The sequence below is a fragment of the Streptomyces sp. NPDC001093 genome (genome assembly GCF_040298985.1).
In the GTDB taxonomy this organism is placed as follows: Bacteria; Actinomycetota; Actinomycetes; order Streptomycetales; family Streptomycetaceae; genus Streptomyces.
This window is the reverse complement of sequence record NZ_JBEPBF010000009.1, coordinates 1-113,578: the sequence shown is the minus strand read 5'-3', so window position 1 is coordinate 113,578 and position 113,578 is coordinate 1. Positions and strand designations below refer to the sequence as shown.

The window sequence follows — 113,578 nt, the reverse complement described above, 5'->3', positions numbered from 1 at the left end:
GGGCCTGCCGCATCCGCACCGGGTCGGCGTCGAGCCAGGCGCCGGCGTCGGCCTCGGTGCGCAGGGCGACCCCGGCGGCTCTGGCTGCGACCCGGTGCGCGGCGGCGACCTGGTCCAGCAGATCGCCGGCCCGCAGCGGCTCGCGGTGCAGCCGCAGGGTGCCGGCGTCGGCGGCCGCGAGGTCCTGCAGGTCGTCGATGATCCGCTGGAGGACGAGCGCCTCCTCGTGCAGCGAGTCCAGCAGGGGCGGGTCGGGCTCGACGACTCCGTCGCGGACGACCTCCAGCCAGCCGCGGATGTTGGTGAGCGGGCTGCGCAGCTCGTGCGCGATGTCGCTGACCATCGCCTTGCGCTGGGCCTCGAGACGAGCGCGGCGCTCGGTCAGGTCGTTGAAGGCCTCGGCGAGGATGCCGGTCTCGTCCCGGGTGGTCACCGGGACGCGTACGTGCAGTTCGGGCGGCTGCTGAGCGGCCTCGGTCAGCGCGCGCAGCGGCCGTACCAGCCGGGTGGCGACGAGGGCGGTCACGGCGACGGTGACGGCGAGGACCAGCCCGGCCGCGCCGATCACCTTGGCCTTGTTGGCCGGGGACATGTCGAAGCGGGAGGGGGTCTGGTCGCCGATGCCCAGGAACAGGTCGGCCACCGGGGCGACGTAGGGCTCCAGTTGGGTACGCCGGGCGGTCAGGATGCAGTGCTGGGCGGCCCGCGCCGTCGCCGTCTTGCCCGCACTGGCGTACTTGGCGGCGAGGTAGCCGCCGGCGAAGGGGTCCTTGCCGCTGGGGTCGAAGGTGAGGAAGAGCTGCCCGCCGAGGTCCAGGCCGGCCTGTTTCAGGCAGGGCCGAGCGAGGTCCGTGAGGTCGGCCAGGGCCTTGTGCTCGGTCGGCGTGGGCGTGTTGAGCAGCCCGTCCTCGCAGACCGCCGCGCCGTAGCCGGCCGGGTCGGTGCCCTCCGGGACGGTGACGACGGGCCGCCCGCTCGGCGTGCGGGCGATGCCGGCCTGGAGGCCGTAGCGCTCGTAGCACTGTTTGCGTCTGGCCGCCAGTGCGTCCAGCTTCGCGCGTTCCTGCGCGGGGAGCAGGTACGGGCCGACCACGCGCGGATCGATGCCGCTGAGCTGGGCGCCGGTCTCGCTGTAGGTGTCGGTGCGCAGCGGGTCGACGGTGGCGGCGGGCCGGGGCGGCAGCGGGGTGCCGCGGGGCGCGGAGTCGGCGACCAGGGTGCGGTCGACGGTGGTGAGCGCGATCCGGCGTCCGGTCTCGGCGGCCAGCTGCCGGACGATGCGCCGGACCTCCGTCCAGTCGGAGTGGGTGGCGGCGTACCCGCTGAGCCGGGCCAGGATGCTGTTGTCGGCCGCGAGGTCCTGACCCTGCTCCTCCTTCAGGGCGCTGGTGGTGGTGGTCACCGCGAGCCAGGCGGTGGCGGCCACCGAGCAGACGGCGATCAGGGCGGAGACGGACAGCAGCCGGACGAGGAGCCGCTTGCGCAGCGGGATCCGCCGCCCGACGGGCGCCTGCCCGCCGGCGCCGCCCCGCCCGCGCGGCTCGGGCGTGTCCGGCCGGACCCGCAGCAGTCGGCGCCTCACGGGCGGGCGCCGCTCAGCTTGTAGCCGACGCCGAACACGGTCAACAGGCGTACGGGGCGGCGCGGGTCGGTCTCGATCTTGCGGCGCAGGTTCATGATGTGGACGTCGACGGCCCGCTCGGTGGAGGCCCGGTCGAAGCCGCGGGTGCACTGCAGCAACTGCCGCCGGGTGAACACCCGTTCCGGCTCCGCGGCCATGGCCAGCAGGATCTGGAACTCGGCGGGCGTGCAGTCCACGACCGCGCCGTCGCAGCGCACCTCGTGCCGTACGGGGTCGACGCCGATCCCGGCGGCCCGTACCACGGGGTCGTCCTCCCGGGTGCCGAGACCGCGCCCGCTGCGCCTGAGCACCGTACGGATGCGGGCCATCAACTCGCGCGGACTGTACGGCTTGGTCATGTAGTCGTCGGCGCCGAGTTCGAGGCCGAGCAGCACATCGTCCTCGGCGGAGCGGGCGGTGAGCATGACCACCGGGATGTCCGGGTCCCCGCCGCCGCGCAGGGCCCGGCACACGCCGAAGCCGTCGACGACCGGGAGCATCAGGTCCAGCACGACGAGGTCGGGCCTGAGGCCGCGCGCGGCCTCCAGCGCGGCGGCGCCGTCGTGCACCACCGTGGCGGTGTGTCCCTCGGCCAGCAGGGAGCGGCGGATCAGTTCGGCCTGCTTCTCGTCGTCCTCGGCGACCAGTACATGTGCGCACACGGGTTCGGATCCTAGGCGGCTCAGGCGGCGAGGAAGTCGGCGTACCCCATGACCACGACCGGATGCCGGTGCGGGTCGAGGGTGTGCAGCAGTTCCCTCATGTGGGCCTTGGCGACGCTGACACAGCCGTGCGTGGGGCCGCCGTGGCCGACGTGCAGCCATACTCCGCCGCCGCGCTTCGGGCCGAGCGGCCGGGTCCAGTCCAGCGGGGAGGTGCCGGGCTCGCGGTTGTAGTCGATGGCGATGACGTAGTCGAAACACCCCTCGAGCGGCTCGCCCTCGAAGCCGGTGCCCGGCGAGTGGAAGCCGCCGGAGCGGTGGTACGGCAGCCTGCTGCCGGGGTCCGGGAGCAGGCCGCCGGCATCGGAGAGGGTGTACAGGCCGAGCGGGGAGCGCAGGTCGCCGAGCACGTGGTGGGCGCTCCAGCCGCGCAGGGCGTTGCTGCCGGGCCAGGCGGGGCCGGACTGCCAGCCGGGGACGGTGCGCTGGTGCAGGACGACCGTGCAGAGCGGGGAGTCCTTCCCGCGCCCGGTGACGACCACGGCCTGCTCGCAGCGCTCGGGCAGCGCCGCCGACATGACGGGGCCGAGGCCGGGTATGCCCCGGGAGGCCTGCTCCGCCTGTATCGCAGGGGTGGCGGTGGGTGCCGGGCGGGTGGGGGGTGTCCGGCGCTCGGTCGCCTCGGCTCCGCCGCCGCAGCCGGTGAGCAGCAGCGGGGAGACGAGGACGGCGACGGCGGTTCTGCGATGGATCATGGTGCCGACCCTGGCCGACACTTGTTGGGAACCGGTCAGGATTCAGGCGCTGTTCGGCTTGCCTTTCGTGAACAGCCAGGTGTGGAACAGCCCGTCCAGCCGCTTCCCCGAGATCCGCTCGGCCAGCGCCGTGAACTGTGCCGTCGTCCCGTGGCCGCCGCGGTGCCCGGCCGTCCAGGCGCGCAGGATCCTGAAGAAGTCCCGGTCGCCGACGGCCTTGCGCAGTTCGTGCAGGGTCATGGCGCCGCGGGCGTAGACGGGCGCGTCGAAGATGTTCTTCCCGCTGCCCGGGTCGCCGGGCGGGAAGGCCCACAGGTGGTCGCTCGCCGGGCGGGCGTAGAGGGCGTCGAAGGTCTTCTGGGCGCTGTCGCCGCCGTGCTGCTCGGCGTACAGCCACTCGGCGTAGGTGGCGAAGCCCTCGTTGAGCCAGATGTCCTTCCAGGCGGTCAGGGAGACGGAGTCGCCGAACCACTGGTGGGCGCTCTCGTGGACCAGGGTGCTGAGGTCGGGCGCGGAGTCGTAGAGCGGCCGGGTCTGGGTCTCCAGGGCGTAGCCGACGCCCGGGGCGTGGTCGACGATCGACCCGGCGGAGCGGAACGGGTACGGCCCGAACAGCTTGCTCTCCCAGGCGACCACGGACGGCAGCTTCTTCAGCACCGGTGCGGCCGCGCTCGCCTCACGCGGGTCGACGGCGTTGTAGACGTGGATGCCGTCGGGGGTGGTGTACTGCTCGACCTTGAACGCTCCGATGGTGACGGTGGCCAGGTAGGCGGCCGTCGGCTCGGTCTCGCGCCAGCGGAAGGTCGTACGGCCGTGCTCGGTGCGCTGTCCGAGCAGCACGCCGCCCGCGACGGCCGTCCGCCCCTGGGGGACGGTGACGGTGATGTCGTACGACGACTTGTCCTTGGGGTGGCTGTTGGCCGGGAACCAGGTCATCGCGCCCTGTGGCTCGCCGGCGACGAAGGCGCCGTCGTCGGTGGGGATCCAGCCGTCCGTGCTGCCGTCGGGGTCGGTGACCGGCTTCGGGGTGCCGTCATAGGCGACGGTGACCCGGAAGTCCCGGCCCGCGCGCAGGGTGCGGCGCGGGGTGACGACGAGTTCCTGGCCGACGCGCCGGAAGGCGGCGGGCGTGCCGTCGACGGTGACCCCGGTGACCCTCAGGCCGTCCAGGTCGAGGTCGAAGCGGCCCAGGTTCTGGGTGGCCCGGGCGGAGAGGACGGCGCGGCCGTCGAGGTGCCGGCTGGAGGTGTCGTAACGGAGCGTCAGGCCGTAGTGCCGGACGTGGTAGCCGCCGTTGCCGCTGAGCGGGAAGTAGGGGTCGCCCGCGCCGGATCCGCCGGCCGGGCCCGCCGTCGTCGGTCCGGTGGCGCCGAGGAGCGCCGCGAGGACGGCGGGGACGGTGGCGAGGGCCGCCCCGCGGCGCAGCACGGCGGTTCGGCGCCGGGCGGGCTGTCTGCCAAGTGGCGTCACGGGCACTCCTCGGGAGGTGGCTGGTGATCGGCTGGCCGACAGACTAGGGGCGCCGGTGGTCCCGTCTCCCTCCCATTCTGGCCAAGTATCCCCCCGGCGCACCGGTCGTCGCCGGGTTAGGCTCGCGGCACCGTCCGCCGTCCCGTGAGGAGTGAGGACCGTGAGCGTGCGCGTGCGCCGGATCTACGACCCGCCCGAGCCCGACGACGGCCTGCGCGTGCTGGTCGACAGGCTGTGGCCGCGTGGCCTCGCCAAGGACGTGGCCCGCGTGGACGAGTGGCCCAAGGGGCTCACGCCGTCCACCGAGCTGCGCACGTGGTATCACGGGGGCGGCTCCTACGAGGAGTTCAGGAGCCGCTACGAGGCGGAGCTCGACGCTCCGGAGGCCGCCGGCCTCCTCGACGGCCTGCGTACGGCGGCCCGCGGGAAGCGCGTGACCCTGCTGACCGCGTCGAAGACGCCGGAGCGGAGCCACGCGCAGGTCCTGCTGGAGCTGCTGAGGGGCTGAGGTCAGCCCGTGTGCCGGGCCGCGTGCCGGCCCGCGGCCCGCCCGGAGAACAGGCAGCCGCCGAGGAAGGTGCCCTCCAGCGCGTTGTAGCCGTGCACACCGCCGCCGCCGAAGCCGGCCACCTCGCCCGCCGCGTACAGCCCGTCGATCGGCGTGCCGTCGGCGGCGAGGGCGCGGGAGTCGAGGTCGGTCTGGATGCCGCCGAGGGTCTTGCGGGTGAGAACGTGCAGCCGGACGCCGATGAGGGGGCCCGCGGCGGGGTCGAGGATGCGGTGCGGGGAGGCGACCCGGCCGAGGCGGTCCCCGATGTAGCGGCGGGCGTTGTGGATGCCCTGGACCTGGGAGTCCTTGCTGTAGGGGTTGGCCATCTGCAGGTCGCGGGCCTCGATCTGGCGGCGCACCTCGGCCGCGTCCAGCAGCGGTTTGCCGGTCAGCGCGTTCATCTTGCCGACCAGCTGTTCCAGGTTGCCCGCGGTCACGAAGTCCGCGCCCTTGTCGAGGAAGGCCTTGACCGGTGCGGGCGCGCCCTTGCCGAGCAGCCGGTCGCGCAGTACGGCCCTGCGGTCCTTGGCGGTGATGTCGGGGTTCTGCTCGGAGCCGGAGAGCGCGAACTCCTTCTCGATGATCTTCCGGGTGAGGATGAACCAGGAGTGGTCGTACCCGGCGATGTCCTCGGTGGTGCGCAGGTACTCGAGGGTGCTGAGGGTGTCGTAGCCCGGCAGGCAGGGGTCGGGCAGGCGGCGGCCGAGGGCGTCCAGCCAGATGGAGGACGGGCCGGGCAGGATGCGGATGCCGTGGCCGGGCCAGATCGGGTCCCAGTTCTGCAGGCCCTCGGTGTAGTGCCACATGCGGTCGCGGTTGACCAGCCGGACGCCGGCCTCGGCGCTGATGTCGAGCATCCGGCCGTCGACGTAGGCGGGGACGCCGGTGACCATCTCGGCCGGCGGGGTGCCGAGCCGTGCGGGCCAGTAGCGGCGGACGATGTCGTGGTCGGCGCCGATGCCGCCGGAGGTGACGACGACCGCCTGGGCGGTGAGTTCGAAGTCGCCGACCCGGTCGCGGCTGGAGGCGACACCGCGCGGCGAGTGGTCCTCGGCGAGGACGGTGCCGCGTACCCCGCGTGCCGTGCCGTCCTCGATGACCAGCTCGTCCACCTGGTGGCGGTGGTGGAAGGTCAGCAGTCCGTCCCGGGCGGCCTGGCGGGCGTGGCGGACGAAGGGCTCGACCACGCCGGTGCCGGTGCCCCAGGCGATGTGGAAGCGGGGTACCGAGTTGCCGTGGCCGCCCGCCCTGAGGTCGCCGCGCTCGGCCCAGCCCACGGTCGGCAGCAGCTCGATGCCGTGCCCCTTGAGCCAGGACCGCTTCTCGCCGGCCGCGAACTCGACGTAGGCGCGGGCCCAGCGCACCGCCCAGGAGTCCTCGTCGTCGAGCCGGTCGAACCGCGCGCTGCCCTGCCAGTCGCTCCAGGCGAGGCCGAAGGAGTCCTTGATGCCGAGGCGGCGCTGCTCGGGCGAGTCCACGAGGAAGAGCCCGCCGAAGGACCAGAACGCCTGTCCGCCGAGGTTGGCGGCGTTCTCCTGGTCGACCAGGGCCACCCGGCGGCCCCGGCTGGTGAGCTCGTGCGCCGCGACCAGGCCGGCGAGGCCCGCTCCGACGACGATGACGTCCGCGTCCATCGTGACTGTGTCCTTCCCTGGGGATCCTCATGCGGGGGTCGTACGGGCTGGTGCGGGGCGGCGTGCGGGGTCATGCGGGGGTGGTCGCGCCGGGGTGGTGCGGGGTGCGGCCGCCGTCCGTGAGCAGGGCGGTGAGCAGCTGCCCCAGCCAGACCCGGGCGGCGTCGACGTCCTTGTCCAGCAGCAGCTGGACGGTGACGCCGTCGTACGCGGCGACCACGGCGTGCGCGGCACCGGCCACGTCACCGAGCACGGCGGGCAGCTCGGTGTGGCCGCGGGCCCGGAACAGCCGGTCGGCGATCGCCTCGCGGAGCCGGGTGCGGTGGTCGAGGAGGGCCCGGGCGGTCTCCGTGTCACGGGCGGCGTGGACCAGGAAGTCGGTCTTGACCAGCAGCCAGTCCACGTCGAGCAGGAGCACCTCGGTGACCCGGTCCACGGCCGTCGGCACGTCGAGTCCGGGGCCGTCCTGGGCGAGCGCCTCGGTCACCTGGGAGGCGATGAGGTCGGCGCGCTCCTGGTAGAGCGCGAAGAACAGCTCGTCCAGCGTGGCGAAGTTCGAGTAGAAGGCGCCGCGGCTGAAGCCCGCGGCCTCGCAGACCTCCTCGATGGAGACCCGTCCGAACCCTTTGGCCGCGAAGACCTCGAACGCGGCCTGAAGCAGCCGGGCCCGGGTGCGGACCCGGCGCCGGGTGACGCGCCTGGCCGTCTCCTCCATGGGCAGCCACCTCCCGTTCGATACGGGAATGTATCGGATACAGCGGTGTATCGAAAGCCCGGAGTCAGAGCGGAATCAAGGGAACACATTTTCGATTAAGGGGTACGCTGGACCCATGTCCACGCACCTCCAGGGCTCCCTGTTCGACCAGACCGACGAGCTGCGGCTCGGCCCGCTCGAAGGGCTGCGCCGGACCGCGCTGGGCGCCGGCGCCTGGATCGACGTGCTGCCGGGCTGGCTGAGCGGCGCCGACGCCCTGTTCGAGAAGCTGGCGGCGGACGTGCCGTGGCGGGCGGAGCGCCGCAAGATGTACGACAGCGTGGTGGCCGTGCCGCGCCTGCTGGCCTTCTACACGGCGCACGACCCGCTCCCCCATCCGGTGCTGGACGAGGCGCGCGACGCCCTGTCCCGACACTACGCCGGGGAACTGGGCGAGCCGTTCACCACCGCCGGGCTGTGCTTCTACCGCGACGGCCGGGACAGCGTCGCCTGGCACGGGGACCGGATCGGGCGGGGTGCGCGGGAGGACACGATGGTCGCGATCCTGTCCGTCGGCGCGCCCCGGGACCTGCTGCTGCGCCCGGCGGGCGGAGGCGGCACGACGCTGCGGCGGCCGCTCGGGCACGGCGACCTGATCGTGATGGGCGGCTCCTGCCAGCGGACCTGGGAACACTGCGTGCCGAAGTCGGCCAGGGCCGCGGGGCCGCGCATCAGCATCCAGTTCCGTCCGCACGGCGTGCACTGACGCGACCCGACGGTGCGGGGCGCCGCCGCATCTGGTTGGCTGTCCCCGACGGTCAGCCGCACAGGGCTCGGGGAGATCATGCGGGCAGAGGTACACCAAGTCGCCGACGGCACCTATCTGGTGCACGGCAGCCACGTCAACTGGGTGATCCTGCAGGACGGGGACGCCGTCACCCTGGTGGACACCGGCTATCCGGGAGACCGTGAGCAAGTCCTGGCGTCCCTGGCGGAAGTGGGCAGTTCACCCGAGGCGGTCGCCGCCGTCCTGATCACCCACGCGCACAACGACCACCTGGGCTCGGCCGAGTACCTGCGCGCGACCCACGGCACCCCGGTGTACCTGCACCCGGCCGAAGTGCCGCACGCGCGCCGGGAGTTCCTGCACCAGGCCTCCATCGGCGACGTGGTGCGCAACGCCTGGCGGCCGGGCGTCGTGCCCTGGGCGGTCCATGTGATCCGCCTGGGCGGCACCGAGCACAACCCCGTCACCGCTCCCGAGCCGTTCCCCGGCGAGGGCCCGCTGGACCTGCCCGGCCGCCCGGTGCCCGTGCACACCCCGGGCCACACCGACGGCCACTGCGTCTACCACCTTCCCGAGGCGGGCATCGTCATCTCCGGCGACACCCTGGCCACCGGGCACGCGACCTCGCGGGTCAAGGGCCCGCAGATACTGCTCGACTTCTTCCACCACGAGCGCGCCGGTGTCCTGGCCTCCCTCGAGACGATCGGCGCGCTCGACGGCGACACCCTGCTGCCGGGGCACGGGCCGGTGCACCGTGGCTCGGTGCGCGCGGCGGCCGAGCAGGCCCGGGACCGGGCCTCCTAGAACAGCCGGTCCGGGCCTTAGGGTTCGTGCCATGGCCTTGCAGATCAGCGCCACGAACCCGGAGCATCCCGCGCTCCTGCTCGCCCTGCCCTGGGACGTGCCCCTGGAGGAGTGGCCCGGGGAGTACCTCGTGCCGCTGCCGAGGGGCATCTCCCGGCACGTCGTGCGGTACGCGCAGGCCGGCGACGAGGTGATCGCCGTGAAGGAGCTGGCCGAGCGGCCCGCGCTGCGCGAGTACGGGCTGCTGCGCGACCTCGACCGGCTCGGCATCCCCGCCGTCGACCCGCTCGCGGTGATCACCGGCCGGACCGACGGCTCGGGCGCCCCGCTGGAGCCGGTCCTGGTCACCCGGCATCTGCGCGGCTCGATGCCGTACCGCTCGATGTTCGAGACGACCATGCGCCCGGCGACCATGCACCGTCTGATGGACGCCCTCGCCGTGCTGCTGGTCCGGCTCCACCTGGCCGGGTTCGCCTGGGGCGACTGCTCGCTGTCCAACACCCTCTTCCGGCGGGACGCGGGCGCCTACGCCGCCTATCTGGTCGACGCCGAGACCGGCGACCTGCACCCGCGGCTGAGCCCCGGGCAGCGGGAGTACGACCTGGACCTGGCCCGGGTGAACATCAGCGGCGAGCTGCTGGACCTGGAGGCGTCCGGTGCGCTGCACCCGTCCGTCGACCCGGTGGAGTTCGGGCACGAGATCTGCACCCGGTACCAGGGCCTGTGGCGGGAGCTGACCCGCACCTCGGTGTACCCGGCGGGCAAGTACCACTACATCGAACGCCGGATCCGCCGTCTGAACGAGCTCGGTTTCGACGTGGCCGAGATGCAGATCGAGCACTCCTCGAACGGCGACACGGTCACCTTCGTGCCGAAGGTGGTCGACGCCGGCCATCACCAGCGCCAGCTGCTGCGGCTGACCGGCCTGGACGCCGAGGAGAACCAGGCCCGGCGGCTGCTGAACGACCTGGAGAGCTGGATGGCCACCCAGGACGACCACGCCCCCGGCGATCCCCTCGCCGCCCGCCCGGAGGTCCTGGCCCACCGGTGGGTGCGGGACGTGTTCCGGCCCACCGTGCGGGCCGTACCGCCTCAGCTGCGCGGTGCCATGGACCCGGCCGAGATCTACCACGAACTCCTGGAACACCGCTGGTACCTGTCCGAGCGCGCCCAGCACGACATAGGCCTCGACACGGCCGTCAAGGACTACATCGAGAACGTCCTGCCCGGGGCGCGGGCCACCCTGGAGCCGGCCGAGGCCGAGTAGCTCACTCGTGCGGGACCACGGCGACCGGGCACTCGGCGTGGTGCAGCATCCCGTGCGCGACCGAGCCGATCCGGGCGCCGACGGCCGTACGGTGCGCCCGGCGCCCGACGACCACCAGCTGGGCCCGGCCGGCCGCCGACAGCAGCACCTGACCCGCGCTGCCCATCTCGACGTGCTCGGCCACGGGCACCTCCGGGAACCGCTCCCGCCAGGGCCTGAGCGCCTCGGTGAGCGCCTGCCGCTCGAGGGGTTCGAGCCCGCCCGCGTCGTCGAGGAGCTTGAGCGAGCCGGGGCTGTAGGCGAAGACCGGCGGCAGGGTCCACGCCCGTACGGCCCGGACGGCAGCGCCGCGGACCGCCGCCGTCTCGAACGCGAACCGCAGGACGGCCGCGCTGTCCTCCGGGTCGCCGTGCTGGCCGGCGACGACGTCCCGCCCGGCGGCCTCGGCCGCCGGCCGGTCCCCGGCGCGCACCAGGACCACCGGCCGGCTCGCCTCCGCGATCACCTGCCGGCCGACCGAGCCCAGCAGGAACCCGAGGACGGGCCCGTGCCCGCGCGAGCCCAGCACCAGCATCTCCGCCTCCGCCGCGGCACGGGCCAGCGCGTGCACCGGCTCGCCCTCGACCACGTCGACGCTCACCGCGAGCCCCGGATGCCGCTCGGAGACGGCACGCACGGCCTCGGACACGCCCTCCGACACCCATCCGTGCTGGGTGTCCCGGTCGGCGGTGGCGAGCGACTCGGCGTACCGCCAGGCGTGCACCACGCGCAGGGCCAGCCCACGGCGTACGGCCTCCCGGCCCGCCCAGTCCAGCGCGGCGAGGCTCTCCCGGCTGTCGTCCACCCCTGCCGTGACCGGGCGTGTCATGCGTGGCCTCCTCGTCGCCGCTCTCGTGGTGCTGGTGCCCACTATCGGACACCGTCGCGCACCGGCACGACGATCTCCTTCACGAGCCGTCGGGCGGTTCCCCGGGGGTAGGAGGGCGCGCAGGCTGGGCACGAGGGGCGCGAAGCCCGCCGCGATCGGATGAGGGTCGCCACGGAGGTGTGCGGCGGCCCGGGGATGTTCCGGATGCCCGTGTGTCCGGCGACCGAGACGACGTCCACCGTGGTGGCGATCTTGCCGGCCGGCACGGCGAGCAGCACGGCATGACCGCGCTGCCCGGCGTATGCCAGGGCGAACCGGGCCGATCGAACATACGATGGCTGCGAACCGGTGCGGTGGTCCCCACGACACCGACCCGTGGAACCAACGCTCGGGGTGGGAGACGTATGGCACAGGCCGCCGACGCAGCGCGGACCGTCATCCTGACCGTGGACGACGACCCGGGGGTCTCCCGTGCCGTCGCCCGCGATCTGCGGCGCCGCTACGGCGAGTCGTACCGGATCGTGCGCGCGGAGTCCGGGGAGTCCGCGCTCGAGGCGCTGCGCGAGCTGAAGCTGCGCGGCGACCTGGTGGCGGTGATCCTGGCCGACTACCGCATGCCGCAGATGAACGGCATCGAGTTCCTGGAACAGGCGCTGGACGTCTATCCGGGGGCGCGGCGGGTGCTGCTGACCGCGTACGCGGACACCAACGCCGCCATCGATGCGATCAATGTCGTCGATCTCGATCACTATCTGCTCAAGCCCTGGGATCCGCCGGAGGAGAAGCTCTATCCGGTGCTCGACGACCTGATTCAGGCCTGGCGCACCAGCGCCTACCGGCCCGTGCCCAGCACCAAGGTCGTCGGGCACCGCTGGTCGGCGCGGTCCTCGGACGTGCGCGAGTTCCTCGCCCGCAACCAGGTGCCGTACCGCTGGTACTCGGTGGAGGAGCCCGAGGGGCAGCGGCTGCTGGCGGCCGCCGGGCAGGACGGGCGGCGGCTGCCGCTGGTGATCACGCCGGACGGCGGCGCACTGGTCGAGCCGGAGGCGCCCGAGCTGGCGGCGCGGGTGGGTCTGGCGACGACGCCGACGGCCGACTTCTACGACCTCATCGTGATCGGCGGCGGGCCGGCCGGGCTCGGCGCGGCTGTGTACGGGGCCTCCGAGGGGCTCAGGACCGTGCTGGTGGAGCGGTCGGCGACCGGCGGGCAGGCCGGGCAGAGCTCCCGGATAGAGAACTACCTGGGCTTCCCGGACGGCGTCTCCGGCGCCCAGCTCACCGGCCGGGCGCGGCGGCAGGCGGCGAAGTTCGGCGCGGAGATCCTGACCGCCCGTGAGGTGACGGGACTCGAGGTCAACGGCGCCGCCCGGGTCGTACGGTTCGCGGACGGCTCGGCGATCGCCGCGCACAGCGTCATCCTCGCGACCGGCGTGCAGTACCGGCAGCTGGAGGCCGCCGGCTGCGTCGATCTGACCGGCTGCGGGGTGTTCTACGGCTCGGCGCTGACCGAGGCCGCCGCCTGCCAGGGGCAGGACATCTACATCGTCGGCGGCGCCAACTCGGCGGGGCAGGCGGCGATGTACCTGTCCCGGGGCGCGAAGTCGGTGACGCTGCTGGTGCGCGGACCCGACCTGTCGGCCTCGATGTCGCACTACCTGATCCAGCAGATCAACGAGGCGCCGAACATCTCGGTGCGCCCGCACACGGTCGTCGACGCGGCACACGGCTCGGACCACCTGGAGCAGCTGACCCTGCGTCACACGGTGACCGGGGACAGCGAACGGGTCGACGCGCACTGGATGTTCGTGTTCATCGGCGCCGCGCCGCTGACCGACTGGCTGGGCGACGCGGTGCTGCGCGACGAGCGCGGGTTCATTCTGGCCGGGCCCGATCTGACCGCCGACGGGCGGCCGCCGGCCGGCTGGGAGCTGGACCGTCCGCCGTACCACCTGGAGACCAGCGTCCCCGGCGTGTTCGTGGCGGGTGACGCGCGTGCCGAGTCCGCCAAGCGGGTCGCGTCCGCCGTGGGCGAGGGAGCCATGGCCGTGATGCTCGTCCACCGGTATCTGGAACAGTCATGAACGATCAGGAGCAGTCATGAGCGGGCAGATCATGCCGTGCAGCCCCAAGGAGATCGGCTCGCTGTTCCTCTTCGAGAAGCTGAGCTCCGAACAGCTGGGCCGGTTGTGCAGCGAGGGGAAGGTGGAGCTGTTCCAGCCGGGGCCGGTGTACACCGAGGGCGACCCGGCGACCTGCTTCTTCGTGCTGATCGAGGGCACGGTGGTGCTCTCCCGCCGGGTCGGCGGCGACGACGTGGAGGTCACCCGCACCTCGCAGCGCGGGGTGTACGCGGGCGCGATGCAGGCCTACATCGGCGACCGGGTGCAGCAGGTCTACAACAACTCGATGCGCGTGACGGAGCCGACCCGGTTCTTCGTGCTGCCGGCGGACATCTTCGCCGACGTCATGACCGAGTGGTTCCCGATGGCCGTACACCTGCTGGAGGGCCTGTTCTTCGGGTCCAAGCGCGCCCAGGCGGCGATCGGGCAGCAGGAGAGGCTGCTGGCGCTGGGCTCACTGTCGGCGGGGCTCACGCACGAGCTGAACAACCCCGCGGCGGCGGCCGTACGGGCGACGGCCACGCTCCGCGAACGCGTCGCGAAGATGCGGCGCAAGCTCGCCATGATCGCCGAAGGCCCCTTCTCCCGCGACGCGTTGGGGAGCCTGATCGAGATCCAGGAGCGCACCGCCGAGCGGGTCGCCAAGGCCCCGGTGCTCAGCCCGCTGGAGGCCGCGGACCGCGAGGACCTGCTCACCGACTGGCTGGAGGACCACGGCATCGGTCAGGCCTGGCAGGTGGCGCCGACCTTCGTGCAGGCCGGACTCGACGTCGACTGGCTGGATCAGGTCGCTGCCGCCGTGGACGAGGAGATCCTCGCCGGTGCGATCGGCTGGCTCAACTACACGATCGAGACCGAGCTGTTGATGAACGAGATCGAGGACTCCACCACCCGTATCTCGCATCTCGTCGACGCGGCCAAGCAGTACTCGCAGCTGGACCGGGCGCCCTACCGCGTGGTGGACGTGCACGAACTCCTCGACAGCACCCTGCTGATGCTCTCCGGCAAGATCGGCGCCGGCATCGAGGTCGTGAAGGAGTACGACCGCACCCTCCCGCCGGTGCCCGCCTATCCGGCCGAGCTGAACCAGGTGTGGACCAACCTGATCGACAACGCGGTGTCCGCCATCAACGGCGCGGGCGGCACGGGCACGCTGACCGTGCGGACCGCGCTCGACCACGAGCGGCTCCAAGTGGAGTTCCAGGACACCGGGCCCGGAGTGCCGCCCGAGATCAAGGACCGGATCTTCGACCCGTTCTTCACCACCAAACCGGTCGGCGAGGGCACCGGGCTGGGCCTGGACATCTCCTGGCGGATCGTCGTCAACAAGCACCACGGAAGCCTGCGCGTGGAGTCGGTGCCGGGCGACACCCGCTTCCAGGTGCTTCTGCCGTTGACCGCCGAGACGCCGGACACGTCCATCGAGCGAGCGGAGGAAGCCGTATGAGAAGTGTCGAGGGGTTCGACGTGAACGTCCCGCCCAGCGGCACCGGCTGCGTGGAGTGCGAGGAGGCCGGCGGCTGGTGGTTCCATCTGCGCCGGTGCGCGCAGTGCGGGCACATCGGCTGCTGCGACGACTCGCCCGCGAAGCATGCGACGGCGCATTACCACGCCACGGGGCATCCGGTGATCCAGAGTTTCGAACCGGGTGAGGACTGGTTCTGGGACTACGCCACGGAGGAGCTGTTCACCTCGGGTCCGGGGCTCGCCCCGCCCGACAGCCATCCGGCCGGTCAGCCGGTGCCGGGGCCCGCGGGGCGGGTACCGGAGAACTGGGCGGAGACGCTTCGGGGTTGAGTGCCGAGCGGTTGAGTGCCTACTGGGGCGCTGCTGTGCCCTGCGTGTCAGGATGGGGCGTGTCGCAGATCGCCTTCAGTGCGCCGCCGTTGATCGGGCGGGACGAGGAACTGGCCCGGCTCCTGGGTGTGCTGGAGCGTGTCCGGGGCGGTGCGGCGCGGGCGGTGCTGGTCGGCGGGGACGCGGGGGTAGGCAAGACACGGCTGCTGGACGAGGTCGCGGGGCGGGCGGCGCGGGCGGGGAGCACCGTGGTCACCGGGCACTGTGTGGACCTCGGCGACGTGGGCCTGCCGTATCTGCCGTTCACCGAGATCCTCGGCGTGCTCGCCGCCGACGCACGCTTCTCGTCCGTGCTGGCCGCGCATCCGGCGGTGGACCGGCTGCTGGGCGCGGGCGCCCATCCGGCGGGCGGCCCCGACGGGCGGCTGCGGCTGTTCGAGGACGTCTCGGGGCTGCTGGCCGAACTGGCCGCCGTGGCACCGCTGCTGCTGGTCCTGGAGGACCTGCACTGGGCCGACCAGTCCTCCCGGGACCTGCTGCGCTTCCTGCTCAGCCGGGGCGTGCTGCACCGGCCGGGCGGCGGCCCCGAGCGGCGCCTCGCGGTCCTCGCCTCCTACCGGGCGGACGATCTGCACCGACGCCACCCGCTGCGCCCGCTGCTCGCCGAACTGGTCCGGCTGCCGGCCGTGGAGCGGCTGGAACTGCGGCCGCTGCCCGATCCGGAGGTCGCGCGGCTCGTGCGGGCCCTGGAGGACGGCCCGCTGCCCGAGGCCGTCGTACGCGGCATCGTGGCCCGCGCCGAGGGCAACGCGTTCTACGCGCAGGAGCTGTTCGCTGCGGCCGGCGCGGACGCCGACGGCGTGCCCAGCGGGCTCGCGGACCTGCTGCTGATCCGGGTCGAGCAGCTGACCGAGACCGCCCAGCAGGTGCTGCGCACCGCCGCCGTGGCCGGGCGCCGGGTGGAGCACGACCTGCTGCGCGAGGCGACCGGGCTCCCCGAGGAAGAGCTGGAGACGGCGCTGCGCGAGGCCGCCGGACGGCAGCTGCTCGTGCCCGGGGACGGCGACACCTACGCCTTCCGGCACGCCCTGACCCGCGAGGCGGTCTACGCCGACCTGCTGCCCGGCGAGCGGTCCCGGCTGCACGGGGCGTACGCCCGGCTGCTCGCCGCCCGTGGCCGCGCCCCGGAGACCGCCGCCGAGCGCGCCCACCACGCGCGCGAGAGCCATGACCTGCCGGGGGCGCTCACCGCCTGCCTGGAGGCGGCCGACCACGCCCGGCAGCTGGGTGCGCCGGCCGAGGAGCTGCGGCATCTGGAGACGGCGCTGGACCTGTGGGCGTCGGTGCCGGCCGAGGAGCGGCCGTCCGCCGACGGGATCGCGCCCGTCACGCTGACCCTGCGGGCCTCCGCCGCGGCCGCGCAGGCCGGGGACTCCCATCGGGCGGTCTCCCTGACGCGGGCCGCGCTCGCCGAGGTCGGCGAGGACGCCGACTCCGTGCTCGCCGCCCGGATCCGCTACACCCTGGCCGGCAACCTGCTCAACGTGGACCGGCTGCAGGCGGCCTTCCGGTACAGCAGCGAGGCGCTGGCGCTCATCCCCGCCGAGCCGCCCTCGCGGACCTGGGTGTGGGCGGCGGCCACCCATGTCATGGCGGCCCGTCACCTCGGCGCGGACGAGACGGCCCTGAGCATCGCCCAGCGCGCCCTGCGCGTCGCCGAGGAGCTGGGCATGGCCGACGCCCAGGCCGATCTGCTGATCTCCCTGGCCAATCTCCAAGGAGGCGGCCGGCGCTCGGCGGAAGGCCAGGAGAAGCTGCGGCGGGCCGGGGAGCTGGCGCGGTCCGCCGGGCACGGTCCGGTGGAGATGCGCGCGCTGTTCAACCAGGCCATCAGCCGTCTGGAGGCCGGTGACCTGGAGGGCTGCCTGCCCCTGCTGGCCGAGGCGCTGGAGCGGGCCCGCCGCACCGGGCTGCTGTCCTCGCCGTATCCGCTGGAGATGCGGTATCTCCAGTTGCTGGCGCTGTACACGCTCGGCCGCTGGGACGCGTGCCTCGGCGCGGCGGCCGAGGCCGAGGCCGTGCTGCCGGCCACGGGCGCCTTCGCGGCGGGTCCCGCGCTGTACGTGGCGGTGGCACGGGGCGACGCCGGGGCCGTCGAGCGGGCCGAGGCCCTGCTGGAGGGGCCGTTCAACTGGATGGGCACACTGATCGCCGGTATCGCCCTCACCGACGCGGCCGCGCTGCGCGGTGCCCCGGAGGCGGCCGTGGAGCGGATGCGGGTGACGCTCGCCGCGCTGGGCGACGTCTCGGGGCGGCGGCCCGACGTCACCGTCCGGCTCGCCGCGCTCTGCCTCACCGCGGTCGCCGACCGGACCGTGGAACTGCGACGTGCCGGGGACGCGCCGGCGCTGCGCCGCTGGGCGGACACCGCGACCGAACTGGTGGAACAGGCCCGGGCCTCGGCCGCGGGGGACGAGGAGGGCCGTCCGCAGGGCCCGGAGGGTCAGGCCTGGCTGGCCCGTGCCGAGGCGGAGTGGGCGACGGCCACCTCCGGCCCGGATCCGGCGGCCTGGGCGAAGGCGGTCGCCGCGTTCGCGTACGGCGATGTGTACGAGCAGGCGCGCTGCCGGGTGCGGTACGCCGAGGCGCTGCTGGCCGTCGAGCGGCGCGCGGAGGCGGCGGAGCAGACGCGTGCGGCGAGGGCGACGGCGGCCACGCTGGGTGCGGCACCACTGCTGGAGCGGATCGACGGACTGACCCGCCGGGGCCGCCTCACCGCCGCCACCGGGACCGGCACGGCCGGTGCCGCGCCGCTGACCGCACGGGAGCAGGACGTACTGCGGCTCCTCGCGCGGGGCCGCAGCAACCGGCAGATCGGCGAGGAGCTGTTCATCAGCGGCAAGACGGCGAGCGTGCACGTCTCCAACATCCTGGCCAAGCTGGGCGCGGCGAGCCGTACCGAGGCGGTGGCGGTCGCCTACCGCCGGGGGCTGATCGCTCCGGAGCCGACCGGGGCGGGATGAGCCGGCCGGAACCCCCGGTCAGCGGGTGCAGTCGAGGCTGCGGAGGTCGACGGCGTCGGCCAGCGCCCGCATGCCCCTGTCGTCGGGGTGGAGATGGTCGCCGCCGTCGAGGACCGGCCGCAGCCGTGCGGAGTCGTGGGGGCTGCGCAGGGCGCGGTCGAAGTCGGTGACCGCGTCGAACTCCCCACTGGTGCGGATGAATCGGTTCACCCTGCGGCGTACGGCCTCGGTGGCCGGGTCCCACTCCGGCCCGCCCTCGAAGGGGCCGATCGTGGCGGCGACCACGCACTTGCCCGCCGTGTGCACCCGCTCGGCGATCTTCCGGTAGCCGGCGATCAGGTTCTTCGCGGTGACGCCGGTGTGCGCCTTGAGGTCGTTCACCCCCTCGAAGAGGAAGACGGTGCGCACACCGGGCAGGGACAGCACGTCCCGGTTCAGCCGGTGCAGGGCGCTCTGCCCGAGGCCGTCGGCGAGCACCCGGTTGCCCGAGATGCCCTCGTCGGCGACGCCCCGGACGGCCGCGTGGGCTGTGTTCAGGCGCCTGGCCAGGTAGTCGGGCCAGCGGCGGTTCCGGTCCATGGTGGAGCGCCGGCCGTCGGTGAGGGAGTCGCCGAGCGCGACCACGGCTCCGGTGGCCGCTTGGGACGGCCGTACGGACACGGCGTCGAGATACCACCAGGAGCGGGTGGTCCGCGTCCAGTCGGTGCCGCGCTCCTCGGCGGTGTGGTCGCCCCGCCCGGTGTACGAGGTCTGCAGCGCCAGCCAGTGGCCGGTGGCCGGCCCTGCCGCGGCCGGGGTGTGCAGGCTGACGACCAGATCGGTGCCGGCGTGCAGACGGCCGGGCAGCGGGTCGCTCCAGGCGGTGGCGCCCGCCGGGACGGTGACCGTACGAACGCCGGCGAAGGTCAGCCGCCGGTTGCTGCCCGGCCGCAGGGCGGCACCCTTGCTGCGCACTCCGGCGTAGACGCTGTCCACGGTCAGCGGCCGCTCGCCGAAGGCGTTGCTCAGGCGGACACGCGGATCGTCGCCGCCGACGCTGGTGTGGACGATCAGCCGGTAGTCCTCTCCGGCGGTGCCCTCGCCCATGCGGTCGGCGCTCGCCGCCCAGGTGACGACCCCGGAGGCCCGCTCGGCGGGCGCGGGCGGAGGGGCTGCCCGGGCGGGCGCGGGCTGGCAGACGACGGCCGTGAGCAGGACGGCGGCGACGCGGCGGACGCGTCCGGACCGGCCGGTCATCGGGCGAGGTCCCGCGGTGTGACGGACCCGCCGGGTCGCATGGGGACCGTCCGGGTCGTGCCTGCGTATCCCACGCAGGTCAGGTTCCCGCCGACACCGGGGAATCACACGTCGGTGGCCTGCGGTCCGGAGGGTACGGGATGGGCGACCGGCTGCTGTCCTCCGGGGGGCGAGCGGATGGCACGCGGTCGCCGGGAACGAAGCCGGCGGGCGCAGAGCGCCGGCCGTGGGTGGTCGCGCGGTGGGCCGGCGGTCGCGGCGCGGTCGGTGTCACGGCCGGTCCCGCCGCCGCACGGTGAGTGCCGGACCGGGACCCGCACCAGCCGCCGGCGTGGGTGACGCCCAGGGCGTCGTCGGGCGGGCCGAGGCGCGAGGGCGGCGCCCAAGGCCGTGGTTCCGGGCGGCGGTCGAGGCGGTCCGGGCCGCCTCCGGACATGCGGATGCCCCGCGCGAGGCGGGGCATCCGGTGGTGCGGCGGCCGCGTCAGTGACCGGCGGCCGGCGTGTTGGCGGCGGTGACGTTGACCGCGGCCCACGCCTTGTCCACCGTCTTGTACTCGGTGCTGTTCGCGCCGTACAGGTCCTTGGCCGCCTTCAGCGTCGCGACGCGCGCGTCGTGGAAGGAGGTCGTGGAGACCATGTAGCGGGTGAGCGCACGGTAGAAGATCGCGGTGGCCTTGGCCCGGCCGATGCCCTTGACCGTGGAGTGGTCGTAGGTCGGCGAGTCGTAGGCGACGCCGTTGATCGTCTTCTTGCCGCTGCCCTCCGCGAGGAGGTAGTAGGCGTGCGAGGAGACACCGGACCCGGCGTGCACCTCGGTGTAGTAGGTGTCCGGCGACCAGTAGTCGATCGTGCCCTCGAGCTTGTCGAGCGACGGGTGGTCCAGGCGCCGCAGGAACTTCTGGGCGAGGCCCAGCTTCTCGCCGATCAGGTAGTCCGGCGTGTCCTTCGGGTTGTTGGCGTAGAACTCGACGTTGGAGCCGAAGATGTCCGCGAGCGACTCGTTCAGCGCGCCGGGCTCACCGTACTGGTTGCCGTTGGAGTCGACGTAGGTCGGCTGCAGCTTCGCGGTCGCGTCCACCACGCCGTGCGTCAGCTCGTGGCCGGTGACGTCGAGGACGACGAGCGGCTTCTTGAACGTCTGGCCGTCGCCGTCGCCGTACAGCATGCAGGTGCAGGTCGGGTCCCAGAAGGCGTTGGCGACCTTGTTGCCCCAGTGGACCATGCCCTGGGCGGCCTTGCTGTTGTTGGCTATGCCCTTGCGCCCGAAGGTGGCCTTGTAGAAGTCCAGGGTCTTGGTGATCCCGTACTGGGCGTCCGCGGCGGCGCTGGCCCGGTTGCCGGTGGTGCCGTTGCCCCACACGTCGGTCGTGTTGGTGAACGCCGTGCCCGTGCTGAACTTCTCGGTGGTGCTGCCCTTGGCGTCGCGCGTCTCGGTGCCGTACCGGCTCGGGTCCTTGAGCTGGTAGTGGCCGCGCGAGGTCTGCGTGGTGGTCAGGCCGACGCTGCCCACGAAGAGGGTCTTGCCGGTGCCGTTGGCGGCCGACGGGTAGCGCGTGGCGCCGGAGACTCCGGAGCCGAGCAGACCGGCCTGCGGGGAGGCGGTGCCGATTCCGGTGGCCGGGTCGATCGTCTCGCCGTGCTTGCTCAGGTTCTCCAGCAGCTTCGGCGACAGGAACTCGTCGCTGTCGGGCGTGTTGCTGCGCACCTTGCCGGTGACGGCGTCGACGACGACGGTGTTGGTGCCGTTCTCGTCGGTGACGGTCACCTGGTAGGCGAGGGCGGAGGAGCCGCCGCGCGCGTCGACGACCAGCTGGGCGGAGCCCGCGTCGCCCTTGGCGGCCTGGGCGGCCTTGGCGGCGGCCTGGTCCGCGGTCAGAGTGGCCTTGGTGGTGGCCGGCTCGACGGCGTGACCGGCGGCGCGGGTCACGCCGGTGTAGGCCAGCGTCTGGTCGAGGTGGACGATGAGGTCGCCGCCGAGCACGGGCATGCCGTCGTGCGTGCGGGCGAAGCGGACGTGCCGGGCGCCCTCGGGGTCGAGCATCACGTCCTGCGCGTGCAGTTCGTCGCCCTGGGAGACGCCGGTCGCCGAGGCGTGGGCGAAGGCCGCGGTGCGCGCCGCCTCGACCACCGCGGTGGCGTTTGTGGTGGTGGACGCCGAGGTCCGCTCCGCCCCCGTGGAGGGACCCGCGAAAGCCGTACCGGCCAGACCCGTGGCAGCGGTCGTCACAGCGATGGCGACGGCGACACTGCGTATGTGAGGTCTACGCAAGGATCAGGGTTCCTTCGTTCTGAGGCAGCCGGGGTCACCAACCGCCTTGACACATGACGCTGTTCCGCGTCACGGGGGCTGGTCGGGCCCCAAGGCGTAACCCTTACGGATCGGTCATGTCCACGTAAAGATGGAATGATCCATTTCACGACCTTCTAGGGCAATCCTTTGCAAATGCGCGGCACAGAGCGATCACTTGCTGACCAACTGTGTGTCGGCTGTGGAGACGTCGACTCAATCCCCCAGGTTCCAAGGCCGGAATGTGACCGAGGTCGCATCAGCCCTCGTGCCGCGCTGTCGCTCCTCGCGGTCCCGTCGCGGCTGGCGACAGAAGTCCCGCACCAACGCCCCCGGCGCCGCGTGGATGCGGCGTTCCGCGGAAGGAAGCTGAGCGGCGGCGGCTGACTCCGCGCCCCCGCGTGGCTGGAACCATCCGATGAGCGCGGGGCGTTGTCCTTGATGTGACGAGCGAGTTGGTGCCTGGCGGTAACGTGCCGCTACCGGGCGGCGTGGTGCTGCTTCGGGTGGCCGGCCCGTTCGACGTGTCCGCGCTTGTCACCGGGGCGGACGGCAAGGCCGGGTCCGACGCCGACTTCGTGTTCTACAACCAGCCTCGGGCGGCGGGCGTACGACTGCGCGGTGACACCCTGGCCGTCGAGCCGGCCCTGCTGCGCGGTGGCGCCACCCGGGTCACCGTCGTGGTGAGCGCGGCCGAGCCCGGGACGCCGCTCGGGCGGCTGCCCGGTCCCCGGCTCGAGGTCACGGACGGCTCCGGGCGTACGGTGGCCCGGTTCGTGCCGCCCCGCCCGGGCCCGGAGACCGTGCTGCTGCTCGCCGAGGTGTATCTGCGGCCGGGCACCGGCTGGAAGCTGCGGGCGATCGGGCAGGGGTACGCGGACGGACTGGCCGGGCTCGCCCGGGACTTCGGGGTACAGGTCACGGACGACGGCGGCCACACAGCGCCCCACCGCCCCCATGGGCGCACCGCGACTCCCTCGCCCCGCTCGGCACCTGCGGTCCACAGCGCCCGGCCCACCGCAGCGGCGCCTCCCGTACCGCCGACCGACCCGGGCTCACCGTCCAGCCGACCCACCACGGCCAACCCACACCCCCCGTCCAGCCGGCCCACGGCGGCACCCGGCGTCGCGGCCGACGGCTTTCTCCAGCTGGTCAACTCGGCCCGGACGCAAGCCGGTTCGCCGTGCGTCGCGGTCGATCCCCGTCTTCTCTCCGCCGCGCGGGCGCATGCCCGGGCGATGGCGGAGGCGGGACGGCTCGGCAGTGAGGGGCGGGACGGTGTGTCGGTGTATCAGCGGATCGGCGCTGCGGGGTACGCGTACGTCAGCGTCGGTGAGCATCTCGTGTCGGGGCCGCGCAGCCCGGCGGAGTTCGTGGAGTACCTCCTCGGTTCGGCGTCCTCCCGGCGCACCCTGCTCGACCCGGCCTTCCGGCATGCCGCCCTGGCCCATGCCGGCGCCGGCCACCGGTACTGGACCGCGCTGTGGGCCGCTCCGCTCACCCCGGACGCGCTGTCGCGTACGGCCGCCGAGGTCGTCGCGCTCACCAACACCGAGCGCGGCCGGGCCGGCCTGCCCCCGCTGGCGGCGGACCCACAGCTCACGGCCGCCGCCCGGGCGCACTGCGCGGACATGGTGACCCGCGACTTCTACGACCACATCGCGCCGGACGGCTCCCGCCCCTGGGACCGGGCCGCCGCGGCGGGGTACCGCGGGCGCACGATCGGCGAGAACATCGCCTGCGGCCAGCGCTCCCCCGCCGAGGTGGTGGACGGCTGGATGAACAGTCCCGGGCACCGCGCCAACATCCTCAAGCGGGATTTCGGTCATATCGGCATCGGCTTCGCGGGTGGCGGCCGGGCGGGCACGTACTGGGCCCAGCTGTTCGGTGGCTGAGCGGGCACTTTCCGTAATCTTGGCGGAATCACATCCTCCGGGACACGATGCCCCGCATGAAGGGTGATCTCTTTTCCAGTGAGCACGTGGTGCAGCCGGCCGTCGAGCCGGGCATGTCCGTCGAGAACGCCAAGTGCATCAAGTACGCGGTGAACGGAGAGATGTACGCCCGCCAGGGCGCGATGATCGCCCATCGCGGCAGCCTCAGGTTCGAGCGCAAGGGGCAGGGCGTCGGCGGCATGCTGAAGCGTGCGGTCACCGGTGAGGGGCTGCCCCTCATGGCGGTGCGCGGGCAGGGTGAGGCCTGGTTCGCGCACGAGGCGCAGAACTGTTTCATCGTCGAGGTCGAGCCCGGCGACGAGTTCACGGTCAACGGCCGCAACGTGCTGTGCTTCGACGCCTCGCTGTCGTACGACATCAGGACGGTGAAGGGTTCGGGCATCGCAGGGGGCGGTCTGTTCAACAGCGTGTTCAGCGGGCAGGGCCGGCTCGGTCTGGCCTGCGAGGGCAACCCGCTGGTCATCCCGGTCTCCGCGCAGGCCCCGGTGTACGTCGACACGGATGCGGTGGTCGGCTGGACGGCACACCTGCGGACCTCGCTGCACCGCTCCCAGTCCATCGGCTCGATGCTGCGCGGCGGTTCCGGCGAAGCGGTGCAGCTGATGCTCCAGGGAGAGGGCTTCGTCGTGGTGCGTCCGAGCGAGCTGACGCCGCAGAAGGCCCAGCAGCACTGAACCTTCACAGGGTGATCCACGCCGCACGGGCAACCCTCGTCGCCGTACCCGCGTCTTGATCGACAACAGACCGACACGCCCCGGTCCCTTCGGCCGGGGCGTATTTCCGAGATCCTATACACTCCACGTATACATGCGATGTATACACGTTGTGTATAGAAAGGTACGCATGTACGGCAAGGCTTTCGCCCCGGAGTACCAGGGCGCCCTGACCACCCTGTCCGTGAACTCCTCGCTGGTCGATGTGCTGGCGCAGGGCACCGAGAAGCTGCGCGAGGCCGAGCGGTCCGGGCGCGGCGCCGAGGCGGCCCGCTGCGGGCTCGCCGTCGCCGAGGCGCACCGGCGGCTCGGCCACACGGCGGACGCGGACCGGGCCTGGATGGCGAGTTACCGCGCCGCCCGCGCGGCCGGCGACACCGCCGCGATGGCATGGGCGCTGTGGAGCGGCGGCACCCTCGCCCGGCAGCGCGGGGCCTTCCCGCTGGCCTGGCGGCTGCTCGGGCTCGCGGCCGAACTCGGCGAGCGCGGCGGTGACGTCGTCTGCCGGGGCTACTCACTGGCCGGTCTCGCGGAGACCGGCCGTATCCAGGGCGACTACGCGGCGGTCGGCCGGCTGCACGAGCAGCTGCTGGCCGAGGCACGCCGGCGCGGTGAGGCCCGGCACACGGTGTGGGCGCTGGAGGGCATCGCCCAGATGCACCGCAACACCGGCGACCACGACCGGGCGTACGCGCTGTTCGAGGAGGCGGCGGACATAGCCGAGCGGGCGGAGGACCGGCGCGGGCACGCCTGGGCGCTGCGCGGACTCGCCGACATCCTCTCGGTGCGCGACAAGGACACCGAGCGGGCACTGGAGCTGCTGTCGACCGCGGAGGCCGGCTGCCGGGCGATGAACCTCTCCAGCGCACTCGCCTACAACCACAAGATGCGCGGCAACGTCCTGTACCGGGCCGGGCGTCACAGCGAGGCGCGGGATCTGTACGAGCTGGCGCTGGAGGAGTTCCGGGCGATGAGCGAGCCGCGCGGCGAGGCACTGGCCCGGCTGGGCCTGGCCAAGTCGCTGGCTCAGCTGGGCCGGGACCGCGCCGAGACCGCGGCCGAACTCGCCGACCTGGCACGGACGTTGGAGCGGAGTGGCCTCAAGCATGCCCGCGAGATGGTGGCCCGGGCCCAGGAGGAGTTCGGTCTCGAGGCGGCGGGGGTCGCCCGGTGACCGCCGTACAGGCGCCGCTGTCCGCGCCCGAAGTTCTCCTTCGCTGCCGTGAGTTGACGGACCCGGCGCTGCGCGGGGCGGTGGGCCGGCTGCATCCGTGGGTGGCCGAGATGGCGGGGTACTCCTTCGGCTGGTGCGAGGTCGGCGGGGCGCCCGCCGCCGCGCCGGGCGGCAAGGGCGTACGGCAGGCGCTGGCGGTGCTCGGCGCCGAGGCGGCGGGCGCCGACGGGCGGGCCGGTGTCCCGGCCGCGGTCGCGGTGGAGCTGGTGCACGCCTTCTCGCTGCTGCACGACGACATCATGGACGGCGACGCGACCAGGCGCCGCCGCCCCGCCGTGTGGAAGGCCTACGGCACGGGCCCGGCGGTGCTCGCCGGGGACGCCCTGTTCGCGCTGGCGGTGGAGACCCTCGCGACCGCGCCGCGGGCGGCCGGCACCGTACGGCTGCTGTCGGCGGCCCTCGCCGACCTGGTGCGCGGGCAGGCCGACGACCTGCTGTTCGCGACCCGGCCCTGGACCGGCCCGGAGCGGGTCACGCCCGAGGAGTACCGGTCGATGGCGGAGGGCAAGACCGGCGCACTGCTGGGCTGTGCCGCCGCGCTGGGCGCCGTGCTCGGCGGGGCGGGCGGGGCCACGGCCGACGCGCTGGACCGGGCCGGGCGGCATCTGGGCGTCGCCTTCCAGCTGGTCGACGACGTGCTGGGCATCTGGGGCGACCCGGCCGCCACCGGCAAGCCCGTGGGCGGCGATCTGCGGCAGCGCAAGAAGACGTATCCGGTGCTGGCCGCGCTCGGCTCCCCGGCGGCCCGCGAGCTGCCCGGACTGCTCGACTCGCCGGGACGGGCCGCGGAGGCCGCCGCGCTGATCGAGGCGGCGGGTGGCCGTACGGCGGCGCTGGCCGAGGCCCGTGCGCACACGGCAGCCGCTCGGGCGCTGCTCTCGGAGGCACCGCTGGCCGCCGAGGCGGCAGGCGACCTGTTCCGGCTGCTGGACTTCCTGGTGGGCCGCGAGTCGTAAGCGGTCGGTGAAACCGAGTTGACCTCGGAAGTCCGCACGGGTCAGGGTGCGAACGGCGCGGCTGACAACCCCGCGCCGGAAGGGTGAAGCACCTTGATCGGCATCAAGGAGATCGAAGCCGCGGCGGAGCGGATCGCCGGGCATGTCGTGCGGACGCCGACCGTGCCGAGTCCGGGCCTGAGCGAGCTGCTCGGCGTCCCGGTCACCGCCAAGCTCGAACTGCTCCAGCGCACGGGTTCGTTCAAGGCCCGCGGGGCGACGGCGAAGCTGCTGTCGCTGAGCGAGGCCGAGCGGGCGGCGGGTGTGGTCGCGGTCAGCGGCGGCAACCACGGGATCGCCCTCGCGGTGATGGCTGCGGCCCTCGATGTGAAGGCCACCGTGGTCATGCCGCGTACCGCGCCCGCGCGTTCCCTCGCGCTCGCCGGGCAGGCGGGTGCGCAGCTGCGGCTGACCGACGGCATGGACAGCGCCTTCGCGCTGGTGACGCGGCTCAGGGACGAGGGGCTGACGCTGGTCCACCCGTTCGACGACCCGGTGGTGATCGCCGGACAGGGCACGGTCGGGCTGGAGTTGGCCGAGGACGCGGCGGACGACCTGACGGACGTCGTGGTCAGCATCGGCGGTGGCGGGCTGATCGCCGGGGTCGCGGCAGCCCTCTCCGCCCGGCGTCCCGGGGTGCGCGTCTGGGGCGTGGAGACCGAGGGCGCCGAGGCCATGTCGGGCGCGCTGAAGGCGGGCGGACCGGTGCCGGTGCCCCTGTCGTCCCTGGTCACCACGCTCAGCGCACCCTCCGTGTCCCAGTTGACGTACGACCATGTCTCCGCGCTGGTCGAGGAGGTGCTGGTGGTGCCGGACCGGGACGCGGTGCAGGGCTCGCTGGACCTCGCCGACCACGCCAAGGTCTGGGCCGAACCGGCCGCGGGCTGTCTGCTGCCGGCGGCCCGCGAGGTGGCGGCCCGGGTGGGCGACGGCGCCCGGATCGGACTCGTGGTGTGCGGCGGCAACACGACACCACGGGAACTGACCGGCTGGGCCGAGCGGTTCGGGCTGCTGTGAGTCGGCGCCGCACCCGGGCATTTACCCTCGGTTACCCGCAGGTCGAACACCCGCCGGGTGCGGACAACGTAAACTCGAAAGCCCTTTCGAAGAATTGAATGAAAGGCAGGAACGGCACCGGACTCGCGATTCTTTGAACGCACCCCGGCACGCCCCGCGTACCTCTGTAGGACACGAAACAGGGGTTTCAGCGAGGGATGACCATGACCAAGGCGCACGTCTCCGCACACGAGTTGGTCGCCGGACGATACCGGCTCCTGGAGGTCTTCGGCCGCGAGACGAACCGCCTGTGGTGGTACGCCGAGGACGTTTCGGCGGAGCAGCCCCGGCTGGTGGCCCAGACCACCCTGCCGGAGCCCGCCGGTGACGACAGCGCGCGCCGGGTCACGGCCCGTGTCGTCAGGACCTCGGAGACCATGCGGCTGCTGTGCCCCGGCCAGGTCGCCACGGTCGTCGACGCCGTGGTGGAGGCCGGCACCCTGTGGACGGTCACCGAGTGGATCGACGGCACCCCCCTCGACGAACTCCTCGGCCGCGAGGGCGCGTTCAACGTCGCCCGTGCGGCCCGGGTCGGCCTGGAAGTGCTCGATGTGCTGCAGGCCGCGCACGACGGGGGCATCACGCACGGCGAGCTGAGCCCCGGTCAGGTCTTCGTGCGGGACAGCGGTCCGGTCGTCGTCACCGGGTTCGGGCTGGCCGGCGCGACCCTGGTGCCACGGCTCACGGCGCCGTCGTACGCCTCGCCCGAGCAGGCCCGCGACGAGCGCATCGGACCGGCCGCCGACCTGTGGGCGCTGGGTGCGCTGCTGTACACGATGGTGGAGGGCCGGCCGCCGTTCCGCGACCGCGGCCGGCCCGACGCCACCCTGAAGGCCGTGGACCGGCTGCCGCTGCGCACCCCGTTGCGAGCCGGCCCGCTCACCCAGGCCGTGCAGGGGCTGCTGCGGAAGAACTCACGGGAGCGGCTGACCCGGCCGGTGGTCCGGGAGGCCCTGGTCCGGACCCTCGACGGGGACGCCGACGCCGACCGGGAGCCGGCCCCCGTGCCCCGGCTGCGCGGCGCCTACGCCGGTGTCCGCCTCGCCGGGCGGGAGCCGGGCAGATGGCTCCTGGCGGCCGGTACCGCGCTGGCCGTGGTCACCGTCGCCGCCGCCGTCCTGGCCGCGACCCACCAGCTGCCGGGCGTCGGCGGCGCGCAGACACCGGCCCGCCCCACCACCTCGGCCGGCCCGCCCGCCCGCCACACCGCAGGCACCGGGCCCGCCTCCCCCACCCCGACCGCGAGTGCCGCACCCGCCCTGCCGGCCGGCTACCACCGTTACGCCGCCCCGGAGGGCTTCTCCGTCGCCCTGCCGGACGGCTGGAAGCGGCTGGCCACCTCCCGCGTCTCCGACGCCTACCGCGTCGTCTTCGGCCGGGACGGCGCCTCCCCCACCCTCGCCGTCACGCACAGCGAGCACGTCGGCCCGGATCCCGTGGCCGTCTGGCAGGAGGACGTCGAACCCGGCCTGCAGCGCCTGCCCGGCTACCACCGCGTCGGCACCGTCCGGGCCACCACCTACCAGGGGGACAGGGCCGCCGACCTGGAGTGGCTGGCCGGGACGGGGGACGAGCGCGTGCACACCTTCGGGCGCGGCTTCCTGACCGGCGGCGGCGACGCCTTCTCCCTGCGCTTCACGACCCCGGCCGCGACCTGGGACGACGCCGCGAACCGGCTGGCGCTGAGGACGTTCCTGCAGACGTTCCGGGTGCCGCGGGACTGACCGGCGCCCGTGGTTCGTTTTCGAGCCGCGACCCCGGGGACTCGCCATGTATGGTGCGAATCGGATACACGATGATGACCGAGCAGGCAGGGCCCCGGGATCTCGTGGACCACGTGGTCCGGGCCGAGGAGACCGGGTTCGACTTCTCGGTGATCTCCGACCACTACTTTCCGTGGCTGCGCTCGCAGGGCCACTCCTCGTACGCGTGGAGCGTGCTGGGCGCCGCCGCCCAGGCCACCTCGCGGATTCCGCTGATGACCTATGTGACCTGTCCCATCCTGCGCTACCACCCGGCGATCGTGGCGCAGAAGGCGGCCACCGTGCAGCTGCTGTCCCAGGGCAGGTTCCGGCTCGGGCTGGGCGCCGGCGAGAACCTGAACGAGCATGTGGTGGGCGGCGGATGGCCTCCGGTGGACGTGCGCCACGAGATGCTCGAGGAGGCCGTGGGGATCATCCGCGCGCTGTTCGAGGGCGGCCATGTCACCCACCACGGGCCGCACTACGACGTGGACTCGGCCCGGCTGTGGGATCTGCCGGACGAGCCCCCGCCGATCGGGATCGCCGTTTCCGGCGACCAGTCGTGCCGGCTCGCCGGGCACCTCGCCGACCTGGTCATCGCGACCGAACCGGAGCCGGGGCTGCTGGCGGCCTTCGACCGGCACGGCGGCAGCGGCAAACCCCGGGTGGGGCAGCTGCCGGTGTGCTACGACCCCGACCGGGACACGGCGGTCAAGCGCGCCCACTCCCAGTTCCGCTGGTTCGGGCTCGGCTGGAAGGTGAACGCCGAACTGCCGCACCCGGACTCCTTCGAGTCGGCGACCCGGTTCGTGGACGAGGACGACGTCGCCGCCTCCGTCCCGTGCGGCGACGACCCCGACGCCTTCGTCGAGGCCGTACGGCCGTACGCCGAAGCCGGGTTCGGGGAGATCGCGCTCGTGCAGATCGGCGGCGACGCGCAGGCGCAGTACCTGGACTGGTCGGCGAAGACCCTGCTGCCCGCGCTGCGGGAGGCCTTCGGCTGACAGCCCGGACCCGGGCCGCAACCGTTCCGCCAAAGCATGGCCAATGCGTCGATATAGGCTTTCCCGTCTGCGCCCGCTCCCGGGTGCGGTCCCTTGAGCATTCCCGCAGGAGAGTCATCCGTGACCCTGGTCATCGACCCGTCCGAGACGCCCGCCCCGGCCGCGGCGCCGCTGTCCGACCTGGTGGCGCGCGACGCCCGTGAGTTCGGCGGCTACGCGCGCACCGGAAGCTGGGCCTTCGCGCTGATGGTGGCCCGCAGTGTGCGGCCGGGCGGGCAGGCCGCCGGTGAGACGCCGAAGGTGTCCGCGAAGGAGTTCGCACAGCTGGCCGGCTGCTCACCGGAGCGCGTCATGCGCTACTACAAGGCCTGGGACCGGGCCGCCGACGACGGGCTCGTGCCGCACTTCGAGGCGCTGCAGCCGGGCCAGGAGGTCGAACTGCCGGACGCGGACGTGTGGCTGAGCTACTACGTCTCCCGCAACAGCGCGACCTCCGAGCGCGGCACCGCGATCGCCGAGGCCGCCGAGGCCGAGGGCATCCGCCCCACCAAGGCGCTGGAGGTCGCCGAGAACCCGACCGCCCTGCGCGCCGCCATCCTCGCCGACCCCTCCACCGCCCGCGCGGCCCGGTCCGCCCTGCTGGACCGGCTGCGGGAGGACCCCGAGCTGCAGGCGGAGCTGGCGCGTGACGTCGTACGGACCGACGACCTGAAGAAGGCCGTCGCGACCGAGACCCGGGCCGCCGACCGGATCGGGTACGTCCGGCAGATCGCCGAGTCCGGGCAGATCAGGACCCCGGCCGGGCAGACCGTCGACGCCCCGGCCGAGCTGCGCGAGGAGGCCGAGCGCCATCTGTCGCTGATCGACGAGCTGGAGGACGGCGAGGACACCGGCGAGTGGGCCACCGAGGCGTACGGCACCATGAAGTCGCTCGTCGCCCAGGCGGTCGAGGCCGATCCCGAACTGCGCGTCCAGGAGCGGCGGACGAAGTTCTACAGCAGCCTGCAGAAGGCGACCAGGGCGTTCGAGGAGCTGACCTTCGACGACGCCCAGGAGTACTACGAGGACGACATGGTCCGGCGCCTGGAGGAACTCCAGCAGGCCATCGGCGGCTGCCTGGCCGCGCTGCGCGGGGCCGGCGGGAATTCGTCGCGGAGTTGAGCATCCCGGGCGTCACGGGGGTACTAGAGGGCCCTGAGCCGATCGTCGCCGGAGGCCCTCGCGTGACCGCGTTCGTGCACAAGACCCTGGTGGTGGAGCTCCGCTCGGAAGGCACCGGCCGGTGCCCCGTGCTGGCCCATCTCAGTTACCGCGCCGACGACCCGTTCGCCGTCACCGCCGTCTTCGGCCACGACGGCCGGGTGCTGGCGTGCTGGCGGCTGGACCGGGAGATGCTCTCCGAAGGTCTGGCACGCCCCGTCGGCGTGGGGGACGTACGGCTGCGGCCGGCCGCGACCGGTGCGTGGCACGAGCTGCGGATGGAGTTCCTCGGGGACCTCCGCCCGGACGGCGGCCGGCAGCACGCGGTGGTGTTCGCCTGGGCGCCGGCGGTCGCCGCGTTCCTGCGGCAGACCCACCGGATCGTGCCGCCGGGTCGCGAACGCGCCCCGGTCGACGCGCTGTTGGCCGAGATCCTGTCCGCGGGCTGAAGAGCTCGGGCCGTTGCCCCGGCCCGAGGTGATCAGTAAGGTCACCCGGGTGACTGCCGGGTCGGCCATGGGCCACGCATGCGTGAGGTTCCCGGCCCCGGCGTGAGCGCGAGGCCCGCCGCCGTCTCCGAGTGCTCCTGCCCGGCGCCCGCGTGGGCGCCCGCCCTCCCACGGACCTCGACGCCCGGAGACACCCCCTGAAGCCCATGCAGACCATCCAGCCCACCGCGCAGCACGCCCCCACGAGCGCCGTCCGGCTCGACCACACCGCCGTCCTCGCCACGGACCCGCGGCTGTCGGCGGATTTCCTCGCCGCCGTCCTGGGCCTGGAAGTGGGCGCCCCGTTCGGGCCGTTCCTGCCCGTCGACCTCGGGGGCGGCGTGACGCTCGACTACCACGAGAAGCGCGACGAGCCGATCCAGCCGCAGCACGATCAACCGGCTCTTCGGGGGCCGCGGCGCCTGCTTCGCCGACCCGGCCGGGCACAACATGGAGATCATGACCCGGCCGTACGTCCGCTCCTGGCCGGGGACCCGGGCGGGCGCACGTCCCCGTCATCGGGCCGGGACGTGTGCCGGCGGGCCCACAGGGGCAGGCCGAGCCACCACAGCAGGTACCAGGCGACGACCGCTGCCACCAGCCCCGGCACAAAGCCGCCGTGCGTGGCCACCCGGAGAATCAGCAGCAAAGCCGATGTCATGGTGGCGAGCAGCAGGACCAGGCCCACCAGGGTCATCCGGGACGCCAGCCGCACCGCCCGCGGCTTGACCCGGCGGCCGGAGACCAGGCGGTGCAGGGAGACCGGCCCGACCAGGGCCCCGGTGGTGCAGGCGCCCAGGACGACGGTCACGATGTAGATGACCTGGTCGGTGCGGGGCAGCGTGCCGTACTTCGGCTGGAAGACGACGGTCAGCAGGAAGCCGAACAGGATCTGTACGCCCGTCTGGGCGACGCGGACCTCCTGGATGAGCTCGACCCACATCCGGTCGGCCCGCTCCTCCTCGGTCTCGTTGCGCCCCCTGCGCCGTCCTTCCTCGGTCATGCGGTGTCGTGTAACCGCCCGGCCGTTCGTTCAAACGGTGGGTGCAGGAGTGCCTACCAGCGGTGCTCGACCTGTTCCCTGATCCGCCGCTCGTACAGCTCGCGGATCGCGGTGAACGTCTCCTCCGGCAGTGGCGGCAGCTTGGCGGCGGCCGCGTTCGCGCGGGCCTGCTCCGGGTTGCGGGCACCCGGGATCACCGTGGTCACGCCGTCCTGCTCGATGATCCAGCGCAGCGCCAGCTGGGCCGGGGTGCAGCCCCCGGGTGCGAGCGCGGCGAACTCGGCGGCGGCCTCGACACCGGTCTCGTAGTCGACGCCGGAGAAGGTCTCGCCCTGGTCGAAGGCCTCGCCGTGCCGGTTGAAGGTGCGGTGGTCGTCGGCCGCGAACACCGTGTCCTTGGTGTACTTGCCGGACAGCAGGCCGGAGGCGAGGGGCACGCGCGCGATGATGCCGACGCCGGCCTCACGGGCGGCGGGGAGCACCTCGTACAGGGGCTTCATGCGGAACGGGTTGAGGATGATCTGCACGCTCGCCACGTTCGGCCGGGCGATTGCGGTCAGCGCCTGGGCGCAGGTCTCCACGCTCACCCCGTACGCCGCGATGCGCTCCTCCTCGACCAGGGTGTCCAGGGCGTCGAACACCGCGTCGGAGGAGTAGACGGGCGTCGGCGGGCAGTGCAGCTGCACCAGGTCGATGCGGTCGACGCCGAGGTTGCGGCGGGAGCGGTCGTTCCAGGTACGGAAGTTGTCCAGGACGTAGTTCTCGGGGACCTGCTCGGCCCGGCGGCCCATCTTGGTCGCCACCAGGACGTGCAGATCGGGCCGGCCGCGCAGGAAGGACCCGATGGTCTCCTCGCTGCGTCCGTCGCCGTACACGTCGGCCGTGTCGAAGAAGGTGACGCCCGCCTCGGCCGCGGCCTCCAGGACGGACAGCGCCTCCTTGTCGTCCACCTCACCCCAGTCGGCACCCAGCTGCCACGTGCCGAGACCGATCACCGATGCCCACTGCCCCGACCTGCCGATCACGCGTTCGTCCATGGCGCCAGTCTGTCACCCGGCACCGGGGCACGACCGAACTCCCCGGGGAGCGATCCCGTGACGGGCACGTCCCGGTGCCGGCCGATGGCTTCGGCGATGTCCCGGTACGGCGCCAGGCGGCGAAGGCGACGGCGCCCGCCATCGCGAACTCGAGCAGACAGCCGTGCAGGGTGGGGACCGGTACGCCGCCGACGGGGCTGCTGTGGTGCACGAGGACGGCGGCGACGGCGGCGCTGGAGGTGGCCTGGCCGATGGTGCGCATGAGGACGTCGACGCCGTTGGCGGAGGCGGTCTGTCCGGCCGGTACGGCCCGCAGGATGGGGGTCGGCAGCGCCGAGCAGGCGAGGGTGGTGCCCGTCGAGACCACGGTGGCTCCGACGATGATCATCCACAGGTCGCGGCTGTCGGCGATGCGGACCCCGTAGCCGCAGCCGATGACGGCGGCGCCCAGCGAGGGTGATCCGCGGTCCGCGCGCGGCCGAGATGCGAGCCGACCATGGCGACAGGAGCAACATGGTCACGCCGCCGGGCAGCAGACACAGACCGGTGGCGACGATCGACAGGCCGAGGCCGTAGCCGGTGGCCTTCGGCGCCTGGACACGCTGGGCGGTGACCAGCGAGTTGGCGTAGAAGGCGAACCCGGTCAGCAGGGCGGCCACATGGGACAGGCCCACCCGCGGCCGGGCGACCAAGCGCAGGTCGACCAGCGGCCGTTCGGTGCGCAGCTGCTGCCACGACCACAGGCCGAGAACGACGGCGGCGCCGAGGAACAGCCCGAGGACCCGGGCGCTCCCCCAGCCCCAGGAGCCGCCCTGGGAGACGCCCAGCAGCAGGCACACCAGCCCGGCGGCGAGCCCCGGCGCACCGGGCACGTCGAACCGGCCGGGCTCGCGCACCGGCGACTCCCTGACCGCCCCCCAGGTCGCCGCGACGCCCACCACACCCAGGGCGCTGGTGAGCCAGAACATGGTGTGCCAGTCGGCGTACTGGACGACCAGCGCGGCGAGCGGCAGGCCGAGCGCGGCGCCGATGCCGACGGTGGAGCTCATCAGCGCCACCGCCGAGCCCCGCCGCTCCGGCGGGAGTTCGTCGCGCAGGATGCTGATCGACAGCGGTACGACGGAGGCGGCGGCGCCCTGGAGTGCGCGGGCTGCGATGAGGACGCCGATGCCGGAGGACAGGGCGCACAGCACGGAGCCGATCGTCATTCAGGGCAAGCGCACCGGTGAGCACCCGGCGCTTGCCGTACATGTCGCCGGCCCGGCCGAGCACCGGGGTGAGGACGGCGCCGGAGAGCAGAGTCGCGGTGACCGTCCAGGAGACGGCGGCGGCGGACGCGCCGGTGAGCCGGGGCAGGTCCGGCAGCAGGGGGACGACCACGGTCTGCATGACCGCCATGAGGATGCCGCCCGACGCCAGCAGGGGGACGACGAGCCGGTCCCGCAACGGGAGCGCTGGGACCGGGCCGGGCGGCCGGGGTATCGGGGCGGGCTGGTCCATTCGGCGCCCCTGCGGACTGCACGGCTGCTCGGTGAATGGCCGTTCACCCTACCGAGTGAACGGCCATTCACCGACGCGCCCGGTACCGGCGCGGGGCACCTCAGTCGAGGTTCTTCTCCAGGGCCGCCAGATAGTTGTGCATGAAGTGGTCGCGGATGCCGTCGGAGGCGGGCGCGAAGGCGTCGGCGGTCAGTCCGGTCGCCCGGTCGGTGAGCGCGGACAGCATCGGCATGCTCTCGTGCAGCCGGCCGTGCGAGTCGATGTAGCGCAGGGCGCGGACGTGGGTGAAGGCCGGCTCGGGCGGCAGCTGGGGAACGATGTCGTTGTTGTTGACGAAGCGGTACATGCGGCCGCCGAATCCCTGGTGGAACGCCTCGGCGAGCAGCCGGTCGCAGGTGCGCGGCTGGCCGTAGGTGTACACGCCGTCGGCGGCCAGGTGCGGGTCCTCCAGATACATCCGGGCGCCGGCCAGCATCGCCAGGGCGCCGCCCAGGCTGTGCCCGGTGAAGTACACGGTCTGGCCGTCGGTGCGCAGTTCGGCGAGGCTCCGGTGGACGGCCGGGTAGACCGATTCCAGGGCCTCGGCGAATCCGTGGTGGACGTATCCGTTGCCCCCGGGTCCGGGGCGGGGCGGGGTGGTGGCGTCGGTGAGCCAGTCCTTGATCTGGGTGGGTTCGGTGCCGCGGAACGCGGTGACGATCATCCGGTCGCCGGCCACGGTGTACGCCTGGGTGTCCTGCAGCGGGAAGGGCGGGGTGAAGCGGGTCTCGTGGTGGCGCACCTGGTCGAAGCCCCACCGGGCGGCCTGGTCCTCGATGACGGCGCGGTCCTTGTAGGCCAGGTCGGCGGCGCGGGCCAGCCAGTAGGCGCGTTGCAGGCTGTAGCCGGTCGAGGTGTGGTCGAAAGTGACGGGTACGGCCATGGACGGGACTCCTCGGGTGTGGGGGGTGGGGGAACCGGTGGCGGGTGCGGCGGAACCAGGCGGGGTACTAGCCGCGCTGGGCGGAGGACCGGGCGTGCGGGGTACGCGCCGCCCCGGGGCCGAGCCACCGTTTGACCCTGTGCAGCGCCTCCAGCCGGCCGGCCGCCTTGTCGAGGCCGTAGTACAGCTGCGGCGGGACGTACGGCAGCAGGGGCGAGTGGCGCCGGCCGAGCAGGGCGAACATCCGGTGCGGGGGGAGGTGGATGTAGCGGGGCAGGTTCTCGTACCACTGGGCGCTGTGGCGGGCCGCGCTCTGTACGGGCAGCAGCTCGGCCATGCGCCTGCGCTCGTAGGCGGCGAGGGCGTCGCTCAGGTCACTGTGCTCGTGCAGGGCGCGGGCGAGGCACATGGCGTCCTCCAGGGCGAGGGCGGTGCCGGCGCCGCTGGAGTAGTGGGTGGTGTGGGCGGCGTCGCCGAGCAGCACCAGATTGCCGTGGTGCCAGGTGCGGTTGGTGAGGGTGCGGAAGGTCAGCCAGCCGGCGCCGGGGCGGCCGGTGAGCGGGTGGCCGTCGAGGACGCCGGCGAAGAGCCGCTCCAGCAGGGCGAGGCCGTCCGCCTGCGTCGCCCGGTCCAGGCCGAGCCCGGTGAAGGTCTGCGGGGAGCACTCGACGACACAGGTGCTGTGCTCGCTGCTGCAGCCGTGTCCGCAGGCCCAGATCCAGCCGTGCTCGGTCTCGGTGAAGGCGAAGGTGAGGGCGTCGAAGACCTTGCTGGTGCCGAGCCGGACGTAGGGGTTGCGGCCCATGGTGATCCGGGTGCCGAAGGACGCGGCATGACGGGTGCGCAGGGCGCTGTGCGGCCCGTCGGCCACGACGACGAGGTCCGCGCCGGCCGGCGGTTCGGTGATCCCGCTCGCGAACTCCAGCCGGACACCGAGGAAGCGGGCCCGGTCGGCGAGCAGGCCGAGCAGCCGGTGGCGGCCGATGCCGAAGCCCTCGTCGCCGTGGTGCCGGATCGTCAGGTCGCCCACGTGGGCGACCTCGTCGCTCCAGCGGACGGAAGCGTCCTCGATCGCCCGCGCCGAGGCGAGGTCGTGCTCCCGGAGCCTGTCGAGGAGGGCGCGCCGGTACGTCACGCCCCAGCCGTGGGTCGAGCCCTCGGGGTCGCGCTCGTGGACGGTGATGTCGTGGGACGGGTTCTGTCGCTTGAGCAGGATGGCGAGGTACAGACCCGCGGGCCCGCCTCCGACGCAGACGACCTTCACACGCACACCCCTGGCAGTCACCCGATGTGGCCGTACGGCAACGCAGGGTAGCAGGGCGGTCGGACCGCCCGATCGCGTCAGTTTGGCGTGGTGAGCCGGGCCACTCGGACGGACCGCGGACGACAAGGATCGGCGGAATCGGGGCCGGAAAGGCAAGGAATTCCTTGTTCCGGGGCGCATCACCCCCGGCCACGGCAAGATCATCTTGATTCAAAGCCGTACGACATGTGGCCAATTGTCCGGATCGCAGCCAACCGGTTCCGGGCGATTTCCTCCCGCACCGGAGCCCCCGATAGGCATGCGTCGTCACCCACCGGAACACCCTCCAGGAGGACCCGTATGCCCGGCATCACCCGGCGCCGCGCGCTCACCGCGACGGCGGCCCTCGCCGTGACGGCCACCGTGACCACCCTCGCGGCGCCCGCCGCCTCGGCCACCGGCCACGACCACCCCATGCCGATGCCGGAGACCTTCGACGAGGTCTACAAGGGCCGCCGGATACAGGGCCGCCCGATGACGACGGGCCACGGCGGCCACCACCACGAACACGGCGGCGGTTACGAGGTGTTGATCGACGGCGTACCGCTGCACGTGATGCGCAACGCCGACAGCAGCTGGATCAGCGTCGTCAGCCACTACGCCCCGGTGCCCACCCCGCGCGCCGCCGCCCGGGCCGCGGTGGACGAGCTGCAGGGCGCCCCGCTGCTGCCCTTCCCCGCCAACTGACCGCCCCCGCAAGGACCTTCCGGAGCATCGCGCACCATGACCGTACGCAAGAACCAGGCCACCCTGACCGCCGACGAGAAGAAGCGGTTCGTGTCCGCCGTCCTCGAACTCAAGCGCAACGGGCGCTACGACGAGTTCGTCCGCACGCACAACGCGTTCATCATGTCGGACACCGACACCGGCGAGCGGACCGGCCACCGCTCACCGTCGTTCCTGCCCTGGCACCGCAGATTCCTGCTCGACTTCGAGCAGGCACTGCAGTCGGTGGACCCCTCGGTCGCACTGCCGTACTGGGACTGGAGCACCGACCGCACCGTGCGTGCCTCGCTGTGGGCGCCGGACTTCCTCGGCGGCACCGGGCGCAGCACGGACGGCCGGGTGATGGACGGCCCGTTCGCCGGCTCCACCGGCAACTGGCCGATGACCATACGCGTCGACGGCCGTACGTTCCTGCGCCGCTCGCTCGGCACGGCCGTGCGCGAGCTGCCGACCCCGGCGGAGGTGGAGTCGGTGCTGTCGATACCGGCGTACGACATGGCGCCGTACAACAGCGCCTCGGACGGCTTCCGCAACAACCTGGAGGGATGGCGCGGGGTCAATCTGCACAACCGGGTCCATGTCTGGGTCGGCGGGCAGATGGGCACCGGGGTCTCCCCCAACGACCCGGTGTTCTGGCTGCACCACGCCTACGTCGACAAGCTGTGGGCGGAGTGGCAGCGGCGGCACCCGGACGCGGGGTACATACCGGCCGGCGGCACGCCGGACGTCGTGGACCTGGACGAGACGATGAAGCCGTGGAACGACGTGCGTCCGGCGGACCTGCTGGACCACACGCGGTACTACACCTTCGACAGCTGAGCGGACCCGGTGTGATCAGGCCTCGGCGGTGCGGCACTCCGGGTGTCCCCAGCCCTGCGCGTTCTTGGCGATGGACTCGCCCGCCGCGTAGGAGCGGCCGCACAGGCAGCGGCCCGGGAACTTCGCCTTGATGGTGCGGGAGGACGCTGCCCCGCCGGTGCGGCGGGGCGCCTTGCCGCGCGGGGCGGCCGCCTTCGGGGTGTCGGGCGAGGGCGGCGGCGCCGGGGAGCCGAGCGCGCTGCCGGCCGCCTCCTGCACGGAGGCGGCCTGGCTGGCGGCGCGGTCGGCGAAGTCGTTCAGCGGGTCGCCGTCGATCTGGTGGGCCGGGACGTAGCGGAACTCGACCGTGCGGCCGTCCAGGAGCGCGTCGATGCGCACGACGAGGTCCTGGTTGGCGACGGGCTTGCCGGCCGCGGTCTTCCAGCCGTTGCGCTTCCAGCCGGGCAGCCAGGTGGTGACGGCCTTCATCGCGTACTGGGAGTCCATGCGGATCTCCAGCGGCACGTCGGGCTCGACGGCCGTGAGCAGCCGCTCCAGGGCGGTGAGTTCGGCGACGTTGTTGGTGGCCCGGCCGAGCGGACCGGCCTCCCAGCGGGCGGGGGTCCGCTCGTCGCCGTCCGAGACCACCCACGCCCATCCGGCCGGTCCGGGGTTTCCCTTCGAAGCCCCGTCGCACGCGGCCACCACACGTTCACGCATACGCACGATCATGCCATGGCCGCGCCGGACCCCGTCACGGACGGGTCAGACGTCCTTGACCTTCGGCATCTCACCCTCCGTGGTCGCGATGTCGATCACGGAGAAGTTCGCGCCCTGCGGGTCGCTGAGCGCCGCGAACCGGCCGAAGGGGCTGCTCATCGGCCCGAAGCGGAGGACGCCGCCGAGCTTGGTGGCACGGGCCACGGCCGCGTCGCAGTCGTCGACGGTGAAGTAGACGTTGATGTACGAGGGCACCTCGGGCGGGAAGTCGTCGGTCATCCGCATCCGGCCGAGCACGGTCTCCTCGTCGATGTCGAACATCCGGAAGTCCACCGCGTCGTCCACGATGTCCTTCATCCGGTACGGGAAGACGGCGGAGAGGAAGGTGTCGGCCTTCTCGGGCTCGCGGGTGAAGACCTCGGCCCAGCAGTAGGCGCCCGGGGTCGCCGTCGCCTCGAAGCCCTCGTGGCTGCCGGCCTGCCAGACGCCGAAGACGGCCCCGCTGGGCTCGCGGGCCAGACACATCGTGCCGAAGTCGCCGACCTGCATCGGCTCCATCAGCACCTCACCGCCGTTCTCCCGGATCTTCTCGGCGGTGGCGGCGGCGTCCGGTGAGGCGAAGTACAGGCACCACTGCGACTGGCCCTCCTGGCCCGGCATGGGCGGGACCACGGCCGCCACCGCCTTCCCGTCCGCGTAGGCCTGCGTGTAGTTGCCGTACTCCGACGACGACTCGCCGAAGGTCCAGCCGAGGACGTCGCCGTAGAACCGCTTGGCTCCCTCGACGTCGTTGAACATCGCATCGGCCCAACAGGGCGTTCCCTCGGGTTGCACGGCCATGCTCGCGGCCCTCCTGGTCTTCGGTCCCGTACGGATGGTCCCCCGCCTTCGAGGCTTGCGTCCCGAAGCTCACGCTAGCCATCCGGCCGTCGGCCCGCGCGCCGAACCGGGGAACCGACCGGACAATGGGAGGGGAGGCGACGGTGCGATGACGACGGGCACGATGCGGGCGTGGTCGGTGGTGCGGCCGGGGCCGGTCGAGGGGCATCCGCTGCGGCTGGTGGAGCGGCCCGTGCCGGTACCCGGGGCGGACGAGCTCCTGGTGCGGGTGCGGGCCTGCGGCGTGTGCCGGACCGATCTGCATGTCGCCGAGGGCGATCTGCCGGTGCACCGGGACGGGGTGACCCCCGGGCACGAGGTGGTCGGCGAGGTCGTGGGGGCCGGGGCCGCGGTGCGGGACTTCGCGACGGGCGACCGGGTCGGCGTGGCCTGGCTACGGCGCACCGACGGGGTGTGCGCGTACTGCGCGCGGGGCGCCGAGAACCTGTGCCCGTACTCGGAGTACACCGGCTGGGACGCCGACGGCGGATACGCCGAGTACACGACCGTGCCTGCGGCGTTCGCCTACAGGCTGCCCGGCGCCCTGGACGATGTGGCGGCGGCGCCGCTGCTCTGCGCCGGGATCATCGGGTTCCGTGCGCTGCGGCGGACCGGACTGCCCAAGGGCGGGCGGCTCGGCCTGTACGGGTTCGGGGGCAGCGCCCATCTGTGCGCGCAGGTGGCGCTCGCCGAGGGTGCCACCGTGCATGTGATCACCCGGGAGCCCGCCGCCCGCAGGCTGGCCCTGGAACTGGGCGCGGCCTCCGCGCGGGACCTGCACGAGGCGCCGCCGGAGCCGCTGGACGCGGCGATCCTGTTCGCCCCGGCCGGCGAGCTGGTCCCGGTGGCGCTGCGCGCCCTCGACCGGGGCGGCGTGCTGGCCCTCGCCGGGATCCACCTGACCGACGTACCGCCGCTGCACTACGCGACCGAGCTGTTCTACGAGAAGGAGCTGCGCAGCGTCACCGCCAACACCCGTGCCGACGGCCGGGAGTTCCTCGCCCTGGCCGCCCGGCACGGCGTCCGCGCGACCACGCACGCCTATCCGCTCTCCCGCGCTCCCCAGGCGCTTCGCGACCTCAAGGCCGGCCGGTTCGACGGGGCGGCCGTCCTGTACGCCGACCTGTCCTGAGCACCGGGGAGGCGCAGCACACCGCGTACGGGCACCCCGCGCGAGGGCGCGGGGCACCGGCGCCCGGGCATACCGTTTGCCGTTCGTGCCCCGATCAACAGGTTTACGCTCCTGAGTGTCATGATCAGCCCCCTTCGCGCTGTATCGGGTACCTCACGAGGACTGTTTGGCTTGGCCCGGGCTGCAGGATCACCACGCTCACCACCCATCGATCCGGCCACCCCTGTTCGCACACAGCTCCGCTGGAGGGAATGTGACCACCACACCGGACAGCGCCGCCGGTCCCGCCGTCGACGAACCCGCCCCCGACCCCGCGGCCGACGGGCAGCTCACCAGCCTGAGCACCCGGGCGGCACGCCAGCTCACCACGACCACCAAGTCCGAACCGCAGATGCAGGCCATCACCTCACGATGGCTGCTGAAGACCCTGCCGTGGGTGGACGTCAAGGGCGGCACCTACCGGGTCAACCGCCGTCTGACGCTGCGCACGGGGCGCGGCCGGGTGCACTTCGAGCAGAACGGCGCCGACGACGTCCGGGTCATCCCTCAGACGCTGACCGAGCTGCCGATCCTGCGCGGCTACCCCGACACCGACGTGCTGCGGGAGATCGCCGGCCGCTTCCAGCCCCGGGAGGTGCGTGCCGGGCAGGTGCTGTTCGAGGCCGGTCAGCCGGTGACCGAGGCCTATCTGGTCGCCCACGGCCGGTTCACCCGCTACACCACAGGCAAGTACGGCGACGAGGAGATCACCGGGGTCGTCACCGACGGCGACCAGATGGGCGACGAGGCGGTCGGGCAGTCAGATCCGCTGTGGCTGTCCTCGGTGCGGGCCGAGACGGCGGGGGTGGTGCTCGCGCTGCCGTGGGCCGTCGTGCAGGAGTTCACCGAGCGCGTCCCCTCCCTCGCCGCGCACCTCCAGGCCTATGTCGAACGGCAGCGGAGGCCGATGAACCGCAAGGGCGAGGCCGAGGTGCCGGTGCAGGCCGGCCACGTCGGCGAACCCACGCTGCCCGGCGGCTTCGTGGACTACGAACTCGCCCCGCGCGAGCACGAGTTGTCCCTCACCCAGACCGTGCTACGGGTGCACACCCGGGTCGCCGACCTCTACAACCACCCGATGGACCAGACCCAGCAGCAACTCCGGCTCACGGTCGAGGAGATCCGCGAGCGCCAGGAGTGGGAACTGGTCAACAACCGGGAGTTCGGACTGCTGCACAACATCGACTACGGCCAGCGGATCAGCACCTTCACCGGCCCGCCGGTGCCGGACGACATGGACGAGCTGCTGTCGATGCGGCGCAAGACCAAGGTGTTCCTCGCCCATCCCAGGGCGATCGCGGCGTTCTTCCGGCAGTGCAACCGGCGCGGCCTGGTGCCCGGCACCGCGAGCGTCGACGGCCACGAGGTGCCGGCGTGGCGCGGGGTGCCGATCTTTCCGTGCAGCAAGATCCCGATCAGTGACGACCACACTACGAGCATCATCGCGCTGCGCACCGGCGAGGCCGACCAGGGCGTGATCGGCCTCCACCAGACCGGCATCCCCGAGGAGTACCAGCCGGGCCTGAACGTCCGGTTCATGGGCATCGACGCGGCCGCGATCATCAGCTACCTCGTGACCGCCTACTACTCGCTGGCGATCCTCGTGCCGGACGCGGCCGGGATCCTGGAGAACGTACAGATCGGCCGGTTCCCCGAATGACATCCGAGCACTCCATGAACACCGCCGCCTCCTACACGCTGCCGGGGCCGCCCGACATCGCCGCGAGCCTGCGCAGACCCCGCCGCACCGGGGCGATCCCCGGACTGCACCACCGGCCGGCCGTGCCCGCCGACCCGGTGAAGGCCGCCGAGGTCGACCGGCGGCTGGAGACCTGGGCCCGTGGCCTGGATCTGTTCCCGGAGGCCTGGAAGGGGGACTTCTCCGGGTTCCAGTTCGGCCGGGCCGTCGTACTGCAGCATCCGGGCGCGCTGGACGTGGACCGGCTGACGGCCGCCGGGAAACTGCTGCTCGCCGAGAACATCGTCGACTCCTGCTACTGCGAGGAGGACGAGGGCCGGGGCGGGGTGCGCCGTGGCCTCGCCGGCCGGCTGATCATGGCCCAGTCGGCACTCGATCCCTACCACGGCATTCCGGAGCTGGAGGAGGAGTGGCGCCAGGGCATGCGGGCCGACGGTCCGCTGCGCTCGTACCACTTCGCCCTGGAGGACTTCGCCGGGTTCGCCACACCCAGCCAGACCGACCGGTTCGTGCAGGACATGGCCCGGCTGCACCTCGGCTACCTCGCGGAGGCCGCCTGGGCGGAGACGCGGTACAAGCCACGGGTCTGGGAATACCTGGTGATGCGGCAGTTCAACAACTTCCGGCCCTGTCTGTCGATCGTGGACGCCGTGGACGGCTACGAGCTGCCCGAGCAGGTCTACGCCAGGCCCGAGATCCAGCGGATCACCGCCCTCGCCTGCAACGCCACCACGATCGTCAACGACCTGTACTCCTTCACCAAGGAACTGGCCGGCGATCCCGACCACCTGAACCTGCCGCAGGTCGTCGCCGCCAACGACCGGCGCGGGCTGAAGGCCGCCTATCTGGAGTCCGTCGAGATCCACAACCGGATCATGGCGGCCTTCGAGGAGGAGTCGGCCCTGCTGTCGGCCACCTCGCCGCTGGTGGAGCGCTACGCCCGGGGGCTCGCCGCCTGGGTGTCCGGCAACCACGAGTGGCACGCCACCAACACCCACCGTTACCACCTGCCCGACTACTGGTGACCGCCCTCTTGCGGAACACCGCCACATGCACCAGGAACGCCGTCACATGCACCACGAGGAGCCACCTTTGACCTCCGCCCCCGTTGCCCGGACCGCGCCCGTTCCGGTCCCGACCCAGTCCGTCTACCAGAACCGGGTCGCGGACTACTGGAACGCCGAGGAGAACCCGGTCAACCTCGAGCTCGGCCGGATCGACGACCTGTACCACCATCACTACGGCATCGGAGCGGCCGACCGTTCGGTGCTCGACGAGCCCGATCCGGAGCGGCGCCGGGACCGCGTCACCGCCGAACTGCACCGGCTCGAACACGCCCAGGCCGAACTGCTCGCTTCGCATCTCGGGCCGCTGACCCCCGCCGACCGTGTCTTCGACGCCGGCTGCGGACGGGGCGGCGGCAGTGTCGTGGCGCATCTGCGCCACGGCTGCCACGCCGACGGCGTCACCATCTCCGCCAAACAGGCCGCGTTCGCGAACGAGCAGGCCCGCACCCGGGGCATCGACGACAAGGTGCGCTACCACCACCGCAATATGCTCGACACCGGCTTCGAGACAGGCGCGTACGCGGCCTCGTGGAACAACGAGTCCACCATGTACGTCGAGCTGGACCTGCTGTTCGCCGAGCACGCCCGGCTGCTGCGCCGCGGCGGACGCTATGTGGTGATCACCGGCTGCTACAACGACACCTACGGGCGGGCCTCGCGCGAGGTGTCGCTGATCAACGCCCACTACATCTGCGACATCCACCCGCGCTCGGAGTACTTCAAGGCGATGGCCCGCAACCGTCTGGTGCCGGTGCACGTCGAGGACCTGACCCAGGCGACGATCCCCTACTGGGAGCTGCGCCGGGAGGCCGACCATCTGGTCACGGGCATCGAGGAGACGTTCCTCGACGCGTACCGCAACGGCAGCTTCCAGTACCTGCTGATCGCGGCCGACCGGGTCTGAGGCCGGGGCCCCGGCGGTAATTCCGTCGACAGCGAGGGCGTTGAGGCGCTGGGATGGGCGGCCATGAGTGCCCACGACAGCCAGAGTCCGCCGCGGATGCACGCGGACGAGGTCGACCTCGACGCCCCGCTGATCCAGCGCCTGATCGCCCGCCGCTTCCCGCAGTGGGCCGCGCTGCCGGTACGCCGGCTGCCGTCCTCCGGGACCGAGAACGCCATGTTCCGGCTGGGCGCCGGCCTGCTGGTACGGCTGCCCCGGCGGCCCGGCGCCGTGGAGGACCTGAGAAGGGAGCAGCGCTGGCTGCCCCGGCTCGGGCCGCTGCTGCCGGTCGCCGTGCCCGAGGCGGTGGGCATCGGCGAGCCGGACGAGGGTTATCCATGGCCCTGGTCCGTCTACCGCTGGATCCAGGGGCACAATCCGGTGGCGGGCGCCGTACGGGAGCCGGAACGGCTCGCCGAGGACCTGGCGGCGTTCGTCCGCGCCCTGCGCCGGATCGAGCCGCAGGACGCGCCGCCCGGCTACCGGGGCGGCCCGCTGCGGGACCGGGACGAGCCCACCCGGGTGGCCGTCGCCGAGCTCGGCGCACGGGTCGACGCCGGCGCGGTCACGGCCCTGTGGGAGGAGTCCCTGCGGGCTCCTGAGCACGTGGGGCCGCCGGTGTGGGCCCACGGGGACCTCTCCCCCGGGAACGTGCTGGTCGACGAGGGCAGGCTGAGCGCGGTCATCGACTTCGGCTGCGCGGGAGTGGGTGACCCGGCCGTGGATCTGATCGTGGCCTGGAACCTGCTGCCCGCGTCCGCCCGGGGCACCTTCCGCAAGGCCGTCGGCGCCGACGACGCCCAGTGGGCGCGGGGGCGGGGCTGGGCGCTGTCGGTCTCGCTGATCCAGCTGCCGTACTACTGGGACACCAACCCGGCCCTGGCGGAGAACTCCCGGCATGTGATCGCCGAGATCCTCGCCGAGGCCGGGTGACGGCCGGCAAGCCCCGGGAGTCCGCTACTCCCCCGCGTACGCCTGCTCCAGCGCGGCGACGTCCAGCTTGCCCATGCCCATCATGGCCTTCATGGTGCGGGCGGCCTTCTCCTGGTCCGGGTCGCCGATCAGGTCGATCAGCCGCTCGTAGACGACCTGCCAGGAGACGCCGTACCTGTCCTTGAGCCAGCCGCAGGGGCCGCCCTCGCCGCCGTCCTCGGTGAGCTTGGTCCAGTAGTAGTCGATCTCCTCCTGGTCGGCACACATGATCTGGAAGGAGACGGCCTCGTTGAACGTGAACTGAGGGCCGCCGTTGAGCGCGACGAACTTCTGGCCGTTGGCCGTGAACTCGACGGCCAGCACGGAGCCGGCCGGGCCGGGACCGGCCTCGGTATAGCGGCCGACGCGACCGATGGCGGAGTTCTTGAAGATCGACACGTAGTACTGCGCGGCCTCCTCTGCCTGGCCGTCGAACCAGAGGCAGGTGACGAATCCGTCGGTGGTCATGAGCACCTCCTGGGCGGGAAACACGGTCGTGAGGGTGGACCGATCCTCGCGGCGAAACTCATCGGCCGGGCCACCGGATGATCCGGTCGGGTGAACGGCGCCCCTCCCTGCATCCCGGTCTTCGGTCACGTCCCGTGCATGCGCGGCGTCACCGGGGGTACCCGCCCGGTGAGCACCCGCCGGTACGCATGGAACACCAGGTTTCGGTACAGGCGGCGAACGACAGGAAACGGACACGCAGAGGCCGCCGAGGCAGACACAGCCGTGACTATCGTGGGAGAGGCAATGAACACCGCCGGGATCCGGTCGGCAGCAGAGGTCACCGAGAGGACCGAGCAGGACAGGACGGGCGAGGCATCGGTATCACTGCCCGGAATCGCGGATCCGGCGTCCGTCGCACCACGTGACGCACGGGAGTTGTCCCGTCAGTTCTTCCGCCGGCTGGCCGAGCTGGACGAGGGCACGCACGAATACCAGTACGCGCGCAACACCCTCATCGAGATGAACATGTCGCTGGTGCGGTTCGCGGCCGGACGGTTCCGGGGCCGCGGCGACGACATGGAGGACATCGTCCAGACCGGCATGATCGGCCTGATCAAGGCCATCGACCGGTTCGAGCTGGCCCGCGAGGTGGAGTTCACCTCCTTCGCGCTGCCCTACATCGTCGGTGAGATCAAGCGGTTCTTCCGGGACACGACATGGGCGGTGCACGTGCCGCGCCGGCTCCAGGAGCTGCGGGTGGAGCTGGCCAAGGCGCGTGAGGAGCTGTCCAGCCGACTGGACCGGGACCCGACGGTGGCCGAGCTGGCGACCCTGATGAACATCTCCGAGGCCGAGGTGGTCGAGGCCCAGCTCGCCTCCAACGGGTACAACTCCGCCTCCCTGGACGCCGCGCTCACCGGCGACGGGCCGGACGGGGGCGAGGCGGTGCTCGCCGACTTCATCGGCGTGGAGGAGGAGGGGCTGCGGCTCGTGGAGGACTTCCACGCACTCGCGCCGCTGATGGCGGAACTCAGCGAGCGGGACCGGCGGATCATCCATCTGCGGTTCGTCGAGGAGGCCACCCAGGCGGAGATCGGGGAACGGCTCGGCTGCTCCCAGATGCACGTGTCCCGGCTGATCAAGCGGATCATCACCCGACTGCGCCAGGGGATGCTCGGCGAACTCGACCGCGCCTGAGACGGCGTCTGGTCCAGATCGGCGCTTGAGTATCAGCGGTTGAGTTCGAAGCGGACACGCACCCGCTTGCCCACGGGCACACGCTCCGCGGTGACCTCCGAGGCCAGGGCGTACACGATCTCCATGCCGTGCCGTCCGACGCGTTGGGGGTCCTTGGGGAAGCGGCGGGGCAGCGCGGAGCTGCTGTCGTAGACGCACACGGTGACGGCGCTGTCCGTGCCTTCCAGTTCCAGCATGTACGGGCCGTTGCTGTGCTGGTCGGCGTTGGTGACGAGTTCGCTCACGAGCAGGAGCAGCTCACCGTGGGCGCGGCGGTCGGCGATAGCGCACCACTCGGTGCACAGCTGCTCCAGAAAGCGGGCGGCGAAGGCGCGCGCCTCGGCGATGCAACCGGGTTCGCCGGTGTAGTGCGCCGCCCGCCACAGCGGCTCCACGGGTACGTCGAAGCCAGTCGGTATCACTGCCCCGCCCAGGTAATTGGTCATGCTGTCTCTCTCGGAAGACCCGGCCCGGCCGGACGCCTGTTGCACCTGTCCTCGTACCCCGTGCCGGGCTCCGCAGTCCCCCGGGGCGTTCGCCGACCGCGCACAGTGGCGATGGTCACGCTGCCCGGGGCCGCGACCGCTCACACCGAAGGCGAACCATGCGGCTGCTGCTCGGTGGGCGTCATCTGCGCGGTGGGCGTCATCGCCGACTCGCCGGGCGTCCCCGGGGTCACAGGGGTCGCCGGGCCCGGAGCGGAACTCGCCGAGGACGGCGCAGTGAAGCTGGTCGTCTGCTGCTGCGACGACGCCTTCTCGCTCGAGGTCCGGGCCGACGGCGAGCCCGCGGACGGCGACACCGGACTGGCGGAGGACGACCCGGTGGACGGCGACTTCGACTCCGGCGACTTCGACTCCGACGACCGCGATGCCGACGACATCGATGCCGGTGGTGACTTCGATGCCGACGTCTTCGATGCCGAAGGCGAGGACGACGAAGAGGGCGAGGACGTGGAGGAGGAAGCGGACGACGACGGGGACGAGGACGACGGCGACGAACTCGACGCCGACGGCGAGGCCGAGGAAGAGGACGAGGATGAGGAGGGAGAAGAGGACGGGGAGGACTTGGACGGCGACGGCGACGAGCTCGACGGCGACGTCGACGGCGACGTCGACGGGCTCGGCTTGCCCGGGGTGGACGGTGTGGACGGGCAGTGCTTCGAGCCCGGCGGGCACGACGGGGACGGGGGCCGGGGCGGGTTCCAGGGATGCGGGAGCATCGGCGGCCTGGCGTGCTGGTCGTGCGTGCCGTACTGGTCACCGCGCTCGCGGTGGATCCAGTCCTTGTGGTGGTTGTCGTAGAGCACGAAGACGTTGACGACCGTCGGCGCGGGCGTCACCACGACCACGTTCGAGGGCCGGTACCCCGACCAGGTGGGGCCCACCAGCGTCGGCGTGCTCTTCTGGGCGACCGGCGGGTTCAGCGGGTTGCCACAGGCGCAGCGCACGCGGGGGACGCCGTGGTTGTCCACCAGTACGGCGGTGCCCGCCTGGAGGACCGACTGGTAGCTGGTGGCAGCCCCGTTGCGGTAGCCGTGGTTGGTGACCCGGGTGTCGACGCGGAGCTGGACGGGGGTCAGCGAGCGCAGATAGGCGGGCACGCCGGCGGGCTGGACGCCGACCACGGAGGCGAAGGCCTTCTCCTTGCCCGGGTCGGCCTGCAGGAACCTGATCTGCTTCTCGACGTCGCAGGCGGGCGTGCGGTTGGTGCCGCCGTACAGGCCGGGCGCCCCGCCCTCGACCCCATGCACCGCGTTGGCCGTGCCGGAGGGCGCGGCGGAGGCGGAGGGCGGGGGCGGGGCGGAACTCTCCTTCGCGGTGGATTCGGTGAACGGGTCCTGGCCGCTGCTGTTCGCGGACTGCAGGAAGACCTCGCCGCCCTTGCCTCCGCCACCCGGACGGGTGAAGACCACCGCGAGGACCACGGCGGCGACGACGGCGGCGGTGAGGGCCGCCACCCGCGGCACGGACTTCCACCACGGCCCGTGCGGTCCCCTGGCTCCACCACCGGCACCGCCACCCGGCGGTTGGGAGGGCGGTGGTCCGGAGGGGGGCCGGGACGAGCCCGACAGCGGGCCGGAGGGCGGCCCTGTCGGGCGGCCGGAGGACGGAGGTTCGGCGCTCACGAGCACTTCTTCCCGTCGCGATCGTCGCGATACGCGGAGCGGTACGCGAGGCGATGCGCGGCTTTTCTCAGTCAAATCCCGTTTGCTGCATTTGGCTGCACATTGATCCCATTGTGTGTCGCAGGGCCGTGAGGCTCGCAAGCCGACGCGAACGGCCCACCCGGCGGGCGGGCTGCCCGGCCGCTGCATAGCGTGTCAACCGTGAGCGTTCCGACCGTCGCCCCGCCCGTCGCCCGTCATGGCTGGGCGCAGGCCGTGGCCGCGGTGCTGACCGGGCTGGCCGTCATGGTGCTGGTGGCGTCGCTGGGACTGTGGGCGGCCGGAGCGGGTGGCCTGCCGGACGGCGCGTTCCCGCGGGTGGTGGCCGCGACCCTGGTCACGGCGGTCGGCGGCAGTGTGGAACTCTCCGGCAACGCGGGCGCGCTGGCGCAGACCCGGGCCGGGGTCACCGTGATCCCGCTGTCGGTGACCCTGGTCGGCGCGCTGGCGATCGGCGGGGGCTTCCTGCGTCCGCTGCGGCACCGGGCGGTCGCCTCGGCCGGTGAGCTGGCCGGCTGGGCCGCCCGGATCGCGGTGCTGTGGCTGCTCGTGCTGATCGGCCTGGCCCTCGGTGCCCGGCAGACCTTCGCCGTCGACGTGGGCAGCGGCACCCTGAGCGACCTGACCGGCCTGTTCGGCGCCGCGCCCCGGGTCGGCTTCACCACGGACGTGCCGCTGACGGTGCTGTTCGGCCTGCTGTGGCTGGCCGGGGTGCTGGTGCTGGCGCTGCTGGTCGCGCGCGGGGCGCCGCTGCCGGGGCGGCTGCTGCGTCTGCAGGAGTCGGTGCGCCCGGCGGCGCACGCGATGGTGGTGCTGCTCCTCGCGTACGTGGTGATCGGCCTGGTCACCGCGCTGATCACGGCGGCCACTCGCGGGCACGCCTCGGCGATCTTGGCGCTGATCCTGCTCGGCCTGCCCAATCTGGCCTGGCTTGCCCTCACCCTCGGTCTGGGAGCGACCTGGACCGGCCGCGTGCACGGCCCGTTCGGCCTGCCCATGCCGCATGTCCTGGACGCGATCCTGCGCACCCCGGACGTCTCCGCGCTCAACCTGCGCTCGCTCACCGACTACGACGGCCGGTGGTGGTGGCTGGTGGTCGTGGACGCGATCCTGCTGCTGGCCGTGGCCTTCCGGATGGCAGCGAGCTCGCCGGCCCGGATCCGCCTGTGGCAGCACGCCGTCCACCTGGGCGTGGCGCTGGCGCTGACGGTGCTGATGATCTGTCTGACCGGCCGCATCTCGGCGCACTACGGGCTCTCCCTGCTCGGCATCGGCGACCTGGGCGGCGGACTGTCCGGAGAACTGTTCCTCAGACCCCAGCTGTGGCAGGCGGTGGGCCTGGGCGCGCTGTGGGGACTGGTCGCCGGGTTCCTGGGCGGCCTGCTGGCCCGGCGGGTGCACCGTCGGGGCGAGGTGAGCCCGCCTTGAGGATCCCGTCGGCCCCGGGGTCGCCGACCGGGCCGCGGGGTCACGCCGTTGCGTCCGCCCGGTACACCGGATCCGCCCAGTGCGGGGGGCTCGGCGGGCCGCTCACCGTCGTGTGGTCCGTCTCCGTGTCGGGCTCCGGCGCCGGGCGGACACCGGCCGGGCCGGAGCCGGTCGCCGTGGCGGCGCGCAGGGCGGCGACGAAGGCGAGGCAGGTGTCGTAGCGGGCGTCGGGGCTCTTGGCCAGGGCCTTGGCGAAGACCGGGTCCACCGCGGGGTCGAGGCCGGGGCGGGTCTCGCTCGGCGGGGGCGGATCGTCGTACTGGTGGGCCCACAGGAGGGCCATGTCGTCGTCGCGGAGGAACGGCGGGCGGCCGGTGAGGGTCTCGTGGACGACGCAGGCCAGGCCGTAGACGTCGCAGCGCCCGTCGACCGGGCGGCCGGAGATCTGCTCGGGGGCCACGTAGTCGAGGGTGCCGACGAACTGGCCGACGCTGGTGAAGCCGGTCAGGGACAGCGATTTCTTGGTGAGCCCGAAGTCGGTCAGATACACGTGCTCGGGGTGGTCGCTGTCGATGCCCTCGGCGACCAGGATGTTGCCGGGCTTGACGTCCCGGTGCACCAGGCCGTGCTCGTGGGCGGCGTCGAGGGCGGAGGCCACCTGAGCGGCGATCCGTACGGCATCGGGCAGCGGCAGTGGTCCGCGCAGGTCCAGGACGTGGCGCAGATCGCTGCCGGCGACGTACCGCATGGCGATGTAGAGCACCCCGTCGGTCTCGTCGGCCTCGAAGACCGGCACGATGTGCGGGTGGTCGATCGCCGCGGCCACCTGGGACTCGTGGGTGAAACGCTTGCGGAAGGTGTCGTTGCGGGCGAGTTCGGGGGCGAGCAGCTTGAGCGCGACCGTGCGGTCCAGGCGCAGGTCGCGGGCGCGGAAGACGACGGCCATGCCGCCGCGTCCGATCTCGCTCTCGATGAGGTAGCTCGCGATCTGCCGGCCGATCAGCTCCGAGGGCCGGCCGGAGAACAGGCTGGTCTCGCGCGCCATCAGCGCTCGCCTTCGGGCGCGACCAGCCGGGTCGGGGCGTGCCCGGTGGCGTTGTCGCCGGTGATCTCGCGGTCGGTGGCGTAGGTGGTCAGCCGCCGTCCGTCGCCGTACACCCAGCGGCCCTCCTCGGGGTCGTACAGCCACATGGACTCCCCGTCGACGACGATTCCGATCCTGAGGCCCCGGGTACGGTCCTCGAAGTCCTCGCCGTCCAGGGCGCCGGCCGCCAGTTCCTCCACCGCGGACCGGTAATCGGCCAGGGCCTGCTCGGCGCGGGTCAGCAGGGGCCGCGGATCGGCGGTGTCCGCCGGGCCGTCGGCGGCGGGCGGGTCCTCGGGTACGGCGACGAGCCGGCGGCCGTCGACCCAGGCGCCCCAGCCGTTGGCGCAGCGGATGTACCCCCAGTCGCCGCGCCGCTCCACGAGCTCGACCGGCAGCAGCGGGTCGAGGGGCAGGGTGGGCCGGGCCGGGTCGGGGGCCTCCCAGGCGGGCATGCCGCGCGGCGGCACGACGTGCGTGGGCCGGAATCCGGGACTGGGCGTTCTGCTCATCGGGACGCCTGCTTCCGCGTGTGTGCCATCGCGTTCGCCTACTTCCGCATCACGGCGGGCTCGTGCCGGCGCAGCAGCCGGGCGACCACGAGCCCGTAGAGGACGGAGAGCACCACCAGCATGACCAGATCGAGCAGCCAGACGCCCGTCGAGTGGCGGAAGAGGGGGTCGGCGGTCAGCTTGCCCGGGACGATCCGGGACAGCCCGACGGTGCCGGCCATGGCGCCGAGCGCCCAGCGGGAGGGCACGAGCCAGGACAGCTGCTCCAGGCCGGGCACACCGCTGAGCGGGAGCAGCGCCCCGCAGAACACGACCTGGACGATGGCGAGCAGCACCAGCAGCGGCATCGTCACCTCCTCTTTGCGCACCAGCGCGGAGACCAGCAGGCCGAGCATCATCGCGGTGAACGCGAGCAGCGCGGCGGCCAGGGTGATCTCGGCCAGCGGCGGCAGCAGGACGCCCCGGCCGCCGGGGGTGTTCAGGTCGACGCCGAGGAGGGCGACCAGGGTGAGGACGACGGCCTGGACGACGCTGATCGTGCCGAGCACCACGATCTTGGACATCAGATAGGCCGAACGGGACAGGCCGACGGCGCGTTCGCGCTGGTAGACGACGCGTTCCTTGACGAGTTCGCGCACCGCGTTGGCGGCGCCGGTCAGCACGGCACCGACGCACAGGATGAGCAGCGCGTTCATCGCGGTGTCCCGGGCGAGCCGGCCGCCGGCCAGGGCGCGGGCCATGGCGCCCATGACGAACGGCAGGGCGATCATGACGAGCAGGAAGGTGCGGTCGGAGCTGAGGACGGCCGCGTAACGGCGGACCAGCGTGCCGAGCTGGGCGCCCCGGCCGCGTGGGCGGGGCGGCGGCGCCGGGACGACGGGGGCCGGGCCCGGGTGGTGGGGCTGGGTGGTGGACTCGGTGACGTAGTGCCGGTGGAACGGCGACTCGCGGTACTCCCTGGCCCAGTCGCGTTCCGGATCGCGGTCGAAGGCCTCGAAGGCCTCCGGCCACTGTTCGAAGCCGAAGAAGGCGAGGGCGTCGTCGGGCGGCCCGTAGTAGGCCACCTTGCCGCCGGGGGCGAGCACCAGGAGGCGGTCGCAGACACCGAGGCTGAGGACGCTGTGGGTGACCACGATGACGGTACGGCCGTCGTCGGCGAGGCCGCGCAGCATGTTCATCACCGACCGGTCCATGCCGGGGTCGAGGCCGGAGGTCGGCTCGTCCAGGAAGAGCAGCGAGGGCTTGGTCAGCAGCTCCAAGGCCACGCTGACCCGCTTGCGCTGCCCGCCGGAGAGGCTGTGCACGGGCTGGTCGGCGCGCTGTCCGAGGCCGAGTTCCCGGATGACCTCGTCCACCCGGGCCCGTCGCTCGGCCGCGGCGGTGTCCTCGGGGAAGCGCAGCTCGGCGGCGTAGGTCAGGGCGGCGCGCACGGTGAGCTGGGGGTGCAGGATGTCGTCCTGCGGCACCAGTCCGATGCGCTGGCGCAGTTCGGCGTAGTCGCGGTAGAGGTCGCGGCCGTCGTACAGGACGGTGCCGCGGTCGGCGGGCCGCTGCCCGGTCAGGGCGTTCAGCAGCGTGGACTTGCCGGCGCCGCTCGGTCCGACCACCGCGAGCAGGCACTTCTCCCCCACCGGGAAGGACACGTGGTCGAGGAGGACCTTGCGTCCGCCGTCGACGGCGACGGTGAGGTCCTGGACGTCGAGGGAGATCTCGCCGGTGTCGACGTACTCCTGGAGTTCGTCGCCGACCAGGCAGAACGCGACGTGGCCGATGCCGACGATGTCGCCGGGGCCCAGGGGCGCGCGGGTGACGGGCCTGCCGTTGAGGTAGGTGCCGTTGTGGCTGCCGAGGTCGACGATCTCGTACGTGCCGTCGGGGTGGGCGCGCAGTTCGGCGTGGCGGCGGGAGACGACCAGGTCGTCCACCACCAGGTCGTTGTCGGCGGATCGGCCGATGCGGACCGAGCGCACGGGCAGCGGGCGGACACTGCTGGGCCTGCGGAAGGTGCCGGTCAGCAGGGGGAGCGACACCGAGGAGGGCCGGTCGGGGGCGGGCCGCGGGGCGCCGGCGAGGACCGCGCGCGGGCCGTCGGTGGGGTTGCCGAAGCGGATCACGCTGCCGGGGCGCACGCCCCACCGGTCGATGCGGCGGCCGTCGGCGTAGGTGCCGTTGGTGCTGTGCTCGTCCGTCAGGGTCCAGCGATCGTGGTCGCAGCGCAGCACGGCGTGGTGCCACGAGACCCGGGCATCGTCCAGGACGATGTCGCTCAACGGGTCGCGCCCGAGGTGATAGTCGTGCCCCGGACTCATGATCGTGGAGCCCGTGTCGGTCTCCAGCACGAGTTCGGGCGCCGTCGGGGCGATCGGCCGCTCCGCCATGGCCAGAATTCTACCGATTCACCCACATGTGCGCCCGGAGCCGGGGTGCCGCACCGACCGGCGGACACGTGTCAGGCGACGGGTACGACGAGTGCCGGCAGCGTGCGCTGCATGCGGAGCGCGTCGACGGACTCGGCGAGCAGTTCGTACTCGGTGGTGTCGTCGCTGGCGGCGATCCGCACCAGCCGTCCGCCCGCCAGTTCGTCGGCCACCTGCTCCTGCCGGACGTCGTCGGCGCACCAGGCGCGCAGCAGGGCGGGCACGTCGGCCACCGTGTCCGCCACCGGCACCAGCGAGCCCCCCGGGAAGGCGGGGTCCTCCGGGCTCGGGTCCAGACGCTCGGCGATCCAGGAGGCGCGGTCGCGCAGCCACCACAGGGCCAGGGCCAGCGTCGGGGCGCGATAGGTGCCGAGCGGTACCCCGATGCGCCGGCCGTCGCACATGCCGTACGCCGTGACATGGCACAGGAATTCGTCGTGCACGCCTCACTCCCCCGTCGCCTCGCTGGTTGCGCCCGGCCCGGCCTCGCTCTCCGTGCGGCTCCTGTGCGGTGAAGTGCCCCTGATGTTCGAGTATCGCCACTCCCGAAACACTGTCACCATGACTTTCCGGCCAGTCTGTTGGCATATTCACCGCCCGATCTGGCCGGAACACACCGGCGCGTTCGCGGCCCCCGGGCATGACCAGGCAGGTAATCGACCCGCCTCCAGGCGCTCCGGCATGGTGGTCACACCGGATCGGCGAAGCCCCGGATCCGGATCCGACCAGCGGTTGTCCGCAGCCACGACCTCGATGGAGGCTGATTCACCATGTCCGCGAACACCGACCGTTACGAGAGCGCCGCCGTCCGTTACCTCGAGGCCTGGAACGCCACCGAGCCGGAGGAGCTGAAGAAGGCGGTCGCCGCCGCATGGACCGTGGACGGCGGCTACACCGACCCGCTCGCCGACGTCCGCGGCCACGAGGGCATCGCGGCCGTGATCGCGGCGGCCCACGAGCAGTTCCCCGGGTTCGTCTTCCGACCGCTCGGTGTGGTGGACGGACACCACGACACCGCGCGCTTCGGCTGGGAGCTGGTGAACGAGGCCGACGGCTCGGCGCCGGTCGCCGGGTTCGACGTCGTCACGCTGGACGACGAGGGCCGGATCCGCCAGGTGCTGGGTTTTCTCGACCGGGTTCCGGCGGGTGCCTGACACCGCCTGGCCGGCGATGAGTTCCGCCGCGCGCGACGGTCTGTCCTGACACACGGTTCCCGGCAGGGCGCCGCGCGCGGCGGCACACCGAGGCACACGGAGGTACACCATGCAGACGAGCGGTCCGGTGGACGTGGAGTTCACCGCGGTTCTTCACAGGAGTCCGGAGGCCGGCGGCTGGACCTATGTGGTCTGGCCGCGCTCGGCCGAGTTCTTCGGCACCCGTGGCCTGGTCAAGGTCCGCGGCACGGTTGACGGCCACCCGTTCCGGAGTTCGTTCATGGCTCTGGGAGACGGCCGGCACAAGCTCCCCGTGAAGGCCGCCATCCGGAAGGCGATCGGCAAACGGGAGGGCGACACCGTGACCGTACGCCTGGCGGAACGGCTCAGCTGACGACCGACTCCCGGTAGGCGGCGCGCGCCGGCTCCTCCAGTTGCCAGGGGTGGGCCGGGTCGGCGTGCGCCAGGCGCCTCACCGAGGACGCCCTGCGGGCGGCCGGCACCATCGACGAGGAGGGCCGCCCGGTACGCACCCCCTGGCAGCAGAAGACCGTCGCCCAGGGAGCGGCGACCAGCGTGTGGTGCGCCGCCGGCCCGCAGCTCGACGGGGGCTGGGCGGTGTCTACGCCGTCGGCCCGGAGGCGGCGGCCCGCCTCCGGGAGGTCGGCGAGCGGCTCACGGCTTGACGATCGCGTCGATCCGCGCCAGTTCCCCGTCCTCGAAGTCCAGGTTGCGGATGGTGCCGACGCTGTCCTCGAGCTGCTGCGGGCTGCTCGCGCCGACCAGCGCGGAGGTGACCCGGCCGCCACGCAGCACCCAGGCCAGGGCCAGCTGGGCCAGGGTCTGCCCGCGGGACTCGGCGATCTCGTCGAGGGCGCGCAGACGGCCGACGAGGTCCTCGGTGACCGCGTCCGAGTTCAGGAAGGGGCTGTCGCTCGCGGCCCGGGAGTCCTCGGGGATGCCGTCGAGGTAGCGGCCGGTGAGCAGGCCCTGTTCCAGCGGGGAGTAGGCGATGGAGCCGACCTGGAGTTCGTCCAGGGCGTCCAGCAGTCCCTCGTCCTCGGGGCGGCGGTCGAGCATCGAGTAGCGCGGCTGGTGGATGAGCAGCGGGGTGCCGAGGTCGGCGAGGATGCGGGCGGCCTCGCGGGACTGCTCCGCCGAGTAGTTGGAGACGCCGACGTAGAGCGCCTTGCCCTGCTGCACCGCCGCGTGCAGGGCGCCCATCGTCTCCTCCAGCGGAGTGTCCGGGTCGGGGCGGTGGGAGTAGAAGATGTCGACGTGGTCCACGCCCATGCGCGCAAGGCTCTGGTCGAGCGAGGACAGCAGGTACTTGCGCGAGCCCCATTCGCCGTACGGGCCGGGCCACATCAGGTAGCCGGCCTTGGTGGAGATGATCAGTTCGTCCCGGTACGGCCGGAAGTCGGCCTTGAGTGCCTCGCCGAGCGCGGACTCGGCGGCGCCGGGCGGCGGGCCGTAGTTGTTGGCGAGGTCGAAGTGGGTGACGCCCAGGTCGAAGGCGCGGCGCAGGATGGCCCGCTGGGTTTCGACGGGCCGGTCCGGGCCGAAGTTGTGCCACAGGCCGAGGGACAGCGCGGGGAGCTTCAGTCCGCTGCGTCCGGTGCGCCGGTAGGGCATGTCGGCGTAACGGTCGGGATGTGCGGTGTACAACGCGACTCCAGAGGGGTTGGCACACGATCTACCGGTGCCACTCTCGCGCGAGCCGCACGCAGCGGTCCAACAGAAGAATCCGATGGAATTCAGCGGCTAGGCTTCTCAATCATGGAACTGCGCCATCTCCAGCACTTCGTCGCCGTCGCCGAGGACCAGCATTTCACCCGGGCCGCCGAACGCCTGCTGGTGTCCCAGTCGGGGTTGTCGGCGTCCATCCGGGCGCTGGAGCGGGAGCTGCGGGCGCCGCTGTTCGTGCGGACCACCAGGCGGGTGACGCTCACCGAGGCGGGTCGGGCGCTGCTGGTGGAGGCCGAGCGGATCCTGGCGCAGGTCCGCGCGGCGCACGAGGCGGTCGCGGCCGTGCAGGGCGTGCTGCGCGGCACGCTGGCGCTCGGCACCGAGCAGTGCATCGCAGGGGTGCACCCGGCACGGCTGCTGGCCGCGTTCCGGGGTCGGCATCCGGACGTGGAGATCCGGCTGCGGCAGGCCGGTTCGGGCGCGCTGGCCGAGGAGGTGGCGGCAGGCCGGCTCGACCTCGCCTTCGCCTACCGCACCCAGGCGGACAGCGACCAGCTGCGTTCGGTGGCGCTGACGAGCGAGCCGATGACCGCGCTGTGCCACCCCGGCCACCGGCTGACCTCGACGGGCGCGGTGCTGACCCCGGACGATCTGGCCGGTGAGGTCTTCGTGGACTTCCACCCGGACTGGGGCCCGCGCCGCACCACCGACGCCGCGTTCGCCGCGGCCGGAGTCCGGCGCACGGTCGCGCTGGAGGTCAACGACGTGCACAGCCTGCTGGACCTGGTGGACGAGAACCTCGGGATCGCGGTCGTACCCCGGCACTTCCGGCACAAGCGGCCCTCGCTCACGGCACTGCCGCTCAAGGGGACGGGCGAGACGGAGTACGAGACCGTGGCGCTGCTGCCGCCGGACCGTGCCACCAGTCCCGCCGCCCGGGCGCTCGTCACGCTCCTGGAGACCGGCGGCGCGACAGGGGGCCTGGCACCACCCCAGGAGGGGTCCCAGCCCTCCTGATTCCGGCCGCCCGCCGCACGAGACTCGGGACCGTCGGCCAGGACGACGACGGTCAGGAGGACATGGCATGGCGGAACACACACGGCGGACCGTGCTGCGCGGCACGGCCGGACTCACGGCGGCGGGCGCCCTCACCGGCCTGGGCACAGGCCGGGCGGCGGCCCGCCCCGCAGGCAGGGTGATGGAACGTCACTTTCCTTTTCTGGAAGGGGCGTTCGCTCCCCTCACGGAGGAACTGACGGCCTTCGACCTGCCGGTGACGGGACGCGTCCCGCACGAGCTGAACGGCCGCTTCCTGCGCAACGGCCCCAACGTCCTCGGCCTGGAGGATCCCCGGACCCATCACTGGATGCTCGGCGAGGGCATGGTGCACGGCGTCCGGCTGCGCGACGGAAGGGCCGAGTGGTACCGCAACCGCTGGGTGCGCTCCGCGCAGGTCGCGCAGAAGCTGGGCGAGGCGTATCCGGGTCCGGTGCCGGAGGAGGACTTCGCGTGCAACACGCATGTGATCCCGTACCGGGGACGGGTCCTCGCGCTCCAGGAGAGCGGTCCGCTGCCGTACGAACTCGACGGCGAGCTGGGCACTGTGGGGACCCACGACTTCAGGGGCACCCTGCAGGGCTCGTTCGCCGCGCACACCAAGTTCGACGTGCACGCCGGTGAGCTGCACGCCGTCGCCTACCACGCGACCTGGGACCACGTCCGGCACCTGGTCGTGGACCGCGCCGGGCGGGTCGCCCGCACGCACCGGATCCCGGTGGCGGACGCGCCGATGATGCACGACTTCGCGCTGACCGAGCGGCACGTCGTCCTCTTCGACATCCCGGTGACCTTCGACGCGGCGGCGGCCGGACGGGGCGCCCCGGTGCCGTACGTCTGGAACCGGCACCACCCGACCCGGGTGGGCGTCATGCGACGGACCGGCGGGCCGGTGCGCTGGTTCGGGATCGACCCCGTCTTCTCCTCGCACACGCTCAACGCCTACGACGAGGGCGGCTCCGTGGTGGTCGACCTGACGACCTACCCGGCACCGTTCCACGTCGACGGGCGCGGCTCGGACGGTCCGTACGACACGGGCACCACGAAGCTGGAGCGCTGGACGATCGACCTGCACCACGGCCGCGTACGGCAGCGGGTGCTGGACGACCGGCCGCAGGAATTCCCGCGTGTGAACGAGTCGCTGGTGTCGCGCCGGCACCGCTACGGCTACACGGCCGCGGCGGCCGAGCTGACGGCCGCCTATCTGACACCGGACGGCGGCACCCCGCCCGACGACGCCTTCTCCAACGCGCTCGTCAAGCACGACCTGCTGCGCGGCGCCACCCAGGTGCACCGGCTGCCGAAGGGCGCGGCGGCGGGCGAGGCGGTGTTCGTACCGCGCGACCTGGCCGGCCACCGGGCGGCCGAGGACGACGGATACGCGATCGCGTACGTCCACAACCCGGACCGCGGTGCCGCCGACCTGGTGATCCTGGCCGCTCAGGACTTCACCGGCGAGCCGGTGGCACGGGTGCACCTGCCCGGGCGGGTGCCGCTCGGTTTCCACGGGAGCTGGATTCCGGACGCGTGAGCGCCCGCTGTTTGGGATGGTGGACGGTATGCATGCGAAGGACATCCTCATCGACGGCTACGGCCGCATCCAGGAAGAAGTCCATGCCGCCCTCGAGGGCCTCGGACCGGACGCGCTGCACCACCGCCCGGCCCCCGACGCCAACTCCATCGCCTGGCTCGTGTGGCATCTGACCCGGGTGCAGGACGACCACATCGCAGACGCCTTCGACCTCGACCAGGTGTGGCTGTCCCAGGGCTGGGAGAAGCGTTTCGGCCTCGACCTGCCCCGCCACGACACCGGGTACGGGCACAGCCCGGCCAAGGTCGCGAAGGTGCGGGTCGCGTCCGCCGACCTGCTCACCGGGTACTACGACGCCGTGCACGAGCAGAGCCTCGGCGTGCTGCGCCCGCTGGCGGCCAAGGATCTGGAACGGATCGTGGACGAGCGCTGGGATCCCCCGGTCAGCCTGGGCGTCCGCCTGGTGAGCGTCCTGTCCGACGACCTTCAGCACATCGGACAGGCCGCCTACCTCAGGGGGCTGGTTCAGAGCGCCGCCGCGTAACCCGGCAGGACGACGTCCTCGATGAGGGCCTTGCGCTCGTCGAACGGGATGAAGGCGCTCTTGAGGGCGTTCACCGTGACCGTGCGCAGGTCCTCGGCCGTCCAGCCGGCCTCCTCGACCAGCAGGGACATCTCCCGGGTCATCGTCGTCCCCGACACCAGTCGGTTGTCGGTGTTGAGGGTGACCCGGAAGCCGAGGTCCTTCAGGGCCGTGATCGGGTGCTCGGCGATCGAGGTGGCGCAGCCGGTCTGCAGGTTGGAGGTGGGGCACATCTCCAGGGCGATCCGGCGGTCGCGCACCCAGGAGGCGAGCCGGCCGAGCTTGCCGTCCACGATGTCCTCCGTGAGGCGTACGCCATGGCCGATGCGCTGGGCGCCGCACACCTGCAGGGCCTGGTGGATGCTGGGCAGGCCGTGCGCCTCGCCGGCGTGGATGGTGAAGGGCACGCTCTCGCGGCGCAGGTGCTCGAAGGCCGCGAGGTGGTCGGCGGGCGGGAAGCCGTCCTCGGCGCCGGCGATGTCGAAGCCGACGACACCGGCGTCGCGGTAGGCCACGGCCAGGTCGGCGGCCTCACGGACACGGTCGAACATCCGCATGCCGCACAGCAGGGTGCCGACGCGTACGGGGGTGCCGGCTGCGGCCGCCTTGGCCATACCGGCGGCGAGGCCCTCCTGCACGGTCTCCACGACCTCGCTGAGCGTGAGGCCGCCCTTCGTGTTCAGCTCGGGGGCGTAGCGCACCTCGGCGTAGACGACACCGTCGGCGGCGAGGTCCAGCACGTACTCCTCGGCGGTGCGCAGCAGGCCCTCACGGGTCTGCATGACGGCGAGGGTGTGCTCGAAGGTGGCTATGTAGCGGACCAGGTCGCCGGAGTTGGCGGCCTCGAAGTACCAGGCGGCCAGCTCGTCGGGGTCGGTGGTGGGCAGGGTGTGACCGATCTCCGCCGCGAGTTCCACGACGGTGGCGGGGCGCAGGCCGCCGTCGAGGTGGTCGTGCAGCACGGCCTTGGGGAGCCGGCGGAGGGTCTCGGTGTCGATGCGGGACGCGGTCATGGCGTTTCGTTTCCTCGGCAGGTGGTGCGGTGGTGATCAGCGGGTGGCGGGCTGGAGCAGGTCCCAGCGGTTGCCGTACAGGTCCTGGAAGACGGCGACGGTGCCGTAGGGCTCGTGCCGCGGTTCCTCCAGGAAGGTCACGCCGGCCGCGGTCATCCGGGCGTGGTCGCGGGCGAAGTCGTCGGTGTGCAGGAAGAACCCGACGCGTCCGCCGGTCTGGTCGCCGACCCGGGCCCGCTGGGCCTCGTCCTTGGCGCGGGCCAGCAGCAGTCCGGTGCCGGTGTCCGGGCCGCCCGGTTCCACGACGACCCAGCGGGTGCCGTCGGGGCGGGGGGCGTCCTCGGCCAGCCGGAAGCCGAGGGCCTCGGTGTAGAAGCGGACGGCCTCGTCGTAGTCGTCGACGACGAGGGTGACCAGGGCGACGCGTCGCATCGGGACCTTCCGGTGTGGGTGGTTAGCGCGTGAGGTTATACGTAAAACCTCGCAGGCGCCAGTCATGGTTCTACGCGCGTTGCCGTGCGGCTTTCAAGGGGTGGAGGTGATGCGGGGTTGCGTCGGGGGCCCGGACCTGCGCGTCAGGGCCTCGCGTCGCCCTGGGCGACCTCCACCCGGTGGTGGAAATCGGCCATGCCGACGACCGAGGCGGCGCAGGAGACGGCCGTGCAGGCGATGAGGAGGGCGGCGATCGCTCGGCCGGCCCGGGGCACGAGGGGGGCGGCCAGCAGGGCCTGGACGCGCTGCGGCACGGGGCCGGTGGTCGCGGCGGCCGCGAAGTCGGGGCGCTCGGAGTGGGCTGAGCGGGTGGCCTGTCCGGCGAGGGCCGCGCGGGCGATGGCCCGGGCGGTCAGACGGCGGTCGCCGACGCTGGCGGCGGCGGCCTCGTCGGCGGCGCGCTCGGCGGCGAGGCGTATGGTCTCGCGGACCGGGCGGAGCGCCGGATGACAGTGCGCGGCGAGTTCGCCGGCGGCGAGGAAGTAGTGGTGGCGACCGTCGTTGTGCGCCCGCTCGTGCGCGAACAGCGCCTCCCGCTCGGCACCGTCCAGGCTGCGCAGCATCGCGGTGGTGACGACGATGCGGTGCGGGCGGCCGGGCAGGGCGTAGGCGTCCGGGCGGGGCGAGTCCACCACGCACAGGTCGCCGGCCGAGGGCCCACGCCCGGCCTCCGTGCGGGCCGCGCGGAAGGCGCGGGTCTGGTGCAGCACCGAGCGCACGAGGGTCCAGCCGCAGACGGCGAGGGCGCCGACGGAGGTCGCGGCGGCCGGCAGCACGACGAGGTCCGAGGCGGTGCGCAGCGGGTGGATCAGCTCGCCGAGCGCGGCGAAGAGCGGGAGTTTGAGCAGCCCGATGAGCACGAACGAGCCGAGCGCGGCCAGCGAGCAGCCGGCGAGGACCACCGCACAGCCGGTGACGGCCCACAGCGCGGCGGCCGGGGCCAGCCGATCCAGGGCCCGGCGGGCCAGGGCCGGCAGGGCGAACGGCAGCAGCAGGGGCAGCAGGAGGAGTGCGGTCATCATTCGTCGGCTTCGAGCAGGTCCCGCAGGATCCGTTCGTCGTCGGGGCTGAGCTGGGCGACGAAGCGGGCGAGGACGGTCTCGCGGTCGCTGTCCCGGTCGAGTTCGCTGTGCATCCGGCGGGCGGTGAGGCCGTGCGCGTCCTGGACGTCCCGGACCGGGAGGTAGGCGTAGCCGCGGCCCTGGCGGTGCCGCTCGACGACGCCCTTGTCGTACAGGCGGGTGAGGATCGTGGTCACCGTCGTACGCGCCAGGTCCGCGCCGAGGCTCAGCTGGACCTGGCCGGGCGTCTGCGGGGCGCCGGCGGCCCACAGTGCGGCCATGACGCTCGCCTCGAGCTCACCGGCCGGCCGGCGCTCGTCCTTCGCCTCGGTCATGGAACGTCCCTCACCCGTCTTCGTGTGCAGCTGTGCGGCCCGGGCGACCGTCTACACGATGGTAGTCAATCGAGCCTTCGTACGGCTGTGCCCCCGCACCCATTATGGGAGGACTGGTCGTCAGGGACTGTCGTCAGGGGGACAGGTGGCGGGGGCGGGGACGGCTGGGGGCCACCGTGCCGGGACCGGGGGACCCGGGGCTGCGGTTGAAGGACCGCCCCCGAAAATGGGGGACTCCGGGACTGCGGCTGGGGCCACCGTCCCGGGGACCGGGGATCTGGAGCTACGGCTGCGGGGCCCCGTCCCGCAGGCCCGGGTTGCGGGGCCCCGTCCCGCAGGCCGGGAACCCGGGACTACGGCTGGGCCGCCCTCCCGGGGACCGGCGCCCTGGAGCCACGACTGCGGGGCCCCGTCCCGCAGACCGGGAACCCGGGACTACGGCTGGGCCGCCCTCCCGGGGACCGGCGCCCTGGAGCCACGACTGCGGGGCACCGCCACGGAGAGCGCCGCTCCCGGGCTACAGCTGGGGCCACCGCCCCGAGACCGGCGACCCCCTGACTACGGCTGGGGCTGCCATCTCCGGGGCGCGGAGACCCGGATACGCGACCACGGGCCACCCTCGCCGAACCCGGAGACTCCGGGAAAGAACCAGGCCCACCGCCCCCCGGGACCACAGACCCGAAACACCGGCCCGACCCGCCGCCCCGAGACCACAGACCCGGAGCGCCGGCTCGACCCGCCGCCCGCCCCGAGACCAGAGACCCGGAACGACAGTTGGGGGCCGCCCTCGCCAAGCCCGGAGACCCCGGCGACGACCGGGGCCCACCGACCCCGGCACCAGAAAGCCCGGGACAAAGGCCGGGCCCCGCCGTCCAGGAGCAGGCCCCTGGGGCGCCGGCCGGGGCGGATCAGCTCGTGCCGGTGTGGATGGCGTTCAGGCGGGTCAGTTCGTCCGCCGTGAGGCGCAGGGCGCCTGCGGCGACGTTCTCGGCGACGTGGTCCGGGTTGCCGGTGCCGGGGATGGCGAGGACGTGCGGGCCCTGGTGCAGGGTCCAGGCGATGCGGATCTGCGCGGGGCTCACGCCGTGGGCGCGGGCGATGTCGCGCACGGTGTCGTCGTGGGTGTCGGCCGCCGCCCGAGGTCCGGCCTCGCCCGCGACGGCGAAGAAGGGGACGAACGCGATGCCGTGTTCGGCGCAGAGGCGCAGCATCTCGTCGTCGACGGGATCGGGCCGGTCCAGGGCGTACCGGTTCTGCACGCACACCACGGGGGCGATCTCCAGCGCCTCGGCGAGGTGGCGCGGTCCGACGCCGGAGACGCCCAGGTGGCGTATCAGGCCGGCCTCGCGCAGTTCGGCGAGCGCTCCGAAGTGCTCGGCGATCGAATCCTGTTCCTGGCGGCGGAAGTTGACGACGTCGAGGTGGTCGCGGCCGAGCTGGCGCAGGTTCTCCTCCACGTGGCCGCGCAGCTGGTCGGGCCGTGCCGCGTGGCCCCACTCGCCGTAGTAGTCGCGGAACGGACCGACCTTGGTCGTGATGACCAGGTCGTCGGCGTACGGGGCGAGGGCGGTGTTGATGAGTTCGTTGGCGGAGCGCGTGGCGGAGAAGTAGAAGGCGGCGGTGTCGATGTGGTTCACGCCGAGCTCCACGGCCCGCCGCAGCACGGCTGTGGAACGGGCGCGGTCGCTGGGCGTGCCGAGGTGGAACGCGGCGCTGCCCGTCAGCCGCATGGCCCCGAAGCCGATGCGGTGGACGGGCAGGTCGCCGAGTTCGAAGGTGCCGGAGGCGTCCGCGGTGATCGTTTCAGCGGTCATTCGGCGGAATGTCGCACATCCGGCGTACCACGCAAGGGAATTACCGCAGCGGCTTGGCCAGCACCGCCTTGCGGTGGCTGAACGTCTCGATGGAGTAGCGGCCGTGGTAGCTGCCCATGCCGCTCTCCCCCACCCCGCCGAACGGCAGGTCGGAGACGGTGAGATGGGCCAGCGGCAGGCCGTGCCCCAGGCCGCCGGAGGAGGTCTCGGCGGCGATGCGTGCCCGGGTCCGCTCGGACTCGGTGAAGACGTACAGCGCGAGCGGCTTGTCGCGGTCGTTGATGAAGGCGATCGCCTCGTCGAGGCCGGACACGGTGACGATCGGCAGGATCGGGCCGAAGATCTCCTCCCGCATCACGGGCGCCTTCGGGTCGACGTCCGCCAGGACGGTCGGCGCGATGTACTTGGCGTCACGGTCGGTCCTGCCGCCGACCGCGATCCGGCCGGAGCCGAGCAGGCCCGAAAGCCGGTCGAAGTGCCGCTCGTTGATGATCCGGCCGTACTCGGGCGAGGTCGCCGGATCCGTGCCGAACAGCGCCTCGACCGCGCGCACCAGCGCGGGCTCGAGGGCGGCGGCGGTCTCCGGGTCGGTCAGGACGTAGTCGGGGGCGACACAGGTCTGGCCGGCGTTGAGGAACTTGCCGCGGGCGAGCCGGTCCGCGACCACGTCCAGGTCGGCGTCGCGGTCCACGAACACCGGTGACTTGCCGCCCAGTTCGAGGGTGACCGGGGTGAGGTGCTCGGCGGCGGCGCGCATCACGATCCGGCCGACGGTGCCGTTGCCGGTGTAGAAGATGTGGTCGAAGCGCTCGGCCAGCAGGGCCGTGGTCTCCGGGATGCCGCCCTCGACCACGGCGACCGCGTCGGTGTCCAGGTAGGCCGGGATCAGCTCGGCGAGGGCGGCCGAGGTGGCCGGAGCGAGCTCGCTCGGCTTGGCGACGACCGCGTTGCCGGAGGCCAGCGCACCGGCCAGCGGGGCGAGCAGCAGCTGCGCCGGGTAGTTCCAGGGGGCGATGACGAGGACGACGCCGAGCGGGTCGTACTGCGTCCAGGCCGTCGCGTCGGCGCCGAGGTGGGCCGGGACCGGCGCGGGCTCCGGGCGCAGCCACTCCTCGAGGTGGTCGAGGGTGTGGTCGATCTCGCGGACGGTGAAGTCGATCTCGGTGCGATACGCCTCGGCGCTGCTCTTGCCGAGGTCGGCGTGGAGGGCGGCGGCGAGGTCGGCGCCGCGCTCGGTGAGCATCGCGCGCAGTCGGCGCAGCTGGCCGGTACGCCACTCGACGGGCTTGGTGCGGCCGGTGGCGAAGGTGGCGCGCAGCCGTGCGACGAGCTCGGCGGGCTGTTCGGTGGCGGGATGGTTCACGGGTGCCTCGCTGGTGGTGCACGGGCGGCTTCGGCCCGGGCCTGGATCGGACGGTGGATGTATTTACCAACCTTTCAGTTCCTCAAGTTCATTCCGGCCGGTCACAGTGACGCGGGTCACGTCGCAGGAGGGTGGATCTCCCGACCGCGCCGCTCCAGGTAGGCCCGCTCGGCCTCGCTCCCGGCCAGCTCGGCGGCCAGGCCGTACTCCGCGGCCGCGTCGGCGGTGCGGCCCAGGCGGCGCAGCAGGTCGGCGCGGACGGCGTGCAGCACGTGATACCGGCCGAGGTCCAGGGAGCCGACGAGGTCGAGCGCCCTGGCCGGCCCCTCGGTCTCGGCCACGGCGACGGCACGGTTCAGGGCGACGACCGGGGACGGCGCCACGGCCATGAGCTGGTCGTACAGGCGCAGGATCTGGTCCCAGTCGGTGGCCTCGGCGGTGGGCGCGTCGCTGTGCACGGCGTTGATCGCCGCCTGGATCTGGTACGGGCCGGGCCGGCCGCGGCTCAGGCAGTGCCGGACCAGGTCCTGGCCCTCGGCGATCAGCTCGCGGTTCCACCGTGTGCGGTCCTGCTCGGGCAGCGGGACGAGGACGCCGTCCGCGTCCTGCCGGGCGGGCCGCCGCGACTCGGTGAGCAGCATCAGCGCGAGCAGGCCGGTGACCTCGGGCTCGTCCGGCATCAGCGCGGCGAGCAGCCGGCCGAGGCGGAGCGCCTGCGCACACAGGGCGGGGTCGCCGGTGTAGCCCTCGTTGAAGATCAGGTAGACGACGGCGAGGACACCGCCGAGCCGTTCGGGCAGGTCGGTGTCGCGGGGCACGCGGTACGGGATGCCCGCGTCGCGGATCTTGGCCTTGGCCCGCACCAGCCGCTGGGCGAGCGTCGGCTCCGGCACCAGGAAGGCGCGGGCGATCTGGGCGGTGCTCAGTCCGCCGAGCAGGCGCAGGGTCAGGGCGACCCGGGCCTGGAGGGCGAGAGCGGGGTGGCAGCAGGTGAAGATCAGGCGGAGCCGGTCGTCGCGCACGGGACCTTCCTCGGGCGGGGCCTCGGGCGCGTGCAGGTCGGGCGCGAACAGGTGGGGCGCGTACAGCCGGACGGCCTCGGCGTGCCGGGCGTCCCGCGAGGACTCGCGGCGCAGCCGGTCGATGGCCCGGTTGCGGGCGGTGGTGATGATCCAGCCGGCCGGGCTCGGCGGCACGCCGGACTCCGGCCAGGTGCGTACGGCGGTGGTGAAGGCGTCCTGCACCGCTTCCTCGGCGAGGTCGATGTCGCCGAGGAAGCGGACGAGGACGGAGACCGCTCGCCCGTACTCGGCGCGGAAGACGGCCTCGACATCGACGGTGTCCGCCATGGGCGCCCGTGCCCTTCTGTCCGATCACGCCGCTCTGTCCGGTCACGCCGCGACCCGGACGACGCCGGCCGTGGGGCGGAGTGCGGCCCGGTGGCCGGCCGCGGTCCTGCCGTGGCCGCTCGCCGGAAGCGTACGGGGTCGATCACGCCGAGCACCGCAGACAGGCGCGGACCTCTCGCCCGCCGCGCGTCTGGTGGATCTCGGTCGACTGTGCCAGGGAGTCGACGATCCCGGTGCCGCGGCCGTGCTCGTCCGGGGCTGCGTCGTGGTGGACGCGCTCGACCGCCGTTCCGGAGTCGGTGACCACGATGTGCAGGGTGCCGCTGTCGAGGACGAGCAGCAGCGTCATGCGTTCGCGGCCGTACTGGGCGGCGTTGGCGGCGAGTTCGTCGACGATGAGGACGGCGGAGTCCCGCTCGCTCTCGGGCACGCGCCAGCACTCCAGCAGTTCCGCCGCGAGGTGACGGGCGGCGGGGACATGCGCCTCCTGCGCGGGCAGGGTGAGCATCGCCTCGTGGTGGCAGGACCGTGCGGGGAGGGTGTCGGCACGGGCCGAATCGGTCACAAACATGGTCTTCCGGCTCTTCTGCGTAGGAACCCGTATGAGCACTCATTCAGTTCTACGGATGACGAGCACATATGGTTCGAGCTATTCACCCGTTTCGCGCATCTTCTTCGACGTTCACCTCATGCCCGGATCGTGACCAGCTTCTGGCCCGCGCCCGAGACGATCTCGAAGTGCTCGATGGCCCCCGGTGACATCGGGACCGCGCCGGGGATCGTGGTGCCGGCGGGATACGTGCCCGCCCGCCAGGTGGCGGCGTCCGCCCTGGCCCCACCGGGCCCGACCGCCTGCAACCGGCAGGTGATGCCCGCGGGCGCCCCGTGGGCGGAGACCTGCAGCACGCTGCCCCACGCCGAGGGCGAGACCCGGACCGAAGCAGTGACGCCGGTGGTGGGGTCGCTTCCGGAGAAGGTGCGCACCGGAGCCGGCGTGACCGGTGCGGGCCGTGTCGCCTGACCGGCCACGGATCCGCTGATCGCCAGCCATGTGCCGCCGACCGCCGCCCCGGCGACCAACGTCAACGTGGCGAGCGCACCGGCCAGTTGCCGCCGCCAGGTTCTGCGGCGCCTGGCAGCGGCCTGCTGCAGCATCCGGTCGAGCAGTCCCGCCTCGGGAGCCCGAGGCGCCGTGGACGTGCCGGGCGGCGCCTGGGGTGTGCCCCCGGCGCTCTCCGCCGCCCGCCGCACCAGCCGATCGGCCGGATCCTCGTCACCGACCGGTACGGGCCGACCCTCGGCTTCCGCCGCGCTGACCGTCGCGAGCAGCGCCGGAAGTCCGGCCAGCTCGGCGTGTTCGGCCCTGCACCCGTCGCATTCCGCGAGGTGCGCACGCACCTGTTCCGTCTCCGCCGGGGACAGCACGCCCAGCACATACCCTCCCAGCGCCAGCCGGAGGGCGTCGTGGTCCGCGTTCATGGCCGGCACCTCCTCCATGCCGTGGTCATCGCTCGATGCCTCGTTCCCGCAGAGCCAGCCGGAGGGCGTGCAGGGCGTAGTACGTCCGCGACTTCACGGTGCCCGGCGGGATGCCCAGCACCTCGGCGGCCTCCGCCACGGTCCGGCCTCGGTAGTACGTCTCCAGCAGTACGGCTCGGTGATCCGGGGACAGGGTGTGGATGGCGTCGGCGACGGCCCAGCTCCGCAGCGCCTGCTCGATCCGGTCTTCGCCCGGCGTCCGCTCCGCGGCCCGCTCCAGGGCGTCGCCCCCCACCTCCGTCGGCCTCGCCTGCCGGGCCCGGTGCGTGTCGATGACCAGGCGCCGGGCTACCGTGCACAGCCAGGGGCGCGCCGGGCCGCGTTCCGGTTCGAACGCGGCGGGGTGCTGCCAGGCCCGCAGCAACGTCTCCTGCACGACATCCTCGGCCCACTGCCGGTCTCCTGACGTCAGTCGCAGGACGTAGTGGAACAGCGGGCCCGCGTGCTCGGCGTACAGAGCCCGGAGCAGTTCCTCGTCCGTGGTCGGAATGGTCCCGCTACCCGAGACACGGCGCCCGGAGCGACTCGGATCGGCCGCATCGCCACGTTTTCGGGTCTTCCATGGCATAAGCCGATCCTCACGCATACGCATCGGTTTGTCGTGTCATACCCGGTGAACACTGCGAGATCCGACAAAAGATGCATATCTCCCCGAACCGCGCGACACCGCCGCCCGTGGAACCAAGCATGAGCCGTCGCACACGGCATCACCTGATCACTGGGGAATGAACATCATGTACGTCAACCTCCGCCCCATGGGCCGCCGATCGCGCCGTGCGGCCGGGCCGGCCCTCGCCACCGCCGCCGTACTGGGGCTTCTGAGCGCGTGCGGCCAGTCGACCCGCTCCTCGGACACGGGCTCCCTCACGCCCGGCCCGGGTCAGCATCGGCTCGCCGGGGTGCCCGGCACCTCGGCGACACCCGGCATGACCATGCCCATGAGCTCTCCGGGCAGGAACACGGCCGCCGCACCGGTGTCCGCGAACGCCGTGGCGATCAAGAACTTCGCGTTCTCTCCGGCCACGCTGAAGGTCAAGGCGGGCACGACGGTGACCTGGACCAACGAGGACACCGATGCCCACACCGTCACCAGCGCCGGCTCGGGCGGTCCGCTGCACTCGCCCGCCCTCGCGACGCACGGCACCTACTCCTACACGTTCACCAAGCCCGGCAGCTACGCCTACGTCTGCACCATCCATCCGTTCATGACCGGCACCGTGGAGGTGACCTCATGACCGCGTACGACCACCACCAGAGCCCGGCACCGGACGGCGGCGCCGGGGAACCCCCTTCCGAACACGGCATGACCCGGCGCCAACTCATGCGGCACGCCGGATGGTTCGGCGGAGCCGTGGTGCTCACCGTGGCCGGCGGAGAGGTGATCAGCCATGTCGCCGGTTCGCGGGACACCACGGCACGGGCCGCCACGGCACCGGGCGCCGCGCTGCGGTTCGTGCAGGTCTCCGACAGCCACATCGGCTTCCAGGGCCCGGCCAACACGGACGTGGTCGGCTCGTTCACCGCGGCGATCGACCAGGTCAACGGGCTCGGGTTCCGGCCCGACTTCGTCATGCACAGCGGTGACCTGACACACCTGTCCACGGCGGGACAGTTCGACCAGGTCAGGCAGATGATGGCCGAACTGCGGACGGATCGTGTCTTCACCGTGCCGGGCGAGCACGACTCCATCGGCGACGCGGGCCGCGCCTACCGGCAGACCTTCGGCAAGGGCACGCTCGGCGACGGCTGGTACAGCTTCGACACCCACGGTGTGCACGTCCTCGCCCTGGTCAACACCCTGAGCCTGGAGAAGCTGGGTCACCTCGGCACCGAGCAGATCGATTTCGTCCGCAAGGATCTCGCGGGCCTGCCGCCGGACACCCCGGTCGTGGTCTTCAGCCACATCCCGCTCTTCGCCATGTACCCGCGGTGGGGCTGGAGCACGGACGACGCGCTGAAGGTGATCGCGCTCCTGCGCCGCTTCTCCTCGGTCACCTGCCTCAACGGACACGTCCACCAGCTGTTCACCAAGACGGAGGGCAACATCACCTTCCACTCCGCCACCACCACCGCCTACCCGCTGCCCAAGCCGGGACGGGCAGCCACCCCCACTCCCCAGGTCGTGCCCGCCCGCCGGCTGAAGGACGCGCTCGGCATCCGCACCGTGGACCTCCGGAGGGGAGACCAGCAGCTGGCGATCAAGGACGAGCGGCTGGCCTGAGAGCGGCAGGCCGCTGCTCCGCATGATCCGGCAGGTGGCCGCGGCGGTGCGGCAGCGCCGTCGCCGGCCGCCCCGGCGCACCTCGCGACCGCCTCGTCCGGGCCGCGAGGTGATCCGGGGGACGAGGCTAGTGCTGGTCCACGAAGGGCCGTACCTCGATGGGCAGGGTGGTCGCGAGGGCGGCCTTGCGGCCCCACTCCAGGGCCTCGTCCAGGTCGGCGGCCCTGATCAGGCAGAGCCCGCCCAGGTACTCCTTGCCCTCGGCGTAGGGCCCGTCGGTGACGAGCACCTCGCCGTCCTTGGGGCGCAGCACGGTGGCGGTCTCCGGGCCGTGCAGGCCGCCCGCGAACACCCAGGCCCCGGCGGCGCGCAGCTCGTCGTTGAAGGCCTCGACGTCGCGCATGATCGCGGCGAGCGCGTCGGGGGCGGGCGGGGTCACGCCGGTCGGCTGGACCACGCTGAGCAGGTAGTGCTTCATGATGTCCTCCTCGGTGACTTCAGGGTCTCTCGGATGCGAGACACCTCCTACACGAACGGCCGCCCCTCGGATCGACACGGCGCCGGAACAAATCTTCGGAAGAATCACCCGTATGACAGCCGCCACCGCACATCCGCTCCTGGACCGCGCCCACCGGCTCGCCACGGACCTGCTGATCCCCGAGGCCGAGCGGGTCGACCAGGAGGGCGTGCCGACGAGTCACATCGAGGCGGTGAAACGGTCGGGGCTGCTCGGGGCGGGCGCTCCGGTCGCGTACGGCGGCTCGGGCGCGCCGCCGGACGTGGTCCGCCGGATCGCGGAGATCCTGGCCGGGGCGTGCTGTTCCACGTGGTTCGTGCAGACCCAGCACCACACGCCCGTGCAGGTCCTGACCCAGAGCGAACTCCCGGTACGCGAGCGGTTGTTGGGCCCGCTGTCGAGGGGCGAGCTGATGTCCGGGGTGGCGTACGCGCACCTGCGGTCGTATCCGCGCGTGCCGGTACGCGTCCGCCGGGAGGGAGACGGCTGGCGGTTCGACGGGACCGTGCCCTGGTACACCGGGTGGGGCCTGAACGACGTGATGCTGCTCGCCGGGGTGACCGACGCGGGCGAGGCGCTGCTCGCGTTCGCCGAGGCGCGCGCCCAGCGGGGGCTGCGGGCCTCGGAACCGATGCGCCTCGCGGCGCTCACCGCCGCGCGCACGGTGTCGCTGGAGCTGACCGGACTGTGGCTGCCGGAGGAGTCGGTCGCCCTGCGGATGCCGTACGAGCGGCTGGCACCCCTGGACCGGGCCAGGACGCTGAACGCGAGCCCCGCGGTCTTCGGCCTCACGGAGGCCGCCCTGTCCCTGCTGGACGCGGAGACAGCAGCCCCGCTCACGGCCCGGCTCGCCGACGTCCGCCGTCGCGCCTACGCCCTGGCCGACCATCCGGCGCCGCTGGAGCGGGTCGCGGAGCGGCTGGCGGTGCGCGCGGAGGCGTACGAGGTGCTGCGGACGGCCACCACGGCGGCGGTGGTGGCCGGGGGCGGCCGGTCGATGGCCCTGACGAGCCGCGCCCAGCGCCTCGCGCGGGAGGCGCTGTTCCTGCTGGTGCAGGGGCAGACGGCCGAGACCCGGGCGGCGCAACTGCGGGCGTTGGGCGGTGGGTGAGACAGCTGGTCACGGTAACGACACGGACCTACACATAAAGAAAAAATAAGAGCAGACTGGGAACTCGGTGGTAAACACACACCGCACCAGACACGGTCTGGCCTGCAAGTCAAAGGAGACGAGTTATGGCCAACGTGCACAGGGGTGACATATCGACCCACCCCGATGTCTCCGAAATGCGGGCACGCTACGCCCGCATGCTCGGCGGTCGTGATGTGGCGCTCGTGGACGGGCCGGTCTTCCTGCTCGGGCTCTACTGCGCGGCATCCCCGTGGATCGTGCACTACACGACGAGCCAGCCCGCGCTCATGACGCACAATCTGATCATCGGCATAGCGATAGGGCTGCTGGCACTGGGATTCACCCGGGCCCCCGAGCGGATGTACGGCCTCAGCTGGGCCATGTGCGCCATGGGCATCTGGATGATCATCGCACCCTGGATCGTGGGCAGCGGCCCGGACAGGGGCGTGATCATCAACAACGTCGTCATCGGCGCACTGGCGCTGGTGCTCGGACTGGTATGCGCCGGTACGGCGGCGCGGAGCACCCCCAGGCCGTGACAGGAGACGCACGGAAAGGATCAACAGGAAGTACCGGAGCACTGCGGGGAGACCGGTCCGCCCGGGCGGGCCGGTCTCCCTCGCCTCCGCTCAGCGGCCCGGCACCAGCCAGGGCTCCTGCGGCAGGGTCCGGCCGGTCTCCAGCAGCGACTTGAGGTTGGACAGCACGGCCGGCCAGCCGGAGGCGACGTCCGAGCGCTCGCCCTCGTCATTGAGGTCCTCGTGGACGACGGTCAGCCGGACGATGTCCTCGTACGGGCGGATTTCGAAGGTGACGCGGGAGTGCCGGTCCTCCCGGCTCTCGTCGTCCGGCGCGGCCCAGGTGGTCACCAGCCGGGTCGGCGGGTCGCTCTCCACCACCTTGCCGACCACGTCCGCGATGCCGGAGCCGTCGGTACGCACGTGCGCCCAGCGGGAGCCGGGCCGCCAGTCGGACTCGTTGCGGTGACCCCAGTAGGCGGCCGTCAGGTCGGCGTCGGTCAGCGCCTCCCAGACCTTCTCGGGTGTGCTCGCGATATAGGTGACGTACACGAAATGCGGCTTGTCGGTCATGGCTTCCTCGGCTCGTCGCTTCAGGGCGCCGAGCGCGCTCAGGCGCGGGCGCTCGAACTTGTCGATCCACCGCTCCTGGATCTCGTGGAGCGGTACGGGGTTGAGGTAGTGCAGCTTCTCCCGCCCCCGCCGCACCGTGCTGATCAGGTTGGCGGCCTCCAGGACCGCCAGATGCTGGGTGACCGACTGGCGCGTCATGGCGATGCGCTCGCACAGCTCACCCAGGGTCTGGCCGTTGTTCTCGTGGAGCCGGTCCAGCAGGCGCCTGCGCGTGTCGTCGGCCAGCGCCTTGAAGACCCTGTCCATCCCGGTGTCGTCCTCTGATCGCACACTCAACGTTATGCAGGTAATGACTTGCATGTCAAGGATCGAAAGACTCAGAACGCCCCGACTGCCTCTGCATTGCCTGGTCCGTGGCGTCGAAGACACCGACGAGCGAACCCGGCCGAAGGACAGTCCACCTATGCGTGCTCTTCGCACCCTGCGCACCGGCCTCGTCACCCCCGACGCCACCGCCGTCCTCGCCACCAAGGGCCGCGCCGCCTGCGGAGAGAACAACGGCCTGCACGTCACCCCGCACCCGAACGGCAAGGTGACGCCCTGGCCGACGGCACCGAACTCGACACCCTCGCCGCCACGGGCCGCGCCGCCTGCGGAGAGAACAACGGCCTCCATGTCGCCCTGCGTGCGGACGGCCGGCTGACGTGCTGGGTGGACGACATCCCGGACACCACCACGGCCGAGCCCACCGTCGACGTACAGGTCAACTGACAGGCCCGGCTGGGAAATCGAGGTGTGCCGGTGACAGACCGGCCGTCACACGGGTGCCACGTCCGGGTCCGCGCCCGCCAGGTACTCCTCGCTGATCTCCTTCTGCCCGAACGGCCACACCTTCTCCAGCCGTGCCCAGACGACGTAGGCCACACAGCCGAGCGCCAGCCAGGCGAGGGACCATTCGATGGGGTGGCGGCCCGGGGAGTTCTTGTCGGCGTAGGCGTAGATCACGCACCAGCCGGCGAACGCGACGAGGCTCGGCAGCGGGTACAGCCACATGCGGTACGGGCGGCGCAGGTGCGGCTGCCGTTGCCGCAGCACGGTGAGGGCCAGGATCTGGGCGAGCGCCTGGACGATCACCATCACGGTGGTCAGGAGCTGGATGAGGGTGGCGAGGTCGGTGTGGCGGCCGATCAGGAAGCCGACGGCGGTGATCACGCCCATGGTCGCGAGGCCCAGCATCGGGAAGCGGTGCCGGGGGTGCAGCTTCTCGTACGGCCTGAAGAAGACGCGGTCGCGGGCGGCGTCGTAGGGCACCCGGGAACCGCCGAGCAGCCCGGTGAAGACCGAGGCGAACGCGGTGACCAGGATCAGCACGGTCACCGTGTCGGCGGCGCCCTTGCCCCAGGTCTTCTCCAGGACCGCCGAGGCGACCGAGGTGGAGGCGATGTCGTGCGGGTCGGCCATCCGCTTCCAGTCGACGACCCCGAGGGTGCCGATCTGGAGGAGCAGGTAGATGGCCATGATGCCGAGGATGGAGAAGAGGATCGAGCGCGGGAGGATACGGCCCGGGTCCTTGATCTCGGCACCCATGTACGCGGTGGTGTTGTAGCCGAGGTAGTCGTAGATGCCGATGGTCAGGCCGGCGGCGAACCCGAGCCAGAAGTGGCTGCTCGTCAGGTCGAAGGCGCCCGACGGGTAGGTGAAGGCCAGGTGCGGGCTGAAGTCGGAGGCCGCGGCGACGATCACCAGCAGCACCGAGGCGATCATCACCGCCCACATCACGGCGGTGATCCGGGCGATGTGCTCGATGCCGCGCCAGAGCAGGATCACGACCAGCGCGATGATGCCGAGGCCGATCAGGTCGCCGGCGGTCTGGCCGAGATCCGGGGCGAGATAGCCCAGGTACTGGACGAAGCCGACCACGCCCGTGGACATGATCAGCGGGATGAAGAGCATCGCCGTCCACACGAACAGGAACGGCATCAGCCGGCCGGTGCGGTACTGGAAGGCCTGGCGCAGATAGACGTAACTGCCGCCGGAGCCGGGCATCGACGCGCCCAGCTCGGCCCAGACCAGCCCGTCGCACAGCGCGAGGACGGCGCCCGCGACGAAGCCGATGACCGCCTGCGGGCCGCCGAAGGCGGTGACCATCAGCGGGATCGTGACGAACGGCCCGATGCCGCACATCTGGCTCATGTTGATGGCCGTGGCCTGGAACAGGCCGACACGGCGGACGAAACCACCCGTGGGCGGCGGACTACCGGACATGGGGACTCCTGACGCCACGGGCGCGCTCGACGGCACCCGGCGGGCTGACTGGCCGATAAAGTTAAGGAGCCTTACTAGAGTCGTCAAGTATGCGCCGGGAATACCTGAGAATGGTCCGATGACCGTCAGTGACGCCGCAGAGCAGCAGGAACAGCCCTGGAGCCGCCGGCGGCTGCGCAGCACCAACGAGCGGCTGCTGCTGGACCGGCTGCGCGCCCTCGGCGCGGCGTCCCGCGCCCAACTGGCGCGGGAGACCGGCCTGTCGAAGCCGACGGTCTCCAGTGCGCTGGCCTCCCTGGAGGCGGCCGGCCTGGTGCACGAGGTCGGCACCCACGCCCCGGAGCGCGGGCGCACCGCCGTGCTCTACGCCCCCGACCCGGCCGCCGGGTACGCGCTCGGCGTGGACATCGGCCGCGGCTGGCTGCGGGTCGCGGTGGTCGACCTGGACGGCACGGTCGTCGCCCGGGCCGACGTACGCAACCGGGCCCGCGCCTCCGCCCAACTGGCCGACCTGGTGGTGGGCACCGCCCGGCAGGTGATCGGCAATTCGGGCGTGGACCCGGCCGGGGTGGTGCACGGCGTGGTCGGCACGCCCGGTGTCTACGACGAGAAGCAGCGCCGGGTGCGGTACGCGATGCATCTGCCGGGCTGGGGGCGAGCGGGGCTCGTCGACCGCATGCGCGAGGAGCTGGGCGTGCCGCTGGAGGTGCACAACGACGCCAACCTGGCGGCGCTCGGCGAGTACACGTACGGCGTCGGCACCGGAAGCCGGCTCTTCGCGTACATCCTGATCGGCACCGGACTGGGCATGGGCGTGGTCAGCGAGGGACGGCTGTTCACGGGGGCGCACGGGCTGGCCGGCGAGATCGGCTTCCTGCCGTGGCCGGGCCGGCACAAGCCGGAGCGGCTGGAGGACGCGGTGTCCGGGGTGGCCGTGGTGGAGGCCGCCCGGGAGTTCGGGATGAGCGGGCAGCTCACGGCGAAGGCGGTCTTCGACGCGGCCCGGCAGGGAAATCCGGCCGCCCTGCGGGCGGTGGAGCTGGAGGCCGAGCGGATCGCGCACACCGTGGCGGCGGCCGCCGCGGTGCTCGACCCGGATCTGGTGGTGCTCGGCGGCGGCGTCGGCCACAGCGTCGACCTGCTGCTGCGCCCGGTCCAGGAGCAGGTGCGCGCCCTCACCCCGCTGCGGCCGCGTATCGCGCCGAGCCGCCTGGGCGAGGACGCGGTGCTGCTCGGCGCGGTGGCCACGGCGCTGGACACGGCGCGGGACCTGGTGTTCGAGCGCAGGACGGCCGGAACCTGACCGGCCCCACGGCGCCGCCGCCCACCGTCATTGACACGACCCCACGCGGCGTCCTAGCTTGAGGCGAGTTAGTAAAGTTTCCTAACTTTACCGCCCCGGGAGCCCTGCCATGTCCCCTCGCCCCGCCCTCGGACGCCGGTACGCCGTCACCGCCCTGGTCCTCGGCCTGCTCGGCTCCCTCACCGGCGGCGCCTGGGGCGGCGCCCGGCAACCGGCCCCACCGCACGGGCCCGCCCGGACCACCCGCGTCCCCTCCACGGCCGGCACCGACACACCGCTGGCCGGTTACGCCATCCAGTCCTCGGCCAAGGTGAGCGACTCGCCCGCCGCCATCTCCTCCCCGGGCTATCCGGCGCAGGGCTGGTATCCGGCGGGCCCCCGCTCCACGGTCCTGGCCGCGCTCCTCGCCGACGGCGTGTACGCCGACCCCTTCTACTCCACCAACCAGCAGAAGATCCCGAAGGCCGACTTCCAGGTCCCCTGGTGGTACCGCTCCGACTTCACCGTCGCGGACACCACGCGGCGCACCTTCCTCGACTTCAGCGGGGTGATCTCGGCGGCCGACGTCTATGTCGACGGCCATCAGGTGGCGCAGGCCGCGGACACCACCGGCGCCTACACGCGCCACGAGCTGGACATCACCTCGCTGGTCAGATCCGGCACCAACACGGTCGCCTTCCGCATCCGGCCCAACGATCCGGACAAGGACCTCACCATGGGCTGGATCGACTGGCTCCAGCCCCCGCCCGACCGGAACATGGGCATCGTCCGGGACGTCCTGGTGCACAGGGGCGGCCCGGTGGCGCTGCGCGACGCGCACGTGATCGCCAGGCTCACCGTGCCGTCGCTCGCCTCCGCCGACCTGACGGTGAAGGCGCAGGCCCGCAACGACACCGGCAGCGCGGTCACCGCCGAGGTCACCGGACACATCGGCGCGACCACGTTCACCCGGCAGGTCCCGCTCGCCGCCCACGAGACGAAGACCGTCACCTTCTCCCCCGCCGACACCCCGGGCCTGCGTCTCACCTCGCCGAAGGTGTGGTGGCCGGCCGGGATGGGCGAACAGCCGCTGTACGACCTCGACCTGACCGCGTCCGTCGCCGGTACGACGTCCGACACCGCCCACGACAGCTTCGGCATCCGCGACGTGCAGGCCCCGCTGAACGCGGACGGCGCACGCCAGTACCGGATCAACGGCCGCACACTGCTGATCAAGGGCGGCGGCTGGTCGCCGGACGAGTTCCTGCGCTGGGACAGCACCTCGGTCGAGGACCGGCTGAAGTACGCCCTCGACCTGGGTCTGAACACCATCCGTCTGGAAGGGCACCTGGAACCCGACGAGTTCTTCGACCTCGCCGATCGCTACGGCATCCTCACCCTGCCCGGCTGGGAGTGCTGCGACAAGTGGGAAGGCCAGGTCAACGGGAGCGAGACCGGCGACAAGTGGACCGAGGCCGACTATCCGGTGGCGCAGGCGTCCATGGCCGGCGAGGCCGCCCGGCTGCGCGACCACCCGAGCGTGATCTCCTTCCTGATCGGCAGCGACTTCGCGCCCGACGCGAGGATCGAGAAGACCTACCTGGACGCCCTGAAGGCCGCCGACTGGCCCGACCCGGTGATCTCCGCCGCCTCCGACAACTCCTCGCCGCAGCTGGGCAGTTCGGGCATGAAGATGACCGGGCCGTACGACTGGGTGCCGCCCGGCTACTGGTACCTCAAACGCGAGGGCGGGGCCACCGGTTTCAACTCCGAGACCAGCGCGGGCCCCAGCATCCCCACCCTCGACACCCTGCGCCGCATGCTGACCCCGGCCGAGCTGGACACCCTCTGGAAGGACCCGGACGCGAGGCAGTACCACCGCTCGCCGTCCTCGGTCTTCGGCACGCTCAAGATCTACGACACCGCGCTCACCGGCCGCTACGGCGCGCCGAAGAGCCTCGCCGACTATGTGCGCAAGGCCCAGCTGGCCCAGTACGAGAACGTCCGCGCCCAGTTCGAGGCGTACCAGCGCAACGCCACGGACTCCTCGAAGCCCTCGACCGGAGTGATCCACTGGATGTTCGACAGCGGCTGGACGTCCCTGCACTGGCAGCTGACGGACCGCTACCTGGATCAGGGCGGGGCCTACTTCGGCGCGAAGAAGGCGAACGAGCCGCTGCACATCCAGTACTCGTACGACAGCCGCTCGGTCGTCGTCGTCAACCACCGGCACGCCGCCGCGACCGGACTCACCGCCCGGGCCACCCTGTTCGACCCCGACGGCACGCAGAAGTACGACAAGACGGTCGGCGGGCTGACGGTCAGCGGTGACGGGGCGCACGGGACCGCCCTCACCCTGCCGTCCTCGGTGGGCGGACTGTCCTCGACGTATCTGCTCCGCCTGGTCCTGACCGGCGCGGACGGCAAGGAGGTGAGCCGGAACGTGTACTGGCTCTCCACCCGGCCCGACACCCTCGACTGGTCCGGCACCACCTGGTACTACACGCCGACGACGAGCTACGCCGACCTCAGCGGGCTCGCCTCGATGGCACAGGTGCCGGTGTCGGCGACGGCGGCCACCCGGTCGTCGGACGGTACGGCGACGACGACCGTCACCCTGCGCAACACCGGGAGCGGGAAGACGCCGGCGCTGCTGACGGACGTCCACCTCGTGGACGCGCAGGGCAGGCCGGTGCTGCCGGTGCGCTGGTCGGACAACGAGGTGAGCCTGTGGCCGGGCGAGTCGGTGACGCTGACCGCCACCTGCCGGACGGCCGATCTGCACGGCTCGGCACCGGGCGTGCGGGTCTCCGGCTGGAACACTCCGGAGCGGACCGTGCCGGCGGCCCGACGGGACGGGGGCGGACCGGTACGGCCCGCCCCCGGCCGGTTCAGCTCACGTTGAGCGCGGTGTCGTCCACGACGAACGACGTCTGGTACTGGGAGCCCTCGGTGCCGGTGAACTTCAGCGTGACGGTCTGCCCGGCGTAGCTGCTGAGGTCGAAGCTGCGCTGGGTGTAGCCGGAGGCGGCGTTGAGGTTGGAGTACGTCGCCAGGGTGCCGAGGACCGTGCCCGAGCTGCCCAGGACCTGGACCTTGAGGGTGTCGTAGGCCGTGCTGGTCGAGGTCTCGGCCGTGTCGACGTGCAGATAGAAGCTGAACGTGGCCGTCGAACAACCGGCCGGGATGGTCACCGCCTGGGACAGGGTGTCGGTGGTGGCGGTGCCGTAGCCGTCGAGCCAGGCGTAGTACGAGCCCGAATGAGCCGACTCGCCGGTGGAGTTGGTGATGACCCCGCTGGACGCGCTCCACGCGGTGTTGCCGGACTCGAAGCCGTTGTTGCCGAGGAGCTGGGCGGCGGTGCAGGTGCCGGTGCCGCCACCACCGCCGCCTCCCCCGCCGCTGCTGGTGCCCGAACCGGCCAGCCAGGCGGTGGCGTTGAGGGCGAGGGCCGCGTTGGTGGCGCTGCTGTCGTTCCAGCCGTCGTACAGGGTGTTGCCGGACTGGCCGGTGCCGTCGTCGATCGAGGAGCTGTCGCCCCAGAAGGCGACGCGACCGCTGCCGAAGGTGCTGGTGAGGAAGAAGGCACCGGTGTTGCCGGAGTAACCGGTGCGGTAGAGCAGGCCCTTGACGGCGGAGTTGTCGGCGGGCTTGAGGGTGGCGGTGGTGCCGTTGGCGATCAGGCTCTTGGTGACGGTGCCGAAGGAGCCGTGCAGCACCGGGTCGGTGCTGTCGCTGATCGCCGCCGGGTGGTCGGAGCTGATGTTGAGCGAGTCGACCGAGAAGCCGAACGGGTCGGTGGAGTCGACGCTGTTGTTCGTCATCAGGTCGTTGAGGATCTTCACCGCGTCGTAGCCGTCGTTGTTGCGGTCGGCTCCGGTGTGGTCGGAGATCATGAACAGACCGCCGCCGTTCTTCACGAAGTTCATGATCGCCGTCTTCTCGGCGCTCGTGAACAGCGTGTTGGGTTCCGGCAGGACCAGCGTGTCGAAGTTCGACAGGTCGGTCGACGACGAGCCGCCGTAGCTGAGGCTGGAGCCCGAGGGCAGCGTCTTCAGGCTGTAGTCGCCGGTCTTCTGCAGCGCCACGCCCCAGGAGGACAGGGCGCCGGTCCAGTCGGTCTCGGCGGACGGGGAGGGGTTCTCGCCGAGCGGGTCGGGCTGACTGGTGGAGATGATCCAGTCGGCGTTGCCCGCCGTCTCGGCGTGGGCGTTGTCGAACAGGATGCGGTGCGTGGTCGCCGCGTGGGCGGCGGTGCCGCTGCCGATCTGGACGGCGGCTCCGGTGAGGAGCAGTCCGAAACCGGCCAGGGCGGTGGTGAGTCTGCGGCGGGATCTCCTGGATCCGAGCATCCGGCGAACCTCCATGAGGGGTGGGGAGAGGCGGTGCGGGCGCCAAGTCTGCGCGCGTAGAGCCCGCTTGAGGGTTCTACACGCGTCGAGTGGTTGAAAGGTACATGGCATGAAGCTCGGATGAACAGAAAGTCCCGGCAATAACCGGTGCGGACCGTCGCCGCTCACGACGGCCAGGCGACTGAACTGATGGCAAGTCAGCTGCCGTACAGATACGGGGTCGTGGTGCTCAGCGCATGGAAGCCGAGGCGCTCGAGGATCGGTCGGCTCATGGGTGAGGCGTCGACCTGGAGGTAGCGGTAGCCGAGGTCGGCGGCGACGCGGGCGCGGTGGGCGACCAGTGCGCGGTAGACGCCCCGGCCCCGCCAGGCCTCGACGGTGCCGCCGCCCCACAGCCCGGCGAACCGGGTGCCGGGCACCAGCTCCATCCGGGCGGCGCTCACGGGTTCGTCCCCGGCGAGCGCGACCACGGCGACGACCGTGCCGGGGTCGGCGGCCAGGCGGGCGAGCAGCCGGTGCCGCAGCCGGGTGCCGTCGGTACCGAAGGCCTTCTCGTGGACGTCCACGACGAGGTCGACGCCGGCCGCGTCGGTGGCCTGTACGAGGCGGATGCCCTCGGGAGGTCCGTCGTCCACGGCGAGCCGGCCGGTCTCGCCGATCATCAGTGTCTCCGCGGGCTCGGCCCGGAATCCGGCGGCGAGGAGCCGGGCGCCGAGGTCGTCCGGCCGGTCGTGGCCGTAGAGCTTCCACTCGAAGTCGCGGCCGAGGCCGGTGAAGTAGGCGACCTGGTCACGGATCGCCCGGTCCGCGCCCGCCGCGTCCAGAGCGGACCAGAGCACGCCGTTCCACCCGTGCCCGTCCGCGACCTGACGCACCACGGCGCCGACCCGTTCGATCCGGGCACCGGGTCCGTCGGAAGCCGCGTTCTCGCGCACGTCACGGTCGTAGAGGGCGAGCACCGCCGAGAGATCCATGCCCCGACTCGACCATGCCGGACCGGTCCGGGGCAACGGGATTGTCCCGGCGGCCGGCTCAGGGGCCAGGCACTCGGCGGGCGAGGACAGCTCGCCCGGTCCCGAGGGGTACGGCCCGGGATCAGCCCAGTTCGAGCGTCGTGACGCCGAACACCCGGTGCCGGGCGTGCTCGCGGACCGGCCCGGTGTACATGCGGGCGGTCTCGAAGGAGGCCTGGAGTCCGGCCTCCTCGGCGAGCGCGACGCCGGCCGCGTTCGGCTCGGGCACGTCGATGGCGACCTCGCCTCCCGCGGCCTCGGCCGTGAGGGCGGCGAACAGGGCGCGGGCGTCGTCGGCGGTGTCCGCGAAGAGGGGGCCGACGCGGAGGGTGTCGCGGCCGGGGCGGAGCACGCCGTAGCCGGTGAGGCGGGTGCCGTCGTGGCGGACGAAGGCCCGGTGTCCGGGGCCGGTGAGCCACTCGGCGAGGAAGCGCGGACGGTCGGCCGGGTAGCAGGCACTGTCGTAGGCGGTGATCGCGGCGAGGTCGGCGGGCCCGGCCGGCCGGACGCCCGCGGGCGTCTCGCGCCGCGGGGCCGTACCGGTGAACCGGGTCGTGCGGTACGCGAGTTCGAACCCGGACTGGCGGTAGTTGTCCTGCTGGGCGACAACGCCGTCCAGGCCGACGGTGCGGTTGCCGGCGTGGGCGAGGGCGGTCTTCCAGGTGGTGAGGCCGTGGCCGTGGCCGCGCAGGTCGGGGCGGACCAGATAGCAGCCCAGGAAGGCGTACTCCGGGCCGTAGTTCACCACGGAGACGGCCGACACCGGCTCGCCGTCGATCCGGCCGAGGAAGAATCCGTCGGGATCCTGCGCGAAGAACGCGGGCCCGTCGCACAGCCCGGGATTCCAGCCCTCCGCCGCCGCCCATCCGGCGATCACCGGCCAGTCGGCGAGGGTGGCCTGGGTGACGACGAGGTCGTGGGGGGCCGCAGGGGTCATCGATGCGCTCCGTTTTCCGTCGGGACCGGACTGCCGTGCCGCATCCTTCCGGATCAACGAGGGCCGCGCCACGGGGAGATCGGCCGTTGCACCCGACACGGCCCGGCCACCCCGGAGCAGGCACCGGAGCCCAGCGCGCCCGCTGCGGCGGCACCCGCCATCCTCCTCGTACACCACCGGCCACCGGCGGAATCCCGTGCGCCGTGGGCCACCGCGGGTCGCCGGTGCAGCAGGCCCCACCGGGCCGGTGTCCGGTGGGGCCTCTGGAGAGGGTGGGTCAGTTGGTGTCGGCGGGACGGAAGCGGCGGTAGAGGGCCGTGCCCGTGAGGAGCAGCGCTGCGCTGCCCGCCACGGCGGGGAGTGCGATGTCCGCACCGGTGTGGGCCAGCGCGGACACGTCCGGCCGGACGACGGGGCGTGCCGTGCGCGGGCTGCGGTGATGCCTGGTGGGGGCCGGGCTGCTCGGGGTGCGGGGCCGGCCGACGGGGCCGTTCACCGAGTGGTTGCCCTTGGCCGGGTTGCCCACCCCGACCACGTTGACGCTGTTGCCGCTGACGTTCACCGGCAGATCGACGGGGAGCTGGACGTCGTTGCCGGCCAGCACGCCGGGCGAGCCGGCCGCGGAGCCGTGGGCGGCGGCGCCGCCGGACTCCGGCCCGCCACTTCCGGTGCCGCGGTTCACGCGGTTCGCGCAGGCGTTGCCGACGGCAGGGTTGAGCAACCCCACCACGTTCACGGTGTTGCCGCACACGTTCACCGGCACGTGGACCGGGAGCTGGATGCCGTTGCCGGAGATCAGCCCGGGCGAGCCGGCCGCGGAGCCGTCGGCGGCGGCACCGCCGGCCGCGAAGGCCGCGGACACCGGCAGCGCCACGGCCATCGCACCGGAGGCGGCGACGACGGCGATCACACCGTTACGGGTAGCCCGTCTCATAGGTTCCCTGCCTTCCAGACTTCGTCGCGGGCACTCACCCGCACCCCATAAAACGCAGGCGAACCATCCGAGTTATGGCTTATCGGTCTTTCACCCCGTCGAGCGACAGTGTTATCGAACTGCATGTAAAGACTCTCAATGATCGATAACGGGCATCGGGGGCGCGGAGAGTACGGCACCGGGTGCCGTCCCGCTCGTCGGGAGGCGGGCCGTCCGGGGCCCGCTTATGGTGAACCCGAGGGCGCCGTCCCCACCGCCCGCGACAGGCGTCCCGGGAGGCGATCGATGCTGGCCAAGCTGTCCACACGGCCCGCCGTGCGGCGCTGCGCGGGTACCGGAGCCCTCGCCCTGACGCTGCTCGGCGCCGGCCTGCCCGCAGCCGGCCGACCACAGCCCGACCTGTCCCGCTTCTACCGGCAGAAGGTGACCTGGACGGCCTGCAAGGGCCCGGACATGCCCAAGGACCTCCAGTGCGGGAAGGTCACCGTCCCGCTCGACTACGCCCGGCCCCGCAAGGGCACGCTCGACGTGGCCCTCGCCCGCTACCGGGCGACCGGGAAGAAGCAGGGCTCGGTGCTGCTGAACTTCGGCGGACCGGGCGGTGCGGGTGTCCCCGAACTGGCCACCGACGGCAAGGAGTTCATGGACCTGACCAACGGCTACGACGTGGTCACCTTCGACCCGCGCGGCGTCGGCCGCTCCTCCCCCGTCAGCTGCGGCGAGGGCAGCGACGAGGCCTCGACCGCGCTGGACGACGAGGCCGGCCTCGCCCATCCGCAGGTGCTGCTCGCCAGGTTGCGCGAGGCCGCCGGCGCGTGCACCCGGCACTCCGGCCCGGTACTGCCCCACATAGGGACCGTGAACGCCGCCCGCGACCTGGACGTCATCCGCCAGGCCCTCGGCGACAAGAAGCTCAACTACCTCGGTTTCTCGTACGGAACGCGGCTCGGCGCGGTGTACGCGGCACAGTTCCCGCACAAGGTCGGCCGGCTCGCCCTCGACGGTGTGGACACCCTGACCGAGCCGCTGTCCGCACAGGGGCTGGCCGCCGCCGAGGGGCAGCAGACCGCGCTGGACGATTTCCTGGACTGGTGTACGACGGACGTCGCCTGTCCGTTCGGCCAGGACCGGCGTGCGGCCGCGGACCAGGTGGCCGGGCTGGTGCGCTCGCTCGACGCGAACCCGGTCCCGACGGACTTCGGCGGCTCGTTCTCCGGACAGGACCTGGTCGGCGCGATCGGGCAGGGCCTCTACAGCAGGCAGTTGTGGCCCTCCCTGGAGCGCGCCCTGGCCTCGCTGGTCCAGGACGGCGACGTACGGGGCGTGCAGAACTTCGCCACCGGCGGCGCCGGCCTGCCCCTGGGCGGCCACCGCAACGGCGGTCTGGTCGATCCGCAGGACGTGCCGGCGGACAACCTCGAGGCCGCGCTGATGGCGATCAACTGCGCCGACGACCCCGACCGGCCCGGCGCGGCACGGATCACCAAGGACCTGAAGGGCCTGCAGGCCGAGTACGAGCAGGCCTCGCCGGTCTTCGGCCGCTACCGGCTGACCGAGCTGCTCATGTGCTACGGCCGCCCCAAGGGCACCGACTTCATCCGCGACCGGGTGAAGGACGTCGACTCGGCGAGGATGCTGCTCGTGGGCACGCGCGGGGACCCGGCGACGCCGTACCAGTGGACGGTGGAGACGGCCGCACGGCTCGGCCCGTCGGCGGTGGTGCTCGACAACAAGGGCGACGGCCACACCGGCTACACCTCCTCCACGTGTGTGCACCAGAAGATCGACGACTTCCTGCTCTACGGCTCCCTGCCGCCGAGCGGCAGCTCCTGTCCGGCGGACGGCGAGGACTGGAGCGCCACCCTGAACCCCACCAGCTGATGACAGCGGGGACGCACACGGGCAACGGGCGCGGATCCGGCACACGGTGACCTTCGGGGACCTGGACGGCGCCGCGCTGCCGACGCCGGAGGGCGGCGCCGGCACCTACCGGCTCGCGGCCGGGGGGACCGCCCACGCCGACGTCCGCGCCATCGGCCCGGCGTAGCCCGAGGCTCGCCGGGTTGACACCGTGACCGTGGCCGCCTCGGCCGTCGGCCTCAGCCGGTGATCACCTCGGGCGTGTAGACCTCCAGCCACCGCGCGAGGTCCAGAGCGCGCTCCAGGCCGCGCCGGGCCGCCTGGGTGCTGACCGGCGCCTCGCGCTCGGCGGCCCGGCGGAGCCGGTCGCGATCGACGAGCTCGAAGACCTGGTGCGAGGGCCGGGAGAGCAGTTCCTTGGCCTGTTCCTGGAGGGCGCGGGCGTACTGCGGGTCCTGCGTGGAGGGGTACGGGCTCTTGACCCGCTCGTACACCGACTGCGGCAGCACGTCCGCGGCCGCCTCCCGCAGCAGGCTCTTCTCCCGGCCGTCGAAGGACTTCAGCGCCCACGGGGCGTTGTAGACGTACTCGACCAGCCGGTGGTCGCAGAACGGCACCCGGACCTCCAGGCCGACGGCCATGCTCATCCGGTCCTTGCGGTCGAGCAGAGCGCGCACGAAGCGGGTCAGGTGCAGATGGCTCATCCGCCGCATCCGGTACTCGAAGTCGCTCTCGCCGTCGAGCCGTTCGATGCCGGCGACGGCCGTGCGGTAGCCGTCGGCGACGTAACGCTCCAGGTCCAGCGACTTGGTGAGGTCGGCGCGCAGTACGTCGGCGTCGTCGCCGAAGTGCCGGTTGAACGTGGCCAGCCAGGGGAAGGTGTCGGCGCGGCGCGCCTCCTCGTCGAAGAACTGCAGATAGCCGCCGAAGACCTCGTCGGCGGACTCCCCGGACAGGGCCACCGTGGATTTCTCGCGGATGGCGCGGAAGAGCAGCAGCAGGGAGGTGTCCATGTCGCCGAAGCCGACCGGCAGATCGCGGGCGCGGATCACCTGCTCGCGCACGGCGGGGTCGGCGAGGGACTGCGCGTCGAGCACGATGTCCTGGTGGTCCGTGCGCGCGAGTTCGGCCACGTCGTGCACGAACGGCGTGTCGGGGGTGCCCCGCAGTTCGTCGGCGACGAAGTTGTCGGTCTGGCCGACGAAGTCGACGGCGAAGCTGCGCACCTTCTCGCCCTGCCGGGCGAGTTGCCGGGCGGCGATCGCGGTCATCGCGGAGGAGTCGAGGCCGCCGGAGAGCAGGGTGCAACGCGGGACGTCGGCGACCAGCTGGCGGCGCACGATGTCGTCGAGCAGCGAGCGCACGGTCCTGATGGTGGTGTCGCGGTCGTCGGTGTGCGGGCGGGTCTCGAGGCGCCAGTAGACGCGGGTGGACAGGCCGGAGCGGTCGACGGTGACGACCGTGCCGGGTTCCACTTCGCGCATGCCGTCCCAGATCGCGTGTCCGGGCGTCTTGACCAGGACGAACAGCTCCCGCAGCCCGTCCAGCGTCACCCGGCGGCGGACCAGCGGGTTGGCGAGGATCGCCTTGGGCTCGGAGCCGAACAGGACGCCGTCGGGGGTGCGGTGGTAGTAGAAGGGCTTGATGCCCATGCGGTCGCGGATCATCACGAGCTTGTCGTGGCGGCCGTCCCAGACGGCGAACGCGTACATGCCGTTGAGCCGTTCGGCGACCGTGTCACCCCATTCCAGGTAGCCGTGCAGGACGACCTCGGTGTCGGAGTCGGTGGTGAACCGGTGGCCGCGGCCCTGGAGTTCCCGGCGCAGTTCGGTGAAGTTGTAGGCCTCCCCGGAGTACACCATGGCGACGGTGCCCTCCGGGGTCGCCACGGACATCGGCTGACGGCCGCCGGGGAGGTCGATGATCGCGAGCCGGCGATGGCCCAGCGCGGCCGGGCCCTCGGCCCAGGTGCCGCGGTCGTCCGGGCCGCGGCAGGCCATCGTCTCGGTCATCGCATGCAATGTGGTGGCCTCGGCGGTGAGGTCGCGATCGAAAGAGACCCATCCTGCGATGCCGCACATGCGCTGCCTCCTGCCTCCGGCACTGGGCCGAGCAAACCAGTTGTATCGAGCACCTATATGACGAGCCTCCGTCAGGTGTTCCACACGGTCAACACGGCCGTAACACGCGTGCCCCACGCTCCTCATGGTTTCGGCCGGGTTTTGCCTTCGCGAAACGCCCGGAGCGCCGGGACTCCGGGCCGGCAGCGCGGGGAACCGGCCACGGGCAAAGACTTGGCCAAGCAGCTCGCGTGTCAGTCCTTCACGGCCAGAAACGAAGCAAGCGCCTCCGTCAGCTCGGCCGGCTTCTCCAGGGGCAGCTCATGGCCCGCGTCGAGGATGCGGACGACCGCGTCCGGGTAGGCCTTGGCCATCCGCAGCATCTGCCGCACCGGCAGCTGGACGTCGTGGTAACCGTGCACCATCAGCGTGGGCGTGCGGATCTCCCCGGCCCGGTCGAGGACGTCGAAGGCGCGCATGGCGCCGTACAGCGTCATCACGACCTCGCGCGGAGTCGCGGCGGAGGCGCGGATGTGCGCGCGGATCTCCTCACGCGGATAGCCGGGCGCGAAGGCGCGCTGGATGTTGGCGGCCACGAACAGCCGGTACGGCACCAGGGTGGAGGCGGCCATGAGCAGGCCCCGGCCACGGCTGTAGGTCATCCGGCCGATGGAGCCCACCAGCGCCATCCGCTCCACCCGCGCGGGGTGGGCCAGGGTGATGGTCTGCGCGATCATCCCGCCCATCGAGTGGCCGACCAGCGCGAACCGTTCGACCTCCAGGTGATCGAGGAGGGCCAGCACGTCCCGCGCCAGCTCCGCGATCGTGCGCACCCCGGCCCCGGTGCTCTCCCCGTGCCCGCGCAGGTCCAGCCGGATCACCCGGCGTCTCGCCGAGAAGTGCGCGATCTGGTGGTCCCAGCGGTGCCGGTTCGCGGTCCAGCCGTGGACGAAGACCAGGGGCACCTCCGGCGCGTCACGGGGGCCCTCGTCGTCGTACGTCAGGGCCGCTCCGTCGACTTCGAGCTGCGGCATGTCAGGCCTCCTGGGGCGTGCTGCGGTCGGGTTACTGGCCGGTACGGTAGCCGTCCGCGGGGTGCCGCGTCACCGGTTCCCACGGGGGAATCCGCTGCGGTGTTCCGGGCCCGGAACACCCCGAATGCCGTACTCGTGAATCCGCCCTATCGTGCTGTCATGGAGCACGCACTGAGTCCCGCAATGCTGGCCGAACTGCGGCGCCCGCGCCCTTACCCCGCAGTGTCCGTGCTGACCCCGACACACCGCCGGGAACCGGACAACGAGCAGGATCCCGTCCGGCTGCGCAATGTCGTCACCGAGGCACGCAAACGCCTGGAGTCCGATCCCGCCGTCACCCGTGAGCGGCGCAACGACGTCGTGGCCCAGCTCGACCGGGCGCTGGCGGAGGTGGACCTGGCACATGCCGAGGACGGCCTGGTGATCTTCGCCGCTCCGGGCGAGCACCAGGTCTGGTCCCTGGCCCGCACCGTCCCCGAGCGGGTGGTGCTCTCGGACACCTTCCTCACCCGCAACCTGGTCGCCGCGCACGCCTCCGAACGGCCCTTCTGGGCGCTGTCGGTCTCCACGGACCGCGTCACCCTGTGGAGCGGCGGCGAGGGCCGTGTCGTGGCGGAGGAGTCCGGCGGCTTCCCGCTGGAGCGTCGGCAGGAGAACTTCGACGCGGAGCGTCAGATGCAGATCGGCGACCAGCCGAGCGCCTTCCGCGACGAGGGCACGCGCCATTTCCTGCGCGAGGCGGACACCGTCATGGCCGCGCTGCTGCGCGACCAGCCCCGGCCGCTGTACATCACCGGTGAGCAGGCGGCGCTGTCCCTGCTGGAGGAGGTCGGCATCGCGGCCAAGGAAGCCACCCTGGTCCCGCACGGCGGCCTTGCGCACGCCGGTCCCGAGGCCGTGTGGCAGGCATTGCGGCCGGTGCTGGAGGACGAGGCCCGCAAGGACACCACGTCCGTGATCCGGGAGCTGACCTCGGCGCGCGGCCACAAGACCTACGCGGCCGGTCTGGACGAGCTGTGGCAGAGCGCCCGCGACGGCCGGGTCCGGCTGCTCGCCGTGGAGGAGAACTTCCGGGCCACCGTCAACGACCTCGGCGGGCATCTGGTGCCGGCCGAAGCCGGCGACCTGGACGCCCGCGAGGACATCGTGGACGAGATCGTCGAGCAGTGCCTGGAGACCGGCGCCGAGGTCCGCTTCGTGCCCGACGGCGCACTGGGCGACGCGAACGGGATCGCGGGCGTACTCCGGTACTGAGCCGCCCCCGCACCCCCCGCACTCCCCCGGCAGCGCTCCCTGCCCGGCGTACGCTACGCCGTGATCGTCACGGCGTGATCGTCGGGTAAGGGAGCGCACACATGGGTGACCTGCTGGGAGTGGCGGTACTGGGTGCCGGACACATGGGGGCCGACCACATACGACGCCTCGACCAAGTGGTCAGCGGAGCCAGGGTCGCGGCGGTGGCCGACCCCGATGTAGAGCGGGCCGAGAAGGCCGCGGCCGGACTCGACGCGGTGACCGTGCACCCGGACCCCGTGGCCGCGCTCGACGCCCCCGGCGTGGCGGCCGTGCTGATCGCTTCCCCCGGCCCCGCCCACGAGGAGGCCCTGCTCGCCGCCTTCGCCCGCGGGCTGCCGGTGCTGTGCGAGAAGCCCATGGTGCCCGACTCCACGGGTGCGCTGCGGGTGGTGGAGGCCGAGGCACGGCTGGGCCGCCGCCTGGCGCAGATCGGCTTCATGCGCCGCTACGACGCCGAGTACCGGCGGCTCAAGGCGCTGCTGGACGGCGGCGATCTGGGACGGCCGCTGATGCTGCACTGCACCCACCGCAACGTCTCCTCCCCCGGCGGCTTCACCAGCGCCATGCTGATCAACAGCTCCGTCTCGCACGAGATCGACGCGGCCCGCTGGCTGCTCGGGCAGGAGCTGACGGCGGTGACCGTGTTGCGTCCCACACCGTCCGCGAACGCCCCCGAGGGGCTGCTGGATCCGCAGTTCGTGCTGTTCGAGACCGCGCAGGGCGCCCTGGTCGACGTGGAGGTCTTCGTCAACTGCGGCTTCGGCTACCAGGTGCGCTGCGAGGCCGTGTGCGAGCGGGGCAGCGCGCGGATCGGCGAGGAGCACACCATGGTGGTCACCACCGCGGGCGGCGCCCGCGAGGAGGTGGCGCAGGACTACCTCGTCCGGTTCGCCGACGCCTACGACCGCGAGGTGCAGGCCTGGGTGGATGCCACCCGGCGTGGCGAGGTCACCGGTCCGAGCGCCTGGGACGGATACGCCGCGTCCGTCGTGGCCGAGGCGGGCGTCCGGGCGCTGGAGACCGGCGGCCGGGTGGCCGTCCAACTCGCCCCGCGCCCGGACCTGTACGGCCCCTGCGCCGGGGTCAGCCGCTGACGCCGGCCGCGCCCGTCTCCAGGTGCCCGGTGAACCGGCGCGACCAGGTCGCGTCGGAGTCGACGGTCACCGTGAAGTCGTACCAGCCGTTCTGGTACGCGACGGCGTTGAAGTAGTCCTCCGCCGAGGCACCGGCGGCGACGGTGTAGGTCCACGGACCGTCGCCGCGGTAGTGGTTGGAGGTGATGGTGAACGTCACCGAGGACGAGCCCGCGTTGGTCATCCTGAAGTAGATCGCGAGCTTGCCCGTTCCGGGCTCGACCGCGTAACGGGTGCTCACCTCGGCCGACTTGCCCGCCCTGGTCGCGTCGCCCTGGAAGCGGCGCAGGAAGCGGTTCGGACCGACCATGGTCAGGTCGTACTTCCCGCCGCCGAAGCCCGTGCCGATGTTGAAGTAGTCGGAGGCGGTGCCGCCCGCGTCGACCGTGTACTGCCAGGGGGTGGTGTCCCGGTAGGCGTTGGGGTGGATGGAGAAGTGGGCCGCGCGGGCGGCCGGGCTGCCCTGGTTGGTCATGGTGAACCAGGCCAGGATCTTGCCGGCCGCGCCGAACTCCAGGTGGTCCAGGTAGCCGTTCGGCTGGTAGGGCAGCGCGCGGGCGGGGCGGGTGCCCGGCTCCTGGGCGGGCAGGGCGTTGTCGGTCGGCGCCGGGTTGGGCAGCGGGCCGCAGGTGTCGATGCCGATGACGCTGGTCGCGGGCAGGGAGACCGGGCCGTGGACGGGGTTGGCGAAGTCGAAGACTCCGGTGAGGTCGCCGCTGACCTTGCGCCGCCAGTCGCTGATGTTGGCGCACTTGGCCGGCTTGCCGATGGCGGACGTCCAGGTCTCCAGGAAGCGCAGCACCGAGGTGTGCTCGAAGACCTCCGAGGAGACCCAGCCGCCGCGCGTCCAGGGCGAGATGACGATCATCGGGACACGGAAGCCGAAGCCGTACGGCACCCCGTTGAGGAACTCGCCGGCCGTTCCGGCGGGGGGTGCCGGCGGGGGCACGTGGTCGAAGTAGCCGTCGTTCTCGTCGTAGTTGAGGAACAGGACGGTGGAGTCGAACACGTCCTGGTCGGCGGCGAGGGCCTGGTAGACGAGGTTGACGAAGTGCGCGCCGTCGCCGGGCGGGGCGTAGGGGTGCTCGGAGAAGGCCTGGTTGGGCACGATCCAGGAGACCTGCGGGAGGGTGCCCGCGAGCACGTCGGCCTTGAGGGCGGCGGCGATGTCGTCCGGGGTCGAGCCGGTCACCTTCGGCACCGAGGACATGCCGCGGTCGTACAGCGGGTCACCCGCCTTGGCGTTCGCGAAGTTCTTGAAGTAGGCGCAGCCGTTGTCCCCGTAGTTGTCCGCCGCGTTCTGGTAGACCTTCCAGGACACCCCGGCGGCCTGCAGCGCCTCGGCGTAGGTCTGCCAGGTCAGGCCGGACTCGTCGCCGCCGTCGTAGCTGGTGGAGTCGACCTTGCCGCTCCACAGGAAGGTGCGGTTGGGGCCGGTGGCGCTGAGCGTGGAGCAGAAGTATGCGTCGCAGATGGTGTAGTTGTCGGCGAGCGCGTAGTGGAAGGGGATGTCCGAGCGGTCCAGGTAGCCGAGCGAGCGGACGTTGCCGACGCCCGCGACCCAGTTGTCCATGCGGCCCTTGTTCCAGGCGGAGTGCTGCGAGGACCAGGAGTGCGGCAGGTCGCCGTTGCACTGGGCGAGGGTCTCGCCGTCCTTGCCGCCGGCGGACGGGGTCGCGCTGAGCTTCCACGGGTACTGGCGGCCCGTCCCGTTCGGCTGGTCGAAGACCGGGTGGCCGCCGCCGAGGGTGATGCCGCTGCGGTCGTCGAAGCCGCGCACGCCCTTCAGACGGCCGAAGTAGTGGTCGAAGCTGCGGTTCTCCTGCATCAGGATCACCACGTGCTGTACGTCCTTGATCGTGCCGGTCGCGGTGGTCGCTGCGGCTGCGGTACGGGTGGCGGCGCCGCCCAGCGCCACACCCGCCGCCACGGATGCGCCGAGCCCCACGAAGCCTCTTCGGCTGATCGGTGTCATTCGCCCCGTCCTTGTCACCTTCGGATGCCCCTGCGGCACACCGCGCGCCAGGGTGCCCGGGGCCGTCGTCGCGGTCCATACCGCAGCGGTGAGGCGAAGGTGAACAGAAGTCAAAGCAGCCGGGGCTCTCGCCTCATACCCCGCCGAACAGGGCGCTCAGCCCCCGCTCCACCACTCCGCCCAGATCCTCCTGCCCCGGCGCCACCACTCCGTAGGTGCGCAGCAGGAAGCGGCGCAGGGCCGACGCGGGGAACTGCAGCAGGGCGAGCCCGTGGGGCGAGTGGAACTCCAGGACGGTCCGGGTGCGGCCGTACGGCCAGATCTGCACGTCCCCGTGGCCGGCCGGGGCCCGAAGTCCCTGGTCGAGCAGGGAGCGCGCGAAGACCCAGGTGACCTCCACGCCGTCCAGGGCGGCCTCGCCCGGGAAGTCCACGAAGACGGCCAGGGGGTCGTCCGTGGTGTAGCGCAGCGTGGCCGACACGGGGATCTCCTCGTCCTCGGCGGTGACGAGCCGGGCCTGTGCGGGCTGTTCGACAGTGATGGCGTCCATGCCTTAATGGAGTCCTCGAAGGCGCCTCGCATGCCGCGAAATCCGGTCAGACTTCGACAGGTACAAGACGCTTGCCGCACACTGGAACGAAGGAGCGTCGAACACAGGGGTGAGCGTCGAGGAAAAAGCGGCCCGTAGGAGACAACTCGCGTAGTTCTCCTACGACTTGACCCGCCCGGCGCGTACATCGTTCGTGTGCGCGGATCACTCGGGGAAGACTCTGGCATATGCCGGAAGCACCACCGTATCGTGTGTTGCCAAATCCCTTACGGGGCGTCGCGGGCTGTGCGAGAGTCGTAACGGTCCCCCGTCCTCCCCGACCGTCTCGTCCCCCAACGGAGTGCGTCATGCCGTCACCGGTCTCCGCGGACCGCTCAGCCGCCCAGCCACCCGGACGCGGCTCGGTGGAAGCGTTGATAACGCAGACGCGGCGGCTCAAGGGCGACGTGGACGCCGTACGGCGGGACACCCCGAGCGACGGTGCGGACCCGGAGGAACGCTGGCAGCGCGCCCTGTACGACCTCGCGCTGCACCAACTGGACGACCTGGACGCCCATCTGGCCCAGCTCCGGGACGGACCGGCCGCCGAACCCGCCGAACCGGTGGAGGCACCCGCCCTCCGGCCGGCGCCCGCCGCCGCCCCGAGCGGCTCGCTGCTCAGCCGTGTCGGCAGCGCGGAGTGGAACCTGCTGACGGACGAGGCGACCTGGTCCGGGGAGCTGTACCAGATCCTCGGCCTGGACCCGGACGCCCCCGCCCTCACCCTGGACGAACTGCCCTCGCTGGTACTGGAGGAGGACCGGCCGAAACTGACCGCGATGGTGACGGACTGCCTGGTCGACGGCAAACCCATCGACGGCGAGTTCCGCGTCGTACGGGCCGAGGGCTCCGTACGGGCGGTGCACATGATGGGCGAACCCGTGCTCGGCGCCGACGGCGGCACCTCCTCGATGTGGGCCGTGCTGCGCGACGTCAGCGAACTGCGCCGCTGCCGGCGGACGGTGAGCGAGACCCGTGACTCGCTGCAGCGTCAGCGCCGGCAGGAGCAGACCGAGCACCGGATCGCGGTCGAGCTGCAGGAAGCCGTGCTACCGCCATGGCGCGGCTCCCTGCGGCTCCCGCACCAGGGGCCGCGCACCCTCGACCTCGCCGCCCGCCGCCTCCCCGCGGCGACGACCACACCGCTCGGCGGCGACTGGTACGACGCGCTGGAGCTGTCCGACGGCGACACCCTGCTGAGCGTCGGCGACCTCACCGGGCACGGGGTGGCCGTCGCCTCCGGGATGGCGATGCTGCTCGGTGCCGTACGCGGGATGGCCCTGGCCGGCAGCCCGCCCGGTGAACTGCTCGGCATGCTCAACCAGTTACTGGACGCCACCGTACAGCCGGCCCTCGGCAGCGCCGTCTGCTGCCGCTACCGGCCCGAGACCCACGCCCTGGTCTGGGCGCAGGCAGGACACCCCGCCCCGCTGCTGTACCGCGACGGGACGGGGCGCGTGCTGAACGCACCGGAAGGCGTCCTGCTCGGCGCCACCTCGGGCGCCGTCTACGGGCAGGCCGAAGAAGCCCTCCGGCCGGGCGACCTCCTGCTGCTGCACACCGACGGGCTGGTGCCGGGGCACAGCCCGAGCACGGCCGTGGACCGCCTGCTCGCCCTCGCCCCGCGGTTCGGCGCGGCGCGCACCGCGCAGGACTGCCTGCGGGCGGTGGTCGAGGAGTTCGGCGGAGCCGGACGCGAGGACGACGCCTGTGTGCTCGTCGCCAGGGTCACCGCATGAGCTGAATGGGGAGTTGTCGAGGTCATCCAGCGCACAGGCGTGGTGCCTGTGCGCTCACGCCTGTGCGCTGCCCGGGCCCTTGGCCCTCGGCTTGGGCAGCGCGAGCCGGATCTCCTCCCGCAGTTCGTGGATCCTGGGATAGCCCGAGTACTCCGCGGTCAGCCGGTACATCTGCCGCAGCCGGTCCCAGGTGCGACGGGAGGAGTTCGAGCCCATCGACATCAGGGCCAGCCGGGCGTAGCGGTCGGCCTGTTCAGGGTCGTCGGCGATGAAACAGGCCGAGGCCATGGACAGATGGTCGAAGATCTTCGACCGCTCGCGCCCGTCGACGCGCAGGGACAGGGCCTTCTCCGCATAGTGCTGGGCGTGCACGGCCGCGCTCGGGTCGAACTCGGCCAGCGTGCGGTAGGCGAGGGCCTGCATGCCGTACAGGTCCTCGTCCTTGAAGGTCTGCATCCAGTCCAGCGGTTCGCCGTCGCCCCGGTCGGCGACGAACATGTCCTCCGCCTGGCCGAGCGTGCGGCGCATCGCCTGGCCCTTGCCCATGGAGGCCTGCGCCCAGGCCTCGATGGTGTGGAACATCGCCTTCGTGCGTGGCTGCAGCCGGTCGCCGGCGCCGTCCTGGGCGAGTTTCATCAGGTCCAGGGCGTCGTCGGGCCGGCCCAGGTGCACCATCTGCCGGGCCGCCCGGGACAGGGCCTCACCGGCGCGCGGCCGGTCTCCGCCCTCGCGGGCGGCATGGGCGGCGATGACGAAGTACTTCTGCGCCGTGGGCTCCAGGCCGACGTCGTGCGACATCCACCCGGCGAGGACGGCGAGGTTGGCGGCGACGCCCCACAGGCGCCGCTGGAGATGGGGTGGATGGTGGTAGGCGAGCATGCCGCCCACCTCGTTGAGCTGGCCCACGACCGCCTTGCGCTGAAGCCCGCCGCCACGGGCCGCGTCCCAGGCGCGGAACACCTCGACCGAGCGCTCCAGTTCCTCGATCTCCTGCGACCCGATGGGGGCGGCCTCATAGCGGTCGAACCCAGCGGGGTCGGCGTGCAGGGGGTCGTCGAGGACAGGGGCGTCGGCCTTCAGGGCCGGGTCGGTGTGCAGCCAGTCGTACATGGCGCTGCTGAGTGTGGATCCCGCGGCGAGCGCGGCACCCGCGCCCACCAAGCCGCGTCGGTTGAGCATGAGGTCCATTCCCGTGAATTCGGTGAGGACCGCGGCGGTCCGTTCGGGCGCCCACGGCACGCCGTCGGGATGTTCCTCGATCCCGTCGCCCTGCCGTTTCCCCGTACGCCCGTGCCGTACCAGACCGAGGTCCTCGATGGTCACGACACGGCCGAGACGCTCGGTGAACAGGGCTGCCAGCACCCGCGGTACGGGATCGCGCGGGATCTCTCCCATGTCGATCCACCGACGGACCCGGGAGGTGTCGGTCGACAGCTGGGGGTGGCCCATGGCCGCCGCCTGCTTGTTGACCAGCCTCGCGAGTTCGCCCTTGGACCAGCCGGCCAGGCCGAACAGGTCCGCAAGGCGGGTGTTGGGTTGTCCGCTCACGTCAAGCCCCCAGGTTCTCGGCTGAGTTGACAGTAGCCCGGTGCAGGTTGCCGGGCGACTATTCGCCAGGGTTCGCCAGGGTCCGCCAGATGGTGTGCCACTGGGCATCGGGTGTCGAGTAGGAACGCGCCACCCCGACCCGGTCGCCGCTCGGCTTCCCGAGCTGACGGGTGCATTCCCCAGGGTGCACCCGGGCGGCCGGGCCGGGCAGGCGCACGCTCGCAGTGCATGCGAACGGAGTACGGGCTCTCCCGTGCCCCGGCCCCGCGCATGTGCCCCGAGCACGCACCACAGGCAGGCACCGCAGGCACACGAAGGGATCTGTATCTCCCATGTACGCAGCATCGTCCTCCGTGTCCGCCCCGCCCCGGCCGCTGCGTTCCCGCCCCGCGGGCGGCGGGCCGTACCTGGACCCGGCGGCGCGTCCGGGCGGCCCCGTGCCGGTCGCCGGGCGGCTCCGGCGGGTACCGGGCCAGGTCGGTACCCAACCGCTCAGCGGGAGACTCGACTTGTCCGGTCCCCAGGGCGCGCAGCTGCGCACCGCGATCGCATCGGTGCACCGGATCTGTCCGGAGTTCACCCCGGTGCAGGTGCTGCGGCGCAGCGGACGGTCCGTCCTCCTCGTCGGGACGACCGGGCGCGGCGCGGCCGTGGCCAAGTGTCTCCTGGACCACTCGCCCGCCTGGGCCGAGCGGTTCCGCCACGAGATAGCCGCATACCGCTCGTTCGTCCGGCACCGGCCACCGGTCCGCGTGCCCCGGCTGATCGCGGCGGACCCGGACAACTGCACCCTGGTCATCGAGCGGGCGCCGGGCCGGGTGGCGGCGCTGCAGCGCCATCCGGCGGAGGCGCCGCCCCGTCCGGACATCCGGGCCGCGCTGGGCGCGGTCTGCCGGGTGAACGCCTGGCGGCCCCCGGCGGGCACCTTCGACATGCCCCTGGACTACGGCGCCCGGATCTCCCGGTACCACGAGCTGGGCCTGCTCACGGACCGGGACCTCGGGGATCTGCAGAAGCTGCTGCACGGCATCGCCCACGAGGTGGGCCGGCACGGCATGCTCCAGTTCAACCACGGCGACGCCCTGCTGTCGAACATCCTTCTGTCACCGGCCGGTCCAGTGCTGGTGGACTGGGAGCACGCGGGCTGGTACCTGCCGGGGTACGACCTGGCGACGCTGTGGCTGGTCCTCGGGGACGCGCCGGTGGCCCGACGGCAGATCAGCCAGATCGCCCAGTCGGCGGGCCCGGCCTCCAGGGACGCCTTCCTGGTGAACCTGATGCTGGTGCTGACCCGGGAGATCCGTACCTACGAGACCGCCGTGCAGCGTTCGATGCACGAGGTGGCCCCGGCGGCACCGGGCCTGGCCCACCCCGGTGCTGCGCCGTCCGGCGAGGAACAGCGGCTGCTGCTCAGGCGGCTGCACGACGACTGCCAGATGGCCCGCAAGGCCGTCCGAGCGGCGGTCGGTACTCGCTGACGGGGACGACGGTTCCGCGGTGCGCCAGAGCGGCGGCGCACCGCGGACCTTCGTGTGTCCGGGCCCGGGCGGCCACTGGTGTACACCAGTGACGCCCCGCAGGCCCGCGCACCGCCGTCGAGAAACTCGCCGAAAACCCTTCGTGACATGGGAAATCGCCGTCCTGAATGCATCATTGACGGATCGTCGGCCAGCCGGTACCACTGACCCAGCTCGGCGCCGCACGCCCCGCCACGCCCGCCCGTCACAGGAGGCCGCATTGCGAGGTTCCGCCACTGATTCCACGACCGCACCCGGCCCCGGACAACTGCGGCGAGCCGTCGGCCCGCTCGCCTCGGCGGCCCTGCTGCTGCCGCTGCTCGGCGCGGCCCCCGCCCAGAGCGCCGCGGACTCCTCCGCGGGCCGGCTGCAGCACGCCTTCGCCACCGCCGCGGCCGAGTACCACGTGCCGCAGAGCGTCCTGCTGGCCGTCTCCTACCTGCAGTCCCGCTGGGACTGGCACGCCGGCGCGCCCAGCGTGTCCGGCGGCTACGGTCCGATGCACCTCACGGACGCCCGCACCGCGATCGCCACCACGGAGCACAACGCCGAGGGCACGGAGGACGCCCGCGGCGACGGCGAACGCGCCGCCGTGCACCCCGCCGTCAAGGTGCCGGCCGAGTCCGCGCTCCCCGCCCGCCTGAAGACGCTGCCGAAGGCGGCGCAACTGACCGGCCTGAGGGCCGAGGAACTGCGCACCGACCCGGCGGCCAACGTGGCCGGCGGCGCCGCCCTCCTCGCCGCCGCGCAGAAGGAACTGGGCGCGCCACTGAGCGCCGACCCGGCCGACTGGTACGGCGCGGTGGCCCGCTTCTCCGGCGCCGACGACAGGGCGACCGCGGCGGCGTACGCCGACGACGTGTACGACGTCCTGCGCACCGGCGAGGAGCGCGTCACGGACGACGGCCAGCTGGTCGCGCTCGCCGCCCGGCCGCGGCTGACCGCCGACACCGCCCAGCTGCGGCGGACCGGACTGGGCACGCTGCCCACGGACGGCGTCGAGTGCCCGAGTTCGGTGTCCTGCGAGGCGGTCTGGGCGCCGTACGCGCAGTTCGGGAACGGAAACTACGGCAACCACGACCTCGGCGACCGGCCGGTGTCGCAGAGCATCAAGTACATCATCATCCATGACACGGAGGGCGCCTGGGACGGAGTGCTGAATCTGATCCAGGACCCGACCTACGTGTCGTGGAACTACACGATCCGCTCCACGGACGGTCTGATCGCCCAGCACGTGAAGGCGAAGGACGTGGCCTGGCACGCGGGCAACTGGGACATCAACGCCCGGTCCGTCGGCATCGAGCACGAAGGATTCCTCGCCAACCCGGACGCCTGGTACACCGAGGCGATGTACCGCTCCTCGGCCCGGCTGGTGAAGTACCTGGCCCGGAAGTACGACATCCCGCTGGACCGGCAGCACATCCTGGGCCACGACAACGTGCCCGGCCCGACCACGTCCACCATCCCCGGCATGCACACGGACCCGGGCCCGTACTGGGACTGGCGGCACTACTTCCAGCTGCTGGGCCACCCGTTCAAGAGGACCGCCGGCAAGAAGTCCGGACTGGTGACGATCCTGCCGGACTACGCCACGAACCAGCCGGCGTACACGGGCTGCACCACCGGCGGCGAGCCCTGCACGGCACACGGCTCCGACGAGGTGCGGCTGTACGCGGACCACGACGTGAACGCGCCCCTGATCAAGGACATCGGGCTGAAGAAGGACCCGACCATCGATGTGAACGACCTGTCCTCCCGGGTCGCCACCGGTCAGCAGTACGCGGTCGCCGACCGCTGGGGCGACTGGACCGCGATCTGGTACCTGGGCCAGAAGGCCTGGTTCGAGAACCCGCGCAAGGCTCCGACGGCGGTGCCCGCCAAGGGTGTGGTGATCACCCCGAAGGAGGGCCTGGCCGACGTCCCGGTGTACGGCAGGGCCTACCCGGAGAAGGAGGCCTACCCGGCGGGTGTCCCCGTGCAGTCGGTCGTCCCGCTGCCGTACACGATCCCGGCCGGGCAGAAGTACGTGGTCGGTGACGAGGTGCCGGGCGAGTACTACTACTCGGTCACCTTCACCACCGACTCGCACCGGGTCGTGATGGGCAAGGACCTGTACTACGAGATCCAGTACGGCCACCGGGTGGCCTTCGTCCGCGCCGCGGACGTGACCCTCGAGGGCTCGGCCGGCTGACCGGCGCGGGCGGCCTCAGCCCTGCTGGAAAAGCTCCGCCGGGAGCGGCTTCAGCAGGGCGTACAGGTCGTCGGTGATGGGGCGGTCCCAGGCGGCGATGGTGACGAGGACGCCGTCGCTGCGGTCGAACTGGACGCAGGAGATCCGGGACTCGGACAGCTTCAGCCGCCGCACGATGAGGAGGTTGTCGCCCTGGAGGACGGGGGTGTCCTCGACACCGACGACGGTGACATCCTCGTCGTTCTCCAGCGCGAGCAGCAGCTGGCCCACCTCGAAGGGGATCTCGCCGTTGGCGACCTCGCGGGCCGGGGAGCCCTCGGGAAGGTTGCCGATGATCATGGCGGGACCGCGGCCGCCGAAGAGGTCGTAGCGCAGGAAGACGCCCTGGCAGGTGCCGTCGGGCGCGGGCAGCAGACCCGCGCCGAGGTTGCCCGGCCAGTCGCCCGGGTCCATGGCCAGCACGTCGAAGTCGGGTCCGGCTGGGGTGGCGCTGCGGCGGCGGAGGAACGACATGCGGCCATGGTACGTGGGCTCCGCCGGAAGTGCGGAGCGGCTCCGCCGGAAGGACCGGGGTGGGGTCTCCCGGCCGGCTGCGGGTCCGTTGTGGCTGGTCGCTCCTCGAGGCACTGCCGCTCAGCTCAGGGGGCAGTCGGTGAGGAGCGTGGATGCGGTGGCGCCGGGCGGGCGCGGGACCGTGTGGTCGGCGGGTGGGAGGGCCGTGCCGGAGAGCCAGCGTTCCAGGGCCTCGAAGGCCGAGTGGTGGCAGGGCACCATCGGGCGGAGTCGGTCGGGGAAGGCGTCGACGAGTGCGTCGGTGTGGGTGCCGTCCTCGATGCGGTAGCAGCGCAGCAGGGCGCCGCGCCCGGCCGCGTGGACCATGCGGGCGTAGACATCGGAGTCCTGGCTGATCGGCAGCAGCACGTCGAGGGTGCCCTGGATGGTGATCAGCGGTTTGCCGAGGCGTCCGGTGAGGGCGATCCGCTGGACGGCGCGGTGGACGGCGGCGGGCCGCGCCGCGTAGTCGTAGTCGGCGTCGCAGCCCGGTGTGCCGGAGGCGCAGAACGGGGTGCCGGCCTCGGTGGCCCCGTCGTAGCCGGGGTCGAGTTCCTCCCGGTAGATGCGCTGGGTGAGGTCCCAGTAGACCTGGTAGTGGTACGGCCACAGGAACTCCGAGCCGGCCGGGAAGCCGGCCCGGTGCAGGGTGGCCTCGGCCCGGGCGGCGCCTACGCCGCCGGCGGCGTAGGTGGGGTAGTTGCGCAGGGCCTGCGGCAGGAAGGTGAACAGGTTGGGGCCGTCGGCGCGCCAGAGGGTGCCTTCCCAGTCGACTCCGCCGTCGTACAGCTCGGGGTGGTTCTCCAACTGCCAGCGGACCAGGTAGCCGCCGTTGGACAGGCCGGTGGCGATGGTGCGGGCCGGGGGGCGGTGGTAGCGCTGGGCGACCACGGCGCGGGCCGCACGGGTGAGCTGGGTGAGGCGGGTGTTCCATTCGGCGATGGCGTCGCCGGGCCGCTCGCCGTCGCGGTAGAAGGCGGTGCCGGTGTTGCCCTTGTCGGTGGCGGCGTAGGCGTAGCCGCGGGCGATCACCCAGTCGGAGATGGCCTTGTCGTTCGCGTACTGCTCGCGGTTGCCGGGCGTTCCGGCGACGACCAGGCCGCCGTTCCAGTGGTCGGGCAGCCGGACGACGAACTGGGAGTCGTGGTTCCAGCCGTGGTTCGTGTTCGTGGTGGAGGTGTCCGGGAAGTAGCCGTCGATCTGGATGCCGGGTACGCCGCCGGGCGTGGGCAGATTCCTGGGGGTGAGTCCGGCGTAGTCGGCCGGGTCGGTGTGGCCGGAGGCCACGGTGCCGGCCGTGGTCAGCTCGTCCAGGCAGTCGGCCTGCTGGTGGGCGGCGCCGGGCACCCGGAGATGGGTGAGCTCGGCACAGTGGTCGTCCGGTGTGCCGGTGGGTGCCGCCGTGGCGGGGGTGGTCAGGAGCAGGCAGGCCGCGGTAAGCGAGAGTGCGGGGAGTAGAGCTCGGCGGATGGGCCGTCTGTGCGGTGTGGTCGGCATACGGGTTCCTCCGGCTGTGGGTGGACGCGCAGGAGGCTAGGGGCGGACTGGGCGCGCCGGACATGTGTGGGGCCGCCATGAAGACGGCCCCGGCAGCGTCGTCGGCCACCATGACCGACCGTGGCTGACCTTGTGTCAGAGGCGGCCGCTGCCGGCGATGGTGTCGCAACCCCTCGCGCAACTCCGTGGCGCTGCGCGCGACGACCCTGATGTCCTGGTCGCCGCACCGCCGGCAGGGCGCGGGCGCGGGGCGGCGTGCACAGCGCCGGACGTGGCGGAACCGTGGCCGACCCGGCCTCGGTGCTGCCCGGGCTCGGCGCTCTCACTCCTGCGGCGGTACCGGGGGCACCACCGCGATCGGGCTCGCCGCGTGCAGCAGGACCGCCTGGGTGACCGAGCCCATCATGCGGGCCGGTGCGAGCAGGCGCCGCCGGTGCCGGCCGACGACGACCAGCTCGGCGTCCTTGGAGGCGGCGACGAGATGGCCGGCCGCGTCTCCGGGCAGCGCCTCGGCATCGGCGCGGACCTCGGGGTGCCGCTCGCGGTGGGGCGCGAGGAAGCCCTCGGCTAGGGCGCGGGTCTCGTTCTCGACGGCGCCCTGGTCGACCTGGGGCGGCACCAGCTGGCCGGGGGCGGACCAGGTCTGCACCGGCCACGGATAGGCGGCGATCACCTGGACGCGCGCGCCGCGCAGAGCGGCCTCGGTGAAGGCGAAGGCGAGGGTGGCCTCGTCGGGGCTGTCGGCGTGCAGGCCGACCACCACCCGGGGCCCGGGCTCGGCCGGACCCTCGCCGTGCACCTGCCGACCGGGCCGGGGTACGACGACCACCGGGCATTCGGCGTCCCGGGCGGCGGCGAGCCCGTTGGAGCCGAGGAGCAGGCTGGCGAAGCCGCCACGGCCGCGGGAGCCGAGCACCAACAGCTGGGCGTCGGCGCCGAGTTCCGGCAGGACGGCGCCCGGTACGCCCTCCAGGGCGACGTACTCGACGGCGGTTTCCGCGCCGCGGTCCGCGAGCCGGGCGTGCACGTCGTCGAGCACCGGATCGCCCTCCACCTCGGGCTGTGCGGCGACCAGCACATCGGCCTGGCCCCAGGCGGCGTACTGCCGTACGTGCACGACCCGCAGCGGTGCGGCGCGGCGGCGGGCGGCGTCGAAGGCCCACTCCAGCGCGCGCAGGCTGTCGTCGGAGCCGTCGACCGCGGCGATGACCGGCGCAGTGCTCATCGTCCCTCACCTTTCGGAACACGACCTTCCCCTTGCCGGGCCAGCCTGACGCAGGCGTCGGCCGCCGCGGGGCCCTGTTGGTCGCGTGTCCGGAAATCGGGTCGGAACACCCCCGGTTCAGGTCAGGTGGACCCGGCTCAGGTGAGGTCGAACTCCCCTTCCCGGGCTCCGGAGACGAAAGCGCCCCATTCCGCCGGCGTGAAGATCAGGGAGGGGCTCTCCGGACGGCCGCTGTTGCGCATCGCGATGAAGCCCTCGACAAAGGCGATCTGGACATCGCCCAGACCTCGGCTGCTGGACTGCCACTCGGCCTTGCTGAGGTCCAGCTCCGGCTTGTCCCAGCCCGCGAGCGGCTTGTGCTGGGTGGTGGTCTCGGCCACGTCCGTGCTCCTCCCGGTTCGTCGTCCGCGGGTCAGCCTAGCGACCGCTCACGATGCCCAACAGGCCACGTGGGGAGGACTTTCAGGCGTCCGGGGGCTGTGTTCCCACGAGCCACATGGAGAAGAACTGCGACCCGCCGCCGTAGGCGTGCCCGAGGACCTTCCTGGCGCCGTCCACCTGGTGTTCTCCGGCCTGGCCGCGCACCTGGAGGGCGGCCTCGGCGAAGCGGATCATGCCGGAGGCGCCGATGGGGTTGGTGGAGAGCACTCCGCCCGACATGTTGACGGGCAGGTCGCCGTCGAGTTCGGTCACCCCGGACTCGGTGAGCTTCCAGCCCTCGCCCTCCTCCGCGAAGCCCAGGTTCTCCAGCCACATGGGCTCGTACCAGGAGAACGGCACGTACATCTCGACGGCGTCGATGTCCCGGCGCGGGTCGGCGATGCCGGCCTGCCGGTAGACGTCGGCGGCACAGTCCTTGCCGGCCTGCGGGGAGACGAAGTCCTTGCCCGCGAACAGGGTCGGCTCGCTGCGCATGGCGCCGCCGAGCATCCAGGCGGGCGGCCGGGGCGCGCGGGCGGCTCCGGCGCGGTCGGTGAGGACCATGGCACAGGCGCCGTCGGAGGAGGGGCAGGTCTCGGAGTAGCGGATGGGGTCCCACAGCATGGGCGAGGCCTGGACCTTCTCCAGGGTGATGTCGTGCTCGTGGAGGTGGGCGTACGGGTTCTTCAGGGCGTTGCGCCGGTCCTTGTAGGCGACGAGGGAGCCGACGGTGTCGGGGGCGCCGCTGCGCCGCATGTAGGCGCGCACATGAGGGGCGAAGAAGCCGCCGGCACCGGCGAGCAGGGGCTGCTGGAAGGGGATCGGCAGGGACAGGCCCCACATGGCGTTGGACTCGGACTGCTTCTCGAAGGCGAGGGTGAGGACGGTGCCGTGGACGCGGGCGGCGACCAGGTTCGCGGCCACGAGCGCGGTGGACCCGCCGACGGAGCCCGCGGTGTGCACCCGGAGCATGGGTTTGCCCACGGCGCCCAGCGCGTCGGCGAGGTACAGCTCGGGCATCATCACGCCCTCGAAGAAGTCGGGTGCCTTGCCGATGACGACGGCGTCGATGTCGCCCCAGGTCAACTCGGCGTCTTCCAGCGCCCTTTGTGCCGCCTCGCGGACGAGTCCGGCGATCGAGACGTCCCGGCGGGCGGCGACGTGCCTGGTCTGGCCGATGCCGACGACGGCCACGGGTTCCTTGCTCATCGTGGATCCCCTTCGAGTACGGCGACCAGGTTCTGCTGCAGGCAGGGGCCGGAGGTGGCGTGGGCGAGGGCACGGTCGGACTCACCGCGGTGGATGCGGGCGGCGGCCTCGCCGATGCGCACGAGCCCGGCGGCCATGACGGGGTTGGCGGCGAGCGCCCCGCCGGAGGGGTTGACGCGGACGTCGTCGCCGAGGCGGAGGGCCCGGCGCAGGACCACCTCCTGGGAGCTGAACGGTGCGTGCAACTCGGCGGTGTCGACGGGGCGTTCGAAGGCACCGGCCCGCTCGGCGGCGAGCCGGGTGGAGGGTGAGTCGGTGAGGTCGCGGACGCCGAGGGCGTGGGCCTCGATGCGATGGTCGATGCCGCGGATCCAGGCGGGCCGCTCGCACAGCCGGCGGGCCCGCTCCCCCGCCGCGAGGATCACGGCGGCCGCGCCGTCGCCGACCGGCGGGCAGTCGCCGGTGCGCAGCGGCCGTACGACGTAGTCGCCCTGCGGCACCTGCCCCTTGAGCTGGGCGTGCGGGTTGGTTTCCGCATCCGCGCGGCTGCGGGCACCGACGGCGGCGAGCGCGGGTTCGTCGGTGTGGCCGGCGTCCATGAGGGCCTGTGCCTGGAGGGCGGCGAGGGCTATGGAGTCGGGCCACAGGGGAGCGACGTAGTACGGGTCGAGCTGACGGGTGAGGACGTCGCGGACCGAGCCGGGCGAGCACTTGCCGTACGAGTAGACGAGCGCGGTGTCGGCGTCGCCGGTGAGGAGCTTGGTCCAGGCCTCGTACAGCGCCCAGGCGCCGTCCATCTCGACGTGCGACTCGGAGATCGGCGGCCAGGCGCCGACGCCGTCGAGGGCGAGGGTGAAGGAGAAGGCGCGGCCGGCGAGGTAGTCGCTGGAGCCGGAGCAGGTGAAGCCGAGGTCGGCGGTCCGCAGGCCGGTCTGTGCCAGCACCTCGTGCAGGACCGGCATGAGCATCTCGACCTCGGAGGACTCCTCGGTGGAGCGCCGGTGGTCGGTCTGGGCGAAGGCGACGACCGCGATCTCCCTGGTCACAGCAGCTCCTTGTAGGTGTCGTAGTCGGCGTCGGGTTCACCGGCGGGCCGGTAGTGGTCGGGGTAGCGCGCGCCCTCGGTCCACACGGGCTCCACGCGCAGACCCATGCGCACCTGGTCGTAGGGGATGCCGCCGATCCGGGCGTGCAGGGCGAGGTCGGCGCCGTCGAGAGCGATGTGCGCGTAGACGTAGGGCACCTCGATGTCGAGGTTCTTCGCCTTGATGTTGACGATGCAGAAGGTGGTGACCGTGCCGCGGGGACCTACTTCGACCTGTTCCTTCGTGGCCACACCACATGTGGGGCACGCCCCCCTCGGGGGGACGTACACCTTGCGGCAGGAGGGGCAGCGTTCACCGACGGTCCGCTGTTCGGAGAGGGCGTCGATGTAGGCGGACTGGGCGCGGCCGGGTGAGTAGGAGTAGTCCAGTCGGGCCGGGGCGACGATTCCGGTGAGCGGGTCCTCGAACTCGCCGGTGTGGCCACCAGGTCGGTGGGGCTCTCCGTCGTACGGCTCGAAGCAGGCGATGTCGGTGATGGCGCCGGTGTGTTCGGCGGCCCAGCGGATGCGGACCCGCATTCCGGTGTGCACGGAGTCGGGGCCGGGGGCGTCGAGGGCGTGCAGCAGGGCGGTGTCGGCGCCGTCGAGCCGGACCAGGACCCAGGCGAAGGGGGTGCCGAGGGGCTGGCCGCGGCGCGGCTCGTGGTTCCACGCCCAGGTGCTGACGGTGCCCGTGGTGGCGACCTCCACCAGGTCACGGAGCTCCTCGGCGGTCACGGGGTCGTACTCGACGGGCGGGACGAGGGTGCGTCCGTCGGCGGTCTTCACGCCGAGGACGACACGTTCGCGCAGGCCGGTGAGGAAGGCGCTCTGGACGGGGCCGAGGGAGCGGGTGAAGGGGAATTCCACGACGAGGGGCGCTTTGAGGACTTCGGGCATCCTGGAGGTCTCCTTCGGCGGTTCAGGCACGCTTGTAGACGGGGGGCCGCTTCTCCGCGAAGGCGCGGGCGCCTTCCTTGGCGTCGGCGGTGTCGAAGACCGGCCAGCCGCGCGCGAGTTCGGCCGCGAGCCCGTCGGTCTCCGTCATCTCGGCGGTCTCGTACACCGACGCCTTGACGGCCTCGACGGCGAGCGGGCCGCAGGCGTTGATCTGCTCGGCGATCTCCAGGGCTTTGCCGAGGGCGGTGCCGTCGGGGACGACATGGCCGATCAGTCCGATGTCCGCGGCCTCCCGGGCGCTGTACGGCCGTCCGGTGAGCAGCATCTCCAGGGCGTGGGTGCGCGGGATCTGGCGCTGCAGCCGGACGGTGGAGCCACCGATCGGGAACAGGCCGCGCCGGACCTCGAACAGGCCGAAGGTCGCGGACCGGCCCGCGACCCGGATGTCGGTGCCCTGCAGGATCTCGGTGCCGCCGGCGACGCAGTACCCCTCGACGGCGGCGATGACCGGTTTGCGCGGGCGGTGGTGGCGCAGCATCGCCTTCCAGTGCAGGTCCGGGTCGGCCTTGAGCCGGTCGCGGTACTGCTCCCCTTCCATCCCCTTCCCGGCCAGCGCCTTCAGGTCCATTCCGGCGCAGAAGGAGCCACCGGAGCCGGTGAGCACGATCGAACGGATCTCGTCGTCCGCGTCGGCCTCCAGCCAGCCGTCGTACAGGCCGACGAGCATCGGCAGCGAGAGCGCGTTCCTGGCGTCGGGCCTGTTGAGCGTGAGCACGAGTGTGGCGCCCTCGCGCCGCACGGTGAGGTGTTCCGTCCCGCCCATGGGCTTGTCTCCCCTCGGTGAGAACGAGAACAGGTTGCAGTAGGCGGCGAGGCACTTCAAGGGAGCTTCCGAGGTTTTCTGACAGACAGTCAGATTTGTTTGGCGCCAGGCCTTCACAGTTGCGGCGCCCTTTGCTCTGATGACCGGCTAGCGGACGTATCCGGGCACGATCGGGGTCAGGAGGAGCGGTGGAGTACAACCTTGCCGACCTGTTCGAGTCGGTCGTCGACGTGGTCCCGGACCGCGAGGCGCTCGTGTACGTCGACCATCCCGGCACCGGCGCGGAGCGCCGCCTGACCTACGCGCAGCTCGACGCCGCCGCCAACCGCATCGCCCACCACCTCCTGGACAGCGGAATACGGCCCGGAGAACACCTCGGCCTGCATCTGTACAACGGCGTCGAGTACCTGCAGACGGTGCTGGCCTGCCTGAAGGCGCGGATCGTCCCGGTCAACGTCAACTACCGCTATGTCGAGGAGGAGTTGGTGTATCTCTACCGGGACGCCGATCTGGTCGCCCTGGTCTTCGACGCGGAGTTCGCCGACCGGGTGGCGGCGGCGCTGCCGCGGGCGCCGATGCTGCGGCACCTGCTGCGGGTGGGCCCGGAGACGGCCGGGGTGCGCGGGGCGGTGCCGTTCGGCGACGCGGAGGCAGCCGGTTCGCCGGCCCGGGGCTTCCCGGCCCGCTCCGCCGACGACCAGTTCATCATCTACACCGGCGGCACGACCGGTATGCCCAAGGGCGTGATGTGGCGGCAGGAGGACCTGTTCTTCGCGGGGCTCGGCGGCGGGGCGCCGACCGGGGAGCCGGTGAAGACACCGGAGGAGCTGGCCGAGCGGGTCGCCGCCGGGGGCTCCGGGATCACCTTCTTCCCCACTCCCCCGCTGATGCACGGCACCTCCACGCTGACGGCGTTCATCGGCTTCAACTTCGGCCAACGCGTCGTGGTACACCGCAAGTTCGTGCCGGAGGAGGTACTGCGGACCGTCGAGAAGGAGAGGGTCACCAGCGTGTCGCTGGTCGGCGACGCCATGCTCCGGCCGCTGATCGACGCGTTGAGCGGGCCGCTCAAGGGCACGGACTGCTCGGCCCTGTTCAGCGTGTCCTCATCGGGCGCGATCATGTCGGAGACGGTGCGCCGGCAGTTCCGGGAGCTGGTCCCGAACGCCATGCTGCTCAACAACTTCGGTTCCTCCGAGTCCGGCTTCAACGGTACGGCGACGGAGGACTCGGGCCCCGAGCGCGGCTTCCGCCTGCGAGTCAACTCCCGTACCCGCGTGGTGGATCCGGTGACGCACGAGCCGGTCGCCGCGGGCGGGATCGGCCGGGTCGCCCAGTGCGGCCATGTCCCGCTCGGCTACTACAACGACCCGCGGAAAACCGCCGAGACGTTCTTCGAGAAGGACGGGCAGCGCTGGGTCCTGCTCGGCGACATGGCGACGGTCGACGAGGACGGCGTGGTCACCGTGCTGGGCCGGGGCTCGCAGTGCATCAACACCGGGGGCGAGAAGGTCTATCCGGAGGAGGTCGAGCAGGCGCTCAAGGCGCATCCGGATGTGTACGACGCGCTGGTCGCCGGAGTCCCGGACGTCACCTGGGGCAACCATGTGGCGGCCGTGGTGCAGCTGCGCGAGGGTGCCGCGCAGCCCTCGCTGGCCGACATCCAGACCCACTGCCGTACCCGGCTGGCCGGCTACAAGATCCCCCGCCAGCTGGTGATCACCGACTCCATCCAGCGGTCGCCCAGCGGCAAGGCCGACTACCGGTGGGCCCGAGAGGTCGCGGTGGCGGCCGACAAGCGGTGATGCCCGGGGTGCCCCCCGCCCCCACCACCCGGTAGCACTACTCCCCGCGCACGATCGGCACCGCTCAACTACTTTGGGTGACTGTCGGTCGAATGGTGCCGGTCCAGGCCTTCCGCACCGGCACCGGGCCACGCACGGAAGGATCTCCGGGTGTCTCACCACACGCCTGGCCACCTGCCGGGGAGCGAAGACGATACGGACAGCGGCTCGGAGGAAGCCGGAGGGCCCGCGACGGCCGCAGAAGCCCAGCCGGCCGGGGAGGCGGAGCCGGCCGCGGCACCCGGCCGGGCCGGCATGCGCGCGCGTGTCGCACGGGGCCTGGCGACCGAGGCCGGCCGGCTCTGGCGGCGCGCCCGCATCACGCGGGGCCCGGGCGCCGGGGCCGACCGGACCGACGGGC

98 protein-coding genes and 3 pseudogenes (1 of these 101 cut by a window edge) are annotated in these 113,578 nt (G+C 72.4%); 46 read left to right on the top strand and 55 right to left on the bottom strand.

The annotated features are described in order from the left end of the window. The 4 genes from ABT288_RS07460 to ABT288_RS07445 form a co-directional block, all read right to left on the bottom strand. Window positions 1-1,492: the 5' portion of a sensor histidine kinase gene (locus ABT288_RS07460; RefSeq protein WP_351603786.1), read on the bottom strand. 332 nt of this gene lie to the left of the window's left edge; the window shows 1,492 of its 1,824 coding nt (coding positions 1-1,492); the start codon lies at window positions 1,490-1,492; the stop codon falls past the left edge of the window. Between the two features lie 86 nt (window positions 1,493-1,578). After that, complete coding sequence (locus tag ABT288_RS07455; protein ID WP_351603743.1) at window positions 1,579-2,283, bottom strand: response regulator transcription factor; 705 nt, start codon at window positions 2,281-2,283, stop codon at window positions 1,579-1,581. Window positions 2,284-2,303: 20 nt separating this feature from the next. Further along, complete coding sequence (locus ABT288_RS07450; RefSeq protein WP_351603741.1) at window positions 2,304-3,038, bottom strand: L,D-transpeptidase family protein; 735 nt, start codon at window positions 3,036-3,038, stop codon at window positions 2,304-2,306. A gap of 42 nt (window positions 3,039-3,080) precedes the next feature. After that, the gene (locus ABT288_RS07445; RefSeq protein WP_502972732.1) at window positions 3,081-4,508 is read right to left on the bottom strand and encodes a M1 family metallopeptidase; all 1,428 of its coding nucleotides are present in this window, start codon (window positions 4,506-4,508) and stop codon (window positions 3,081-3,083) included. Window positions 4,509-4,668: 160 nt separating this feature from the next. Here ABT288_RS07445 and ABT288_RS07440 point away from each other — a divergent pair, with 160 nt between their 5' ends. Further along, on the top strand, window positions 4,669-5,016 hold the full coding sequence (locus tag ABT288_RS07440; RefSeq protein WP_351603740.1) for a DUF488 domain-containing protein: 348 nt from the start codon (window positions 4,669-4,671) through the stop codon (window positions 5,014-5,016). A 2-nt stretch (window positions 5,017-5,018) separates the two neighbouring features. Here ABT288_RS07440 and ABT288_RS07435 read toward each other — a convergent pair whose 3' ends face one another. Both ABT288_RS07435 and ABT288_RS07430 read right to left on the bottom strand, forming a co-directional pair. Beyond that, window positions 5,019-6,692 carry an FAD-binding dehydrogenase gene (locus tag ABT288_RS07435; RefSeq protein WP_351603738.1) on the bottom strand — a complete coding sequence of 558 codons (1,674 nt, stop codon included), beginning with the start codon at window positions 6,690-6,692 and terminating at the stop codon, window positions 5,019-5,021. Window positions 6,693-6,762: 70 nt separating this feature from the next. After that, on the bottom strand, window positions 6,763-7,407 hold the full coding sequence (locus ABT288_RS07430; protein WP_351603736.1) for a TetR/AcrR family transcriptional regulator: 645 nt from the start codon (window positions 7,405-7,407) through the stop codon (window positions 6,763-6,765). Window positions 7,408-7,522: 115 nt separating this feature from the next. Between ABT288_RS07430 and ABT288_RS07425 the strand changes: the two genes are divergently transcribed. The 3 genes from ABT288_RS07425 (at window position 7,523) to ABT288_RS07415 (ending at window position 10,244) form a co-directional block, all read left to right on the top strand. Further along, window positions 7,523-8,152 (top strand): alpha-ketoglutarate-dependent dioxygenase AlkB, encoded by a 630-nt coding sequence (locus tag ABT288_RS07425; protein ID WP_351603734.1) that lies wholly within the window; start codon window positions 7,523-7,525, stop codon window positions 8,150-8,152. A gap of 78 nt (window positions 8,153-8,230) precedes the next feature. Next, window positions 8,231-8,977 (top strand): MBL fold metallo-hydrolase, encoded by a 747-nt coding sequence (locus ABT288_RS07420; protein ID WP_351603732.1) that lies wholly within the window; start codon window positions 8,231-8,233, stop codon window positions 8,975-8,977. Between the two features lie 31 nt (window positions 8,978-9,008). Then, a complete protein-coding gene (locus ABT288_RS07415; RefSeq protein ID WP_351603730.1) occupies window positions 9,009-10,244 on the top strand; it encodes a DUF4032 domain-containing protein in 1,236 nt (411 codons plus the stop codon). Between the two features lies 1 nt (window position 10,245). On the opposite strand, the gene ABT288_RS07410 is transcribed toward ABT288_RS07415, so the two are convergent. Beyond that, a complete protein-coding gene (locus ABT288_RS07410) occupies window positions 10,246-11,112 on the bottom strand; it encodes a universal stress protein (RefSeq protein WP_351603728.1) in 867 nt (288 codons plus the stop codon). A 404-nt stretch (window positions 11,113-11,516) separates the two neighbouring features. Between ABT288_RS07410 and ABT288_RS07405 the strand changes: the two genes are divergently transcribed. Genes ABT288_RS07405 through ABT288_RS07390 form a run of 4 tightly spaced genes read left to right on the top strand, consistent with a single transcriptional unit; the run spans window position 11,517 to window position 18,052 of the window. Next, window positions 11,517-13,193 (top strand): NAD(P)/FAD-dependent oxidoreductase, encoded by a 1,677-nt coding sequence (locus tag ABT288_RS07405; RefSeq protein ID WP_351603726.1) that lies wholly within the window; start codon window positions 11,517-11,519, stop codon window positions 13,191-13,193. 16 nt (window positions 13,194-13,209) lie between these two features. Further along, a complete protein-coding gene (locus tag ABT288_RS07400; RefSeq protein WP_351603724.1) occupies window positions 13,210-14,679 on the top strand; it encodes an ATP-binding protein in 1,470 nt (489 codons plus the stop codon). After that, complete coding sequence (locus ABT288_RS07395; RefSeq protein WP_351603722.1) at window positions 14,676-15,029, top strand: UBP-type zinc finger domain-containing protein; 354 nt, start codon at window positions 14,676-14,678, stop codon at window positions 15,027-15,029. Before ABT288_RS07400 ends, ABT288_RS07395 begins: the two co-directional genes overlap by 4 nt. A 59-nt stretch (window positions 15,030-15,088) precedes the next feature. Continuing rightward, window positions 15,089-18,052: a helix-turn-helix transcriptional regulator gene (locus tag ABT288_RS07390; protein ID WP_351603720.1), complete on the top strand. Its 2,964-nt coding sequence runs from the start codon at window positions 15,089-15,091 to the stop codon at window positions 18,050-18,052. 18 nt (window positions 18,053-18,070) lie between these two features. Here the strand turns inward: ABT288_RS07390 and ABT288_RS07385 are convergent, their stop codons facing one another. Beyond that, the gene (locus tag ABT288_RS07385; protein ID WP_351603718.1) at window positions 18,071-19,288 is read right to left on the bottom strand and encodes an SGNH/GDSL hydrolase family protein; all 1,218 of its coding nucleotides are present in this window, start codon (window positions 19,286-19,288) and stop codon (window positions 18,071-18,073) included. Between the two features lie 483 nt (window positions 19,289-19,771). Then, the gene (locus ABT288_RS07380) at window positions 19,772-21,559 is read right to left on the bottom strand and encodes a M4 family metallopeptidase (RefSeq protein WP_351603716.1); all 1,788 of its coding nucleotides are present in this window, start codon (window positions 21,557-21,559) and stop codon (window positions 19,772-19,774) included. 473 nt (window positions 21,560-22,032) lie between these two features. Here ABT288_RS07380 and ABT288_RS07375 point away from each other — a divergent pair, with 473 nt between their 5' ends. The 10 genes and pseudogenes from ABT288_RS07375 to ABT288_RS07330 all read left to right on the top strand — a co-directional run. Beyond that, on the top strand, window positions 22,033-23,472 hold the full coding sequence (locus ABT288_RS07375; RefSeq protein WP_351603782.1) for a CAP domain-containing protein: 1,440 nt from the start codon (window positions 22,033-22,035) through the stop codon (window positions 23,470-23,472). Between the two features lie 56 nt (window positions 23,473-23,528). Further along, a complete protein-coding gene (locus ABT288_RS07370; RefSeq protein WP_351603714.1) occupies window positions 23,529-24,206 on the top strand; it encodes an AIM24 family protein in 678 nt (225 codons plus the stop codon). 169 nt (window positions 24,207-24,375) lie between these two features. Continuing rightward, a complete protein-coding gene (locus tag ABT288_RS07365; RefSeq protein ID WP_351603713.1) occupies window positions 24,376-25,419 on the top strand; it encodes a tetratricopeptide repeat protein in 1,044 nt (347 codons plus the stop codon). Further along, window positions 25,416-26,435 (top strand): polyprenyl synthetase family protein, encoded by a 1,020-nt coding sequence (locus ABT288_RS07360; protein ID WP_351603712.1) that lies wholly within the window; start codon window positions 25,416-25,418, stop codon window positions 26,433-26,435. The genes ABT288_RS07365 and ABT288_RS07360 overlap by 4 nt, the downstream gene beginning before the upstream one ends. Window positions 26,436-26,528: 93 nt before the next feature. Next, on the top strand, window positions 26,529-27,491 hold the full coding sequence (locus ABT288_RS07355; RefSeq protein WP_351603711.1) for a threonine/serine dehydratase family protein: 963 nt from the start codon (window positions 26,529-26,531) through the stop codon (window positions 27,489-27,491). Window positions 27,492-27,688: 197 nt separating this feature from the next. Beyond that, window positions 27,689-29,254 carry a serine/threonine protein kinase gene (locus ABT288_RS07350; protein WP_351603709.1) on the top strand — a complete coding sequence of 522 codons (1,566 nt, stop codon included), beginning with the start codon at window positions 27,689-27,691 and terminating at the stop codon, window positions 29,252-29,254. 50 nt (window positions 29,255-29,304) lie between these two features. After that, window positions 29,305-30,276 carry an LLM class F420-dependent oxidoreductase gene (locus ABT288_RS07345; RefSeq protein ID WP_351603707.1) on the top strand — a complete coding sequence of 324 codons (972 nt, stop codon included), beginning with the start codon at window positions 29,305-29,307 and terminating at the stop codon, window positions 30,274-30,276. A gap of 120 nt (window positions 30,277-30,396) precedes the next feature. Then, complete coding sequence (locus ABT288_RS07340; RefSeq protein WP_351603705.1) at window positions 30,397-31,437, top strand: hypothetical protein; 1,041 nt, start codon at window positions 30,397-30,399, stop codon at window positions 31,435-31,437. Between the two features lie 62 nt (window positions 31,438-31,499). Further along, a complete protein-coding gene (locus ABT288_RS07335) occupies window positions 31,500-31,925 on the top strand; it encodes an SsgA family sporulation/cell division regulator (RefSeq protein WP_351603703.1) in 426 nt (141 codons plus the stop codon). A 206-nt stretch (window positions 31,926-32,131) separates the two neighbouring features. Beyond that, window positions 32,132-32,444, top strand: a pseudogene (locus tag ABT288_RS07330) (VOC family protein); the annotation flags it as partial. On the opposite strand, the gene ABT288_RS07325 reads toward ABT288_RS07330, so the two are convergent. From ABT288_RS07325 to ABT288_RS07305, 5 genes and pseudogenes are all read right to left on the bottom strand, one after another. Next, the gene (locus ABT288_RS07325) at window positions 32,422-32,967 is read right to left on the bottom strand and encodes a DUF6328 family protein (protein ID WP_351603702.1); all 546 of its coding nucleotides are present in this window, start codon (window positions 32,965-32,967) and stop codon (window positions 32,422-32,424) included. The pseudogene ABT288_RS07330 and the gene ABT288_RS07325 sit on opposite strands and share 23 nt — an antisense overlap. A gap of 53 nt (window positions 32,968-33,020) precedes the next feature. Further along, on the bottom strand, window positions 33,021-34,004 hold the full coding sequence (locus ABT288_RS07320) for an aldo/keto reductase (RefSeq protein WP_351603700.1): 984 nt from the start codon (window positions 34,002-34,004) through the stop codon (window positions 33,021-33,023). Continuing rightward, window positions 33,919-35,504: pseudogene (locus tag ABT288_RS07315) on the bottom strand (MFS transporter). The gene ABT288_RS07320 and the pseudogene ABT288_RS07315 overlap by 86 nt, the downstream one beginning before the upstream one ends. 100 nt (window positions 35,505-35,604) lie before the next feature. Next, window positions 35,605-36,426, bottom strand: coding sequence for a lipase family protein (locus tag ABT288_RS07310; protein ID WP_351603698.1), 822 nt, complete (start codon window positions 36,424-36,426; stop codon window positions 35,605-35,607). A 67-nt stretch (window positions 36,427-36,493) separates the two neighbouring features. Beyond that, the gene (locus ABT288_RS07305) at window positions 36,494-37,696 is read right to left on the bottom strand and encodes an FAD-dependent monooxygenase (RefSeq protein ID WP_351603780.1); all 1,203 of its coding nucleotides are present in this window, start codon (window positions 37,694-37,696) and stop codon (window positions 36,494-36,496) included. A 333-nt stretch (window positions 37,697-38,029) separates the two neighbouring features. Between ABT288_RS07305 and melC1 the strand changes: the two genes are divergently transcribed. Both melC1 and melC2 read left to right on the top strand, forming a co-directional pair. Beyond that, window positions 38,030-38,416, top strand: coding sequence for an apotyrosinase chaperone MelC1 (gene melC1 / locus ABT288_RS07300; protein WP_351603696.1), 387 nt, complete (start codon window positions 38,030-38,032; stop codon window positions 38,414-38,416). A gap of 36 nt (window positions 38,417-38,452) precedes the next feature. After that, window positions 38,453-39,274, top strand: coding sequence for a tyrosinase MelC2 (gene melC2 / locus ABT288_RS07295; protein ID WP_351603694.1), 822 nt, complete (start codon window positions 38,453-38,455; stop codon window positions 39,272-39,274). A 15-nt stretch (window positions 39,275-39,289) separates the two neighbouring features. Here the strand turns inward: melC2 and ABT288_RS07290 are convergent, their stop codons facing one another. Next, entirely contained in the window at window positions 39,290-39,985 is a 696-nt protein-coding gene (locus ABT288_RS07290) for a ribonuclease H family protein (RefSeq protein WP_351603692.1), read from the bottom strand. A 33-nt stretch (window positions 39,986-40,018) separates the two neighbouring features. Further along, the gene (locus ABT288_RS07285) at window positions 40,019-40,813 is read right to left on the bottom strand and encodes a VOC family protein (protein WP_351603690.1); all 795 of its coding nucleotides are present in this window, start codon (window positions 40,811-40,813) and stop codon (window positions 40,019-40,021) included. Between the two features lie 163 nt (window positions 40,814-40,976). Here ABT288_RS07285 and ABT288_RS07280 point away from each other — a divergent pair, with 163 nt between their 5' ends. From ABT288_RS07280 to ABT288_RS07260, 5 genes are all read left to right on the top strand, one after another. Beyond that, entirely contained in the window at window positions 40,977-41,984 is a 1,008-nt protein-coding gene (locus ABT288_RS07280; protein WP_351603778.1) for a zinc-binding alcohol dehydrogenase family protein, read from the top strand. 253 nt (window positions 41,985-42,237) lie between these two features. Next, window positions 42,238-43,683, top strand: a complete 1,446-nt coding sequence (locus ABT288_RS07275; RefSeq protein WP_351603688.1) for a family 2B encapsulin nanocompartment shell protein — start codon at window positions 42,238-42,240, stop codon at window positions 43,681-43,683. Then, window positions 43,680-44,747 (top strand): family 2 encapsulin nanocompartment cargo protein terpene cyclase, encoded by a 1,068-nt coding sequence (locus ABT288_RS07270; RefSeq protein ID WP_351603686.1) that lies wholly within the window; start codon window positions 43,680-43,682, stop codon window positions 44,745-44,747. Before ABT288_RS07275 ends, ABT288_RS07270 begins: the two co-directional genes overlap by 4 nt. 67 nt (window positions 44,748-44,814) lie before the next feature. Further along, window positions 44,815-45,693: a geranyl diphosphate 2-C-methyltransferase gene (locus ABT288_RS07265; RefSeq protein WP_351603684.1), complete on the top strand. Its 879-nt coding sequence runs from the start codon at window positions 44,815-44,817 to the stop codon at window positions 45,691-45,693. Window positions 45,694-45,756: 63 nt separating this feature from the next. Next, complete coding sequence (locus ABT288_RS07260) at window positions 45,757-46,665, top strand: aminoglycoside phosphotransferase family protein (RefSeq protein ID WP_351603682.1); 909 nt, start codon at window positions 45,757-45,759, stop codon at window positions 46,663-46,665. A gap of 24 nt (window positions 46,666-46,689) precedes the next feature. On the opposite strand, the gene ABT288_RS07255 is transcribed toward ABT288_RS07260, so the two are convergent. Further along, entirely contained in the window at window positions 46,690-47,172 is a 483-nt protein-coding gene (locus ABT288_RS07255; RefSeq protein WP_351603680.1) for a VOC family protein, read from the bottom strand. A gap of 285 nt (window positions 47,173-47,457) precedes the next feature. Here ABT288_RS07255 and ABT288_RS07250 point away from each other — a divergent pair, with 285 nt between their 5' ends. Beyond that, complete coding sequence (locus ABT288_RS07250; RefSeq protein WP_351603678.1) at window positions 47,458-48,351, top strand: RNA polymerase sigma factor SigF; 894 nt, start codon at window positions 47,458-47,460, stop codon at window positions 48,349-48,351. A gap of 32 nt (window positions 48,352-48,383) precedes the next feature. Here ABT288_RS07250 and ABT288_RS07245 read toward each other — a convergent pair whose 3' ends face one another. Beyond that, window positions 48,384-48,836: an ATP-binding protein gene (locus ABT288_RS07245; RefSeq protein WP_351603676.1), complete on the bottom strand. Its 453-nt coding sequence runs from the start codon at window positions 48,834-48,836 to the stop codon at window positions 48,384-48,386. Window positions 48,837-49,315: 479 nt separating this feature from the next. Then, window positions 49,316-50,518, bottom strand: a pseudogene (locus ABT288_RS07240) (DUF6777 domain-containing protein); the annotation flags it as partial. A gap of 192 nt (window positions 50,519-50,710) precedes the next feature. On the opposite strand from ABT288_RS07240, the gene ABT288_RS07235 reads away from it, so the two are divergent. Further along, window positions 50,711-51,985: a streptophobe family protein gene (locus ABT288_RS07235; protein ID WP_351603674.1), complete on the top strand. Its 1,275-nt coding sequence runs from the start codon at window positions 50,711-50,713 to the stop codon at window positions 51,983-51,985. Window positions 51,986-52,025: 40 nt separating this feature from the next. On the opposite strand, the gene ABT288_RS07230 is transcribed toward ABT288_RS07235, so the two are convergent. The 4 genes from ABT288_RS07230 to ABT288_RS07215 form a co-directional block, all read right to left on the bottom strand. Next, complete coding sequence (locus tag ABT288_RS07230; protein WP_351603672.1) at window positions 52,026-53,030, bottom strand: serine/threonine-protein kinase; 1,005 nt, start codon at window positions 53,028-53,030, stop codon at window positions 52,026-52,028. Further along, window positions 53,030-53,581 carry a hypothetical protein gene (locus tag ABT288_RS07225; protein ID WP_351603670.1) on the bottom strand — a complete coding sequence of 184 codons (552 nt, stop codon included), beginning with the start codon at window positions 53,579-53,581 and terminating at the stop codon, window positions 53,030-53,032. Before ABT288_RS07225 ends, ABT288_RS07230 begins: the two co-directional genes overlap by 1 nt. A 38-nt stretch (window positions 53,582-53,619) precedes the next feature. Beyond that, window positions 53,620-55,959 carry an FHA domain-containing protein gene (locus ABT288_RS07220; RefSeq protein ID WP_351603668.1) on the bottom strand — a complete coding sequence of 780 codons (2,340 nt, stop codon included), beginning with the start codon at window positions 55,957-55,959 and terminating at the stop codon, window positions 53,620-53,622. A gap of 71 nt (window positions 55,960-56,030) precedes the next feature. Next, a complete protein-coding gene (locus ABT288_RS07215) occupies window positions 56,031-56,441 on the bottom strand; it encodes a hypothetical protein (protein WP_351603666.1) in 411 nt (136 codons plus the stop codon). Between the two features lie 327 nt (window positions 56,442-56,768). On the opposite strand from ABT288_RS07215, the gene ABT288_RS07210 reads away from it, so the two are divergent. Next, window positions 56,769-57,152, top strand: a complete 384-nt coding sequence (locus tag ABT288_RS07210; RefSeq protein WP_351603664.1) for a nuclear transport factor 2 family protein — start codon at window positions 56,769-56,771, stop codon at window positions 57,150-57,152. 109 nt (window positions 57,153-57,261) lie between these two features. Then, entirely contained in the window at window positions 57,262-57,546 is a 285-nt protein-coding gene (locus tag ABT288_RS07205; RefSeq protein ID WP_351603662.1) for a DUF1905 domain-containing protein, read from the top strand. On the opposite strand, the gene ABT288_RS07200 is transcribed toward ABT288_RS07205, so the two are convergent. Beyond that, window positions 57,539-57,685 (bottom strand): hypothetical protein, encoded by a 147-nt coding sequence (locus ABT288_RS07200; RefSeq protein WP_351603660.1) that lies wholly within the window; start codon window positions 57,683-57,685, stop codon window positions 57,539-57,541. The two genes, ABT288_RS07205 and ABT288_RS07200, sit on opposite strands and share 8 nt — an antisense overlap. A gap of 142 nt (window positions 57,686-57,827) precedes the next feature. Next, entirely contained in the window at window positions 57,828-58,820 is a 993-nt protein-coding gene (gene mgrA / locus ABT288_RS07195) for an L-glyceraldehyde 3-phosphate reductase (protein ID WP_351603658.1), read from the bottom strand. A gap of 111 nt (window positions 58,821-58,931) precedes the next feature. On the opposite strand from mgrA, the gene ABT288_RS07190 reads away from it, so the two are divergent. From ABT288_RS07190 to ABT288_RS07180, 3 genes are all read left to right on the top strand, one after another. Further along, the gene (locus ABT288_RS07190) at window positions 58,932-59,858 is read left to right on the top strand and encodes a LysR family transcriptional regulator (protein ID WP_351603656.1); all 927 of its coding nucleotides are present in this window, start codon (window positions 58,932-58,934) and stop codon (window positions 59,856-59,858) included. Between the two features lie 67 nt (window positions 59,859-59,925). Next, window positions 59,926-61,428 (top strand): carotenoid oxygenase family protein, encoded by a 1,503-nt coding sequence (locus tag ABT288_RS07185; RefSeq protein WP_351603654.1) that lies wholly within the window; start codon window positions 59,926-59,928, stop codon window positions 61,426-61,428. Window positions 61,429-61,456: 28 nt separating this feature from the next. After that, a complete protein-coding gene (locus ABT288_RS07180; RefSeq protein ID WP_351603652.1) occupies window positions 61,457-61,972 on the top strand; it encodes a mycothiol transferase in 516 nt (171 codons plus the stop codon). Here ABT288_RS07180 and ABT288_RS07175 read toward each other — a convergent pair. The 10 genes from ABT288_RS07175 to ABT288_RS07130 all read right to left on the bottom strand — a co-directional run bounded on the left by ABT288_RS07175 (window position 61,954) and on the right by ABT288_RS07130 (window position 71,545). Continuing rightward, a complete protein-coding gene (locus ABT288_RS07175; protein ID WP_351603650.1) occupies window positions 61,954-63,024 on the bottom strand; it encodes an adenosine deaminase in 1,071 nt (356 codons plus the stop codon). The genes ABT288_RS07180 and ABT288_RS07175 overlap by 19 nt on opposite strands. A 36-nt stretch (window positions 63,025-63,060) precedes the next feature. Continuing rightward, window positions 63,061-63,456 (bottom strand): VOC family protein, encoded by a 396-nt coding sequence (locus ABT288_RS07170; RefSeq protein ID WP_351603648.1) that lies wholly within the window; start codon window positions 63,454-63,456, stop codon window positions 63,061-63,063. A gap of 143 nt (window positions 63,457-63,599) precedes the next feature. Next, a complete protein-coding gene (locus tag ABT288_RS07165) occupies window positions 63,600-64,535 on the bottom strand; it encodes a M48 family metalloprotease (RefSeq protein WP_351603646.1) in 936 nt (311 codons plus the stop codon). Beyond that, the gene (locus tag ABT288_RS07160) at window positions 64,535-64,912 is read right to left on the bottom strand and encodes a BlaI/MecI/CopY family transcriptional regulator (protein WP_351603644.1); all 378 of its coding nucleotides are present in this window, start codon (window positions 64,910-64,912) and stop codon (window positions 64,535-64,537) included. Before ABT288_RS07160 ends, ABT288_RS07165 begins: the two co-directional genes overlap by 1 nt. Before the next feature lie 908 nt (window positions 64,913-65,820). Continuing rightward, window positions 65,821-66,726: an aldo/keto reductase gene (locus ABT288_RS07155; protein ID WP_351603642.1), complete on the bottom strand. Its 906-nt coding sequence runs from the start codon at window positions 66,724-66,726 to the stop codon at window positions 65,821-65,823. A 40-nt stretch (window positions 66,727-66,766) separates the two neighbouring features. Continuing rightward, window positions 66,767-68,089 carry an aldehyde dehydrogenase family protein gene (locus tag ABT288_RS07150; protein ID WP_351603640.1) on the bottom strand — a complete coding sequence of 441 codons (1,323 nt, stop codon included), beginning with the start codon at window positions 68,087-68,089 and terminating at the stop codon, window positions 66,767-66,769. Window positions 68,090-68,205: 116 nt separating this feature from the next. Then, window positions 68,206-69,438 carry an RNA polymerase sigma factor gene (locus ABT288_RS07145; RefSeq protein ID WP_351603638.1) on the bottom strand — a complete coding sequence of 411 codons (1,233 nt, stop codon included), beginning with the start codon at window positions 69,436-69,438 and terminating at the stop codon, window positions 68,206-68,208. Between the two features lie 142 nt (window positions 69,439-69,580). After that, complete coding sequence (locus ABT288_RS07140; RefSeq protein ID WP_351603636.1) at window positions 69,581-70,009, bottom strand: ATP-binding protein; 429 nt, start codon at window positions 70,007-70,009, stop codon at window positions 69,581-69,583. Between the two features lie 116 nt (window positions 70,010-70,125). Further along, window positions 70,126-70,917 (bottom strand): zf-HC2 domain-containing protein, encoded by a 792-nt coding sequence (locus ABT288_RS07135; RefSeq protein ID WP_351603634.1) that lies wholly within the window; start codon window positions 70,915-70,917, stop codon window positions 70,126-70,128. Window positions 70,918-70,942: 25 nt separating this feature from the next. After that, window positions 70,943-71,545 (bottom strand): sigma-70 family RNA polymerase sigma factor, encoded by a 603-nt coding sequence (locus ABT288_RS07130; RefSeq protein ID WP_351603632.1) that lies wholly within the window; start codon window positions 71,543-71,545, stop codon window positions 70,943-70,945. A gap of 157 nt (window positions 71,546-71,702) precedes the next feature. On the opposite strand from ABT288_RS07130, the gene ABT288_RS07125 reads away from it, so the two are divergent. Both ABT288_RS07125 and ABT288_RS07120 read left to right on the top strand, forming a co-directional pair. Beyond that, entirely contained in the window at window positions 71,703-72,212 is a 510-nt protein-coding gene (locus tag ABT288_RS07125) for a cupredoxin domain-containing protein (RefSeq protein ID WP_351603630.1), read from the top strand. Next, a complete protein-coding gene (locus ABT288_RS07120) occupies window positions 72,209-73,198 on the top strand; it encodes a metallophosphoesterase family protein (protein WP_351603628.1) in 990 nt (329 codons plus the stop codon). Before ABT288_RS07125 ends, ABT288_RS07120 begins: the two co-directional genes overlap by 4 nt. A 127-nt stretch (window positions 73,199-73,325) precedes the next feature. Here ABT288_RS07120 and ABT288_RS07115 read toward each other — a convergent pair whose 3' ends face one another. Continuing rightward, window positions 73,326-73,676: a YciI family protein gene (locus tag ABT288_RS07115; protein WP_069782743.1), complete on the bottom strand. Its 351-nt coding sequence runs from the start codon at window positions 73,674-73,676 to the stop codon at window positions 73,326-73,328. 112 nt (window positions 73,677-73,788) lie between these two features. Between ABT288_RS07115 and ABT288_RS07110 the strand changes: the two genes are divergently transcribed. Together ABT288_RS07110 and ABT288_RS07105 are read left to right on the top strand one after the other, a co-directional pair. Further along, window positions 73,789-74,826, top strand: coding sequence for an acyl-CoA dehydrogenase family protein (locus ABT288_RS07110; RefSeq protein ID WP_351603627.1), 1,038 nt, complete (start codon window positions 73,789-73,791; stop codon window positions 74,824-74,826). A 125-nt stretch (window positions 74,827-74,951) separates the two neighbouring features. Further along, a complete protein-coding gene (locus tag ABT288_RS07105; RefSeq protein ID WP_351603626.1) occupies window positions 74,952-75,386 on the top strand; it encodes an SPW repeat protein in 435 nt (144 codons plus the stop codon). A gap of 90 nt (window positions 75,387-75,476) precedes the next feature. Here the strand turns inward: ABT288_RS07105 and ABT288_RS07100 are convergent, their stop codons facing one another. After that, window positions 75,477-76,244, bottom strand: coding sequence for an ArsR/SmtB family transcription factor (locus tag ABT288_RS07100; protein WP_351603624.1), 768 nt, complete (start codon window positions 76,242-76,244; stop codon window positions 75,477-75,479). A 157-nt stretch (window positions 76,245-76,401) separates the two neighbouring features. Here ABT288_RS07100 and ABT288_RS07095 point away from each other — a divergent pair, with 157 nt between their 5' ends. Beyond that, complete coding sequence (locus ABT288_RS07095) at window positions 76,402-76,641, top strand: hypothetical protein (protein ID WP_351603622.1); 240 nt, start codon at window positions 76,402-76,404, stop codon at window positions 76,639-76,641. Between the two features lie 113 nt (window positions 76,642-76,754). Here ABT288_RS07095 and ABT288_RS07090 read toward each other — a convergent pair whose 3' ends face one another. Then, the gene (locus ABT288_RS07090; RefSeq protein ID WP_351603620.1) at window positions 76,755-78,203 is read right to left on the bottom strand and encodes an APC family permease; all 1,449 of its coding nucleotides are present in this window, start codon (window positions 78,201-78,203) and stop codon (window positions 76,755-76,757) included. 118 nt (window positions 78,204-78,321) lie between these two features. Here ABT288_RS07090 and ABT288_RS07085 point away from each other — a divergent pair, with 118 nt between their 5' ends. Continuing rightward, window positions 78,322-79,506, top strand: a complete 1,185-nt coding sequence (locus ABT288_RS07085) for an ROK family transcriptional regulator (RefSeq protein ID WP_351603619.1) — start codon at window positions 78,322-78,324, stop codon at window positions 79,504-79,506. 109 nt (window positions 79,507-79,615) lie between these two features. Then, window positions 79,616-82,390 (top strand): glycoside hydrolase family 2 protein, encoded by a 2,775-nt coding sequence (locus ABT288_RS07080; RefSeq protein ID WP_351603617.1) that lies wholly within the window; start codon window positions 79,616-79,618, stop codon window positions 82,388-82,390. Here ABT288_RS07080 and ABT288_RS07075 read toward each other — a convergent pair. The 4 genes from ABT288_RS07075 to ABT288_RS07060 form a co-directional block, all read right to left on the bottom strand. Next, window positions 82,377-83,837: a hydrolase gene (locus ABT288_RS07075; protein ID WP_351603615.1), complete on the bottom strand. Its 1,461-nt coding sequence runs from the start codon at window positions 83,835-83,837 to the stop codon at window positions 82,377-82,379. The two genes, ABT288_RS07080 and ABT288_RS07075, sit on opposite strands and share 14 nt — an antisense overlap. Window positions 83,838-84,034: 197 nt before the next feature. Then, the gene (locus tag ABT288_RS07070) at window positions 84,035-84,811 is read right to left on the bottom strand and encodes a GNAT family N-acetyltransferase (RefSeq protein WP_351603613.1); all 777 of its coding nucleotides are present in this window, start codon (window positions 84,809-84,811) and stop codon (window positions 84,035-84,037) included. Window positions 84,812-84,932: 121 nt separating this feature from the next. Beyond that, a complete protein-coding gene (locus ABT288_RS07065) occupies window positions 84,933-85,787 on the bottom strand; it encodes a GNAT family N-acetyltransferase (RefSeq protein WP_351603611.1) in 855 nt (284 codons plus the stop codon). A gap of 277 nt (window positions 85,788-86,064) precedes the next feature. Continuing rightward, window positions 86,065-86,721, bottom strand: coding sequence for a chaplin (locus ABT288_RS07060; protein WP_351603609.1), 657 nt, complete (start codon window positions 86,719-86,721; stop codon window positions 86,065-86,067). Between the two features lie 285 nt (window positions 86,722-87,006). Here ABT288_RS07060 and ABT288_RS07055 point away from each other — a divergent pair, with 285 nt between their 5' ends. Continuing rightward, window positions 87,007-88,602 carry an alpha/beta hydrolase gene (locus ABT288_RS07055; RefSeq protein ID WP_351603607.1) on the top strand — a complete coding sequence of 532 codons (1,596 nt, stop codon included), beginning with the start codon at window positions 87,007-87,009 and terminating at the stop codon, window positions 88,600-88,602. 218 nt (window positions 88,603-88,820) lie between these two features. On the opposite strand, the gene asnB is transcribed toward ABT288_RS07055, so the two are convergent. After that, entirely contained in the window at window positions 88,821-90,662 is a 1,842-nt protein-coding gene (gene asnB / locus ABT288_RS07050) for an asparagine synthase (glutamine-hydrolyzing) (protein ID WP_351603605.1), read from the bottom strand. Between the two features lie 233 nt (window positions 90,663-90,895). After that, window positions 90,896-91,675 carry an alpha/beta fold hydrolase gene (locus tag ABT288_RS07045; protein ID WP_351603603.1) on the bottom strand — a complete coding sequence of 260 codons (780 nt, stop codon included), beginning with the start codon at window positions 91,673-91,675 and terminating at the stop codon, window positions 90,896-90,898. 159 nt (window positions 91,676-91,834) lie between these two features. Here ABT288_RS07045 and ABT288_RS07040 point away from each other — a divergent pair, with 159 nt between their 5' ends. Together ABT288_RS07040 and ABT288_RS07035 are read left to right on the top strand one after the other, a co-directional pair. Further along, complete coding sequence (locus ABT288_RS07040; RefSeq protein WP_351603601.1) at window positions 91,835-92,929, top strand: baeRF3 domain-containing protein; 1,095 nt, start codon at window positions 91,835-91,837, stop codon at window positions 92,927-92,929. A gap of 101 nt (window positions 92,930-93,030) precedes the next feature. Further along, complete coding sequence (locus ABT288_RS07035) at window positions 93,031-94,065, top strand: Gfo/Idh/MocA family protein (RefSeq protein ID WP_351603599.1); 1,035 nt, start codon at window positions 93,031-93,033, stop codon at window positions 94,063-94,065. On the opposite strand, the gene ABT288_RS07030 is transcribed toward ABT288_RS07035, so the two are convergent. Both ABT288_RS07030 and ABT288_RS07025 read right to left on the bottom strand, forming a co-directional pair. Next, the gene (locus tag ABT288_RS07030) at window positions 94,055-96,079 is read right to left on the bottom strand and encodes a phosphocholine-specific phospholipase C (protein WP_351603597.1); all 2,025 of its coding nucleotides are present in this window, start codon (window positions 96,077-96,079) and stop codon (window positions 94,055-94,057) included. The genes ABT288_RS07035 and ABT288_RS07030 overlap by 11 nt on opposite strands. Window positions 96,080-96,212: 133 nt before the next feature. Beyond that, a complete protein-coding gene (locus ABT288_RS07025) occupies window positions 96,213-96,629 on the bottom strand; it encodes an SsgA family sporulation/cell division regulator (protein ID WP_351603595.1) in 417 nt (138 codons plus the stop codon). Between the two features lie 347 nt (window positions 96,630-96,976). Between ABT288_RS07025 and ABT288_RS07020 the strand changes: the two genes are divergently transcribed. Further along, window positions 96,977-98,407 (top strand): PP2C family protein-serine/threonine phosphatase, encoded by a 1,431-nt coding sequence (locus ABT288_RS07020; RefSeq protein ID WP_351603593.1) that lies wholly within the window; start codon window positions 96,977-96,979, stop codon window positions 98,405-98,407. 54 nt (window positions 98,408-98,461) lie between these two features. On the opposite strand, the gene ABT288_RS07015 is transcribed toward ABT288_RS07020, so the two are convergent. Next, window positions 98,462-99,955, bottom strand: coding sequence for a DNA-binding protein NsdB (locus tag ABT288_RS07015; RefSeq protein ID WP_351603592.1), 1,494 nt, complete (start codon window positions 99,953-99,955; stop codon window positions 98,462-98,464). A 332-nt stretch (window positions 99,956-100,287) separates the two neighbouring features. On the opposite strand from ABT288_RS07015, the gene ABT288_RS07010 reads away from it, so the two are divergent. Further along, on the top strand, window positions 100,288-101,433 hold the full coding sequence (locus ABT288_RS07010) for an aminoglycoside phosphotransferase family protein (RefSeq protein ID WP_351603591.1): 1,146 nt from the start codon (window positions 100,288-100,290) through the stop codon (window positions 101,431-101,433). 259 nt (window positions 101,434-101,692) lie between these two features. After that, window positions 101,693-103,663 carry an N-acetylmuramoyl-L-alanine amidase gene (locus ABT288_RS07005; RefSeq protein WP_351603590.1) on the top strand — a complete coding sequence of 657 codons (1,971 nt, stop codon included), beginning with the start codon at window positions 101,693-101,695 and terminating at the stop codon, window positions 103,661-103,663. Between the two features lie 15 nt (window positions 103,664-103,678). On the opposite strand, the gene ABT288_RS07000 is transcribed toward ABT288_RS07005, so the two are convergent. The 8 genes from ABT288_RS07000 to ABT288_RS06965 all read right to left on the bottom strand — a co-directional run bounded on the left by ABT288_RS07000 (window position 103,679) and on the right by ABT288_RS06965 (window position 111,373). Then, on the bottom strand, window positions 103,679-104,176 hold the full coding sequence (locus ABT288_RS07000) for a glycosyltransferase family protein (RefSeq protein WP_351603588.1): 498 nt from the start codon (window positions 104,174-104,176) through the stop codon (window positions 103,679-103,681). A 120-nt stretch (window positions 104,177-104,296) separates the two neighbouring features. Beyond that, window positions 104,297-105,712, bottom strand: coding sequence for a 3-hydroxybutyrate oligomer hydrolase family protein (locus ABT288_RS06995; RefSeq protein WP_351603586.1), 1,416 nt, complete (start codon window positions 105,710-105,712; stop codon window positions 104,297-104,299). 322 nt (window positions 105,713-106,034) lie between these two features. Next, window positions 106,035-106,937: a universal stress protein gene (locus ABT288_RS06990; protein WP_351603584.1), complete on the bottom strand. Its 903-nt coding sequence runs from the start codon at window positions 106,935-106,937 to the stop codon at window positions 106,035-106,037. Between the two features lie 137 nt (window positions 106,938-107,074). Continuing rightward, window positions 107,075-107,317: a DUF397 domain-containing protein gene (locus tag ABT288_RS06985; RefSeq protein WP_055704613.1), complete on the bottom strand. Its 243-nt coding sequence runs from the start codon at window positions 107,315-107,317 to the stop codon at window positions 107,075-107,077. 82 nt (window positions 107,318-107,399) lie between these two features. Beyond that, complete coding sequence (locus ABT288_RS06980) at window positions 107,400-108,566, bottom strand: thiolase family protein (RefSeq protein WP_351603582.1); 1,167 nt, start codon at window positions 108,564-108,566, stop codon at window positions 107,400-107,402. Then, on the bottom strand, window positions 108,563-109,612 hold the full coding sequence (locus ABT288_RS06975; RefSeq protein WP_351603580.1) for a thiolase family protein: 1,050 nt from the start codon (window positions 109,610-109,612) through the stop codon (window positions 108,563-108,565). The genes ABT288_RS06980 and ABT288_RS06975 overlap by 4 nt, the downstream gene beginning before the upstream one ends. Then, window positions 109,609-110,550, bottom strand: coding sequence for a Zn-ribbon domain-containing OB-fold protein (locus tag ABT288_RS06970; RefSeq protein WP_351603578.1), 942 nt, complete (start codon window positions 110,548-110,550; stop codon window positions 109,609-109,611). The genes ABT288_RS06975 and ABT288_RS06970 overlap by 4 nt, the downstream gene beginning before the upstream one ends. A gap of 22 nt (window positions 110,551-110,572) precedes the next feature. Continuing rightward, on the bottom strand, window positions 110,573-111,373 hold the full coding sequence (locus tag ABT288_RS06965) for a crotonase/enoyl-CoA hydratase family protein (protein WP_351603576.1): 801 nt from the start codon (window positions 111,371-111,373) through the stop codon (window positions 110,573-110,575). 188 nt (window positions 111,374-111,561) lie between these two features. Between ABT288_RS06965 and ABT288_RS06960 the strand changes: the two genes are divergently transcribed. Beyond that, window positions 111,562-113,178: an acyl-CoA synthetase gene (locus tag ABT288_RS06960; protein WP_351603574.1), complete on the top strand. Its 1,617-nt coding sequence runs from the start codon at window positions 111,562-111,564 to the stop codon at window positions 113,176-113,178. Window positions 113,179-113,578: the final 400 nt, after the last annotated feature.

Coding starts and splice junctions, on each gene's coding strand:
- ABT288_RS07025 (WP_351603595.1), bottom strand. CDS start 96,629: ATGGACGCCATCACTGTCGAACAGCCCGCACAGGCCCGGCTCGTCACC.
- ABT288_RS07205 (WP_351603662.1), top strand. CDS start 57,262: ATGCAGACGAGCGGTCCGGTGGACGTGGAGTTCACCGCGGTTCTTCAC.
- ABT288_RS06970 (WP_351603578.1), bottom strand. CDS start 110,550: ATGCCCGAAGTCCTCAAAGCGCCCCTCGTCGTGGAATTCCCCTTCACC.
- ABT288_RS07450 (WP_351603741.1), bottom strand. CDS start 3,038: ATGATCCATCGCAGAACCGCCGTCGCCGTCCTCGTCTCCCCGCTGCTG.
- ABT288_RS07365 (WP_351603713.1), top strand. CDS start 24,376: ATGTACGGCAAGGCTTTCGCCCCGGAGTACCAGGGCGCCCTGACCACC.
- ABT288_RS07045 (WP_351603603.1), bottom strand. CDS start 91,675: ATGCCGCAGCTCGAAGTCGACGGAGCGGCCCTGACGTACGACGACGAG.
- ABT288_RS07325 (WP_351603702.1), bottom strand. CDS start 32,967: ATGACCGAGGAAGGACGGCGCAGGGGGCGCAACGAGACCGAGGAGGAG.
- ABT288_RS07020 (WP_351603593.1), top strand. CDS start 96,977: ATGCCGTCACCGGTCTCCGCGGACCGCTCAGCCGCCCAGCCACCCGGA.
- ABT288_RS07345 (WP_351603707.1), top strand. CDS start 29,305: ATGGTGCGAATCGGATACACGATGATGACCGAGCAGGCAGGGCCCCGG.
- ABT288_RS07350 (WP_351603709.1), top strand. CDS start 27,689: ATGACCATGACCAAGGCGCACGTCTCCGCACACGAGTTGGTCGCCGGA.
- ABT288_RS07425 (WP_351603734.1), top strand. CDS start 7,523: ATGTCCACGCACCTCCAGGGCTCCCTGTTCGACCAGACCGACGAGCTG.
- ABT288_RS07155 (WP_351603642.1), bottom strand. CDS start 66,726: ATGACCGCTGAAACGATCACCGCGGACGCCTCCGGCACCTTCGAACTC.
- ABT288_RS07420 (WP_351603732.1), top strand. CDS start 8,231: ATGCGGGCAGAGGTACACCAAGTCGCCGACGGCACCTATCTGGTGCAC.
- ABT288_RS07130 (WP_351603632.1), bottom strand. CDS start 71,545: ATGCCATGGAAGACCCGAAAACGTGGCGATGCGGCCGATCCGAGTCGC.
- ABT288_RS07145 (WP_351603638.1), bottom strand. CDS start 69,438: ATGGCGGACACCGTCGATGTCGAGGCCGTCTTCCGCGCCGAGTACGGG.
- ABT288_RS06965 (WP_351603576.1), bottom strand. CDS start 111,373: ATGGGCGGGACGGAACACCTCACCGTGCGGCGCGAGGGCGCCACACTC.
- ABT288_RS07230 (WP_351603672.1), bottom strand. CDS start 53,030: ATGGCGCGCGAGACCAGCCTGTTCTCCGGCCGGCCCTCGGAGCTGATC.
- ABT288_RS07110 (WP_351603627.1), top strand. CDS start 73,789: ATGACAGCCGCCACCGCACATCCGCTCCTGGACCGCGCCCACCGGCTC.
- ABT288_RS07140 (WP_351603636.1), bottom strand. CDS start 70,009: ATGTTTGTGACCGATTCGGCCCGTGCCGACACCCTCCCCGCACGGTCC.
- ABT288_RS06995 (WP_351603586.1), bottom strand. CDS start 105,712: ATGCCGACCACACCGCACAGACGGCCCATCCGCCGAGCTCTACTCCCC.
- ABT288_RS07220 (WP_351603668.1), bottom strand. CDS start 55,959: ATGGCGGAGCGGCCGATCGCCCCGACGGCGCCCGAACTCGTGCTGGAG.
- ABT288_RS07040 (WP_351603601.1), top strand. CDS start 91,835: ATGGAGCACGCACTGAGTCCCGCAATGCTGGCCGAACTGCGGCGCCCG.
- ABT288_RS06990 (WP_351603584.1), bottom strand. CDS start 106,937: ATGAGCACTGCGCCGGTCATCGCCGCGGTCGACGGCTCCGACGACAGC.
- ABT288_RS07030 (WP_351603597.1), bottom strand. CDS start 96,079: ATGACACCGATCAGCCGAAGAGGCTTCGTGGGGCTCGGCGCATCCGTG.
- ABT288_RS07175 (WP_351603650.1), bottom strand. CDS start 63,024: ATGACCGCGTCCCGCATCGACACCGAGACCCTCCGCCGGCTCCCCAAG.
- ABT288_RS07260 (WP_351603682.1), top strand. CDS start 45,757: ATGAGTGCCCACGACAGCCAGAGTCCGCCGCGGATGCACGCGGACGAG.
- ABT288_RS07290 (WP_351603692.1), bottom strand. CDS start 39,985: ATGATCGTGCGTATGCGTGAACGTGTGGTGGCCGCGTGCGACGGGGCT.
- ABT288_RS07285 (WP_351603690.1), bottom strand. CDS start 40,813: ATGGCCGTGCAACCCGAGGGAACGCCCTGTTGGGCCGATGCGATGTTC.
- ABT288_RS07245 (WP_351603676.1), bottom strand. CDS start 48,836: ATGACCAATTACCTGGGCGGGGCAGTGATACCGACTGGCTTCGACGTA.
- ABT288_RS07090 (WP_351603620.1), bottom strand. CDS start 78,203: ATGTCCGGTAGTCCGCCGCCCACGGGTGGTTTCGTCCGCCGTGTCGGC.
- ABT288_RS07070 (WP_351603613.1), bottom strand. CDS start 84,811: ATGGATCTCTCGGCGGTGCTCGCCCTCTACGACCGTGACGTGCGCGAG.
- ABT288_RS07395 (WP_351603722.1), top strand. CDS start 14,676: ATGAGAAGTGTCGAGGGGTTCGACGTGAACGTCCCGCCCAGCGGCACC.
- ABT288_RS07410 (WP_351603728.1), bottom strand. CDS start 11,112: ATGACACGCCCGGTCACGGCAGGGGTGGACGACAGCCGGGAGAGCCTC.
- ABT288_RS07250 (WP_351603678.1), top strand. CDS start 47,458: ATGAACACCGCCGGGATCCGGTCGGCAGCAGAGGTCACCGAGAGGACC.
- ABT288_RS07270 (WP_351603686.1), top strand. CDS start 43,680: ATGACATCCGAGCACTCCATGAACACCGCCGCCTCCTACACGCTGCCG.
- ABT288_RS07120 (WP_351603628.1), top strand. CDS start 72,209: ATGACCGCGTACGACCACCACCAGAGCCCGGCACCGGACGGCGGCGCC.
- ABT288_RS07080 (WP_351603617.1), top strand. CDS start 79,616: ATGTCCCCTCGCCCCGCCCTCGGACGCCGGTACGCCGTCACCGCCCTG.
- ABT288_RS07165 (WP_351603646.1), bottom strand. CDS start 64,535: ATGACCGCACTCCTCCTGCTGCCCCTGCTGCTGCCGTTCGCCCTGCCG.
- ABT288_RS07170 (WP_351603648.1), bottom strand. CDS start 63,456: ATGCGACGCGTCGCCCTGGTCACCCTCGTCGTCGACGACTACGACGAG.
- ABT288_RS07075 (WP_351603615.1), bottom strand. CDS start 83,837: ATGCTCGGATCCAGGAGATCCCGCCGCAGACTCACCACCGCCCTGGCC.
- ABT288_RS07320 (WP_351603700.1), bottom strand. CDS start 34,004: ATGGACGAACGCGTGATCGGCAGGTCGGGGCAGTGGGCATCGGTGATC.
- ABT288_RS07115 (WP_069782743.1), bottom strand. CDS start 73,676: ATGAAGCACTACCTGCTCAGCGTGGTCCAGCCGACCGGCGTGACCCCG.
- ABT288_RS07160 (WP_351603644.1), bottom strand. CDS start 64,912: ATGACCGAGGCGAAGGACGAGCGCCGGCCGGCCGGTGAGCTCGAGGCG.
- ABT288_RS07190 (WP_351603656.1), top strand. CDS start 58,932: ATGGAACTGCGCCATCTCCAGCACTTCGTCGCCGTCGCCGAGGACCAG.
- ABT288_RS07430 (WP_351603736.1), bottom strand. CDS start 7,407: ATGGAGGAGACGGCCAGGCGCGTCACCCGGCGCCGGGTCCGCACCCGG.
- ABT288_RS07100 (WP_351603624.1), bottom strand. CDS start 76,244: ATGGACAGGGTCTTCAAGGCGCTGGCCGACGACACGCGCAGGCGCCTG.
- ABT288_RS07415 (WP_351603730.1), top strand. CDS start 9,009: ATGGCCTTGCAGATCAGCGCCACGAACCCGGAGCATCCCGCGCTCCTG.
- ABT288_RS07135 (WP_351603634.1), bottom strand. CDS start 70,917: ATGAACGCGGACCACGACGCCCTCCGGCTGGCGCTGGGAGGGTATGTG.
- ABT288_RS07435 (WP_351603738.1), bottom strand. CDS start 6,692: ATGGACGCGGACGTCATCGTCGTCGGAGCGGGCCTCGCCGGCCTGGTC.
- asnB (WP_351603605.1), bottom strand. CDS start 90,662: ATGTGCGGCATCGCAGGATGGGTCTCTTTCGATCGCGACCTCACCGCC.
- ABT288_RS07060 (WP_351603609.1), bottom strand. CDS start 86,721: ATGAGACGGGCTACCCGTAACGGTGTGATCGCCGTCGTCGCCGCCTCC.
- ABT288_RS07095 (WP_351603622.1), top strand. CDS start 76,402: ATGCGTGCTCTTCGCACCCTGCGCACCGGCCTCGTCACCCCCGACGCC.
- ABT288_RS07185 (WP_351603654.1), top strand. CDS start 59,926: ATGGCGGAACACACACGGCGGACCGTGCTGCGCGGCACGGCCGGACTC.
- ABT288_RS07225 (WP_351603670.1), bottom strand. CDS start 53,581: ATGAGCAGAACGCCCAGTCCCGGATTCCGGCCCACGCACGTCGTGCCG.
- ABT288_RS07125 (WP_351603630.1), top strand. CDS start 71,703: ATGAACATCATGTACGTCAACCTCCGCCCCATGGGCCGCCGATCGCGC.
- ABT288_RS07405 (WP_351603726.1), top strand. CDS start 11,517: ATGGCACAGGCCGCCGACGCAGCGCGGACCGTCATCCTGACCGTGGAC.
- melC1 (WP_351603696.1), top strand. CDS start 38,030: ATGCCCGGCATCACCCGGCGCCGCGCGCTCACCGCGACGGCGGCCCTC.
- melC2 (WP_351603694.1), top strand. CDS start 38,453: ATGACCGTACGCAAGAACCAGGCCACCCTGACCGCCGACGAGAAGAAG.
- ABT288_RS07105 (WP_351603626.1), top strand. CDS start 74,952: ATGGCCAACGTGCACAGGGGTGACATATCGACCCACCCCGATGTCTCC.
- ABT288_RS07035 (WP_351603599.1), top strand. CDS start 93,031: ATGGGTGACCTGCTGGGAGTGGCGGTACTGGGTGCCGGACACATGGGG.
- ABT288_RS07370 (WP_351603714.1), top strand. CDS start 23,529: ATGAAGGGTGATCTCTTTTCCAGTGAGCACGTGGTGCAGCCGGCCGTC.
- ABT288_RS07255 (WP_351603680.1), bottom strand. CDS start 47,172: ATGACCACCGACGGATTCGTCACCTGCCTCTGGTTCGACGGCCAGGCA.
- ABT288_RS07055 (WP_351603607.1), top strand. CDS start 87,007: ATGCTGGCCAAGCTGTCCACACGGCCCGCCGTGCGGCGCTGCGCGGGT.
- ABT288_RS06980 (WP_351603582.1), bottom strand. CDS start 108,566: ATGAGCAAGGAACCCGTGGCCGTCGTCGGCATCGGCCAGACCAGGCAC.
- ABT288_RS07065 (WP_351603611.1), bottom strand. CDS start 85,787: ATGACCCCTGCGGCCCCCCACGACCTCGTCGTCACCCAGGCCACCCTC.
- ABT288_RS07085 (WP_351603619.1), top strand. CDS start 78,322: ATGACCGTCAGTGACGCCGCAGAGCAGCAGGAACAGCCCTGGAGCCGC.
- ABT288_RS07010 (WP_351603591.1), top strand. CDS start 100,288: ATGTACGCAGCATCGTCCTCCGTGTCCGCCCCGCCCCGGCCGCTGCGT.
- ABT288_RS07180 (WP_351603652.1), top strand. CDS start 61,457: ATGCATGCGAAGGACATCCTCATCGACGGCTACGGCCGCATCCAGGAA.
- ABT288_RS07210 (WP_351603664.1), top strand. CDS start 56,769: ATGTCCGCGAACACCGACCGTTACGAGAGCGCCGCCGTCCGTTACCTC.
- ABT288_RS07000 (WP_351603588.1), bottom strand. CDS start 104,176: ATGTCGTTCCTCCGCCGCCGCAGCGCCACCCCAGCCGGACCCGACTTC.
- ABT288_RS07400 (WP_351603724.1), top strand. CDS start 13,210: ATGAGCGGGCAGATCATGCCGTGCAGCCCCAAGGAGATCGGCTCGCTG.
- ABT288_RS07280 (WP_351603778.1), top strand. CDS start 40,977: ATGCGGGCGTGGTCGGTGGTGCGGCCGGGGCCGGTCGAGGGGCATCCG.
- ABT288_RS07385 (WP_351603718.1), bottom strand. CDS start 19,288: ATGACCGGCCGGTCCGGACGCGTCCGCCGCGTCGCCGCCGTCCTGCTC.
- ABT288_RS07310 (WP_351603698.1), bottom strand. CDS start 36,426: ATGGCCGTACCCGTCACTTTCGACCACACCTCGACCGGCTACAGCCTG.